Here is a 115,343-nt window from a genome sequence, read left to right as displayed (position 1 = left end):
TAGTTGCCATACCCACTAATGCAGTGCACCACATCCAAAATAATGCCCCGGGTCCACCAATCATAATAGCGGTTGCCACACCGGCAATATTACCGGTACCAATAGTAGCTGAAAGCGATGTCATTAAAGCATTAAACGGGCTGACATCACCTTTGTCAGCATCGTCTGTTGAACGTCCAGACCAAAGCAACTTAAAGCCGGTGCCTAGCTTTAGGATTGGCATTAATTTCAAACCAATTGAAAGAAATAATCCTACACCTAAGATCATCAGCAGCATGGGGATACCCCATACAACACCGTTAATCCAATTTACAATACTTGTGACCGCTTCCATTAAAAACCTCTAAAGAGTTAAATTATTATGTTTATTGTTTTTTATATTTGTTGATTGCTATTTTTTGATTGCTAAAAATAATATTACAGGTCAATTTTCAGCAATTTTTTAGATTACCCCGATTAGACTAATTTTAGCAACAATCATAGAGGTAAAATCCATGTTACAAGCCCAGTTAGAGTGCTAATGCTCAACAATAGCAGGCCTAAAGGGTGGTATTAATGAATAAGTGGCGGAGTTAAAAAATGTAATAGCTAAGGCTTATAGATTTCGACGTCTTGTTATTCAGGCGGTAAAGTATGTTGAATATGGCTTAAACAACTTGCACAAATGCACTGTTGTTGGGCTGCAAGTGAAGCTGTTAGCTCAGGATTTACCGATAAATACTGACGAATGATAGTCGTTATAGAGACTTCTGATTGCATACACCAACAAGATGAAGGCGCTGCCCCCGCAGAAATTGCACACTGATTAGTTTTTTGGCAAATGGGACAGATATCTGCTGACAATTGACACCTTCTTTACTGAAGTAATAATACCAATTGTAATACACAACTGAAAACTTACTTATGATGATTGGTATAAAGCCCTTATAAACGTTGATAAGGGCTAATATCTGGGCAGTTATTTAGGTCGCACCCCTAGGGTATGACAAATTGCATAGGTCAATTCGGCGCGGTTTAGGGTATAGAAATGGAAGTCTTTCACGCCTTCTCTGGCTAATACTTTCACCATATCAATGGCCACGTTTGCCCCCACTAACTGGCGCGTACCTGGATCATCATCTAACCCTTCAAACTGACGGCTTAACCAATGTGGAATGGCAACATTAGTCATATCGGCAAAACGTTTAGTTTGTTTAAAATTGGTCACAGGTAAAATGCCGGGGACAATTTCAACATCAATACCTGCGGCAACACAGCGGTCTCTGAAACGTAAATATGACTCAACATCAAAGAAGAATTGAGTAATTGCCCGATTAGCACCGGCATCTATTTTCTTCTTCAAATTAATTAAATCTGCTTGAGCATTACGAGCATCAGGGTGGACTTCTGGATAAGCCGCGACTGAAATATCAAAATCAGCTACTGAGCGCAGTAAACGCACTAAGTCATTGGCAAAGCGAGTAGGTTTTGGGCTGCCGTCAGGTAAATCACCGCGCAGTGCCACAATGTCTTTAATACCTGAGTTCCAATAATGCTTTGCCAATTCAACTAACTCTTCATCGCTGGCATCAACGAGGGTTAAGTGAGGCGCAGCAACTAAGTCGGTTTCTTGTTGAATACGCTCAATAACACTGTGAGTACGGTCACGCACACCACTATTAGCACCATACGTTACCGAAACAAATTTAGGATTTAACGGCTCTAGTCGACGAATTGAGTTCCATAGAATCTTTTCCATCTCTGGAGTTGAAGGCGGGAAAAATTCAAATGACACATTAATATCGTTTAGCTCAGATAAACTCTGATTTAACGACTGCGAGTGCTGTGCGTGGTGAAAAGCCATTATGTAATTCCTTCAACTGCATCGATAAATTATCGATAGACTAAAAACTTGGTATTCTTTTAAATTGGACGTTTAGACGTCTATATGTCTACATAGTAATTTAACTGGGGATGATGTCAAGGGTAAATGTACACTGTATTTGCGGTTCGATGATGCAGATTGATCAATCTTACGATGAAAAAAAAGCAAGACAGTCATGTCTTGCTTTACTTACCATTAAAACACACTGTAAATTCTGTTGTTATTCTTGCAAAAGATCGCGGCAAATATGCACTAAATCTGATTGTACCGCTGCTGCAGTAACCTCCCGCCCAGCACCGGGGCCGCGAATGATCAATGGATTGCCTTGATAAAATGCACTACGGATAACAAACACATTATCACCTGGGGTTAAGTTAGCGTAAGGGTGTTGACGGTCAACCCACTGAATACCCACTTCAGCCGTCAGCTTACCGTTCACTTTATCTAACGAGGCCACGTAACGTAATACTTTATCTTGCTCCGCTGCGGCAATAAATTGTTGCTGCATAACGTCGTCAAGCTCATGTATACGGGCAAGAAAGTCATTCAACGAAACATCGGCCAACTCAGCTGGTACTAATGATTTTAATTGAATATCTTCAAGCTCAATGGCTAAGCCAATTTCACGTGCCAAAATCAGTAGCTTACGCTGCATATCTCGGCCCGATAAATCATCACGCGGGTCGGGCTCGGTAATCCCTAAGCCTTTCGCTTCTAACACTAATTCAGAAAATGGCTTTTTAGCGTCATAATTTTCAAACAACCAACATAATGTGCCAGAAAAAATCCCGCCAACTGCTTCAATAGTATCGCCGCTATTATGTAAATCATTGAGAGCGTGTTGAATGGGTAAACCTGCACCACAACTGGCATTGTAGCGCCAAAACAACCGGCGATTACTTAGCTGTTGCTTAAGCTCTTTATAAAACGGCAACGGCCCTGAACCAGCAAGTTTATTCGCACTAACAACATGAATACCACGAGCAAATAACTCTGGGTATTGCAGGGTTAATGAAGCACTGGCACTGATATCTAACGCAACAACTTCATCGCAAGACAAGCTTTCAATTTGAGAAAAAAGCTCATCATATGTCCATGATGTAGCGTATTGCTGATATTGTTGCTGCCAATTATTTAAGTCTATACCGCTATTGCTCACCAATGCCGTTTTTGAACTGACTAACCCCACCAGTTCCACTTTGGCTTCTAACTCTTTATTCAAGCTAGCCTGAGCACGATTAAATAAATCAATCCACGCTTCACCAATATTGCCTACACCTAATAACAACACCCCGATACGCATTCTTGGACCAGCGCAACGGCGATGCACTTTTTGGGTTAACAAGCCAACTTGGCTTTGAGGCACTAAGGTTACTAAGCTTAAATTATCTTGATAAACCGGTTTGGCATCTCGGCTTAATAAGCGGGCAAAACTGCGACGATATAGTTCAGCATCAGCACTAACCAATGCTACTAAACCATAATCATCTTGTATATTAAGCTCATCAATTTGGTAGTTACTGCTAATACGATTTAGCAAAGATTGCACTTGCTTTTGGTTTTCTAAAGTCACTGCTAATTCAAATTTATGCTGCGCTAATGACCAATAAGCTAATGGGGTTAAACCCGCTTGAGTAAACTCCTCAATAAGCGCATCTAGCTCAACTTGGGCTTTAAAACTGAATAACACAACTTGATTTAAACTGGTAACAACTGGCGCGCTTGCTGAAGAGCTTTGCGGTGCAATTAAGGTAAAGTCAGTATGTGAGGCATAACTAGAACGAACCGCTAAGCTCACTTCAGTATTAAATAATGGCTGCAAAGTACGAGAATGTAATACCGGAGAACCCAGCCTTGCTAATCTGTCGGCCTCAATTAACGACATACTTTTTAATAATTTAGCATCATTAATTTTATTGGGGTCAGCGTTAAATACTCCTTCTACATCGGTCCAAATTGTCACTCGGCCAATGTCGGCTAAACTGGCAATCAAGGTGGCACTATAATCAGAGCCATTACGCCCTAATAATAACGTGTCACCTTTATCGTTAGCGCAAATAAATCCGGTGATCACTAAACGTTCATTTGGGTGAGCATTTAACAAGGCTTGTACTTTCTCGCGAGACTCTGCCATACGAATATTCGGCACAGCGCCTTCGTCAGCGACTAAAATAGAGCAAGCATCAACATGAGATGAAGCCACGCCAGACTCTCGCAACAAAGCAGCCATCAGCCTTGAAGACCAACGCTCACCAAAGCTAACCACTTGGCTAACTTGGTAGTCTGAGCGGGTTTCTAGCGACAGTAGACTAATTAATTGTGACTTGTCGGTTGATAAGCGTTCACGCAGATCACGAGCTTGTTCGTTTGATAACAGCTGCTCAATTAACGTTTGTTGATAGCTAATTAATGTTTGCAGCTCTTCTTGCCATAACTGACCCGACTCACGTAAATTCAGCAGCTTATATAAAAAATTAGTACTTTTACCTGCCGCTGAAACTACAATTAAGTCGTCACTATGACCGTGGGTCAATAGAATGTGCGCCACACGGCGGTAGCAGTCAGCATCAGCTAAACTGGAACCACCAAATTTATGTAAATGACCACGCGCCATCAATAACTCCTTAAACTTGATTAAACGGCTGCAACTGCACCAAGTGCATTTTGAATATCAGCCACTAAATCTTCACCTGCTTCAATACCCACAGATAGTCTCAATAAAGTGTCTTTAACACCAGCTTCAAGACGCGCTTCAGGCTCCATTGCTCTGTGGGTCATTGTTGCTGGAACGGCCACTAAGCTTTCCACTCCGCCTAAACTTTCAGCAACACTGAATAATGATAAAGCATCTAAAAATGCCACTACTGCAGCCTCGCCACCTTTTAGCTCAAAACTTAACATGGCGCCAAAGCCTTTTTGTTGTTTTGCCGCAATATCATGTCCAGGATGTGAACTCAGTCCTGGATAGTAGACTTTTTCAACAACATCACTTTGACTGAGCACTTCCACGATACGTTGTGCATTGGCTTGATGTTCGCGAATTCTAACCGCTAAAGTACGAATACCTCTCAAAGTGAGATAACTATCAAAAGCAGACCCTGTTAACCCTAAGGTGTTCGACCACCAATGTAATAATTCACCTATTTCAGGGTCTTTTGCCACAACCGCACCGCCAACAACATCACTATGTCCATTAATATATTTAGTGGTTGAATGCACCACAATGTCAGCACCTAGCGTTAATGGCTGCTGCAAAATAGGTGATAAAAAGGTGTTGTCGACTGCCAATAATGCCCCTACTTGTTTAGCGGCTTTGGCTATGGCTTCTATATCCACCACACGTAATAACGGGTTTGAAGGGGTTTCTAACCAAATCATTTTAGGGTTTTGGCTTATTGCTTCTGCAAGGGCTTGTGGATCGGTTTGATCGATCACCGCTAATTTAAACTGCCCTTTTTTAGCCAAATTGGTAAACAATCGATAACTACCACCATAACAGTCGTGCGGCACCACTAATAAGTCATCTGGCGAAAGTAAATTGGTCACTAAAGTGATGGCGGCCATGCCAGTACATGTCACTACGCCGGTATCACCTTGCTCTAATTTGGCAATGGCATCCCCTAAAATACAACGCGTCGGATTACCTGAACGACTATAATCAAATTCACGTGGGTTTTTATGCCCATCAAATGAGTAATTGGTTGATAAATAAATAGGCGGCACAACTGCACCATATTGTGTGTCACTTTCAATACCCTGGCGCACGGCGATGGTGGCACTATTTTGTTCAGGGGAAGGCTTGGTCATGGTGGGCTCCTAAAGATTACTAACACACAAAGAGATGTCTAGATGGCTAAATTTACCTAAGTGAAATGCTCAGGTCAACAAAAATAGACGTTTAGACGTCTAAACATCAAGAAATCTATTTGCAATGTGCACTAAAACACGGCAATAATTTGACTAGAGATTCTAAGGGTTTAAAATCTGCACCGTATTTTAAGTTAAGGGTGAATTAATGACTGAGTGGAATGGCGACTATATTAGCCCATATGCCGAGCACGGCAAGAAAAATGAACAAGTAAAAAAAATCACAGTATCAATCCCTTTAAAAGTATTGAAAGTACTGACTGACGAGCGTACTCGTCGTCAAGTGAATAATTTACGCCACGCAACCAACAGTGAATTGTTATGTGAAGCATTTTTGCATGCCTACACAGGGCAACCGTTACCCGATGACAACGACCTGTCTAAAGACCTTCCTGACAGTATTCCACGGGAAGCAAAAGCTTTGATGGATCAAATGGGCATTGAATGGGAAGACCTAGAGTAAGTTAACTTTATACAAAGTTATTCAACTCCCGTTTATCATTAAGCAACCATATCGGTTGCGACCAAAGCAGCACATTACAATCCACTGGATTTAGTTTGATATTGTCAAACTAAATCCAGTGGATTGTAATTTTTATTGGCTCAAATTTTACCCGACAAGTCACTTATGTTGATAGACCCGCACACCTTACTTTTGGCATCACTAATCATCTTTTTAGGCGCAATAACCCAAAGCTTAATCGGTTTTGGTTTAGCCGTTGTGGCCAGCCCTTTGCTTTACATCGTTGACCCGCAATTGGTTCCTGCTCCGGTAATATTAATGGGCTTTGCCATTTCATTACTGACCCTAATGCGTGAACGCGGCCATTTAGAGTTTAACGGCTTGCAATACGCGCTATTAGGGCGAATTCCCGGAGGCTTTTTAGGCGCGGCATTATTGCTATTTGCGCCACAACCCATACTGGGACTAGCCATTGCCGCTATTGTGCTAATTGCAGTGTTGTTAAGTGTGTTAAAGCTTTCGGCACCAGTGAATCGGTTAACCTTGTTTATTGCCGGAATTGTCTCGGGCATTTTTGGTAACATTGCCGCCATTGGTGGGCCGCCAATGGCGATATTATTATCTGGTAAAGATGCAGGGCAGTTTCGTGCGGCGTTATCGGCTTTTTTCATTTTTAGCTCATTAATTGCTTTTGCTATTTTAACCATGGTGGGCTTAGTTGAAATGAAGCACATTTGGCTTTCTTTCATGTTACTCCCCTCGGTATGCGCTGGCTTTTTAGTTGCAGGAAGATTGGTTGGTCGAGTGGATAAACAAAAAACGCGCAATGCCACCTTATTATTATGTACCGTCAGTGCGCTGGTATTAATAGGCAAGTCTGTGATGAATCTATAACATGAAAAACATTAAGCCACCTAACAAGGTGGCTTAATAAGTGATGATATATACAACATCTCAAGTTAAATTTTATACTTAAAAAATGCCCTACTGTCTAATGGCTTAGAGTAAAAGTAACCTTGAATTAAATACACTTTATGCTGAGCAAGGTAGTCAACTTGCTCTTGGGTCTCGACCCCCTCGGCAATAATATCTAACTCAGATTTTTTAGAGAATGAAATAATAGCCTCAATGGTTTTGGCATTAAAGTTATCATCATGACCAATGGTATCGACAAACATTTTGTCAATTTTTAAGGTGCTAATACCCAGTTGCTGCACATAACTAAAGCCGCCATAACCTGTCCCAGCATCATCCAGTTTCAACTCAATACCCAACGCATAAAATTTATCTAAAAAGCTACGTGCTTGAGTTAAATCATCTATTGGCATGCGTTCAGTAATTTCAATCCCTAAACGATGTTTCCCAAATGCTTGGTTATCAATATAGCCTTTAATAAGTTGAAAAAAATCATCATTTTTAAGGTGGTCAGGAACAATATTGACACTGAAAAACAACGCAGGCATTGCATCGCCATAGGTTTGAATATCTTTCACCATATGCTCAACCATGCATTCGGTCATGGCTACAATTAACCCGTTATCTTCAGCGTAAGGAATGAATTGATTCGGTGGCATTAAACTGCCATCAGGCCGACTCCAACGCATAAGTACTTCACAGCCCACCAGCGTTTGATTTCGTGAGTCAATAATGGGTTGATAAAATGGAATAAACTCATTACGTGTCACACCTTGTAAGATTTGTTTATGTAGTGAAACGCTGCTTAATGACCAGCGCCAATACACATACGTTATCCAACTTGCCAAAATGATAGACAGCAACAAAATAAGCACCCACGAAATAGTGTTATATTGCTGATAAAAATCAAGATTACCTGATAATTCAAAGGTCGCTTCAAAATATGGTGACCTTAAAACGGTCTTTTCAGAGACAAAGTTAATGCCATCATAATTATCAAAACCGAAAACTAAAAAAGGCTCTGCACTAAATGACAGTTTATATTCTAGGCATTTATCACATTCAACGGGAATAAAGTAGCGCGGTTCAAGGGGGATAATACTGGCGGTATAAAATAAATCATTAACGTGTCGAACCAACACCAGTTCATGGGATTGGGTGTTTTCCAGTTGTACTACGCCTAAGCTGTAATCTTCACTTATTCGGTGTGTTTGAACATCTTTAATATTGCGCAAAATGGCATTCGATTCACAATAAATGGTTTGTTGCTTGGTGATCCCCATCCAACGAATAAAATTAGCATCAAAAACCGACACCTTTAAAATGTCAATTAGCTCATCATCACAGACAAAATTTTCCGAAGAAATATCCGGTAGTTTCTCCATTTGTTCAATACTGTCTTGAATCACTTTTTGAAACTTTTCAGTCAAAATTTCAGCATCACGAGCAATGATTTGCCTAGCTAAAAAGTGATCAAACGCTTTAAAACCCATTATAGAAATTACAAGCACTGACAAAAAGAGAACGTGAAACTTAATGTTTTTCATGAGCGATGCCTAACATCCTTATTTAATAACAATATACCGACTTCCAAATTGTTAAGGTAGCGTTAAATTGAGCTGATTGCATAAATTTACAGTTTAAACTCATCACATTGCCAATCATTAACTTGTTGTGTTATTGGGTCAACAAACTGTAATCGTTGCGCTAGTAATTTAAGTGGCTTGGCAAAGTTTTCTTCTGTACGGGCAAGTAACTTGGGGTAAAACCTGTCATTTAATAACGGGAACCCAAGGCTGTGCATATGCACTCTCAGTTGATGGGTCTTGCCGGTGACCGGCTCTAGTTCAAACAAGGCAACCTCATTTTTCACATCCAAGAGCCGAATTTCAGAGTGACTATTCGCTTGTCCTTCAACAATTTGCATCAAAAAGCTGGGAGTGCCGCGTACAAGCCGATTCTTAACAGTCCAATGTGAGTCAGGGTTAAGATTTATATTTGGCGGGACGTTAGCGATAGCTTGGTAAGTTTTTTTAATTTTACCGTCTAAAAATAACTGATGATAAGCATGGCGAGTCTCAGGATTAACGGTCATTAACATGATGCCCGCAGTGTCTTTGTCTAAACGGTGAGCTGGGGCAATAGTATCGATACCTGTGCGGATTCGTAATCGGTGCACTAAGCATTCATTGACATAATTCCCACCTGGCGTCACCGGTAAAAAATGCGGTTTGTAGACAATTATTTTATCCGGGTCTTGATGCAAGATTTGCTCAGTAAATGGCACCTTGGTTTCTTGCTCAACTTCGCGGTAGTAACATACTTTTTGGGTTTGCCTGTAAGCTGTGGTTGCAGTAATTAATTCCCCATTAAGCCAATGAACCTTGCCTTGCGCCATTCTTTGCAGCCAGACCGTTTGTGGAATTTGCGAAAAACGCGCCACCAGAAAATCTAACACCGTAGTATAAGGGCGACTATTTTGACTTTGTTGCGGTAAAACCACATAGGAAGGTTGTGCGGCAATGGCTGCGGTTGAGTGTGATGGTTTTTGAGTGATGGTGGTGTCAGGCATATGAGCAGGCAACATTTTCAAATAAAGGTTTAAAGCCAACTATCTTAGCAGGTTATAACCCAACATGGGACTTAAGTAGTTGTAATACAAAGTCCATGGTTTTATGACAATTGGGCTGCTCAACTAGGCGCAATTTATCACAATTATACATTGGCAACACTTCTAACCAGCGTTGGCTAACCCAAGATGCATCTTGCAAATACACCTGTGAATATAACTCGTATAAATCAGGGTTCACTTCATAAAACTGCTCTAATGCTGCACTGATAATTTCAAATTCTCCAGCAATGGGTTCATGGCGCCAATTAGGACAAACTAGCGTTCTAGCGATCCACATTTGATTACGCAATTTAGCGGCAGACAACACTTTTAAGCGCTGAACCCCTTCAAGCACAATACTTAAAGAATCATCTTCAAGTTGATTAAAATCAATAATTCTACATTCGGTGATAGTCCGGTAGCAGGGTAAATTACCTGAATTTTTTTGTGCCGCAAAGGCAATACCATACTCACCCTTGAATACCGATGCGACCAACGCTAACTGGTCAGGTAATACCACTTTGAATTCAAGCCGTCCGTTGGGCAATAACACTCCATCTTGAATAAATAAGGCCATCTCACGTGACTGCATAACTACCTCCCTCACCCTAAGGTGATTTTAATCAGCAATACGTTTATTACGCTAAGACTGATTAAACAAGTGTAGCCTCTGCTCAAAAAAGCACCAATAAGTCGCAGGTTAATTAATGCTAATGAACGATACGGTTAGGTGAAGTAGCCCATGCTTTTACCAACGCACCATGTGTTCCATAATGGTGCCTTTATCAATAATGGTCGCCAATTCGTCTGCAAGTTGCTGGCTTTGCTTCACTGATTTTTGCCAATATTGAATTCGAGAATCTGAATCTAGCTGCTTAAAATCAGTTCTGTCAGGTAATTTTGAGTAGGGAAGTTTAGCGATATAGCCATTAGAGGGCGCAAGGATCAGCGCATTATGATAATTCTGTTTTGCTTTACGCCAAACTAGCGACTTATCAAACCACCCTGGGCTCATATGCTCATAAAAATGCGGGTACATGGTTAAGCCGCTTTCAATAGGAAGCGGTAAATCAAAATGGTAATCGGTAATGCCACCGTCGTAATATTTTCCTTCAGGCAAGCCATGAATTTGTTGAACCGGTGCTAACACAAACGGAATGGAACCTGTGGCGAGCATAGCTTGCTGGATATTATTTTCGGTCAATTGTTTATGCTTGGTGGGTAAGTCTTTTAATCTTCCAAAAGGTGAAGCTGCATCTTGGTGGCTTAACATCACTCGTTCGAAATGCCAGTGAAGGCTTTTACGGCTCATACTATTACAGGCAGCGGTCAGCGCTAAACCAATGGCTAAGCCTAATTTTGACTGGCTTGCATTCACATGTTTTGCTCTACACGCAACAATATGGTTGCGAAAAATCGGGTTAGCAATAATATCCTTACCGGCTTGCTCACCCAAAATACCATTGACTATATAGGACACCTTTTCAGATACTTGCTCCCGAGTAGGAACAGTGTCATAGCGTTGATTAATATAATAATGTTCTAAACGGTCATAAGCCTCAAGTGGATTTTGTTGCCCTAAACAGGCTAATCGCCATGCACCTGATGAAGCCCCTAACATATAAAGAGGGTCTTCTCTGTGTTTAAAAAATTCACCAAATAAATACTTATCTAATCCTGCTATGCCTATCCATTTCGGGCCACCTGATGCCGCTAAAATTTGGGTAAATAGCTGTTGTCTAAATCCTTCACTTTCAATTTGTTTATACGCAGTTTCACCAGCAATAATTCGCAAAGCAGACAAATGGGCTTCCTCAATCGACATTAGTATTTCTTAGCAATTGATTATCATTGAGTCGCTAACAGAAGTCACCTTTATCTTCACTACCCATTAATTGCAAACCAATCTATTACAAAGTCGATTATTCCAAAGCTGTTCGTGACAAACATTATTAATGCCTAATTAACGCAATATGCTTGAAAGATGATAATAAGTTGTTAATATACCGCAAAGTAATTACATATAACTAAAAGAAATATATGTTTTCATTTAACAACAAGATGAATAAATAAATGAATATACAAAACAACTTTAATAACAATGAATTAAGCCAAATTTATCTAGACTCTAACGCCACAACGCCAGTGCTACCTGAGGCTGCAACCGCTGCAATGTCAGCCATGGAGCATGTTTTTGGTAATCCAAGCTCCAGCCATATCACTGGTTTACAAGCCAAAGATTTAATGGAACAAACTCGCGACAAAGCCAAACAAGTGCTTGGGGCAACTCACGGTAATGTTATTTTTACCAGTGGGGCTACAGAAGGCATTCAAACCGCTATTTTGTCCGCTTTAGTGAGTGCTAGAACCCGCTTGAAAAATCATCAAGAAAATGGACAAGATTACCACCTACTGTATGGTGCGACCGAACATAAAGCCGTACCTGAGTCGCTAAAACACTGGAATAATTTATTAGGTATTAATGCCAAAGTCACCGCAATTCCTGTGGATCATAAAGGCGAATTAGATCATGATTTTATTGCTAGCCACGCCAATAAAGCACTGATGATTTGCACAATGGCAGTAAATAATGAAACTGGGGTGTTTCAAGATTTATCCGCCTTAGAAAAAACCATACGCCAAGCTAACCCTGATGTTTATTGGATGGTGGATTGTGTGCAAGCGCTAGGGAAAATGGCATTAAACTTAGCTAAAACCACCATTGATTACGCGCCATTTAGTGGCCATAAACTGTATGCACCTAAAGGCATTGGCTTTATTTATATTCGCCAAAATGCGCCATTTACGCCATTTATTGCTGGCGGGGGCCAAGAAAGTGGCTTACGTTCTGGAACAGAAAACTTACCGGGCATGGCGGCCATTAATGTTATTTTTGATCAATTACTTAAAACAGACTCTTGTTTTGCCAGTCAAGCCAAATTACTGCAATATCGTCAACAACTTGCAGAGACATTAACCCAAGCTTTTCCGCAAATTGTGTTTAACCATCATTTCGACAATAGCGTACCCACCACGCTCAACTTCGCGATTAAAGGTTTCAGTAGCAAAGAAATGATGGACTTATTTGATGCTGCAAATATACGAGTAAGTTCAGGCTCAGCTTGCTCTTCAAAAGTGACCCGCAGCTTTGTTCTTGATGCGATGGGTCTACCAGCATGGCAAAGTGAATCAGCCATTCGATTATCATTTGGCCCCGCTATCACACAAGCTGAAATCGAACAGGCCTGTGAACGCATTATGTTCGCCTCTCAAGCGCTCACCCATAGTTGCATGGTTTTAGACAATGACGCCCTAAATGCTAAAACCCCTTTAAATGGTTTAGTGCAATTACGAGTTGGTGGAAGTTGTACTTGGATATATGCCAACGCTGCAACCAAACAAGTGATTATTATCGACCCTTTGCCACAACTCGCTGAACGCATTAATACCCTAGTGCAATGTCAGCAATTAACCGTTGTAGCCATTATTGATACTCATGGGCATGCAGATCATGTTTCTGCCAGAAGCTTATTAACCGAGGTAATCAATCTGACCTCGGCTGAAGATCACTTGGGTTGGCCAGCAACCACAAAATCTTGCATCATCAACCAAAAAAGCTATCAATATATTGAAATTGCAGATAAATGGCTGATTAAGGTGCCTACCCCTGGCCACACTCAAGACAGCATTAGTTTGTTGTTATGCCACCCTTTAAAGGAAAATGACACCTTGGCAAACAACACTTTATTTGCTTTTTGTGGTGACACCATTTTAATGGGCACGTTAGGTCGCACTAACTTTGACTCCAGCAGCGCGGTAGATATGTACTCTAGCCTGCAATTACTCAGTAGCTTACTCGCACCGCAAACATTAATTTGTCCAAGCCATGACTATCAAAATGAATTTGCCACCCATCTTGAGGCTGAATGTCAGCGCAATAAGCTGCTCAGTAATGTCATTACAGGGGCGCTGAGTGTAAGTGAGTTTGAAGTCGCCAAAACTAAATTAGACAGCCATTTAAACGACCAACAGGGTCAAGAAATTCTATGTGGTGCAACCCCAAGCTGCAGCACAGGCTTAGCGGTGAGAGAGCTTAACTCTTCTATGTTAACCGCAAGCCTAAATGATATTAAGTTAATTGATATCCGCGAACCACACGAATACGCCCTCCAACACTCTACCAAAGCCAGTGAGAATGTGCCATTGACTCGCTTGGTTGATTTTATGCAACAGCACCTACAAGACAAAACGACTCAATGGGTACTGGTATGTCGAAGTGGCAGCCGATCACTGGTTGCCGCACAAGCAATGCAGCGACTCGGGTTTAACAATATCTCACACCTTAAGGGCGGTTATGCGCTGATTTAAACATCAAAAAAGCCCAATCGATTATTGATTGGGCTTTTTGATGTGCGGCTAATGAGTTTAGCTGATGGGTTTACATGAGTTATTACTCGTTTATCGCCGTTTTGATTGTGCTAACGCCTTTTGCCTTGCCTGTTGTTTTAGCGAACCTTTTTTAGTTTTACGGGTAACAGGAGCCACTTGGGTTAAATCAGGTTCAAAACCGGGATACCATTGTTGCCCGAGCCGTTTATCTAAATAGGTTTCTAATTTAATCAATAATGGCTCATCATCAACACTTAATAAGGTGATAGCTTGACCTTGCTGCCCTGCGCGGCCGGTGCGACCAATTCGATGCACATAGTCTTCTTGCTTAAATGGCAGCTCCATATTGACCACGTAATCTAGCTGAGCAATATCAATGCCTCGTGCAGCCACGTCGGTTGCCACAATTGCAGTTAATTTACCGGACTTAAAGTCCGCTAGCACTTGCTCTCTAACTGATTGCGATAAATCAGCATGAAACGCGGCAAGATTAATCTGCTGCTGTTTCATTTGCTTCACCAACGCATCAGCATCTTGTTTGGTTCGGCTAAAAATAAGCACTTGCTGCCATTTTTCAACCTGCATTAAATGACACAGCAAAGCACATTTTTTAGGTTTATCGACGTTATAAATACGTTCAACAACAGAGCTTGCGGTTTGGTTACGATTATGGGCTTCAATCACTTGAGGTTGGGTTAAAAAACGTTGGCTAAAGCCAAATACTCTGTCATCTAAAGTCGCTGAAAATAATAACGTTTGTCGCTGTTTAGGCAAACGCTTTAATAGTGCGAGCAATTCGTCTCTAAAGCCCATATCTAACATGCGATCTGCTTCATCAATAACAAAATACTCAATCTGATTAAGCTGAGTCGCCCGTTGACGTAGTAAATCTAGCAAGCGCCCTGGGGTTGCCACAATAATATCAACACCAGCCTGTAGCTGCGCTTTTTGCTGCTCAACACTGACACCGCCATAAATTAACCCACATCGAATACCTGCCGAGCCTTGAAGTTGCAGCAGGTTTTGATACACCTGCTGAGCGAGCTCTCTTGTTGGAGCAAGAATAAGCCCTTTAGGCATGGCTTGGTGGTTAGGCTGTTGTGAATCAATAACGGATGTAGGTTCAGTGAGTAGCTTATGCAATAAAGGCAAACTAAACGCCGCTGTTTTACCTGTGCCAGTTTGTGCGCTGGCGAGTACATCTTTACCCGCTAAAATGCTCGGAATCGCCTGAGTTTGAATCTCAGTAGGCTTAGTAAATTTAAGTTCAGCCAGTTGCGCCAACAAGCTGTTATGTAAAGGGAAATCAGCAAAAGACATATCATTTCCTAGGGCATAAGCCTTGGACTAAGTTCATCATTAAAAAGTGGTTCATTACTGTCAGCTTTTGAACCACGGGACAAAAATTTATACCGCTTTACAATATAAGCCAAGATTTTCAGGTAAAGCCTGTTTTTGAGCTTTTGTTAAGTTTGCGGAGGCAAAGCCATAACGTTTAACAATATTTTGTGATCGCGTATTGTGATCAGCAATATAGGCAAACAAAGGCTCTTTAGGTAATTGTGGCAACAACATCCCTAAAGCTTTTGAAGCAATACCTTGCCCCCAGTATGCTCTGTCAATCCAGTAACCAATTAGCCTGCCGTTAGACGTTAGAGCATCTGATGGATTACGCCAACTCAAAACACTGCCTACCAGCTGGCTTTCTAACTTAACACCAAGGGCAATAGTATCTGGTTTATGGAAAATATTATGTTGCCAATGCTCAACAAAATCTGGCCACTCTCTAGGGGTAAACTCCGCCATTTTTGAGGCAATTAAGTCAGACTCAAACTGATGTAAAATCACTAAATCTGATTGGGTAATAGCTTGTAAGCGTATTTGCGCCGTCACAGGTTAATCCCTTGAAAAAGCATCAAAATATAAACTAACCCTTGTTTGGGCTTAAAAGCTCAACCCACTTTTTAGGGTTAGCCAGAATAAACCGATATTGGTCGTTATCGTAGGTAATCACTTTAATGGCATCTGGGGTAACAGGAATAATGCCAGCCCCTTTTCCCCACCCTGTGGTAACTAACTTAATATTACCCAACTCGATGGCATAAGGGCCGTAGCCTAGATCTTCATTGAAAGGTGAAAAGTGCAGCACGTCATCTTCTATCCAAAGCTTACCATCAGCTCTGAATGCTCCTTTTTGTACGGTCGCCATCGTTGAATGGGATATACCGCCCGACAAACCTAGCTCAAACATTATTTACTCCTGTATTGTTGATATCCATAGTTGTTGATATCCATAATTGTTGATATCCAAAAAACTAATCGGGTTTAAACACGCCTATCATGTCACCAGACGCTTTTTGGGTCACCGCCTGCTCATTTTGTTGCTCAGTGTAATCACAGTCAGTGCATTCAACCGTTTCAATATTATGTTGTTTGAATAATAAAATACTATCTACTGCACCACATTTAGGGCACTTAGCGCCAGCAACAAATCGTTTTTTCACTTTGGTCATAGCACTCTCAGTTATCATTATTTGCAATTGTGGCTATTTTGCCATGTAACATGGGTATCCGTCCTGCAGATGTGGGAAAAAAATCACGAATACGGTATTATCCCCCCACTTAATTTTATCGCTCAAGTTGTATTCATGATCACTATCAGTCAAGCCCAGTTAATTCGCGGCAGTAAAACTCTACTTGATGAAGCCTCAGTTACCATTTACCCCGGTCACAAAGTCGGTTTAGTGGGCGCGAACGGTACTGGAAAGTCGTCTCTGTTAGCGCTCATTCTGGGTAAATTACATCTAGACAAAGGTGAATTTTCATTACCGGCAAACTGGCAAATATCGTCAGTGGCTCAAGAAACCCCAGCGCTGGAAGTTTCAGCGTTAGAATACGTGCTCGATGGTGATGAAGAATTTAGGCAACTTGAAGCGCAGCTAGCTAAAGCACAACAAGATAACGACGGTAACGCCATTGCCCTAATTCACGGCAAAATAGATGCCATTGGCGGCTATGCTATTCGCGCAAGAGCTGGTGCCTTACTGGCTGGTTTAGGCTTTAGTGAAGTAGAACAAAACAACCCGGTTAAAAGTTTCTCCGGTGGTTGGCGCATGCGCTTAAACTTGGCTCAAGCGTTATTATGTCGCTCAGATTTATTACTGTTAGACGAACCTACCAACCACTTAGACTTAGACACCATGTATTGGTTAGAAGGTTGGATTAAATCTTACCAAGGGACGCTAATTTTAATTTCCCATGACCGTGATTTTATTGATGCCATTGTTGATGAAATTGTACATGTTGAAAACCACCAGCTGAACTTTTATAAAGGCGGTTATACCGCATTTGAACGTGTTCGTGCTGAGCGTTTAGCTCAACAGCAAGTGGCTTTTGAGCGGCAACAAAAAGAGCGTGCACACATGCAATCTTTTGTTGACCGATTCCGCTATAAAGCCAGTAAAGCTAAACAAGCACAAAGCCGTTTAAAAGCATTAGAGCGGATGACGGAATTACTGCCATCTCACGCAGATAGCCCTTTCCAAATGGCCTTTAAAGAGCCTGAAGCCTTACCTAATCCATTGGTGACAATGGAGCAAGTGTCTGTAGGCTACGGCGATAAAACCATTTTAAGTAAAGTGCAATTAAACTTGGTTCCTGGTGCCCGCATTGGGTTACTAGGGAGAAATGGCGCAGGTAAGTCGACATTAATTAAATTGTTATCGGCACAGCTAAAACCGTTATCAGGCAAGTTTGAACCGAATCCGGGGCTAAATATTGGCTACTTTGCCCAGCATCAAATTGAATTCTTACAGCTTGATGATACCCCGTTACAGCATCTTGTTCGCCTTGCACCCAATGCCCGCGAGCAAGAGTTACGTAACTTTTTAGGCGGATTTGGTTTTAATGGTGATATGGCGCTGTCACCTGTTAGGCCCTTTTCAGGTGGTGAAAAAGCCCGTCTAGTCCTTGCACTGTTAGTATGGCAACGTCCAAACGTATTGCTACTAGACGAACCCACCAACCATTTAGATTTAGAAATGCGCCATGCGCTAACAATGGCATTGCAAACCTTTGAAGGTGCTATGGTTATTGTATCGCATGACCGTCATTTATTACGGTTAAGCTGTAGCGACTACTACCTTGTTGACCAAGGCACTGTGAGCCCATTTAACGGTGACTTAGACGACTATCATCAGTGGTTACTTGATGCGGCAAAAGCGGCTACTGCGAGCCAAAAACTAGAAACCGCTAAAACCAGCAATACCGTTCAAGTAGATAAAAAACAGCAAAAACGTATTGAAGCCGAACTGCGTCAAAAAACCTCGCCGTTACGTAAGCAACAAGCAAAATTAGAAGCTGAGCAAACCAAGTTCACCGCAAGACTTGCAGAACTTGAAGAGTTACTTGCTGATGGCAGTTTATATGAAGCTGAAAACAAAGCTAAAATGACTCAAGTATTGAATGAACGTACCCAGTTAACTCAAGCGATGGATGAAAGCGAAATGAACTGGTTAGACATTCAAGAGCAAATTGAGGCCATCGAGCAGTCGGTTCAGTAGGTGAATAGGTAAATAGTTAAAACGCCTACAAATACCAAACGATGATCAAGCTGAACGAGGTGTTGATAGTGTTTTCAATGTCGTCAGCTTTTTCATGTTATTTATTCATCGGAGAAATACATGGAAGATTCTCAGCTATTTAGCCAGCAAATTTGGCAAGCCTGTGAGCAACAATACGCCAGCAACCCAACGGCATATATTGAGCTTCAAGATCACTATCAGGTAAATGTTAACCTGTTTTTATTGGCCCAAGAATTAGATAAAAGCCCCCAGCGATTAACGGTTGAACAATGGCAGTTGTTACAGGAATCAATTATCCATTGGGAACAAACCGTGTTGGTGCCTTATCGCCAGTTACGTCGTTTAGCTAAAGCACATCTTGATACTGATGAGTACCAAAAAATGCTCGATGTTGAGTTAATGATGGAAAGAAAATCTCAGCGAATAATACTGCAACAATTGAACAGCATGAAAGTTAACTGCTTTTCTGATACTGACAGTGACTCAAACAACTCAAATAACTCAAATAACTCAAATAACTCAAATAACTACCTGAGCCTATATGGCATAGATAGCAGCTATTTTAAGCCATAATTTAAACCGTAAACTAATGGCTTAATTGGCTTAACTTGATGCGGACGTTTTTGGCGCAAGTTCCTCGGCAAGTAAAGTAGCGTTACGTGCCACAATGCCATAAATAGATAATTGCGGGTTGGCACCTAAACTGGTTTGGAACATCGAACCGTCAAATACTGATAAGTTTTCGAAGTAGTGCGAGCGACCTACACTGTTAATCATCGAGGTAGATAAATCTTCCCCCATTGGACACCCGCCCATCACATGCGCAGAGGCCACAATCGTTTTAAGTACCTTTAAATCCATTTCATTAATCTGCTGCTTAGCCTGCTTCCATGAGTTCATAAAATCTAAGCCGTCATTCATCGGTAAGACTTTTTTAGCTCCTGCAGCAAATTGCAGTTCAGCCATCGACAAGAAGGCGTTTCGGGCAGCCCGCCAAAATGCTTTTGTTAATGGATAATCTAACGTAAAGCCATGATCAGTTAACCTCACTTGTCCGCCAGTTTGATCGTTAAATCCGTCACGGATCAACGCAATCACCACCTGCAGTTTATTAAAATCAGCCATAATTTGTGCATGGCTTTTACCATAACCAATGGTTTTAGAGGCAATTAACACGGGATGAATAGGCGCTACTTCTAATTTATAGCCTAACTCACCAGCCGCACCATCGCGCCAGACAAATTGATCAGAATATATCGCTTGCGGAGCGCCGCTATGACCATTAATTTGTTCATCAAATATTGCACCAGACAACACCGAAGGATGCAAAAAGGTTTTACCTAGCAATTGATGAGGGTCAGGCATATTCGAGCGCATTAATATTGTTGGTGTGTGAATAGCCCCTGCACTTAAAATATAATGCTTGGCACTGAAAGTCAGTTCAACTCCATTCGGTTGACGTGTTTCAGTCATACACTGCGCACTAATACCAACAACACGCTGCTCTTCATGCTTAACATGAGTAACTTTGGCGCGGGATATCAAGGTGGCTCCCTTATCAAGTGCAGCAGGAATCGTAGTGACTAACATAGATTGCTTGGCGTTAACCGGACAGCCCATGCCGCAGTAGCCGGTATTCCAGCAACCTGACACATTGCGCTTAATGACGGTATGTTCCCAGCCTAGCTTGCTACAGCCTTCTAGTAATACTCCATTATTGCGATTGGGTTGATATTGCCATTCAGCAATATTTAACCTGTGCTCCATCTTTTCAAACCAAGGCTGCATCTCTTGTACGGAGGTGTTAATCACGCTGCGTTCTTGTGCCCAAAAGTCTAAGGTGGGGTCAGGAGTTCTTATTGAGGTAGTCCAGTTAATGGTGGTTGAGCCACCAACGGTTCGCCCCTGAAAAATACCAATGCCTTTATCAGTGGTTTTCATGGCGGCGGCTTGTTGATACAAGTTAGGGTAAGCGTGGCGCTCTTCCATATCAAAGTCTTTGGAAGATTTAAGCGATCCCGCCTCGATCATAATCACGGTCAAGCCAGCGTTGGTCAGTATTTCTGCCGCAGTACCACCACCCGCGCCGGTGCCCACTATCACTACATCGGCTTCAAAGTGCTGGTTTTCATTCAATAAACTGGCATCAACGTGGTGCCAGCCTGATGTTAATCCCGTGGTAATCGGATCGATAATAGCCAATTAAAAACTCCTTGTACGCTTAAGCTTCATTCAATAAAAACGTGGGTTTGGCATAACCTAATCGTCCCCAATGTTCTGGGTTTGAATAATAGCTCGTCAGTACCAACTCACGTAAGCCGGTATAAGCAGTTTGCACCATCTCTAAAAAGTGAAATCGCCAATGTTCTAATATTCGAGTCAGTTCGGCTGAATCTCTAAGCATCAAAGATGTAACACTGCCAGTTAAGATGAGTAAGCCTAAACGACTTTCCAACAGCTCAAACAACTCTGCAAGTTCAATTTGTTGCTGCTCAGGTAGCACTGCAATAGCCTGTTCAATGGCATCAACGGTTGAGTTAATGGCGAGTTCTTTTTGACTTGCCACAGCAGGCAAAGCGCCATCTAAAAATACGGGAATCAAAATGCTAAATAACACGCGTTGGCCATCTTTTGCTTGAGACGACAAGGTACTTTCTGAGTATAAATTAACCCCTAGCGCTAGAGCTGCAGTGCCAATAAATGCACCAGTGATAAAAGTACGTCGCTTCATATCCAGGCCTCAATATTTTTGTGGTGAAGATTTTAACTGTGATACAGTGACATGAAGATCATTTAAACATACGTTTAAACATTCACAAACATTCGTAGAAGCATTCATGTCGAAAAAAGCGTTATTTAACCCACCGTGGTGGGCTGTAAATCCTCATATTCAAACCATATTACCGTTTATTTTTAAAGTCACCAAACCTAAGGTTTTTCGTCAAAGACAAGAATTACCCGATGGCGACTTTATTGACTTAGACTGGTTGGGGAATCCTCAAAATGGCGAACCTATTTTAGTGATTGCCCATGGTTTGGAAGGCAGTTCTGAGTCTCACTATGTCAGGCGCATGTTGCTAGCAGCAAAAAAAGCTAATTTGTGTGCCGTTGTACACCATCATAGAGGTTGCTCTGGTGAGCCAAACCGCTTAGCGAGAAGCTATCATAGTGGCGACACGGAAGACTTTGCTTTTACCTTGAGCCAACTTAAACAATATTACCCTGACTCAACGCTGTATGCTGTGGGCTATAGTTTAGGAGGGAATGTGCTGGCAAAGTATCAAGGTACAGCACAAGCAAGCAGCTTATTGGAACGCGCCGTGGTGGTATCAGCACCGCTCACCCTCAGTGCTTGTGCTAAAAAGTTAGAAAATGGCTTTTCTAAAGTATATCAATCACATTTGATTAAACAATTACAGCACAAAATGGTTAATAAAATTGAGCAACAAGATTTAACTTCACAAATGCCGGTTACTAAAGCCGAGATAAAACAGTTAAACACCTTTTACTTGTTTGATGACAAAGTCACCGCTCCATTACACGGGTTTGCAGGTGTGGAAGACTATTACACGCGCTCCAGTGCATTAAGCGTGTTAAAACACATTGTAAAACCGACGTTAATCATTCATGCAAAAGACGACCCTTTTATGACTGATGCTGTTATTCCAACGCCTGCAGAACTATCAAATCAAGTGGAATATGAACTGCATAATTTTGGTGGCCATGTGGGCTTTATTGAAGGCGGCAGGCCATGGAAACCCAAGTTTTATATTGAAAATAGAGTCATAGATTACGTATTAAAAAATGATAAAGCACAACAAGGTCAATCATGATTATTCCTTACGACGCATTGGGCAATCTACAAGTTGAGACACTTAATAATTTAATTAAAGAATATTTGTTTACTCAGGTTGAAGACGGCAGTTTTTCTGAAATGAATGATCAACAAATTGCCGCCATGATTGCGCAATGTAAACACGCATTAAAAGTCGGCGAATTATTGGTTGAGTATAGTGAAGAAGATGAATCAATTTCGATTAGACACAAACACAATATTATCAATTCACAATAATTAACAGGCCATAGCATTGACCCAAAGGTAATATCTACCGTATAAATGTTAGGCTCTGCGAATTACATAAAAACAGAATTGTTTTTCAGTCCAACGCTTATTTATTGTTTCTTAGGAAAAAAATGTCAGCTAAACACCCTATTATTGCTGTAACTGGTTCTTCAGGTGCCGGTACCACAACAACCACAATGGCTTTTACTCATATTTTTCGTCAATTGGGTATCAATGCTGCATTTGTTGAAGGGGATAGCTTTCACAATTTTACTCGCGCAGAAATGGAAGTGTTGATCAGAAAGTCTCAAGTAGAGAAAAAGAATATCAGCTACTTTGGCCCAGAAGCCAATAACTTCATAAAATTAGAAGAGTGCTTTGCCAGTTATGCAGAAACAGGGACAGGGCAAACTCGTAGCTATCTGCACACCTTTGATGAAGCCGTGCCGTTTAACCAAATGCCCGGCACATTTACGCAATGGCGTGACCTGCCCCCAAACACCGATATGCTTTATTACGAAGGCCTTCATGGTGGTGTAGTAACAGAGGATGCAGACGTAGCAAAACATGTTGATTTACTGATTGGCATGGTACCGATTGTCAATTTAGAGTGGATTCAAAAAATTATTCGAGACACCAATGACCGAGGGCATAGTCGTGAAAAGGTCATGGGGTCAATTGTACGCAGCATGGACGATTACATTAATCATATGACGCCACAATTTTCTCGAACTCATATAAACTTTCAACGTGTTCCTACCGTTGATACTTCAAACCCATTTAGCGCTAAAGATATTCCAAGCTTAGATGAAAGCTTTGTGGTTATTCGTTTCAGAGGCATGAATAATGTCGACTTCCCCTATTTCCTAAACATGATTGATGGGTCATTCATGTCGCGGGTAAATACGTTAGTGGTACCGGGTGGCAAAATGTCTTTGGCAATGGAACTGATTCTCACGCCACTGATTAAAGATTTAATGGAAAAGCGCTTCAAGCAACATCAAAATGAATAATAAAACCTTCAGCTTTAAGTTTACATTAATCTAAAATTTGTATGCTAAAGCCATTGTTATTTTAGGCGAAATAACGATAGTTGATATGCTCAAGTGTTAATTCCCCCTTTTTCTGTTGGCACATTGAGCATATCAGCGTCCTATCCTAAATGATTACTCACTGATCAATACGCTAAACTCAACACTTTACAACACGCTAAGTGCTACTCCATTAAAGGCACAACCTCTTGATATGCTTGGTTATTCTTATAACGTTCAAGACGCATAATAAACTCGTCACCTTTAGCGATTTCAGGGGAAAGTTTCAGCGCATCAATGGCTTTTTTCTGCACATTCACCGCCTGATTAAAATCACCTAATTCAGCGTACCCCGCCGCCAGATTATCTAAAATAGTTGGGTCGTTTTCATTCGATTCTAATAACTTAAGCGACAAACTCACTGCTTTAGAACCATCACGATATTCAGCTTCAGGGCAAGTGGCTAGTATCCAAGCAACATTACCTAACGAAACATCATCACCGGCGGCACTAAAACGTTGCAGTGCTTTACCACAGTTACGCTCAACGCCATCGCCACCCGCGGCATAAATAAACCCTAAACGAAAATCAGCCCAATTATCGCCTTGTTCGCTCATGGCTAAATACCATTTTTCCGCTTTTAACAAGTTACGGGGAACAAGCTTTCCTTCAAATGCTAAATCAGCAATAGTTTGTTGGGCTTTGATATTATTTTGATTAGCAGCTTGCTCGACCCACATAAAACCTTCGGTAATACTTGTGGGAACAAAACGTCCTGATAAATACATTAACCCTAAAAGATATTGTGCATCTGCATCGCCTTGATTGGCTTTCAGTTGAATATGCACAACCCGAGAGCGTACTTCTGACTCGGCTGTTTGCGGTAACGAAAATGCGTGTGCAATAGGGGTCAAAAAAGCACTCAACAACAAACAACCACACCCTATTTTGAATAACTTCTTCACATAAACCTCAATATTTTGAGCTAACTCACCTAAACATAAACCAACTGCTAACCTGAATACAATCTTTGTAGGCTGTTTTACATTAGAACTTATTGATAATAATTATCATTATAAAGTCTGACTTGGTTTTTAGCAGGGTTAATTCTGACTCTTGTGATTTACCCTAGACTATGAGAGTTTAATTGACCTAACTCTCAAAACTGTTTAAATAAACCTACATTTGAAGCAGTTAAAATAATTTTCTCGTTGTTTAAATACGATCTCCATCATGGATTTAACAACATAAACAGCGTAGAATGCTTTATTAGAGATTTCTTACTTACTTTTTTAATCAATCGAGGAACATCAATATGGCTCTGATTGGTAAGCCAAAACCTGATCCAACTTTGGAGTGGTTTCTTTCACATTGTCACATTCATAAATATCCAGCAAAAAGCACGTTAATTCATGCTGGCGAAGATTCAGACACCTTATACTATATTGTTAAAGGTTCCGTTGCGGTATTGATTAAAGATGAAGAAGGTAAAGAAATGATCCTTTCTTATCTGAATCAGGGTGACTTTATCGGTGAACTAGGCCTGTTTGAAGAACAAGCTGAACGTACCGCTTGGGTACGCGCTAAACAAGCCTGCGAAATTGCTGAAATTTCATACAAGAAATTCAAACAGCTTATCCAAGTAAACCCAGAAATCTTAATGAAGCTTTCTGCTCAAATGGCTTATCGCTTACAAAGCACTAGCCAAAAAGTGGGTGATTTAGCTTTCTTAGATGTTGCAGGTCGCATTGCACAAACATTATTACATTTGGCAAAACAGCCAGATGCAATGACTCATCCAGACGGTATGCAAATCAAAATTACTCGTCAAGAGATTGGTCAAATTGTGGGTTGTTCGCGTGAAACTGTTGGTCGCATTCTAAAAATGCTTGAAGAACAAAGTCTTATCCAAGCTCACGGCAAGACAATTGTGGTATACGGAACACGTTAAGTTAAGCTTCAGCTTGATTTAAGCCAAGATTATTAAAGTGGTGTCAGTTTTACTGAACACCACTTTTTTATACCTTGGAGCAAGTATGTCGCTGTTTATTACTATTGGCTTATTTAGCCTTAGCACATTAAACACTCACCTAGTAGAGCCCCAAGATATTTTTGAAGTGGATCATAATCATGTTCAACAATTGGTCAGCTCTGGCCACATCCGCTCTTTAGATGAATGTTTAAATTGGTTAGCACGATATTGCGATGCGCAACTAGTTGATGCACAATTATTCAAAGATAATGATCACTGGCGTTATGATTTACAGTTAAAACTCAAGCAGGGTCACACAGTTAACCTGCAATTTAACGCACAAAGTGGTACTCTCAGTTCGTTAACTCAATTACCAAGCGAATGTACTACACATGAAACTGCTACTCGTTGAAGATAATCCACTCTTAGTGGCTGAATTAGAAAAACAACTCAAACAAGCTGGTTATGTCACAGATGTTACCGACAAGGCTGTTGAAGCAGATTATCTTATCAAAGAAACTCAATATGACTGCGTTATTCTTGATATAGGCCTACCTGACGGTAATGGCTTGAATCTTGTGTCTAATTGGCGAGAAAAAGGCATCGAAACCCCAGTAATTATGCTAACAGCACGCTCTCAATGGCATGAAAAAGTTGAAGGGTTTAATGCCGGTGCCGACGACTATTTAGGCAAACCATTTCATGCTCAAGAATTACTGGCTCGCATCCAAGCGCTTATTAACCGAGCACATGGGCGGGCTAATAATGCCTCTAAACAACTTAGCTTTGCCGGTATTGTATTAGATGAAGCCGAGCAAAAAGTCATTGTTGATAAAACTGAATTTGAGTTAACCGCAATGGAGTTTCGCTTACTCAAAATCTTCTTGATGTCTCCTAAAAAGCTGCTGTCTAAAGCGCAATTAACAGATAAACTTTATCAATTTGATGATGAAAAAGAGAGTAATGTGGTAGAAGTTTACGTCACCCATTTACGTAAAAAATTAGGTAAAACAGCTATCGAAACTAGACGAGGACAAGGATATATCTTTCACGGTCTAGAGCAATGATATCCATCCGCACTAAGCTCAGCCTATGGCTGAGCGGTCTTATTATCCTCAGTACCATTATCGGGCTAATATTATTCGAGTCGATGCTTAGAGAAGCTTTCCACGACTCGATTATTAATCGGCTTGAAGAAGATTTAGAACACGTGATTTTGGCCACCAGTTTGCAAAATGGTCAAATCGAAATTGACAGCAAACAACTTTCTAGTTTTTACCGCCCAGCTTACTCCGGCCGATATTACCAGCTGAATTTACCTAATAATGTTATTCGTTCACGTTCTTTATGGGATGTTGAATTAGACATTGAGCCTTTAGCTGATAAACAGAAACGGGTATGGCAAGCAAAGGGGCCTAAAAATAATGACATGCAACTACTGTCTATTGGCATTGGCTCTGACACCACCCCAAATACGGCAACACTAACCGTTGCTCAAGACCTGAGTATCGGCAGGCGAGTCTTTAGCGAAGTTTATGGCACTAAACTAGCGATCAATATCGGGGTGTTACTAGCGATGATTACTGGGATTTTTTTAATTCTCAGACAGTCTTTTAAACCCGTTAAAAAAGTACAACGATCGCTTGCCAAACTCAGACAAGGTGAAATTAGTGCACTGGACACCGATTCTATTCCTCCTGAAATCAAACCCTTAGCTGCCACCTATAATGAATTATTAGATTACACCGCAAAGCAAATAGAACGTAGCCGAAATAATTTAGGTAACTTAAGCCATGGCTTAAAAACACCTTTAGCGATTATGCAGCAACAAGTTGAGGCGCTTGGACTAACCGATCCAGAGGCTGCTATTGCCATGCAGCAGCAACTCGATCAAATTCGTAAAATGATTGAACGCAAACTTGCCGCGGCTCGAATCACCGGAGATATGCTACCTGCTGCACAAATGAACGTTGACAAAGACTTTACGAGTTTGCTCAACACATTGGCAAAAGTGTATCGCCATAAAAGCTTGTCATATGACATCGTCAACGTTAATCACCTCAGTAGAATCCCTATTCATCGTGAAGATGGCATGGAACTGTTTGGCAACTTGCTAGATAACGCCTTTAAGTGGGCGCAGTCAAACATTGTTGTTACTGTGACTAAAAACGCCCAACATATGCTAATTACCATTGAAGATGACGGCCCAGGAGTTGAGCAGGCTCAACTGGCGCAATTAACCGCTAGGGGCACTCGACTTGATGAAGATGTCATGGGGCATGGATTAGGGTTGTCGATTGTAAAAGAGATTTGCGAACAATATGGCTTCGAACTAGCGTTTACTGCCAGTCAGCATTTATCAGGTTTAGCGGTCTCAATTACCATTGAGGCTAAATCACCGATAATTTAGCCGCTGTAGCTGATTCACCCTCTCACGACTTCAACAGATAATAAAGAATTGGCCATATAATCACATGATTACATGGCCAGTTTTTCGCTTCAATATTTACAACAACGATGGTTAACTTGCTAAGGCAAGATTACATCGCATTAGTGCTTTCGAAAATTTTATCTGCTGACGCTGCCACAAAACCGGTATAAATTTGACCATTGTCCATAGGATAACGGCGGGCGAACTCATAAAAACAGCTTGGGATTTCAGCATCACCATCTGTGAAATTTACCACAACTTTATCAGCCATTGTCGACGATTGCTCTAATAGCACTTCTGGTGAACCTTTAATTTCACCACCGGAACTATTTAACACAAACCCAGCATCTTTAAGGGTTTGGTTCACATCTTCAATACGTTCAAATTCAGGTAAATGATTAATAGATACCGTAAAGTGATTTGCACGATATCCAATCGCCGCGACCCAAGCTGCATACTCACTTTCAGCCAGTAAAGCTTGATAAGTGGCTTTGTCTACTTGCCAGTGACGGCCTGAATAAATAAAGTTATCGGCGACTAAGGCAGACTCTTCAACTTGGTCAATGAAGCCTTTAACAGTTTGTTGTAACTGTGGACTAAATTCTTCAACTAAAAGCTCAGAAATAAACACTTTGGGTTGAGTTGGATCTGGATGCTCAAAATGTTTCGCAACCAGCTTTTTCTGCTCAAACTGATAGTCACCACAAGCAACATACCCTAATGAAGTAAAGTGCTTGGCTAATACCTCAAGGTTTACTTTAGCAATATTAAAAGTACGTAAGGCAATGTGATCATTAATGATCGGTGCACCTTTACCAAGCAGCTGATGAATTTTGGCCGCCGATGGGGTCATTTTTATATAGTCTTGCCACATTTCGCTAAATAAGACATTAACGTCAGTATGCATTGTTAAATCCTTCTAAAATTAGCGCTGGCTGCTTTAAACAGCCAGTACAAAATAATCACCCTGTTTGACATAGTTTGCACTGTGCCAAGTTATTATCCTGAATTCAGGTTAAATAGATAAACCTGGGCTTAAGCTTGCAGGTAAATTGACTGAATCAGCTTCCATTGATGCCACTGGGTAAGCACAATAATCAGCAGCGTAGAATGCGCTAGCTCGATGGTTGCCTGATGCTCCTACACCACCAAAAGGCGCCGCACCTGACGCGCCAGTAATTTGCTTATTCCAATTGACAATACCGGCTCTAATGCGGGCTAAGAAGTAGTCGTAATCATCACGGCTGTCGGCTAGTAATCCTGCCGATAAACCATATCGAGTATCATTGGCTAAACGAATAGCTTCATCAAACTCGCTATAACGTACTAATTGCAGCAGTGGGCCGAAATATTCATCGTCAGGTAATGACTCAATCTTAGTGACATCAATTAGACCTGGAGTCACTAAACCTGTGCCTGAAGCTAGCTGAGTTAACTCAATAATAGATTCGCCGCCTAAAGACTGAAGTGTTGCTTGAGCAGCAACCATGCCTAACGCTGCCGACTCAGAAATCATAGATCCCATGAACGGTTGTGGCTGGCTATTCCAAGGGCCGACTTTAATTTGCTTAATTGCGTTAACTAACTCAGCAATTAACGCATCGCCCTGCTCGCCTTTTTCAACATATAAACGGCGAGCACAAGTACAACGTTGACCTGAAGAAATATAAGCTGACTGAATAATTTCATGCACAGCCGCTTTAATATCACTAATGCCTTTAACAATAAGCGGATTATTGCCGCCCATTTCTAACGCTAATATCTTTCCAGGATGACCCGCATATTGTTGATGTAATAAATGCCCAGTACGTGAACTTCCTGTAAAGAAAAGCCCATCAATTTGAGGATGAGATGCTAAAGCCTTGCCGGTTTCCACTTCACCTTGCACTAAGTTAATGACGCCTTGTGGCAGACCCGCTTTTTGCCAACATTGCAGCATTAACTCAGCCACTTTAGGCGTTAATTCTGAGGGCTTAAATACCACGGTATTACCAGCCAATAAAGCAGGTACGATATGGCCATTGGGTAAATGACCTGGAAAATTATATGGGCCAAATACCGCAACAACACCATGAGGCTTATGACGCAGTACTGCTCGACCAGCTGGTAAATCATTGGTTTCAGTGCCAGTGCGCTTGTCATGAGCTTTAGCTGATAGCGCAATTTTACCTATCATCGCACCGGCTTCAGTGGCGGTTTCCCATTGAGGTTTACCGGTTTCTTGTGCAATGGTTTCGGCAATTAAGTCTTTATGAGCCTCTAACTGTGCTCGGTATGCTTCTACAATGGCTAAACGAGCATCATAGCCCAACATAAACCAATCAAACTGAGCAGCTCTGGCCGCATTAACCGCATCGTTCACTTGAGTGGCGGTGGCAGTATTACCTTGCCAAATCACTTCACCATTGGCTGGGTTTTTTGATTGAATAGAATGGCCGTTACCTTCAAGCCATTGTCCTTTAATAAATTGAGTCATTTAATGCTCCTAAAGTGCTAACACGCGGCACTTATCACCTGAATTAATTTTTAGATTTTTTGCGAGTTCAGGGGATAATATGACCGAGTCTAGATCGTCTGAAACAGACAAGTGTGCCGCGGTTGCGCGGTAGTCTGCTAACAGAGTATTTGAAATAATATATTGGCTGTCACAATCTGGCATGGTGCCAACTTCAACAGTCAACAAGCGGCTACGTTTAACTGACTTAATTTCATTTAAGCCACACTCAACCGTTGGACCACCATCAAAAATATCGACGTAGTTTCTAAACTTAAAGCCTTCAGCCTGTAGTAATCTTAATGCGGGCTTGGTGTTTTGATGCACCTCACCAATAACATCTTGTGCCTTTTGCGGTAACATGCACACATACACAGGACTTCTTGGCATCATTTCTGCCATAAAGGCTTTTTTACCTAAACCAGATAAATAATCTGCTTCAACAAAGTCGATACCTAGAAAATATTTTTGTAGCCATTCATAAAATGGTGAATCACCTTTTGCATCGCTAACACCACGCATTTCAGCGATAACGGTTTTGCCAAAACGATGCTCATGTTGAGCTAAAAATAAAAATCTTGAGCGAGATAACATGCGGCCATTATTGCCTTGGCGATAAGCATCTTTTAAAAACAAAGTACACAATTCAGCCGCACCCGTGTAATCATGGCAAAGCGTTAATGTTTCAACCTCATTGCGTACAGCAATTTGCTTTGAATGATAAACCTCTGTGCCGAGTCGGTAGTGATAAAAGGCATCTTCCATTCCGACAGCCGCTTCAATACCACAAGTCCCCACCACTTCGTTTGTTGTGGTGTCTTCAAGTACCATTAAATAGCCTTCGTCAAAAGGGGTATCAACGTTTTTAGTAAAGGATGCTTCAGCCCTAGCAATCTTTGAACGCAGTAACTCTTCATTTACTGGTAAAGAAGTGAATCCGTGACCTGACTCAACAGCAATACTGTAAAGTGCTTCATAATCGCTTGCACGGATTGGACGTATGATTAACATCTAATTCTCCTTGATGTGCTTGGGCCTAAAACGAAAATAAAATTAACGTTTCACCAAGCACTTACCCAAACAAAAAAAGCACAGCTTAGCTGTGCTTTTAATGTATTAACCTGCTACTACTTTTGCTACTGCACGCTCAAAACGCGCTAAGCCTTCGGTAATATCAGCTTCTGGGATCACAAGAGAAGGCGCAAAACGCACCACATTAGCGCCAGCAACTAAGCTCATTAAGCCCTCAGCAACTGAAGCCACTAAGAAATCGCGGCTACGGCCTTCATATTGGTCATTCAATACTGCACCTAATAACAAGCCTTTGCCACGTACTTCGCTAAAGACATTATACTTTGCATTAATGGCTGCTAAACCATCACGGAATAGTTGCTCACGGTGTTTAACACCATCAAGCACTTCTGGGGTATTAACCACATCCATAACGGCATTACCAATAGCGCAAGCTAATGGGTTACCACCATAAGTAGAACCATGGGTTCCCACTTTTAAATGCGCCGCAATTCTAGCGGTAGTTAACATTGCCGCAATAGGGAAACCGCCGCCTAACGCTTTAGCGCTGGTTAAAATATCAGGCACGATGTCTGTACCCATATAAGCAAATAGCTCACCAGTACGACCTACACCAGTTTGTACCTCGTCAAAAATAACCAAGGCATCATGTTTATCAGCTAGTGCTCTGACCGCTTTTAAGAACTCTGGCTCACCATCAATGATTCCGCCTTCACCTTGTAATGGTTCTAGCATAATGGCACAGGTGTTGTCTGAAATAACCGCTTCTAGAGCAGCGATATCATTGTATGGCACGTGAGTAACACTTTGTGGCTTTGGTCCAAAACCATCGGAATAAGCCGCTTGACCGCCTACTGTTACGGTGAAGAAAGTACGGCCATGGAAAGCTTTATCAAAGGCAATAATTTGATCTTTTTGTGGGCCATGGTTATCTAATGCATAACGACGAGCTAACTTAAGTGCCGCTTCATTGGCTTCAGCACCTGAATTGGCAAAATATACACGCTCTGCAAAAGTCGAGTTCACTAATTTAGTGGCCAATGCCAGTGCAGGCTCATTGGTCATGACATTTGACAGATGCCATAGTTTTTCACCTTGCTCCTTTAATGCAGAAACAAGTGCTGGATGACAATGGCCTAAACAGTTAACGGCAATACCACCGGCAAAATCAATAAATTCATTACCGTCTTGATCCCAAACTCGGCTCCCTTCACCCTTCACAGGGATAACTGCCGCAGGCGCATAATTAGGCACCATGACTTCATCAAACTGGGCACGGTTAAGATTCATTTCAATTGTCATTCCAATTCATCCTTTATTTCAGTTAACGGCCGCAAAGCCGCTAGATATCGTCGTTTTCTTTATTATCTAATCATGAACCGACGATGGCTTGTGTTGATTATTAGTCATTATTAGCGAAAATGTGATCAAAATACCAGTTATCAACAATTATCTTCAGGTTAATTATCTTTAAAGTGCATAAAGATTGAGATTATTGGCCAAAAAAAGCGTATTAAGGCGGGCGATACAGCATAAATAGTCATAAAAAAAGTTATTAACATGCTTTTTGTGTAGCTATTCAATGAAAATGCATAAGTAGTTAATATTTACAGATCACCACTTATGACGATAAAACACGGTTATTATATCAATGAAGATGAATTGTAGCGTTAAAATTGAATCGATTTAGATAAGCTTGAAGCGAAGTAAACGGGTGATATCGCTCTCAGTTTTCACTAAGAGCGAACAGATCAGGTTAAATCAAGTTTGCGATAGTTTTGTGCTTTTAGGCGAATAACTTCTTGTTGAGTAAATTCATAATAATCGAGCATCAGTTTACGCTCTTGAGGGTCAATCAATTGATACTCTTCCAATAAAATAATTTTAGCAAAGCAGCTGGCTTTTGCGACAATGGCCGCATCTGTAGAAAGTTGGCTAAAATGTGAAGCCGTATCTAACTCCTTTAACACTTTGGTAATGTCACTGTCTTTAAAATCGAGTTGCTCAAGTAACTGCCAATTTAAACGATGACCTTTATTCATCACATGGTTAAATACCTGCTCAGCGGGGTATTCAGTTGCCATAACAGCATCATAAACTTCTTTTTCGCGGCTATGGCTTGCTTCTCTAAGCCATGTTCCCCAATGAGTTTCAAATATGATGGCACTATTATTTAAAATAATTGACGTCCCCATCTGATTTAGTAAAGCACAGGTATAACTTAAAGATATAGGCCTGTTGTGTAATCCAGCCAAAGTTTTAGCAGCTATCGCAGTGATCATGCTATAGCGCCATAGCTTTCGACCAGTCCATAGTAAATTAGCGTGACCCGTAGGTAACCAGTTACGCAAACAAAAATAAGGTAATAATAAACGTAAGTTTTCTATACCAATGTAGTTTAAAATTAACTTGATATCAGTGACCTGAACATCACCACTTTTAGGCCTTCTGTGCTTTGATGCAGGGCTATTTATTAACGTTGTTAAATCACGGCTTAACCAAGAAATACTTGCGATTAAAGGCCGAATTCGATTTAAATTCGGGTCTGCTGCCAACATTAAGTTCAGCAATAAAATTTGGTTTTCAGTAATGCCGCAATTACTTAACAAGCTATTAGGCGCGGCTAATTGATGCTCTAAGGTGTTATTGACGGTACTGGTCAGTTGATTTGATATCGCCTTAAAAGTGGCTTGAGCTTGCGCCTGCTTTTCTAATCGAAGTTTTATCGCTTGGCGCTCAATATCCAGTTTATTAACATCTTGCTCAAGTTTTTCATTAGCGTCATCTTCCATTGCTGCAACTTTATGTTTACCCACAATAAGATGTTTATATAACCGACGCTCAACTTCAATTAACTTTCCCGGGCGAACGCCGCCTGCTATTGATACTGCCACGCATTTAATCCTTGTATTATTGAAGTTGAGATGTTCTTGAGGTTAAATATTATTAAAGTGATACCCATAACTATCATAAAAATTATGGCTTCCCAAAGGAAGCCATACTGACAGCTATTGAATTACTTTTTTAACTCTTGTTCAAATAACTTATAAATTCGACGATATTCATCTAACCAACTAGAGGGCTGCTTGAAACCATGAGGTTCTACCGGATATATGGCAGTTTCAAACATCGGTTTTTCCAGTTCGATTAAACGTTGTACCAAGCGAACACTGTCTTGAAAAAAGACATTATCATCTAATACACCACTCATAATTAATAACGGCTTTTCAAGACCTTGAGCAAACTCTATTGGCGAACTTCTTTCATAAGCGATAGGGTCAACATCTGGAGTATTTAATATGTTAGATGTGTAAGGCGCATTATAATGAGCCCAGTCTGTAACAGGCCTTAATGCTGCACCAGCTTGGAATAACTCAGGTTCGTTAAACAATGCCATAAAGGTTAAGAAACCACCGTATGAACCACCATAAGTGCCCACTTTACCAGCATCAACATTGACATTTTTCGCCATCCAAGCAACGCCATCTTTTAAATCTTCTACTTCTGGTGTGCCCATATTGCGATAAATCGCTGTTCTCCAATCACGTCCGTAACCACTTGACCCACGGTAATCCATGTCCATTACGACATAACCACGTTGTGTCAGCATGTTATGAAACATAAACTCTCTGAAATAAACAGAGAAACCATAATGAGCATTTTGTAGATAACCAGCGCCATGGTTGAAAATAACTGCGGGGTATTTATCAGCTGCTTCGGCATCAAAACCTTCTGGTAAATAAACTCTGGCGTACACTTCGCCCGCGCCGTGATTTGACGGTACCGCAACTACCTTTGGTGCTTGCCATGCATATTCTTTAAACGCATTACTGGTGTAATCTGTCAGCTGCTTAATTTCACCGCCAATAGGTTGAACATAAAGCTCGTTAGGCTGGATAGAAGAAGAAGCATTTAATAAAAGTGACTTGCCATCAGGACTCAACTCATAAGATAACATGCCAAACCAGTTAGTCAGCTGCTCAGTTTTACCCGTAGCGATTTCTGTACGATAAATATTAAAACTACCTGGATGATCAGGGTTAGCGCGATACACAAAATGCGTACCTTCTGGGGATAATGTCACTTCATCAACGACAAACTCGCCCTCGGTCAGTGCACGAGTCTCTCCGCCAAGCTGTTTTAGGTATAAATGCGAATAGCCTGATTGCTCAGATAAGAAGTAAAAACTATCACTATTAGGTAACCAACCGTATTGGTTATAGGAGTAGTTAACCCAAGCATCGTCATGCAGTCTATGCTCTGTAACCAATGTGCCTTTATCTAAGTCAACAGAGGCAATCCAGCGGTCTTTATTATCCACCGCTTCAATCATCACCAATAATTTGTTCTCAGTTGGATGCCATTGGATAGCACTTTGGCTCCATCCCCAATCTTGCATTAATTGAATCAATCTAGGCGACTTTTCACTTTGATAGGTTTCACCTTTTGCAGCAGCATTCTCTTGCTTTACACTGGCAAGGACATCTTCATCAAAACCCGTTAAGCCTTCGATGGTGATGTCTTTTTTAACATGATTTGTTAAATCTAATAAAACCAGTCTCTGTCCTGGAAATTTATCTTCAGCCACTCTTGCTCTAGCTGGAACTGCATCTACATAGCCGTCTTTACCAAGATAGTTTGGCATAATGTCGTGCTCTGAACGCCACGAATAATTTTTGTCAGTCAACGCTAATAAAGCATATTGGCCATCAGAAGATAGGCTGAGTTCAGAAACGACTTCACTGTCACCCAAATACCATGTTTTAGCAGCAAAACTTGGATCCACTGCAGCAAGTTGCTTAGTATACTCTTGTTTGGCTTTAGCATTATCATGCTGCATAGCAACATAGTTAATGAGTCGATGCTGCTGCTTGGCAAGATAAGTGTTTGGCTCTTGAATTTGCTCAGGCTTATTAGCCATTTGAATGCTAGCTAATTGCTCGATAAGACCACTAGATTGATGTAAACGGAAAATATTATTACCTTGCCAATAAGCAATATCACCGTTACTTAAAAAACGTACTCCATCTATAGCTTGGTTTTGTTTGGTGATCTGCTTAATGGTGGCCGTAGTTAAATCTTTTACAAATAGGTTACCCTGATAAATATAGGCTTTCTTGCTTTTATCCAAATTCAACACCGCGTTTTTTTGATCGGCTAAATGCAACTGATCAAGTGAAAGTTTTTCGGCAGTATTTTGTTGAATACCCTGCTTGTAATAATCACGGGTGGGTGCTTGGTGCGCTTGTCGACTAAAATAAATAGCTTGGCTATCATCACTCCAATAAGCACCTTGAGCAAAGATCCCCATCCAATCTGGATTAGCCATAATTTGATTAAGTGTTAAAGGCTGCTCAGCTTTAGGGGGTTGAGCAAGAGTCACTTGAACACTAGATTCGTTGGTCACTGTTTCAGTTGGTTGCACAGCATGATCTGTCGAACTACAGCCACTCAGTAATGCTAATGTGATAGCACTAAAAGCAAAACGACGAATAATGGCAGGAGAAGTGATCGCAAAACCAGTCATAAAAATCCCTATTTCAATGTTATTATTTTAGGGGTACTTTATAGCATAAATGTGGTAAATATTTCGCGAAGAAATATCAAGAAAGTTGTAACAGTTAATGGAAACTTTTAAAAATGTTTATTTATGTGCCAAAAAATTAGCTAATAACTCGTGACCTTGCTCAGTTAATATTGCTTCTGGATGAAATTGCACACTAAAAATAGGCAAGTATTTATGACTCATCGCCATAATCTCTAGCCCATGAACAGGATCATCATACCAAGCATCTAATACAAAGTTATTAGGAACATCATCAATTAATAGTGAATGGTATCTAGTGACCGTTAAAGGTTGATTTAATCCATCAAATAAACGTTCTGCCGTATGCTTAATAACACTGGTTTTTCCATGCATCACTCTTTTAGCACGAATCACATTTGCCCCATAAACCTGAGCTATTGCTTGATGACCTAAGCAAACACCTAAAATTGGCAGTTTACCTGCAAAATATTGAATAGCCTCAAGCGATATACCCGCCTCATTTGGAGAGCATGGACCAGGAGAGATAATCAAGTGTGAGGGAGAGAGTTGCTCTATTTGTTCAAGGGTTATTTCATCATTGCGTTTTACGACAACCTCTTCACCTAGCGCTTGAAAGTACTGCACCAAATTAAACGTAAATGAGTCGTAATTATCAATCATTAACAACATAGTGATTCCACATTGTGCCCATTAAAAAACCAGCCTTTAGGCTGGTTTCTGATAGACCTTATATTGCCTATTTTACAACGGTAAGATGACTTTTACGTTTTGGCTTATCATCAACTGGTTTCGTTGTAGTCGCCTTTTCAGAAGCTTCTACTGGTGATAATCCTGACGCTGGAGTTGAAGCCTCTTCAACAGAGTAAGCATCTTCCATGTCAAAAACAGTACCAGCACCGTTTTCACGAGCATAAATTGCAATAATTGACGCCATTGGTAAATAGACTTGTTGTGGCACACCGCCAAAACGAGCGCTAAATTCAACAGCATCATTATTCATTTGCAGATTAACTACCGCACCAGTGCTAATGTTTAAAACAATTTGTCCATCTTTAACAAACTGTTGTGGAACTTGAGTCCCCTCAACAAAAGCATCAACAACTACATGCGGTGTTAAGTGGTTATCCATCAACCACTCAAAATAAGCTCGCAATAAATAAGGACGATTCGGAGTAATGGTTTTCATTACATACCCATGCGCATTTCGCGCTCAGCCTCTGTTAATGATGCTTTAAATGACTCACGCTCAAATATACGAGTCATGTAAGCGCTGATCTCTTTTGAAGTACGCGGGTCTAGGTTAATGCCCAGTACTGGAAGACGCCATAATAATGGGCCTAAGTAGCAATCAGCTAAGCCAAATTCTTCACTCATGAAGAAAGGCATTTCAGCAAATACAGGTGCTAAAGCCACTAAACTGTCGGTTAACTCTTTACGAGCAGCATCAGCACGATCACCTTTACGGATTCGATCAACTAGTACATACCAGTCAGTATCGATACGGTGCATCATCAAACGGCTTTGGCCACGAGATACAGGGTAAACAGGCATAAGTGGTGGGTGCGGGAAGCGCTCGTCCAAGTATTCCATAATGATACGAGACTCATATAACACTAATTCACGATCAACTAGCGTTGGTACAGAGTTATATGGATTTACTTCAAGTAAATCTTCTGGCATTTCACTTGGGTCAACCTGTAAAACATCAACGGTAACCCCTTTCTCAGCCAATACGATACGCACTTGATGGCTATATAAATCATCGGCACCAGAAAACAGTGTCATGATAGAGCGTTTGTTGGCAGCAACAGCCATTTATACCCTCCAGAAATCAAAAAAAACAAAACAAACGAGGGGCAAAGCCCCTCGTTTACATTACGCGGATAATCTATTTTACCCGTTATTTGATATTAGTGCACATCTTTCCAGTATTCTTTCTTCAACAAATAAGCAATGATGAAGAAAATAAACAAGAATCCGAGTACCCAACCACCTAATGCTTCACGCTCTAATTTAACTGGATCACCAGAATAAACTAAGAAAGCAGTGATATCACGCACAGCTTGGTCGTATTCTTCAGCGCTCATAGAGCCACCTGAAGCCACTAAAGTACCATCAGCTTGTTTTACTGCAAGACCTTGAAGATCTTGTAAAACATGCGGCATACCCACTAATGGGAATACAGAGTTATTTACACCAAATGGACGCGTTTCATCTGCGTAGAAACCTTTTAGATATGAATAAACCCAGTCTTCACCACGAACACGTGCAACTAAGGTTAAATCCGGAGGCGCAGCACCAAACCATTTAGCCGCATCGGCCTCAGGAATGGAGTTTTCCATTAAGTCACCCACTTTAGCGTCGGTGTACATATATTTGCTACGCATATCATCTACAGAAATATTCAAATCTTCCGCAACACGACCATAACGTTGATATTGTGTACTGTGACAACCAGAGCAATACTGTTGGAATAAATCCAAACCACGCTCAAGTGAAGCTGTATCTTTTAAATCAACATTGGCATCTTCTAAATGAACATTGCTTCCACCCGCTGCCATAGCAAGAGCAGGCACTAATGTTACTAATGCAATCAATAACTTTTTCATTAGTGTGTCACCCTCGTTGGAACTGGCTTCGTTTTCTCATTTTTACTGTATACCCATAGGGCTACGAAGAAACCAAAGTAAGTCAGTGTGAAAATTCTCGCCGCAATAGTTAATGTTGGTGTTGCTGGTACAGCACCTAAGTAACCTAATACGATGAACGACACAGTAAACTGAGTGATGTTGATTTTATGGATTAAACCACGGTAGCGAATTGACTTCACTTTACAACGGTCTAACCAAGGTAAAATAAACAATACTGCAATTGATAGTCCCATACCGACAACCCCTAATAACTTATCAGGAATCGCACGTAAAATGGCGTAGAATGGCGTGAAGTACCACACAGGTGCAATATGCTCCGGAGTCTTCATTGGGTTCGCCGCTTCAAAGTTAGGCTTCTCTAAGAAGTATCCACCACCTTCAGGCATAAAGAATAATACATAACAGAATACGATTAAGAATCCAGCCACACCCATAATATCTTTAACAGTGTAATAAGGGTGGAATGGAATACCGTCTACCGGCCAACCGTTTTCATCTTTGTTCTTCTTAATTTCTACACCATCTGGGTTATTTGAACCCACTTCGTGTAATGCAATTAAGTGAAGGAATACAAGTACTACAAGCACTAATGGAAGTGCAATTACGTGTAATGCAAAGAAACGGTTTAGTGTTGCGCCAGAAACGACATAGTCACCACGGATCCATAATGTTAAGTCATCTCCAATAAATGGAATTGCACCAAACAATGAAATAATTACCTGAGCACCCCAGTAAGACATTTGTCCCCAAGGTAATAGGTAACCCATGAATGCTTCAGCCATCAGCACAAGGAAAATCAACATACCAAATAACCACAGTAGTTCTCTTGGTTTTTGGTAAGAACCGTAAATCAATCCACGGAACATATGCAGATATATCACCACAAAGAAAGCAGAAGCCCCCGTGGAGTGCATGTAACGTAGTAACCAACCGTACTCTACATCACGCATGATGTACTCAATAGAGGCAAATGCCCCTTCAGCGGTAGGTACATAGTTCATCGTTAACCAAATACCAGTAAGTAACTGGTTAACTAAAACAAGTAAGGCTAATGAACCAAAGAAGTACCAAAAGTTGAAGTTCTTTGGTGTCGCATATTGGCCAACATGACGGTTATAGGTCGCCGTCATTGGAATACGCGCATCAATCCAATCAATAATATTCTTAACCATTACGCAGCTCCCGAATCTACACCGATGAGCACGGTATTGTCGTCAACATATTGATGTGGTGGAATAACTAGGTTCAATGGTGCAGGAACACCCTGGAACACACGACCAGCCATATCAAACTTAGAGCCATGACAAGGACAGAAGAAACCTGCTGTAACACCTTCTACTTGCTCACCAAAAGAGTCTGGTAAGTAAGTTGGTGAACAACCTAAGTGTGTACAAATACCCACAGCAATGAAGAATTCAGGTTTAATTGAACGCGCTGGATTTTGAGCGTATTCAGGTTGCTGCATTTCTTCTGAAGCAGGATCACGTAACTGACCATCTAATGATGCTAGCTCGCTTAACACTGTTTCTGTACGACGAACGACCCAAACTGGTTTTCCGCGCCATTCGACACGAATTAACTGGCCTGGTTCTACTTTACTAATATTTACTTCGACCGGCGCACCTGCAGCTTTCGCCTTGGCGCTCGGATTCCATGACTTGATGAAAGGAACCGCTACAGCGACGGCACCAGCACCACCTACTACGGCGGTTGCGGCTGTCAGGAATCTGCGACGTCCGGTATCGACTGGCGCATTGCTCATCCACTTATCTCCCAAAGGGTGTTGGAATTTTTATATTTCAATAATTTACCTGCAAAAATGCATCGATAAAATTATCATAGTTTGAGGCGGGGCTCATTATAGCGAAAAATTAGAAGCAGATCATAGTCAAAAGACACAACTAAATTGCGGATTTTGTGGCTTTGATTAAAAAATGTTTATTTTTTAGCATCAAAGTGAATGTTTTTTCGAAAAAACACATCATACACAACTCATCAAGATACTGATTTTTAATGATTTTAACTAAATACAAAATATCTAAATTAGTCAATTTAGTATTAATACAAAAAAATTATTTTTTATTTGGAACGATTAACAGCTTGCACAAAAAACAACCACAAAAAAGGCCCGATAGTTATCGGGCCTTTTATCAAACTGCATTTATGCGGTTATTTACCGTCAATAGACTTCATATATTTGAAGAAGTCGCTATCAGGCTCTAACACCATAATATCTGAGTTGCCTGCAAAACTTTCTTTGTAAGCTTCTAGACTACGGATAAAACCGTAAAACTCAGGATCTTGGCTAAAGGCGTCCGCATAAATTTTAGCGGCTAACGCATCACCTTCACCTCGAATTGTCAGCGCGTTTCTTTCAGCACCTGCAACTTTTACGGTAACATTAGCATCTGTTGTAGCGCGAATAATTTCAGCCTGTTCTTTACCTTGAGCACGATGCTCTTTGGCAACAGCTTGACGTTCTGCACGCATACGCTGATAAATACTGTTACTGACGTTTGCGGGTAAGTTAATTTGCTTAACACGAACATCGACAACTTCAATACCTAGGTTTTCAGCACTTTCAGACGCATTCGTTAGCGCATCAATTTGCAACTCATCACGTTTGCCAGAAACAATTTCTTTAATTGTACGGCGACCAAACTCAGTACGTAAATCATTACTAATTTTAGCTTGTAGTAATCGTTCAGCATTTGCCTTAATACCAGCATTGGTAGAAAGGTAGTACTTTTCAAAATCACTAATACGCCATTTAACGTATGAATCAACCATTAAGTCTTTCTTTTCAGAAGTCACAAAACGGTCAGCTGCACCATCTAATGTTTGAATACGTGCGTCCATGTAACGAGGTTTATCAACCACAGGCCATTTAAAATGTAAACCTGGAGCAAATACGCGTGTCACTTCTTCGCCGTCGATATTGTCTTTAACCACTTTACCGAAACGAGAAACAATCGCACGCTCACCTTCATTAACCACCATCACTGACGAGAAGCCAATGCCGAGGATAACAACAAGAATAATTAAACCAATTCTACCCATGGCTTAGCCCCTCCCTTGTCGACTACGCTCTTCACGAGTGAGTCGACCATCTGACGGAATACTGGTCATTGGTGTAGAAGAACTTCCTGACACAGAATTAATGTGACGCTCAACTTCAGGCTCAACCGCTTTACGGTTAGCTTTGTCGTTGTTCATTAATTTATCTAACGGAAGATACATTAAATTACCGTTATTTTTTGCATCAATAAGCACTTTATTGGTATCAGACATCACTTCTTGCATAGCATCTAAATATAAACGTTTGCGTGTGACTTCTGGAGCCGCTTTATATTCAGGAAGTAGCTGTTTGAATCGCGCCACTTTACCTTCAGCTTCTAGAACAACACGTTGCTTATACGCATTAGCTTGTTGCGCCATACGTTCAACTTGTCCACGAGCTTTAGGTTCAATTTCACGAGAATAAGCTTCTGCTTCACGAATAAAACGCTGTTCATCCTCTTGCGCTGAAATCGCATCATCAAAAGCATCTTTCACTTCTTCAGGTGGACGCGCAGGCAAAAAGTTCACATCTTCAATTTTAAGCCCTAATTTATACGGCTCAATAATACGCTCAAGTTCACGCCATGTATCGCGACGAATAGCATCACGTCCAGTCGTTAAGATATCGTCCATTTCATTATGGCCAATAACATAACGTAAAGCACTGTCGGTCGCTTCGCGTAAACTTTCGTTAGCATCTACCGCGCTGAAAACGTAAGAGTAAGCATCTTGAATGCTGTACTGCACAACAAGCTCAACTTTCACGACGTTTTCATCAGAGGTCAGCATGCTACCTGATGCCGGTATTGTGCGGTAGGTTTTAACATCCACAGGAAAAACTTCATCAATAAAAGTCGCTTTCCAATGTAAGCCTGGTCCTACTTCACCAACATATTCACCAAAACGAAGCTTTACGCCACGCTCGGCTTCTTTAACCGTGTAGAGCCCTGATAAGCCCCATATGATTAACGCTATTACTAAAATAGTAACTAAAACGGTTGTGTTAAAGGGTTGCCCTGAAGCACTCCCACCGCCTTTGCCACCAAAGCGTTTTGAAAGATTACGAAAAACTTCGTCGAGATCCGGTGGTCCTTTATCGTTACCACCTTTATTTCCCCAAGGGTCTTTATTACCCTTGTTACCGGGCTCATTCCAAGCCATTTAGCACTCCATAATTGGATGAAATAAATGAGATTAACAAGTTACTTCTGCTTCTGATGGTTCAAAAACATAAGTTTCTAATGCCCCCTGACTCTGTTTCACTAATCGGCGCCAATCGGCTTCCGATAAACGAACAGATAAAATACAGTTCCCCAGATCGTCATAGTCTTTCTGCTGTATTGCATCCAGTCGATAAAACTGGCCAAGATAATGTCCAGCAGACGCTGGTATTTTCAAAGTCCGTTGATATATGACGGTACCAATTAGCTCAGTAACTGCCTGTAACAACAGATCAAATCCAATGCGTTTTTGTGCAGATACCCAAACTCTTTCAGGTTTGCCTTCGTCGTTATAATCAATACGAGGGGCAAAATCTTCAAGCAAATCAATCTTATTGCACACAACCAACTGGCTGATTTCATCGGCTTCAATCTCTTCAAGCACGTCTTGTACTTGGTCAAAATTTTCAGTCATGTTTTCATCAGCACAATCAACAACGTGTAAAAGTAAATCTGCTTCACGAGTTTCTTGTAAAGTTGCTTTAAAAGCCGCAACTAAATCATGGGGTAAATGACGAATAAACCCAACGGTGTCGGCTAAAAACACGGCTCCATCGGGTAAATCTAATTTACGTAGTGTGGGATCAAGTGTGGCGAACAATTGATCCGCAGCGTATACATCCGCTAACGTTAATGCATTAAATAAGGTTGATTTACCCGCATTGGTATAACCCACTAACGATACAGTAGACATATCACTACGCTGTCGAGCTCTGCGGCTTTGCCCACGTTGTTTATCTACTTTTTCAAGGCGTCGATTAATGTTTTTAATTCGGCCTCTAAGTAAACGTCTATCGGTTTCGAGCTGAGTTTCCCCAGGCCCTCGCATCCCGATACCACCTTTTTGACGCTCAAGGTGAGTCCAACCTCTAATTAGGCGTGTTGACATGTGGCGCAATTGCGCTAGCTCCACTTGTAACTTACCTTCATGAGTTCGGGCTCGTTGAGCAAAAATATCTAAAATTAATGTTGTTCTATCTAATACTCTACATTGGCACACAGCTTCAAGATTACGCTCTTGTGCTGGGCTAAGTGCATGATTAAATATCACCACATTGGCTTCTGTAGCAGCAACCATAGCTGCTAGCTCTTCTGCTTTACCTGTACCCACAAAAAATTTACGGTCAGGTGAGCGACGACTTCCTGTTATTACCCCAACAGAGCGAGCACCTGCTGACTCTACTAATAGTTGTAATTCCAATAAATCTTCACGACGCTCTTCATCAGAGAACTCGATATGAACAAGTACTGCTGTTTCGCCCGCTTCATAACGATCAAACAAGAAGCTTTATCCTTTTAAGTTATTATTCAGCACTGTCTTCATCAGATGCATTAGGACCTTGATGGCCTGTTACATTAAATGGACGAGCTGGAACAACGGTTGAAATGGCATGTTTATACACCATTTGGCTTACGGTGTTTTTAAGCAAAATAACGAATTGGTCAAAAGACTCAACTTGTCCCTGTAGCTTAATTCCGTTTACTAAATAAATTGAAACGGGTACACGCTCACGACGTAACGCGTTTAAAAATGGATCTTGTAAAGATTGCCCCTTAGCCATTTTTTATTTCCTTTTTCTTTTAAAATACAAAATTAAAATTTTATTGTTTAGTTTTTAGTATTATACAGTAACAGCTAATTAGCTAGCGGCTTTCTCGCATAAGTGTAACTAAATTCCTTTCATCGCCACTTTCAAGCCATTGTATATCAGGCCAGCTTCTTAACCATGTTAATTGACGTTTGGCTAATTGCCTAGTAGCAGCAGTCGCTTTTTCGACCATAGTCTCATGGTCAAATTCATTATCAAGATATTGCCAACACTGTCGGTAACCGACACAACGCATTGAAGGTAAGTCTAAATGTAAATCACCTCGCGCCTTGAGTTGGGCAACTTCTTGTTCAAAACCTTGTTCTATCATAAGTAAAAAGCGTTTGGCAATTAACTCATGTAATACTTTTCTGTCAGTAGGCGCAATGGCAAATTGCACTACATCGTAAGGTAATTTTTCTGACTTAGTCTGAGTTAGCTCAGTCATTGTTTTACCTGTGATGTGAAAAACTTCTAGCGCTCTAGATAATCTTTGCGGATCATTTGGGTGAATCCGCTCACCAGCAACAGGGTCTATTTCACAAAGTTGCTTATGTAATGCATCCCAACCTTGGGCGTCCGCTTGCTGTTGAATTTGCTGACGAATAGCTTCATCCGCTGCAGGTAAAGGTGATAATCCTTCTAAAAGCGCCTTAAAATACATCATGGTTCCGCCAACTAATAGCGGGGTTTTACCTTTAGCAATAATTCTTTCAATTTCAATTAAGGCATCTTTTCGAAAGTCTGCAGCAGAATAACTCTCACTTGGGTCAATAATATCGATTAATTTATGAGGCGCCTGAGCTTGTTCTTCAGCCGTTGGTTTGGCAGTGCCAATATTCATATCACGGTATATTAATGCCGAATCTACTGAAATTAGCTCGCAATTATGTTGCTGAGCCATTTGAATCGCCAGTGATGTTTTACCTGAAGCTGTCGGTCCCATTAAAAAAACGATCTTGGGACGCTCAAAATTATTCACTTATATCTTCAACCCATTGTTGCCAAGGCAAGGTTTTGGCCTCGGCTAAAATTGTTTCTTTTATCGTATCTTCTAACAGACAAAACTTTTGCCAAATAGTTTGCGCTGACGCAACTTGATCGTTCGAATGTTGAGCAACCCATAATGCAAGCGCTTCATTATTGGGTGGTGTTGCTTCCATCCACTGCAATAATTCGGGAATAATGCTAGCAAGCTGGCTGTCTCTTAAGTATGGGGGCACTTTTTTAATTATCAACTGCCCATATCGAATTGTTAGTTCAATACCGAGTTGGCGTAAAAGTTGTTCATTAGTTGCAATCGTTTCTTGCCAATGAGCATCAACTTTGACTGAAACGGGCATTAACAAGGGTTGGCTAACCAGTCCCGTAGCTAATTTAGCCAACACTTCCTGCTGGATAACCGTTAACAACACCCGCTTGATAGACATTAATCTTAGTTCATTTTCTGTCACTATGACCCAATACTGTTGATTCAATACTTGAGGCATATCTGCAGTATAAACATCATTAAGCGACTTATCCGCCATGGCACCGTTATGACTAACTAATGGCACATCAACCTGTAATAACTGCCCATAAGAGTCGATTGCCGATTTAGAAATAGACTGACCTGTGGACGGGACATATTGTGTTCGGCTAGAGCTTGAATCTTTAATTGAGCTATCATAACGCGTGGGTGAACTTGAAGAGTACCCACCAAACGAATGGTTTGACTGGCCAGGCACCTGCATACGGCCAAACTCACTAATACTGTTATGTCTTACTTGATGGCTAGATGACCCAGTGCCACTATTGGAGGATGTCTCTAGTTCAAAATGGCGTTCACCGTATTGTATGTTAGATGATTGTACGGTAGATGCGGGGTCATGTTGACCACTGCCAATTTGTTCAGCAGCAATACTGTTATCCCGCTCATTTGCTGAATTATCAACAGTGGGCAATACTTGATGAATTTGTATTAGTGCTGACTGCAAAGCTTGTAAAATAAAATCATGAACATAGCGTGACTGATGAAAACGCACTTCATGTTTAGCAGGATGAACATTCACGTCTACTTGATGTGGGTCTAACGACAGCATCAACACATAGCCAGGTAGGTGCTCAATTCCTTGCTCAGCAAAAGCTTGTTTTACCGCATGATTGACCAGCTTGTCTCTCACTAACCGGCCATTGACATAGAAATAATTACTGTCGCTGACCACCGTATCAAATGGGGATTGAAGATACCCTTTCAGCGACAGTCCATCGTGCTCACAAGCAACGTTTAGGGCATTTTCAGCAAACTGACGACCACAAATTTGGCCCATACGTTGCTGATGTTGAATGTCAGTATTTGCGGGTCGATATTGCCTTACCTGTTTGCCATTATGCGTTAGGGTAAAGTGAATATCTGACCGTGCAATGGCAATACGTTTCAACCATTCATCAATATGACTAAATTCTGTTTTATCGCTTTTCAAAAAGCGTCTTCTGGCAGGCGTATTAAAAAACAAATCAACCACTTCAATGGTTGAACCTTGCGGATGGGCTGCGGGGGTCACTTTAACATCCATTTGCGAGCCTTCTGCGAAAGCTTGCCACGCCTCTGTTTGTTCGGCCGTTTTAGAGGTTAACGACAGTCGCGCGACAGAGCTAATACTTGCTAATGCCTCACCCCGAAAACCAAAGCTTAAAATGGCCTCTAAGTCATCTAAACTATGGACTTTAGAAGTTGCATGTCGAGATAACGCTAAGGCCAACTCTTCTTTAGGAATACCTGCGCCGTTGTCTCTAATTCTGATTAACTTACTGCCACCACGTTCGATATCGATATTAACTCGTGTTGCACCTGCATCTAGGCTATTTTCAACTAATTCCTTTACCACAGATGCGGGGCGCTCTACCACTTCGCCAGCAGCGATTTGGTTTGCAAGTTGAGGTGGAAGTAGTTGAATAGCCATGTTTATACTCTCGGGATCACCAAGTTTTGCCCAATACGCACGACATCAGACTTTAAGTTATTAGCTTTTTTTATTCCTGCGACAGAAACACCATATCGTCTAGCGATAACCGATAACGACTCTCCAGACTTCACTTTATGTTTTATATTTGATCGCTGAGCAAAAAGAGTACCTGATGGCGGGCTGGCTTCAAAATAACGCACCACACCTCGATGAATCGCATCGGCTAATTTCTGTTGATGATTACGATTTAACAGCAACTTTTCTTCCGAAGGATTAGAAATAAAGCCTGTTTCAATCAAAATCGAAGGAATATCCGCCGCTTTCAGCACCGCCAGACTCGCAGCTGCAGGGGAGCGCTTATGCAAGTGAGTGACACTGCCTAAATCAGTTAAAATATCTTTTGCGATATCGTTACTCATTACCATCGAATTGTTTTTTTGCATATCGATAAGCGTTTGTACTAAATACTTTTCCACGTCAGAATTTTGAATAATATCGCCGACTCCACCTAATAACTCAGAGTGTTTTTCGGTGTGTTCTAATAAACGACCTAATTCACTATCTGCGCGACTCATCGATAATACCCATGCAGAGGCTCCCCTAGGTTGAGGAGAAGTAAATGCATCAGCATGAATAGACAACAATAAGTCTGCCTTATTTCTTCTGGCTAGTTCTGAACGGCGGTTTAAATCAACAAAGTAATCTCCAGTGCGCGTCATCACCGCTTGCATACCCGGAGTCGAATTAATCTTGTCTGCCAAGCGCTTTGCGATAGCTAAAACAACCCTTTTTTCATAAGTCCCCGATGGTCCGATAGACCCTGGGTCTTCTCCACCATGACCTGCGTCAATAGCAACAATAATGTCTCGGTTAGTGTCCGTTGATTGGGTTACTGTTTTTGATCTTGCTTCTGCACTAAAAGAATCATCCAAATCAACCACCAAACGATTGCCATAAGGGGCGGTGGGAGGAAGCGTGAATAAGTTAGATTTAGTCGCTTTGGTTAAATCTATAACGATTCTTAATGTGCCTTTAGCCGGCGGTTTGCTGGTTCTGATACGTTTAATGAGTTTACTATTATTATTAACGTTATCTAACTTCACCTTATTCTTGGTGTTTTTAATATCCACCACCAAACGGTCAGGCTCAGTTAAGGTAAAAGAATCATATTGAGGCGAGTCAGACAGATCAAATACAACCCGAGTAGACTCAGGCGCAGCCCAAACTCGAACGCTATCGAGATCATTGGCACTATTCGCATTAAACGATGCACACAGTAGTACCCAAAAGGTCAGTGAAAATATGGCTTTATGTAGAGTCATTATTATTTTAGTTTAGTTAATATTGTTTGTCCGAGAGTAGACTCGGCACTAATGGTCATTTCTCGCTGATTATCTTGATAACTTAAATGGATATGGAGGTCAGCTGAAGGCAAACAATCTTGTCCATGTTCAGGCCATTCAACAATACAAATACTGTTTTGATTAAAGTAATCACGAATTCCCATAAACTCAAGCTCTTCTGGGTCTGCAACACGATATAAGTCAAAATGAAAAACATCAACATTCGCTAATTCGTAAGGTTCAACCAGTGTATATGTAGGGCTTTTTACCGCGCCTTCATGCCCAAGAGATTGAATAATACCACGACTTAACGTGGTTTTTCCGGCACCTAAATCTCCTGTTAAAAAAATGGTTAATGGTGGCGTGAGCCCTTGCGCAATAAGCTGCCCCATAGCTACTGTAGCGTGTTCATTTTCAAGATTTTTAACGATAGAAGTCATATTACGTAGCCAAATACTTCATAAAAGAAATTCAAACCGACAATATACCAGAGTTGTTACGTTAACTCCTACAGCTTGATGAGGCTTTTACAAATAAAAATGCCAACAAACTTTCGATTGTTGGCATCAATGAGACCGGGATAAAGCTAAAGTGTCAAAACCACGATAAGTTAAATATCATCCATCCGCAGTACACTATGCACTAAACGCTTTTGTTGAGTTTGTGCCACACGGATAACATCCTGCAATGCACTTTTTGCATCATTTGATGAAGTCAACTCTTCAGCTTTCTCAAGCAAACCAATTAAACGGTTTTCAAGATCTAGATGTAACTCTAAAACTTGCTCTTCATCCATGCTTGCAGGTAATACGGTATCATTACAACGCTTCAAAAAATCTTCAAATACAATATCTTGATACCATGTATCTAATATTTTTGCAGGGGCATCTTCAATATAACTTTCAAGCGTGTCATGGATATGTTTTTCATGCTGTTGAAAATACTCCAGCATCAATTTAACTCTTGAAGAGTCAGCATTAGCATGTAAACGCTTATATAACTTTCCCATATCTAAACGACATTTAGCTATGTAATCAAGTAATTCACTTAGTTGCTGAATACGCATATATCACTTCCTCGAATGTTGAGCTGACACTGTTAGATTTGTTGTTAACTTCATTATTATTAATTTTTATTAACAATTATTTGAACAAGCTCATACTTTTGAACTGTATTTACTATTTATATTAGAAAATGTTAAAGAATTGAGTTGTGGATCACCTTATTGATTTTGATTAAGTTTTAGGCAGTTAAGTAAGAATTAAGCATACTATTAAACGTTTTAAAACCAATGATAGGAACTTAGTTGCGATAAGGTGACTAAAACCACCGTACCACAACAAACCGATGACGACTTTAAGTAAGCTAAACTGGCTTGGAAAAAGAAAGGTATCGCGATCGGTAAGAAACACAAATGAGTTAATGTCGCAACTGAGGTATTGGAGATATTGGAGATATTTGAATTTTGGAGCGACATATCGGGTTCGAACCGATGACCTATACCTTGGCAAGGTATCGCTCTACCAACTGAGCTAATGTCGCTTCTTTGTGCTTCATTTTCACATTCAGCAAGGTATCGTCTATCAACCTGTGCCAACTGAGCTAATGTCGCATCTGAAATATTTAAAAATTGGAGCGACATATCGGGTTCGAACCGATGACCTATACCTTGGCAAGGTATCGCTCTACCAACTGAGCTAATGTCGCTTTTTTGTGCTTCATTTTCACATTCAGCAAGGTATCGTCTATCAACCTATGCCAACTGAGCTAATGTCGCTTCTTTGTGCTTCATTTTCATATTCAGCAAGGTATCGTCTATCAACCTGTGCCAACTGAGCTAATGTCGCTTCTTTGTGCTTCATGTTCATATTCAGCAAGGTATCGTCTATCAACCTGTGCCAACTGAGCTAATGTCGCATCTGAAATATTAAATTTTGGAGCGACATATCGGGTTCGAACCGATGACCTATACCTTGGCAAGGTATCGCTCTACCAACTGAGCTAATGTCGCTTCTTTGTGCTTCATTTTCACATCCAGCAAGGTATCGTCTTTCAACCTGTGCCAACTGAGCTAATGTCGCTTCTAAAAATAAAAATATTCCACTTTCTAGAACTCAGAGTTTGGTGCTCTGTAGAAAGTTGAGGCCGCATTATAGGTAATATTTATTCCTCTGCAACCTCTTTTTTCAAAAAATGAATCGTTTGCTTAAATTTTAAATACCTCTGCGCGATAAAACTGCAATTCTGCAATTGATTCTTTAATATCTTCTAAGGCTTGATGGGTATTTTTCTTAGAAAAACCATTCATCGTTTCTGGCTGCCAACGACGCACTAATTCTTTAATCGTGCTGACATCAATATTGCGATAATGGAAATAATCTTCTAATTCCAACATATATTTGTTTAAGAAGCGTCTATCTTGGCCAATGCTATTACCACACATTGGTGAAGCCCCTTTAGGCACATATTGAGACAGAAAATCAATAGTTAATTGAATGGCATCTTGCTCAGAGTACTGGCTTGCCTTAACACGCTCGATTAACCCCGACTCACCATGATGTTTTTGATTCCAATCATCCATTCCAGCTAAAACCTCATCAGATTGATGAATCGCTAAAACAGGTCCTTGGGCAATAATGTTTAGATCTTGATCTGTTACCAAGGTGGCAATTTCAATGATTCTATCAACCGCAGGCTCTAAGCCCGTCATTTCCAGATCAACCCAGATTAAATTATTAGCATCTATAGACATTTATTCGCCTTATTCTATCTATCGGCCTAAATTCAGGCTTTTTTGTTCCATTGGGTGTATCATAATCTTTTTAAGACACAAAAAAACACTTTTATTAATGAAGAACCGCCCGTGAGTAAAAAGAAACCCCTAAGCCAAGGCCAATTAAGGCGCATGCGTGCCAATCAATCAAAACGACTAAAGCGCAATGAATCCGCCCAGGAAAGTATTGATATTCAAGATCATTTACTCACACCTGAACAATCAGGCGTGGTCATTTCTCGCTTTGGCCAGCATGCCGATATTGAAACCCAAGACGGTACGGTTACTCGTTGCAACATTCGCCGAGCCGTAACAAGTTTAGTCACTGGTGACAAAGTTGTCGTTAGATTAGCCACAGAAGTTCAATCTGGTTCGAATATTGGCGGTATTGTTGAAGCGGTTCACCCTCGAACCTCGTCCCTAACAAGGCCTGATCTTTATGACGGCGTTAAAATTATTGCCGCCAACATTGATCAAATTCTCATTGTATCTTCAGTACTCCCAAGCTTTACCACCCAAATTATTGACCGATATTTAGTCGCTTGTGAAGATACCGGCATTGATCCGGTTATTGTATTGAATAAAATTGATCTTTTGGATGACCAAAACCGTCCTGAAATTGAACAAGCTTTGCAACGATATCGCGATATTGGCTACCCTGTTTATCAGCTTAGCAGCCATACAGGCGAAGGGACTGATGAGATAAAAAGCTTATTGAAAGATAAAGTCAGCGTTTTTGCTGGGCAGTCCGGTGTGGGTAAGTCTTCGTTAATTAACGCACTAATGCCAGAGGCTGACTTACTCATTGGCGACGTATCAGATAACTCGGGTTTAGGACAACACACCACCACAACCGCTAAACTATTACACTTTGCTAGCGGTGGTGACTTAATCGACTCTCCAGGCGTACGTGAGTTTGCCTTATGGCACTTAGATGCTCAACGAGTTGGCTGGTGTTTTATCGAATTTAGAGACTTTTTAGGTACTTGTAAGTTTAGAGACTGCAAACACGGTGATGACCCAGGTTGTGCACTGCAAGATGCCTTAAAGCAAGGTAAAATAGCGCAAGATCGCTTTAGTAATTACCAAAGAATTATTGCTAGCCTTGATGAACAACGTCACGCAAGACATTTCAGAGCCATTGACGATATATAAAACTACCTTGATAACTCGCTCAAGGTACAGTTACATCCAGATTAAATAAAGTAAGGGAACAAAATTGGATTCATTAAAAATTGCATTGCAATACATCATGCCAAAACACTTTTTATCTCGTTTAGTCGGTAAGTTTGCCGCGGCTGAAGCTGGCGCATTAACCACTGCTTTTATTAAGTGGTTCATTAAACAATACAAAATTGATATGTCTGAAGCGGCTAAAAGCGAGCCTGAAGCATATAAGACATTTAATGCATTTTTTACCCGTGAATTAAAAGATGGTTTACGCCCAATTAACGACCAACACGATATTATGGCTCACCCTGTTGATGGTGCGGTAAGCCAATGCGGCCCTATTGAAGCTGGCAACATATTCCAAGCAAAAGGTCATAGTTATACTTCTCAAGCTTTATTGGGTGGTGACAAAGCCGATGCTGACCGTTTTGATAAAGGGGATTTTGCAACCATTTATTTAGCACCAAAAGATTACCATCGTATTCATATGCCTATTAAAGGTACCTTGTCGAAAATGACGTACGTTCCTGGTGATTTATTTTCAGTTAACCCATTAACCGCACAAAATGTTCCTGGGTTATTTGCCCGAAATGAACGTGTTGTGGCGATATTCGAAACCGAAGTTGGCCCTTTGGCTATGGTTTTAGTGGGGGCAACTATTGTGGCTAGTATTGAAACCGTTTGGGCTGGAACGGTTACCCCACCTGGCGGTAAGCAAGTATTTAGCTGGGATTACCCAACAACAGGCCCTGATGCCCTCACCCTTGAAAAAGGCGCTGAAATGGGTCGATTCAAGTTAGGTAGCACTGTCGTTATGCTATTTGCTGAAGATGCCCTTAGTGATTTTGCCCAAGGCGTTGAGCCAGGCGAAACAACTCGTATGGGTCAAGCATTTGCACATTTAAACATTAAGTAGCCTTCATTGAGTAACGCAACTAACCGCACTGGGTTAATAGAAGTCCATCTTGCCGTACTGCTATTTGGTGGTACGGCATTATTTTCTAAATTAATTCCTTTAAGTGCCCTTAACATTACCTTTTTACGTTGTATTGTGGCGGCTGTGGTACTAGCTATATTAGTTAAAGCCAGTAAACAGGTGTTATCACTAAAGCATAAGAAAGATTATTTCATCGCCATCATTTTAGGCGTTATTGTCTGTAGTCACTGGGTCACCTATTTTGCTTCCATGCAATTATCTTCCGTTGCCATTGGAATGATTGCTTTTTTCACCTACCCCGTGATGACGGTGTTAATTGAGCCATTGATTAATAAAACTCAATTAAAATGGGTCGATATTTTTTCCGGTTTAGCCGTACTTTTTGGGGTGATTCTATTAATCCCAGAGCCTAACCTTGATAACGACATTACCCTTGGGATTATTGTTGGCGTTTTTTCAGCCATGTTGTTTACCGCACGAAATATACTGCATAAAAAATACTTCACCGACTACAGCGGCCCCCATGCCATGTTTTATCAAACATTAGTGGCGGTGATTTTCTTACTGCCATGGCAGGATGTCTCAACAGACGATTTAACACTTCACACTAGCGGTTTAATTATTTTACTGGGTATTGTGTTTACCGCTGCGCCCCATGCTTTGTTTACCTCAGCATTGCGCTATTTAAGTGCTAAGACTGTCGGTTTAGTGTCGTGTTTACAGCCTTTCTATGGGGCGGTGTTAGCGCTAATTATTCTTGGAGAACAGTTATCAATGCAAACTTTAATCGGTGGAAGCATTATTGTTGCCACGGCTATTTTTGAAACCCAACAGAACCATAAAAGAAACAAGCCATAGCCATACCATTGAAATAAAACCAAATTAGCACTGTAATGATGTTGTTTATTGACTTAGGAATACGCCATGCTCATTTTTGCCCATCGCGGTGCAAGTGGTTATCAACCTGAAAATACCTTAATTGCTATGCAGGCTGCACTGGATATGAATGTGCAAGCCATTGAGCTAGATGTTCATAATGTGGAAGGCCAATTAGTGGTATTTCATGATAGACGCTTAGAAGGTAAATCAAACGGTAAAGGGCTTATTCGACAATTGTCCTTCAGCGACTTACCTAAATTATCAGTAAAGCAGCAACCCATTCCTACTCTTTGGCAGGTGCTTGAACTGATTAACGGCCGTTGCATGGTTAATATTGAATTAAAAGGTGACGACACCGCATCTGCACTCATCAATCTTTATCCTAAAATTTTCACTCAGCTAAAATTTACTCATCAACAAATACTCATCAGTTCTTTCAACCACCCCTATTTAGCACAAATTAAACAGACTTGTGCTGATGCGTATGTAGCACCACTGCTAGGGGGAATTCCGCTAGACTTAGCTAAATGTGTCACAGACTTAAATGCCTACTCTGTACATTTAGATTTAAGCTTTGTTAGTAAAGCACTCATTGATGACGCTCACCAACGAGGCGCTAAAGTGTATGTTTATACTGTTGATAACGCAGACGATATTCGTGCTCTACAATCCATAGGGGTCGACGGTGTTTTCAGTAACTATCCAGACAAGGCCTTACAAGCGCTCAAGGGAAACCATAAGGACTATAGTGACTGGTTCGAATAATGATCATCTGTTAGCGTATTAGCGTATTGGCCACTGCTTATGTCAATTTATGACCTTAAAGGATTAACAATGCAGACCGTGGTAACACTGGAGAATATTCACAAAGGCTTCAAGGATGGCGAGGCTTTTCATCAAGTATTAAATGATGTCAACTTGCAGCTTCACCAAGGCCAGACAGTCGCCTTAACTGGACCTAGTGGCAGTGGAAAAAGCACCTTGTTGAACATCATAGCAGGCTTTGAAATACCTGACTCTGGCAAACTGCAGTTAGTCAATAGCCGTGCAGATCTCACTGACACTCAGCAATGGCAAGATAAACAATGGAGTGTGTTTCGAAGACGTGCTTTGGGAGTCGTTTTTCAGCAGTTTAATTTACTTACCCCACTCAATGTAAAAGACAATATTGCTTTTTCACTGTCTTTAGATAACCATAAATGGTCAAGTTGGTGCGATGAATTATGCCAACAACTAGGCTTAACTGCGCTATTAAATCGTCATGTTGAATCATTATCTGGCGGGCAACAGCAACGGGTTGCGATAGCGAGAGCATTAGCCCATAAACCCGCATTATTACTTGCCGATGAACCCACAGGGAATTTAGATGAGCAAGCTGGCATGCAGGTCATGAGTTTATTAACCCGTTTAGCCAAACAATCTAATACCTGCATTTTAATGGTGACCCACAGTGAGCAATGTGCTGAATTTATGCAAACTCGGTGGCACTTGCAGCAAGGCCAAATAGTTGAAACCCATAGTACGGCAAAGCACCAATGAAGCAATCACTGTTACTTAGCTATCGTTGCTTAACGGTTTTTGCCGCTCATTATCGCCAAGCGCCTATTCAAGCCAGCGCTATTTTAGTTGGAATAATACTAGCTGTAACACTATTAATTGGTATTAAAGCGACCAATGAAAATGCCATCAATAGCTATAGCCAGGCCACCGAACTGCTCAGCCATCGTGCTAGTGTTTATATTAACCCTGCCATAGATGCTGATATTGACGAGCAAGTTTACTTTGCATTATCGCAAGCGGGGATCAACAGTTTGCCCGTGCTAGAAGGGGTGGCGACAGGGCCAAATGGTCAAGGTTGGCAAGTTACCGGCAATGATATTGTTGCAGCGTTATCTGTCGAAACGGCACCTAAACAAACCATTCAAACCTCGCAACACAATACTGTTTTGTTTCAACACGATATTCCGTTATCTCAATTATTAGCCGGTTATCCTGCCATTATAATGAGTCAGTCATTAGCCGATCGCGTTTCTCCTAGTAGAATAGCAAGCCTAAATCAGACTGACTTAAACGTTATTGCTATTAGTGATGATGCTGGGCTAGGTAATGCTATTTTGGGCGATTTGTCACTAGTGCAAACACTACTAAATAAGCCTAGCCGATTAAGTTACATTGCGGTTTACCCCACCTTTGATACGCAATCTAAAACTAGCCTTATAAAACAGGTAAACCAAGCGCTGGTAAATGCCAATATTGATATCAGTCAGTTATCGATTCAGGCTGATGATGACGGAGCCTCTTTAAGTGCCCTGACAGATAGCTTTCATTTGAACCTTAAAGCAATGGGCATGCTGTCGTTCTTAGTGGGACTCTTCATCGCCTACAATGGCGTAAGATACAGCTTAATGAAAAGACAAAGCCTATGTGTTCAGCTTATGCAGCAAGGAGTTACTCGTAATAGCTTAATTATCTCGCTCGCGGTCGAATTAGTGGTATTGGTTATGATTGGCACGGCCTTAGGCTTTATTGTGGGCTTACAATTGTCGCAATGGTTACAGCCTATGGTTGCATTAACATTAGAGCAGTTATACGGGGCTAGATTAGCCCCTGGAATATGGCACTGGCAGTGGCTTTTTGAAGCGTTAAGCCTAACCTTATCTGCGGCATTTTTTGCCTGTATTCCTATGATTCATAGCCTTACTCGCACCCCGCTGGCGCAAGCCAGCTATAAACAACCTCAAGGCCAACGTTATCGTGCTTTGCACAAAAAACAATTCAATATTGGTTTAATACTGCTAATCACTAGCTGCACGTTATTTGCGTTTACCACACAATACCAATACAGCTTAATGCTATTAGGAGGGGTAACCGTCGCTATTCCGCTTATGTTGCCTCGATTATTATCGTTTTTGATGACGGCTATTGAACAAATTAATCTAACAGGCTTAGCGCAATACGCGATAGCTGAAGCCCGCCAAATTATTGCCCCATTGTCACTTGCTATGATGGCCATGTTACTGGCTATTTGTGCCAATATATCAATGAACACATTAGTAGGCAGTTTTGAAGTGACCCTAAAAAACTGGTTAGAGTCTCGATTACATGCTGATTTATATATACGACCCGGCTCGGAAAAAATGACCGATTTATCCGTGTTTCTAAAACAACACGACAATATTTCTGGCGTCTACAGCCAATGGACCGCCGACGCCCATATTCGCCAAGCTGACCAAACTCAACCCATTGCCATATCATTAGTCAGTCGCGACCTAGAATCACTTAAAACCACCACCGCATTGAAAGACAAAACAGCAAATTTTTGGCCTGAATTTACTCGCGGCAAACAAGTAATGATAAGTGAGCCGTTAGCAATCAAAAACGGCTTTAAATTAGGTGACAACATTAATATAGATAAAATCGCTTCCACACTGACCGTTGGTGCTATTTATTTTGATTACGGAAATCCAATGGGAGAGGCCATTATTAGCGATACATTATGGTTGCAGTCATCTCTGCCACCTACCCCCATTAGCTTAGCAGTTGATTATAACGGTGAGCTTACTGATTTAGAAAACCAGCTATCGCAATCTTTTGGCTTATCAAGCTCAGCGATGTATAGCCAACAAAAAATAAAAGCTGAAGCTATCACCATTTTCAAAAGAACATTCTCAATTACCTTGGTACTAAATAGCCTAACGTTAATTGTTGCTGCCATTGGATTGTTTAGCGCCGCAACCATGTTAACGCAATCTCGTTTAGCCCCATTAGCACGCTTATATTCTTTGGGCGTGTCGCGTAAACAGTTACAGCTTATGGCACTGGCTCAAATGCTAATCATGGTGTTATTAACGTGTGTCATAGCCATGCCGATGGGAGCCTTGCTGGGGTATTTAGTGATTAATAAAGTTACTTTGCAAGCCTTTGGGTGGAGTATTGCTATGGTCTGGGATTGGGCTAGCTATCTTCAAGTGGTATTTATATCAGTGATCAGTTGCATGCTTGCTGTTGCCCTTCCTCTATACTGGCAAACACGCAAACCGTTAATATCAAGCCTGCAGCAGGAGGCATTATAATGAGCCCACTCAATAGACTCTCAATGATACTTGTATTGACGACTCTATTGCTCGTTAGCGGGTGTAATCAAGCCCCCGAAGCTCCCCAAAGTATGGGGAAAATCATGGGCTCAAGTGCTGAGGGCTATACTGAAGTGGTTCAAGGTAAAAAGCTAACTTTTCCACTTGATCATCAAGCACATAATGATTTCAAACAAGAGTGGTGGTATTTAACCGCCAACTTGACGACTGAATCAGGTGAGCCGTTAGGTATTCAGTGGACTCAATTTAGAATAGCCTTATCAGCACCCAAGAACACTCAAGAGCAGACTTTACTATCACCTAATCAGTGGCAGACCAATCAGCTTTATACCGCTCATGCTGCATTAACCTCTACCCATAGTCACCAAATAGCTCAAAACTGGTCAAGAGGTCATCCACAACTAGCCTATACTCACACAGAGCCATTTACTGTCGCACTGAAAAATTGGCAGTGGCGCAGCAAATCTAACCAGATGTTTCCAGCAACGCTATCTGTTGATACCAAAGATTTTGCATACCAATTAACCCTCATCAGCGATACAGAGTTTCAGCTTCAAGGCGACCAAGGTTACAGTATTAAAAGCGCCGATAACTCGGTAGCTTCATATTATTACAGCCAACCTTTCATCAAAGTCACCGGCAGTATTACCCGCAATGGTAAACAGCAAAATGTACAAGGCGATGCATGGCTAGACAGAGAGTGGAGCTCTCAATTTCTGACAAAGTCACAGCAAGGCTGGGACTGGTTTTCATTGCGCTTAAATGAACAACAAACCTTAATGATATTTCAATTAAGGGGAACCGCAGAAAATCCAGCATTTTACAGTGCAAGGCTAATGAATAAGGACGGCACCGGCAGAAATATCAACAGCCGAGATAACCCAAATGATATTTCAATGACTCCAATAACCTGGACACAAACCGCATTAGGTAAGCACCCCACTGAATGGCAAATTAATATTGAAAGTGAACAGATTTCGCTTCATACCAAAGCGTTAAATCCTCAAAGTGATATGGCGCTGTCAATTGCTTATTGGGAGGGACCAATTTATTTCACAGGCACTCACCAAGGTAATGGCTATATGGAGCTCACAGGCTATCACTAACACGCTATTGCTACCGATTGATTGACTAAATTATCAACAAAAATGCAACAGAACTACCTCTAAGGTAATAATTACATTCAGAGTCAAAAGACGCTAACTCAAACAATAAGGGACTATTTTAACGAACCCAGTTTTATATGTAATCAACCTGTTATGCTTAAGTAAAACCTTACTAAACAAGCGTACTCTAAATCAGTTTCATCCTATCTAAAAAAATGGGATTTATATCACACCCAAAAATGTGATCTTGAACAACAATCAACCACTATACCTATTCAGGGGTATACCCTTACTTTCTATCCGGTTTACACTCAAAGATATTAAAAAAACCATCAGACACACCTGATTGTCAGATAACATCAAAACAGAGTGAGGAACACCATGAGCATTAGCCGTCGCGAGTTTCTAAAAGCCAATGCCGCTGCCGCAGCCGCGGGGGCTGTAGGCATGGCAATTCCGGTCAGCGTGGTAAACGCTGCGGAAGGTAAAAGTGATATAAAATGGGATAAAGCACCTTGCCGTTTTTGTGGCGTAGGCTGTAGTGTTTTAGTCGGCACCAAAGAAGGCAAAGTCGTTGCCACTCAAGGCGACCCAGAAAGTCCAGTCAACAAAGGCCTAAACTGTGTTAAAGGCTATTTCCTTTCTAAAATCATGTACGGTAAAGACCGTCTATCTTCGCCATTATTAAGAATGAAAGATGGTAAGTATGATAAAGAAGGTGAATTTACTCCTGTCAGTTGGGACGTCGCACTAGACACTATGGCGCAAAAGTGGAAAGAGAGTATCGCCAAAAAAGGTCCAACTTCTGTAGGTATGTTTGGCTCAGGTCAGTGGACGGTTTGGGAAGGTTACGCCGCAGCTAAATTACACAAAGCCGGTTTCCGTACCAATAATATTGACCCTAATGCTAGACATTGTATGGCATCAGCAGTAGCTGGCTTTATGCGTACCTTTGGTATTGACGAACCAATGGGTTGCTATGACGATATTGAAGCCGCTGATAACTTTGTCCTTTGGGGCGCTAACATGGCTGAAATGCACCCAATTTTATGGGCGCGTTTAACGGATCGTCGTTTAAGTCACAGTGGCTCAAGAGTTCATGTTTTATCGACCTTTGAAAACCGCAGTTTTGACTTAGCTGACAACCCAATGGTGTTTAAACCGCAAACTGACTTAGTTATTTTAAACTTCATTGCCAACTACATCATTCAAAATAATGGCGTTAACAAAGACTTCGTCACCAAACATACTAAGTTTGTGTTAGGTGTTGATGATATTGGTTATGGTTTACGTCCAGAACACCCATTAGAGCAAAAAGCTAAAAACCCCGGCAACGGCGGTTCAACCCCAATTAGCTTTGACGACTATGCTAAGTTTGTTAGCACTTATACTGCTGAATATGCATCTGAAATGAGTGGTGTACCAGTTGAAAACCTTATTGAGTTAGCTAAGGTGTATGCTGACCCAAATCAGAAAGTCATGAGCCTTTGGACAATGGGTATCAACCAGCATACCCGTGGTGTTTGGGCGAACAACATGTTGTACAACATCCACTTATTAACCGGTAAAATTGCCACACCAGGCAACAGCCCATTCTCATTAACCGGTCAGCCATCAGCATGTGGTACCGCGCGTGAAGTTGGTACATTTGCTCACAGGTTACCTGCCGACATGGTGGTTAATAACGATAAACACCGTCAAATGACCGAAAAGCTTTGGAACATTCCTGAAGGAACAATTCCTCCTAAGCCTGGTTACCATGCTGTTTTACAAAGCCGTATGCTCAAAGATGGTAAGCTAAATTGTTACTGGACCATGTGTACCAACAACATGCAAGCTGGCCCAAATATTAATGATGAAATTTACCCAGGCTTTAGAAACCCAGAAAACTTTATTGTGGTTTCAGATCCGTACCCAACGGTAACCGCTACGGCAGCTGACTTGATTCTACCCACCGCTATGTGGGTAGAAAAAGAAGGTGCTTACGGTAATGCTGAACGTCGTACTCATATGTGGCATCAGCAAGTTCCTGCGCCAGAAGGTTCTAAATCTGACTTATGGCAGTTAGTTGAGTTTTCTAAGCGTTTTAAAGTCGCTGAAGTATGGCCTGCTGAATTGATTGCCAAACAACCTGAAGTGGCTGATAAAACCTTGTATGACGTACTGTTTGCCAACGGTGAAATCAACAAGTTCCCGGTATCTGATTGTAAAGGCGACATGAACGATGAAAGCGAACACTTTGGCTACTACATTCAAAAAGGTATTTTTGAAGAGTATGCTCAATTTGGTCGTGGCAAAGCCCATGATTTAGATGCATTTGACAACTATCATGAAAACCGTGGTAAACGTTGGCCTGTAGTAAACGGCAAAGAAACTCTGCGCCGCTTCGTTGAAGGCAGTGACCCATATGTTAAAGCCGGTGAAGGGTTTAACTTCTACGGTAAGCCAGACGGAAAAGCGGTGATTTTTGCACTACCATTTGAACCTGCCGCAGAAGAGCCAAATGCAGAGTTCGATTTATGGATGTCTACCGGTCGTGTACTTGAGCATTGGCATACCGCGTCAATGACAGCACGTGTCCCTGAGCTACATAAATCTTACCCTGATGCACAAATATTTATGCACCCAGAAGATGCGAAGTCTCGTGGTCTAGCGCGTGGTGACGAAGTGATTGTGGCTTCTCCTCGTGGTGAAGTAAAAACCCGTGTTGAAACCAAAGGCCGTAACAAGCCACCTAAAGGTGTGGTGTTTATGCCATTCTTTGATGCAAGACAGTTAGTCAACAAATTATTGCTTGATGCAACTGATCCACTATCAAAAGAAACAGACTTTAAAAAGTGTCCAGTTAAAGTCATGAAAGCTTAATTAAACAACACATCACCATTACTGAGGCAAAACTTGTTTTGCCTCAAAATAGAATTTAAACATTCTATTAGGATGTTACGGAGTGAAAAATGAAAAAATTACTAAGTGTTGCTGCTATCACGCTACTTTTGAGCGCTTGTAGTGGCCAGCAAGCTTCAACAGATATGGCCTCTGTGAATGTTGAGTCTTTACGCCAAGGTGAGACCAGCGCCACATTACCCGCTCAAGCAATGCCTAACTACCCAAGTAAAGGCGCTGCAATCGAGCGTACTTTTGTACACCAGCCGCCATTGGTTCCTCATAAGGACTCTTATAAAATTTCAGCTAAAAAGAACGGTTGCTTAACTTGTCACAGCACTGAAAAAGCGGCTCGTATGAAGGCTACACCTGTCGATAAATCTCATTTAGATGCATCTGGTGAGTTCAATAATGAATATTACTTCTGCGTACAATGCCATGTAGCACAAGCAGACAACAAAGATGCGATCGTTGACAATACTCATACTAAGTAACCCTCATTTAAGGTGTTGAAATGAGCCAATAAGCCAGCATAAATTTGCTGGCTTATTTTTATCCTCACTTTACAGCAACAAAAATAACCACACTTAAATATCCGGCAAAATTTCCATCTAAAAGTCAGTAGCAAACAGCATTCAAAAAATAACTTCTTGCACAACTCTCCCCCCTTATTATTTCTGATAGTAAACCAGCAACGTTAACAAAGGCCATGACTATTAAAGGTGATTAAACACGCTATTTAGATAAACAGACATAATAGTAAATCAACATATTTAATTACTGGGGTAAGAGTAAGAACTGCACTAAGTTATAAAGCGGTTTATCAAGTCTGTGGTTATAGAGCCATTGTTATAAACCAACAGCGAATTTAACCATACGCCTGAATAGGCGTTGTTAGCATTATGAGTCATCAACACTGTTATGACCTTTCGCCAATATCTTTCTGTTCTACCGCTTTAATTAAATAGTTTAAGGCTGCCAGTTGCACCATATAACAGCTAGTACAGACTAGCAGCACAACTTACATCAGTAACAACTAACTTACACTTTAAGTATCAGTGAAGTAGTTACTGAAAAAATAACTCAATAAACACCGGAGGGAAGACTAAACATATCGCTGACTTAATTGATATGAAGACATACAGGTAAGACTTTTACCCATAATAAAAACTTAATTTACTGGAGAGAAAACTTGGATATTAATGCATTAGTCATCATCATCGTTATAGGCGCAATTGCTGGCTGGTTAGCCGGAATGTTAATGAAGGGGGGCTATAGCCTAATAGGCAATATTGTCATTGGCATCATTGGGGCGTTCATTGGCGGCTTTGTATTCAGCTTTTTCAATATCACCACAAGTGGCATTATCGGCTCTATTGTTACGGCTACTGTAGGCGCAATTTTATTGATCTTACTGCTGAGGGTAATAAAAAAGTAGCCACTGCTAATAGCGTTAAGTAAGCCCTACTCCAATCAGGGTTTACTGCCTTCTTTCTTAATCTACTTAACGCCCCCCACAACAGCAGTCTGAGCAACTTCAATACGGTTATGCACCCTAAACCTTCTGCTTGTGACTTTAGCACCCTTGAAAACGCATACCCACTCAATGATAAATCATCATGGCAACTCACTTATATTGTCATTAAGTGGTTTAAATCATCGTAAAAGTGGCATAAAAAAACCGCTGCTAAGGCAGCGGTTTTTAATTAAAAAGCGGAGTTACTGTTTAAAGTAAGAATTACTTCTTAGCTTCAGCAGCTTTACGCTCTTTAACTTCAGCAATTACTTTTTCAGCAACGCTGTTAGGACATGGTGAGTAGTGAGAGAACTCCATAGAGAACTGACCACGACCAGATGTCATTGTACGTAGTGAACCGATGTAACCGAACATTTCAGATAACGGTACGTCACCTTTAATGCGAACACCAGTAACGCCAGCTTGTTGATCTTTGATCATACCGCGACGACGGTTTAAGTCACCAATTACGTCACCAACGTTATCTTCAGGGCTGAATACGTCAACTTTCATCACAGGCTCAAGAAGCTGTGCGCCTGCTTTAGGCATAGATTGACGGAAAGCACCTTTAGCAGCGATTTCGAACGCGATAGCTGACGAGTCAACTGCGTGGAAAGCACCATCTACAAGTTCTAGTTCAACGTCTAATACTGGGAAACCAGCAACAGTACCAGTTTGCATCATAGATGCGAAACCTTTCTCAACTGCAGGCCAGAATTCTTTAGGTACGTTACCACCAACAACTGAAGACTTGAAGGTAAAGCCAGAGTTTTGCTCGCCAGGACGGATAACATAGTCAATTTTACCAAACTGACCAGAACCACCAGACTGTTTCTTATGCGTGTAGCTATCTTCAGTAACTTGCGTGATAGTTTCACGGTAAGCAACTTGAGGCTCACCAACAATTAGGTCAACACCGTAAGTACGCTTAAGGATGTCAACTTTAATGTCTAAGTGAAGCTCACCCATACCTTTAAGAATGGTTTCGCCTGAATCTTCGTCAGTTTCTACGCGGAAAGATGGATCTTCTGCAATCATTTTACCGATAGCGATACCCATTTTCTCAGAACCACCTTTATCTTTAGGTGCTACTGCGATAGAGATAACTGGCTCTGGGAATACCATTGCTTCAAGAGTACAAGGATGTTTAACATCACATAAAGTGTGACCAGTTTGAACATTCTTCATACCAACGATAGCGATGATGTCACCCGCTTGAGCTGAATCTAATTCGTTACGCTCATCTGCTTGCATCTCAACCATACGGCCAACACGCTCAGTTTTACCTGTAGCAGAGTTAAGGATGGTGTCACCTTTCTTAATACGACCTGAGTAGATACGTACGAAAGTTAATGCACCAAAACGGTCATCCATAATCTTGAATGCTAATGCTTTTAATGGCGCATCTGCATCAACGATTGCGTATTCACCTGTTTCGTTACCTTCTTCGTCAGTTAATGGTTGTGGATCAACTTCAACTGGGTCAGGTAGGTAATCAACAACTGCGTCTAATAATAACTGCATACCTTTGTTTTTGAATGCAGAACCACAGTATGTTGGGAAGAATGCCATTGTACGAGTACCCGCACGGATACAACGCTTGATGTCTTCCATTGAAGGCTCTTCACCTTCCATGTAAGCTTCCATTAGGTCATCGTCTTGCTCAACAGCAGTTTCGATTAATTGCTCACGGTATTCTTCTACCATGTCAACCATATCAGCTGGAACATCTTCGATTTTGTAGTTTTCAGCTTGTCCAGTTTCATCCCAAACCCATGCTTTACGGGTTAATAGATCAACTACACCAGTGAACTGGTCTTCGATACCGATTGGTAAAACCATTACTAATGGGTTAGCAGCTAAAACGTCTTTAGTTTGCTTAACAACACGTAAGAAGTCAGCACCCATACGGTCTAACTTGTTTACGAAGATGATACGCGAAACTTCAGATTCGTTAGCATAACGCCAGTTAGTTTCTGACTGAGGCTCTACACCACCGCTGCCACAGAAAACACCGATACCGCCATCAAGAACTTTAAGCGAACGATATACTTCAACGGTGAAGTCAACGTGGCCTGGAGTGTCGATAACGTTGAAACGGTGGTCATTCCAGAAACAGCTTACTGCTGCTGATTGAATGGTAATACCGCGCTCAGCTTCCTGTTCCATGAAGTCAGTAGTAGATTCACCATCATGAACTTCACCGATCTTATGGATCTTACCGGTTAGCTTAAGAATACGCTCGGTGGTCGTGGTTTTACCCGCGTCAACGTGAGCGAAGATACCAATGTTTCTGTATTTGGATAATTCGGTCATGATTCAACTTTAATGATTAGTTTAAGAAGTAGACGGAGTATGCGAAAAAAGTACCGACACACCGCACATCAGGTTATTTAAGGCGCATATTGTAAATTGGAACTATGCTGGGCGCAAATAGGAGTTGCAATATTTATCAATTTAAATTGCTAAATATTGCAAAAATTAGACATTACCCCATTAAAAACAATGAATTAAAAATAATCGATTATTTTTTAAACACGATTAAATTTTTATGAAATTGCTCCACTTTAGACGTTATTGACCCACATTATGAAAAATTAGTCTGTCAACCGCTTACTTAAGCCCATTTTTGGACAAAAAAATGCCCGTGATTAAACGGGCATTTTTATACTTGTTACCAATAACCGAGTATCAGTATTAGCTGATTATGCTTCCACAGGAGAAATAACAAACAACAAATCACCTTGTGAAACTTGTTGGCCATTACTGTTCAGAATACGCTCGATGCGGTATTGCTGATCTTCAGGATAAAGCACTGCACTTTGACGATTAAATCCAGCCAGCGTTACCTGCGAGAACATCTTCATCGCTTCTGTAAGCGCAAGCGTTTGTTCAACAGTAACAATGTCACCTTCTTTAACAAAGTCAGCTTCACCTGGCGCTGGTGAGGTATAGAAAATACCAGCACCTTGAGCCAATACTTTCAACTCATTACTTTCACCAACACGTAATGATTCAGTATCGACTTTAGCTGTTTCAGCAGCAGCTTCCATTTCAGCAATGAGCTCAGGAATATCTAATTCAGCCATTAAGCGTGGTAAGTAGTTAGTATCGTAAACCCCTTCATTAAAGGTCGCATCTTTCAAGATACGTTTTAATAACGGAATGTTAGTGGCAATACCTTTGATCACTACGCTATCTAGATAGTCATACATTTTTTGCACAACATCTTCACGGCTTTCACCACGAATAATAATTTGCGCAATTAAGCTGTCGTAATACGGAGAAACTTCTTTGCCTTTTTCAGCAATTGAAATTAACTCTACGTTGTCAGCTTCTGGCATGATGCACTCAGTAATTAACCCTGGGTTTGGCAATAACTGTAATACGCCGTGGCTATCTAATGCGGCTTTCTCTGCAGTTACACGCACTTCCATGGCATAACCTTGCTCTACAGGCTCTAGCTTCTCAATTGAACGACCTGCGGCAATATCAAACTGGGCACTCACAATATCAATACCAGAAGTGGCTTCCGTTACCGGATGCTCAACCTGTAAGCGTGTATTCATTTCCATGAAGTACACTTCGTTGGCATCTAAGTTGTAAATAAACTCAACAGTACCTGCACCCATGTAGTCAGTAGCGTCACCTAAAGCACGGGTATATTCCATTACCTTCTGCTTCAGTTCTTCAGGCAACATCGTTGAACCAGACTCTTCGATGACTTTCTGGTTATTACGCTGTACAGAACAGTCACGAATACCCAATACTTTGGTGTTGCCAAACTTATCACGCAATAATTGGACTTCAATGTGACGTAGTGAGGTAACATATTTTTCTAGATACAAGTCACCGTTACCAAAGGCTGCTGCTGCTTCAGTAGAGGTTTTTTGGAATAATCCAATCATATCTTCAGGACGTTTTACCACCTGAATACCTTTACCGCCACCACCTTGCACCGCTTTAAGCAGTACTGGGTAACCAATTTCAAGCGCCACATTCACCGCTTGTTCAGCGTTGGTCAAAATACCATGTGAGCCAGGAACCACAGGCACATTCTGGCCTTGTGAGGTCTTAATCGCGTTCGATTTATTACCCATTGTCGTCATCGAGTTTACGCTCGGGCCAACAAAGTTCACGCCATTGTTAACACATAATGCCGCAAACTGAGGGCTTTCTGACAAGAAGCCAATGCCAGGATGCAGTGCATCAACATTTTCGTAATCGGCGACTCGTAATACTGAGTAAGCATTTAGATAACTTTCGTCAGACGTATTACCACCAATACACACAAGCTTGTCGTTCTCTTTAAGCATATCTGCAGGTACAGAGGTCATATCTGGGTCAGATGCCACTAAAACGACATTGATATTATTATCGTGAGCTTTGCGAATTAACTTAACCGCTGTACAACCACGAGCATGAACAAGTACTTTGTCGATTGGCTTCATCAACGCGCGAGGGTCGTCTTGAACAATAACGTCTTCAACTTCTTCCACTTCCGGAGCAAGTGAAGATAACGCCTTATTTATCACCCCTTCAATGCTTACCGTAGGCAATGGCATTAATGGGTCAATACCTGACAATTGACCATCTAAAGAGTCGCTGAACGGGTTATACACCAACCCGGTCATTGCACCAGGCACTTTTGACAAGTAATTCGATAGCGTGGCGGTTGAAGGTAAATAAGCAGGCACAACCATTTGGCCAGCAAATGGCATGTTAGTACCAGACAGGTAGTAAGTTTGCACTAATGGGTGAGTAACAAAACTCGCCTGTGCACCACCGGTACAATCACCAAAACCGAACATCAATACAGGTAATTCATTATCACGAATAAAACGAGTAATACGGTCATTCACTACTGCCATCGAGAATAACGCCGCTGCACCTTCTTTGGTTTGCATACCGCCTGAGCTGATAAAACAAATCACCGGTAACTTACGTTTCGCACATTCGATTAATAGCGCGCTGAATTTCTCAGCACTGGCCATATCAAAAGCACCGGCTTGGAAAGCCGTATTCGATACCGCTACACCCACACGCAGTTTTTTACCGTCTTGTTCAAAATCAGCTAAACCAGTGATTAAACCACAAGGGCGAATTTTCTTATCAATAGCATCTTCAATTGATAAACGGAAACCTGGGAAGTTAAGTAAGTTTGCAGACATTTTATCTGCATCAATTTCGTCAAAATGAGTGAAGAATTTAGCAATAATATTCTCCCAGCTCATTGAGCCTTTTTGCTTCTCTTCACGTAACACTTTCTGGATTAATAAATCTTGATAACCCATGGTTAAGCGGTTCCAGAAATCTTTACGACGACCAATACGAACTGGGTTAATTGCCCCTTTGTATTTATCGTGCTCGTCTTCACTATCGAAGTATTCTGGTAATAGACGCTCAAAGAAGTAAGTTAAAATAACGAATAACGAATCGTTAAGTTGTGGGAATCCCACACTCTTCCATTGCTCGACTCGGGTTAACAATTCAGCGCGATTAGATTGCGCCATGAAGTATTTTAACCACTTGTAGAATTTCGCTTTGTCGTTAGCTTCATCATTAGTCGATAACGCCACGTCAATAGATTTATGTAATAGACCATCAACAGATGAACGCGCCAAGCTTTTAGAGGTCATCGCTTCTTTAGAGATAGACGCTAAGCTACCCACCACATTGTCATATAGCGCGTTAAAGATCAGAATATTGTGACATTGCCAAATGAAGTCTTCACGTAATTCGTCATTAACAACAACATCAAGAACCGTTAACTGATTTAGCTCAGGCCAAGGCGCTTGGGTAGTTTCTTTTGGTAAAGACTCTAAATGCTTAATTAAACCTTTAAAGTTATTAGCAGCGTTACTTTTCCAGCGGTGATATAAAGACCAGCCAATATTGAAAAGTAGAGCTTTACGGGCTTTTTTATAGTTCTCTTTTGGTTCACCTAAAATAAAACGGGTAATCACGTTACGCTCGGTAGAAACTTCACTGCGCTTGGCGGTAAAGTTGCCCCATAGTTTATTAAGCTCTTCGTCATAAACCAATTTATCAGGGTTCGTTAACCATGCTTGGAATACGCGTTCTTGCTCTTGCTTAATACGCTCAAGCAAATCACCTTTTGGCACGCTAACTTTAGATAGACGGCCATATTGGTCTTGAGAAATAGAGTGAATACGGCTACGAAGCGTGAGGTAACGTAAATAACGATATGCACTACCAAAAATGTTGTGGTGCATTGTTGGATTGCTTGCAATGGCTAATCCAGTGTTATTTTCTAGGGTTACTAAATTTTCAGACGGCGCTAAGAAACGCTCTAAACTGCGGTCATAATGCTCTTTTAAGTCTGTTGACTCACGCACAAAATTAACCGCGGCTCTTTCAACTGCTTCAATTGAGCTAATAATCGCACGACGTAAATTATGCTGACGCTCGTCTTTATCGCTAGGAGTAAAGTCAACAATACCGTCAATACACCCTGCGCTATATAACTCTTCTGGCGAAACGCCCACTGACTTAGCACACTCTTGCCATGACAAGTTGTATTTGCGCGCAATACTTTGTAAACCCTGCGGCTGAATGGTATTGAAAATACCATCACGTAAAGATAATAAAATATTAGCAGCGGCTAAAGGAATTGCGCCACCAGAGTAGCCAGCACCGACAACAATACCCACGGTAGGCACGTCAACGTTGGCACTTTCAGCAATCGCCTTAGAAATAGAATGTGCTTGGTTGTTGCTGTTAGCAATTTCACCCGCATCGGCACCTGGTGTATCAATAAGATACACAATAGGCATAGATAGTTCGGCGAAATGACGAATCGCATTACACGCAGCGATATGATGCTCAGGCATCCACGCACCATTGGCGGTACTGCGCTCTTGAGCAATAAAACCAATACGACGAGATCGAGTACCGAAGTTAAGTTCGACTTCAGCACGATAAAAAGGGCCTTGATGGCTTTCTGCAATGATTCTACCTTTAAGGTCAGCAATCATACGTTTCGCACCTGGGCGATTTTTGTCTTGAGAAGGCAAAATGACTTTATTGACATAGCCATCTACATCTAAAGATGCCAACCCTTTTAGGTTTGCTTGAATCGCATCTTCAGTTAATAAGCCTTTAATTTCTTCAGACAAACTCTGCTTACTATGAGCAGGAAATAATGAGAAATCTTTTGCCAAGTGTTCAGCTTGTAAAAATAATGGATCAGCTGATTGTACTTGAGTCGTTTTAGCGGGCTGCTTTTTGCTGGTCATCCTTAGATCCTCTGCCTAATTTAGCCTCTGGAATTTTTAGCCCGTAAATATAACTTTGTTAATAGTCTAATTACCATATAAACTACCTTGGACGCTTTGTTCCAAAAATGAGACAGTGGGGTGTAAATGCCAGATTTGAACGGTATGATGCTGTTTGCAGCGGTAGTAAGGGCTAACGGTTTCTCTCAAGCAGCACGAGACATCGGACAAGCTAAATCGACAATAAGCCGAAAAGTTGCTCAATTAGAAGAGGAATTAGGCGTCCGATTATTACAACGAGACACCCGAAATATCAGTCTAACTCAAGTTGGAGCCCTGTTTTTTCAGCACTGTGAATCCATCAGCCAAGAGATTGAAGCCGCCAAAGCAATCATCGAAAACACCCATAATGATATTTCAGGCTCATTACGCATAGCCATTCCAGTCTCTTTTTCACAAGAGGTTATTGGTCATTTGTGCTCAAGTTTTATGCGTTTATATCCCAATATTGAACTCGATATCCAGTTCACCGACAGTGATGTTAGCTTGGTGGGAGAAGGTTACGATATTGCGCTGAAATATGGCCCATTACAATCTTCAGATCTTGTTGCCAGATTACTATTTGAACGCCAACCCATCTTAGTAGCGAGTCCAAATTACATCAAAAAATTCGGCGCTCCGGCAACCCCACAAGAATTATCTCAACATCAAGGTATTTTATTGGGTACAACCTTATCTGCGCCCATTTGGTCTGTAGGTAAAGGTAATCGAAAAATAATGGCCACTTTTCAACGTAAAGTGCGAGTTAATAGCGCCAATATGGTAAAACGATTTGCATTGGACGATTTTGGTATTGCGTTACTATCCAATACCAGCTGCAAACAAGAAATCGCCTCTGGTAGCCTCGTCCCCATTTTGCAAGAATGGCCAATGGATTCGATTAAAGTTTACGGAGTGTACTCAAGTCGACGTCAACTGGCCGCCAATATTAGTGCATTTTTAGACTTTATCTCTAAACGCTATAGTAACCAAGAGTCGTTAAACTCTATTATGAATTAGTTTATGCTGTGCTATGTAGCTTGACTGCAAATGTATTTTTTATGGTATAACCAACACATACATCGTTAGTCGCGGTGAACTATCGGCCATTAACCACTATTATTATAATTACTCAGCGTTTCTGCTATCAGCTTATCAAGGACTGCCAAGATGATAATTAAACCTCTTATTACATTATCTAGCCTATGTTTCATGCTCGTGCCTAGTTTTTTACAGGCCAACACCTTATCTAAAGACGTAGAAGAACGCCGTATCGCCTTGGCAAGCGACACAATTCCACAAGTCGTCGATAGATATAGCAAAGCCACTAAAGCATTAAATACTAAATTATTAGCAGAGAATAACGAGTTAACAATCACCCAAATGGTGGCAAACGAAGGCCATGTTTTATGGCAACGTGCAGTAAAGGATGTTCAGTCCGGTCATATTGACGATCGTTCATTATACTGGAGCCGTTTGAAAATGCGTGAAAGCCTAAAAACTCAACAAGTGGGCTTTAACATTGCACCTTGGCAGCGACAAATATTAGTCAGCGCTGTTGAAAAGTCTTCTCGTGGGTTTAGCGACATCCATTTTGCAGAAGATGTTCAAATAAAAATTCTGCTCACGGGGTTTGACCCATTTTTCTTAGATAGGGACATCAGCCAAAGTAATCCGTCTGGAGTAACAGCGTTAGCTTTAGACGGTTACCGCTTTAACATCAATGGCAAAAAAGCCCAAATTGAAACCGTGATGATTCCTGTGCGCTTTGCCGATTTTGACAATGGTATAATTGAATCATTATTGACCCCAATTTACCGTGAAAATAGCGTGGATATGATTTTCACGGTCAGCATGGGCCGAGACAATTTCGACTTAGAACGGTTTCCAGGCCGCAACCGTAGTGCCGAGGCGCCAGATAATCTAAATGTACTTACTGGTGCAACAAAAGCTTCGCCTATAGCCCCTATGCTAAATGGTAAAAATTTAAATGGTCCAGAATTTGTCGAGTTTACTCTACCCGCAGCGGTTATGACCAAAGTCGCCGGTCATTGGCAAGTCAACGACAATCATCAAGTTACCACCTTAGAGAAAGGTCAATTTGATGCAACGTCCATTAACCAGTTACAACAATCAACCTCTGTTGAAGGTGCAGGTGGCGGGTATTTATCTAATGAAATTTCTTACCGCAGCATCTTATTAATGCAGCAATTTAATCGAAATATACCTGTGGGTCACATCCACACCCCTAAAGTGAAAGGTTATGACTCTCAAGCTGAAGGTGACATTGTTGAACAAATAAAAGCGATGATCGCTGCTGCGGCCTCTACGCTATAATTCACAAGGGATAAGTTTGACTCAAGCCTTATTACAAAAAATACAAAACATGGCCCAGAAACTGGGCCTTGATAATAATATCAGTTGTTCAATGGATGCACAGATTTCACCTGCCCGACCTCAGGTTGAGCCACAACTCAACCTGAGTGAAGAGCAACAGCAAGTATTAGATAAAGTTGAAGCCGATTACCAAGCCGCAGAGCGGTACTTTAATCGCTCATTTCCCCGTCCTCAGGTGCAATTTACCCTAAGAGGCAAAAGTGCTGGTACTGCTCACTTACAATTAAATAAATTGCGCTTTAATCCGGTATTACTCCGCGAAAATGTCACCGATTTTGTGAGTGACGTAGTACCGCACGAAATAAGCCACTTATTAGCATACCAATTATATGGACGAGTAAAGCCCCACGGTAAAGAGTGGCAATCATTGATGATAAAAGTCTTTGCTAGAGCCGCTAAAACAACCCATCAATTAAATACCACCTCTGTACAAGGCAAGCAATTCGACTATTTTTGTGATTGTGGAACAGTGCAACTCACTATTCGCCGCCATAATAATATTCAACGAGGTAAAACACAGTACCGCTGTAGAATCTGTTTACAGTCATTAAAACCCTGTAAGACTTAGCTCAACGGGTATCTGCAACTTAGATTAAATAATCGAGCCTCAACAGCAAAAAAAATCACATCACCATCGTATTCATATGCAACCCGACACTCAAAAGCCGCTAATAAATGTCTTTAGCACATTTTGGCCAGATTAATTCACTTTTGTTAAATATTTGACTGACGGGTTGTAAAAATCATGAAATACAACATTAAGCATAAAAATCATCATGTTGAAACCAATGCATTGCATCTGTTATCGCTTTCCCTTACCATTTTGGCCAAATTGATAAGACAAAAAGTGACTTAACTTAAGTTATAGGACAACTGCGTTTTATCTGAAGTTATCACTTACATAAAGGCTAGCGTAATCATGTTGTTAGGTTTATTCAAAATACGTTTATTAGTATTTTGCAGTTTATTGTGCGTCACTTTATACCCCAATATTGTTAATGCTGCTCAGCACCCCAGTAGTTTTAACCAAGCTAAAAAGATTATTCGAACCATTTACCAAGACCACTTACCCCTAAAAAGTTTTTACTGTGGTTGTGATATCACAATTTCAGGTAAACTCTGGCAACCCGACCACCAAAGCTGTGGTTATCAAATTCGTAAGCAAAAAGTTAGGTCTAACCGTATTGAGTGGGAACATGTTGTCCCTGCTTGGGAATTTGGTCATCAACTTCAGTGCTGGCAAAATGGCGGTCGCAAAAATTGTGGTAGAACCAACCCACAATTTAAGCAAATGGAATCTGATCTTCATAACCTCACTCCCACAGTTGGAGAGGTCAACGGTGATCGAAGCAATTATAGATTTAGTCAGTGGAATGGTCAGGCGACTCAATACGGACAATGCGAAATGATTGTCGATTTTAAAGGCCGAAAAGTTCAGCCACCCGCAAACAGCAGAGGTGCCATCGCTAGAACCTACTTTTATATGCAGCAAACCTATGGGCTACAAATCTCTTCTACTCAACAAAGATTATTTCAAGCATGGGATAAAATTTACCCTGTTAATGCTACAGAATGTAAACGTGATCAGTTAATTGCAGCCGCACAAGGGAATCATAATGATTTTGTGCACAAACAATGTCAAAATCAGCCCTAATTCCACCACTTATTTGTTCAATTAAGGTTAACGATGAGAGTCCCAAGAATTTACCAAGACATGGGTGCCCTTGAACAAGGGCAAACATTCGCCCTTGATGAAGATGGAGCCGCACATATTGGCAGAGTATTACGCATGGCAGAAGGAGAGCATGTACGAGTATTTTGTGGTGACAATTACGATTACTTGACCGAAATAACTCAAGCTAGCAAGAAAAACGTCAGCGTAAAGGTGTTGTCTGCCAGTATAAATGAGTCAGAATCACCATTAGACCTTCACCTAGGCCAAGTAATTTCTCGCGGTGACAGAATGGACTTTACCATTCAAAAATCTGTTGAATTAGGTGTAACAACAATCACCCCGCTGTTTTCAGAGCGCTGCGGTGTTAAACTCACTGGCGAACGCTTACAGAAAAAAATCCACCAATGGCAAAAAATTGTCATCAGTGCTTGTGAACAATCAGGCAGAAGTAAAGTCCCTATTGTTCGCCCTGCGATGGAACTGGCTCAATGGTGTGCTGAGCCCACCAAAGCTTTAAAACTGAATTTACATCCTAGAGCGCAGCACGGTATTAATGGCTTAAGTGCATTAGGTGAAGAGCAAAAAGTTAGGCTTTTAATCGGCCCAGAGGGTGGACTGTCGGATCAAGAAATTGACATGACTGAACAATTTGCCTTTACAGACGTATTGCTAGGCCCCAGAGTGTTACGAACAGAAACGGCAGCGCTTACCGCAATTACCGCATTACAGCTTAAATTTGGTGATATTGGCTAAGGCTAATAGGCACCAAACATTATCAAAATTTAAGGATATCAACATGATTAAACTCGGCATTGTGATGGATCCCATCAGTGATATTAATATAAAAAAAGACTCCAGTTTTGCCATGCTGCTGGCGGCACAATCTCGTGGTTATCAGTTGTTTTATATGGAAATGCAAGACCTTGCTATGGTCAATGGTACTGCCATGGGTAACATGCGCCCGTTAACCGTCATCAATGATGCTAATAAATGGTATGAACTAGGCGATGCGGTAGATACACCACTGGCGGATTTAGATGTCATTTTAATGCGTAAAGACCCGCCATTTGACACTGAGTTTATTTACGCAACTTATATGCTTGAGCGTGCAGAAGAACAAGGCACCCTTATTGTTAATAAGCCTCAAAGCCTGCGTGATGCAAACGAAAAACTATTTACGGCTTGGTTTTCAGAGTTTACTCCTGACACCATAGTCACCCGCGACACCAAAAGAATTAGAGCCTTCCACCAGCAAAAAGGCGATATTATTTTAAAACCACTTGATGGTATGGGCGGCGCGTCCATTTTCCGTGTAAAAGCACAAGATCCGAATCTAGGGGTCATTATTGAAACCTTAACAAACCACGGCCAACAATATGCCATGGCACAAGGGTTTATTACTGAAATTGCCGCAGGTGACAAACGTATCTTAGTGGTAGACGGTGAACCCGTTCCATATTCACTTGCCCGTATTCCAATGAAAGGTGAAACCCGCGGAAACTTAGCCGCAGGTGGAAGCGGTGTCGCTCAACCTTTGTCAGAAACTGATTGGAAAATTGCCAAAACCATTGGCCCTGAATTGAAAAAACGTGGACTTATTTTTGTCGGTTTAGATGTCATTGGTGACAAACTAACAGAAATTAATGTCACAAGCCCAACTTGCATACGTGAAATTGAAGCGGCATTTGATGTCGATATCACCGGTATGCTAATGGACTCTATAGAAAACCGCATTAACAAAAAACAATAACAGCAGGATATTTCATGTATTTTCACAAGCGTTTCAAACGCACTGTCACCACAAGCTTACTTATTTTTGCGGCAGCCTTAACAGGCTTAGCACAGGCCGATGACAATCAGCCAGTTTCTAAGCAACAAGCACAAAATAGCACACCCGCCGCTATTGCTATGGCGCAAAAATCGGCCAATATTTCACAGTCTCAACCAAGAAATATTATCATCATGGTCGGGGATGGTATGGGGCCAGCCTATACCTCAGCTTATCGATATTATAAAAACAATCCGGAAACGGAAGAAGTTGAGCAAACCGTTTTTGACCGCCTATTAGTGGGCATGGCCAGTACCTATCCAGCGAAAGAAAGCGGCTATGTCACAGACTCAGCCGCCTCAGCTACGGCTCTTTCTACTGGGGTAAAAAGTTATAATGGTGCAATCAGTGTTGACGTCAATAAGCGCAAATTAACCACCTTACTAGAAAAAGCTAAATCTGCAGGTTTAGCAACTGGTGTTGCGGTATCGTCACAGGTTAACCACGCCACTCCTGCAGCCTTTTTAAGCCATAATGAAAGCCGCAAAAATTATGTCGAAATAGCACAAAGCTATCTGAATACTGACGCGGACGTCATTTTGGGCGGTGGACAACGCTATTTTTCACCGGAATTAATCAGCCAATTCACCGCTAAAGGCTATCAACATATTACCGAGTTTGAACAACTTGATAGTGTCACCACACCCAAAGTATTAGGTTTGTTTGCCGATGTACAATTACCTTGGGTGATAGACAATCCTGACGCCAAGCATTTAAGTACCTTAACTAAAAAAGCATTGAGCTTATTAAATCAAAACCCCAATGGCTTTGTGTTGTTGGTTGAAGGGAGCCTGATTGATTGGGCTGGGCACAGTAATGATATTGCCACGGCTATGGCTGAGTTAGATGAATTTGCCCATACTATTGAAGTGGTTGAACAATTTGTTCGTCAGCATAAAGATACCTTAATGGTGGTCACAGCCGATCATAATACTGGTGGCTTGTCAGTGGGGGCTAATGACGAATACGCTTGGAACCCTGAAGTATTACACCGTGTAAAAGCCAGCCCTGAAGCCATTGCAGCTCAAGCCATCGCCTCAGAAGAATGGCAAAAAATTGTAACTGATTTATTAGGCTTTGAACCCAATATTCAACAGTTTTCGCAATTAACCAATGCCCGAATGCAAGGTAATAAAACACTGGCTATCGCTTTAAGAAAAATCATTGATACATACTCAAATACTGGCTGGACAACACTAGGGCATACTGGCGAGGATGTTCAAGTATTTGCCACAGGGCCAGGGGCTAAATTATTTTCGGGGCATCAAGACAATACTGATATTGCCAACAAAATTTTTAGCTTATTACCAAAAAACCAATAATAAACGCACTAATCAGCCTAAAATAATAAGTTATAATATGAAGCGACAATTTAGTCGCTTCTATTATTCAATTTCAGCTCAAAGGTTTTTCCTCTTGGGTATCAATCGACAATACGGTATTTAGCGTGCTAACAAATCCTTCTCAAATCATTATTAGAAACAGCGATGAATTTGCTGGTAAAAATGTACTTATCATTAACTATGAGTCTGATGATTTAGCAAATCAATGCCTTGAAGTTGCCAAGCAAGTCACCGCGCTGGCGCTTGATTTCAACCACCACTTAACATTATCACCACACCAAAAAAGTCATCTACGTTGTTATTTTGGCCATCAATTACCCGACGAAGCCGCCAATGACAAATTTGATTGTGTCATCGTCTATTTCCCTAAAGCTAAACCCCTAGCAGAGTATCTATTTACCCTAGCCGCGAATCATTTAGTTGATGAAGGAGAGATACTCATTGTAGGTGAAAACAAAGGTGGTATTAAATCAGTGGCCAAACTTTTGCCGCAATTTTTTACCCCTGCAATAAAAATAGATAATGCAAGACATTGCCTACTTTACCGAGCATTTTTAACTCAAACACCACCCATACTCGATATAAATAACTGGGTAAGCCAGTATCCGTTATCGACGCCTCAAGGGGACATTGTCATTTGCAATTTAGTGGGCGTTTTCAGTGAGAAAAAACTTGATCAAGGCACAGAATTATTGCTGTCTAACTTAGCGGGCTTATCAGGCCGCACCTTAGATTTTGGCTGTGGGGCAGGAGTAATAACCGTTGCCTTATTGAAGCAATATCCACAGCTCGATATTGAGTGCGTCGATATTAATGCCATGGCACTCGCCTCATGTCAGCTCACACTTGCGGCTAACAACATGCAAGCCAAGGTGTATCCTTCTGATGGTTTTAACCAAGTAGAAGGAGCTTTCGACAGTATAATCTCTAACCCTCCATTCCACGACGGCCTAGATAGCACCTTTGCCATTGCCAATGACTTTGTTAAACAAAGTGCACAACGATTGCACAAAAATGGCGTCTGGCAAATTGTCGCTAATAGACACCTACCCTATGCCGATAATATTGCTAATACTTTTGGCAATGTGAATATATCTGCCGAAAACAACAAATACAAAGTCTACTTACAAACAAACTGATCATGACATCAAGGCTCATTAATATATAAAAATGAGCCTGTTCTCAATTACCTATTTACTTATCACGCTGGCAAAACGTGCAATATTCCGCTAGATTAATCTTACTTCTTGAGTCTTAATTAGACTTAGTATCAAGTAATGCTAAATTACTTAATATTTACTCCGATAAAAACAAATACAATGGATAGTTATGTTAGAGGCAAATGTAGCAGTATTTAATGCTGACCAGTCAAAAGTGGAGCTCAGGCTCACACCCAACACTCATGGACCGGTTTCAATAGAGTCAATTGAAGAACTGCTCAAGCAGCCAGACTTTGCGATGTTATTTCCAATCACTCCTGCTATTGATAAAGCCGTAAAAGAAGTCAATGCCCTATGTGGCCAAGCCCCCGGTGATCATGAACTATTCTTTACCATTGCTGAGCGTAAAGATGGTGATATTAGTATCAGTATTAGTGAAGACAAAATGCACGCATCAATGAAAATCACCTCAGCATGGGGCGGTAAAGATATTGTATTAGCGGATGTATTAAATAACCTCAAGAGTCACAAAATTAAATTAGGGCTCAGTAAGCCAAAAATCATGGCGCTTATGCAACGTTTGGATATTCTTCCTCCGGGGGAAAGTTGTGAAGATGAAATTGCAACAGGCAAGGCTCCTGTCAACGGTAGCGACGCCATTTTAACGCGTAAAGTGCCACTCGCCCGTGAACGCCTTTTACAACCCCAAGAGCGAGAAGACGGTACTGTTGATATGCGCAACTTAGGCGCACAAGTGACCGTAAAACCCAATGATGTACTGATGGTAAAAACACCAGCGACTTTAGGGACTCCTGGGTACAATGTTCAAGGTGATATATTGCATCAGGTTCCCGGAAAAGATAAACCTATGCAGCCAGGTAATGGCGCAACAATCTGTCCAAAAGATCCTAATAAACTCATTGCGACAGTCTCTGGTCAGCCGGTAGAAAACCGTAAAGGAATGCAGGTTGATGACGTGCTACAAATCAAAGAGGTTAATGTAAAGTTTGGCCATGTTGATTTTAAAGGCAGTATCTTAATTACCGGAGATGTCCATGAAGGGATGAATGTCAAAGCCAGCGGTGATATTACCGTTATGGGGTTTGTCGATTCAGCCAGTTTACAAGCAGAGGGCGACGTTATTGTTAGTAAAGGAATTATTGGCCGATTAATTAAAGATCACGAACTGAGCACTCATATTAAAGCCAAGGGGCAAATTTGTGCCCAATTTGTCCAATACTCTGATTTACAAGCCGAAGGCGCAATTCTGGTCACTAAACAATTACTGCACAGCTATAGCCAGTCTGGAGAGACCATCACCGTGAGTGATGAGCACAACCGTCGAGGTGATTTAGTGGGCGGCAAGGCCACTGCTGCTCAAGGTATTCGAGCCGTTGCCTTTGGTGCAACCGCTGGCACTAAAACCGAATTATTTTGTGCCATGGAGCAGCAATCATTAAAGCAATCTTATAAAGAACTCAATGATAGCGCTAAACAGTTAATGGTTGCCGGTCTAGATTTAGAATCTAGGTTAAGAAAACTGCCGCCTAAATCAGAATGGCAAACTGATGCAGGAATGATCGAGCAAGTTAAAATGATGCTTGATCAAAAGAAACAGATTGAAGATGAACGCATTAAAGAAGAAATACAACTGACCGAAATAGAAGCCGAGATTGAAGGCTATTACCAACGTTACTTTATCCGCGCCGAAAAACATGTCTTTGCCAATGTTGAAATTCATATTGGACCGGCCCAAAATAAAACTCAGCGCGAACATGGTACTTGCACGATTAACAATGTGAGCGGTGAAATAATATATGATTACAGTAAGTAAACTTACTGCTTTTTAGCGATGACACTCAAATTATATTGGCCGGCCATTATTCAACAAAATGACGGCCATTTATTATTTATTGCCGATAACGACCACTTACAAGACTACCTTACACTGGATGCACACTTTGCCCTGCCCGAGGACAAGTTAATCGATAGTCAAGGTCAAACAATTCTAGTGTCGCAATTACATCGCCCACCACTGACCTCTATATCCGCGAGCATAGCCCCACCAAAGATCAACAAAACCTCCCTCAATGAGTTCATTGCCATAATTCGTTTATATGCTCAACAACAAAATCAGTGTTGTACCAGCAAAATAACCTTCACCAACTTTTCGCAAGGAATGCAAATTATTCAACAGCTTGATTGAGGAATCAGAGTCGCTCTGGCAAAATAGCCGCAATTTTTAACATGATTGAGAACAGGTATGGAATTATTAAATATTGAGTGTCTGGGCAAACGATTACGCTTAGAAGGCTCAATGGCAGGTTGGCAGCAACTTTTTTGGGATAATCAATTAGTGTCTCAAAAGTCGGCCAGCCCTGAAAACCAAGCTTTCCATATTCACCAATTTGATCTCACCTTGCATCAGCCCCTGATACAGACTGTACCAACATCAACCGAGGCGGGTTTATCAGAGCCGGCTAGCGCGACCACTGACAACACTAAAACCATTTCTGTTAGGCTTGAAGTGGATGTGAGTTGGCAGCCATTCACATTAGATTACAGTTTACTGATTGATGAAGAACAAATTACTCAAGGGCAGCGAAACACCAAAGATATCGAACAGCAAACGCCTGAAATTCCAATCCCCAAAGCAAATAAAATTAGCTTGGTGGGGTTAGCATCCTTAGGTTTTAAATTATTAAAAAGCGCTAAAGTGGTTAAAGCGTTACTTGCGGGTGCCAGTGTTGCCGCATACTCATGGTTATTTTCAATTGAATTTGCCTTAGCCTTAATTGCCTGTTTAATGTTTCATGAGTATGGCCATATTAAAGCAATGAAATACTTTGGCATGAAAACCAAAGGGATTTACCTCATTCCATTTATGGGCGGTCTCGCATTAAGTGATGAAAAAATTAACACTCGCTGGCAAGACGTGGTTATCTCAATTATGGGGCCAACATTCGGACTGTTATTATCGATTGCCTGTGTTATCGCTTATTGGCTTACGGGTAATATATTCTTTGCTGGACTCGCCGCATTTAATGCCCTACTCAACCTATTTAATTTACTGCCTATTCTGCCCTTAGATGGTGGCCATATTCTTAAAAGTATCAGCTTCTCCATGAATAGCGTAGTTGGTTTAATTGCCTGTGTTGCCGGCGCCGCTATTGGGGTATTTGTCAGCTATAGCCTAGGGCTAGCCTTATTAGGATTTTTATTACTTATCGGCAGTATTGAGATTGTTTTTGAATGGCGTACGCGACACCATAGCCATTTATTACCCTTAGATCGATACGGGCAAATATTCTCAGCCATTTGGTATTTACTGACGGTTGGCGGGCTAATTGGGATTATCTGGATGTTAGCGGGAACCGGTGACGATATGCTACGTATGCCGTTAGAGATTCTGAAAAGTTAGCCGTTTTCAGCGCGAGTAATTTGATCATAAAAATAACCCCGACAACATTGTCGGGGTTATTGTAAGTGCTGGACTATTTAACTGTTTCAGCATTTATAACAGGTTCCAAATCAGCTTGTTGATTATCAACATCTTGTTCATCGTACTCTTGCTCATAAAGTTCTTCTTCATATAGATCGACATCATCTAATACAACAGTATCCTCATCAGGATTAACCATTTGGTCTTGCACCGACTCCACATCAATACGAGGGTCAAATGAGGCCGCCAAAGGTGAAGATGCTAAGTCACCGCTAGACATTACATAGTCTTGGCTGGTACCTTGCTCCGCTTTTTGACGTTTATTGATAAACAGTAACCGAATGACCAAAGTAAATGCGCAAATGCTCATAAACCCGTAAAGCATATCGTTACCTATTTTTTGCATTAAAAATGAGGCGATAAGCGGACCAATACTGGCACCTACACCAAATGTCACTAAAATAGTCGCAGACAAGCCCACTCGTTCATGTTGTTCAACTCTAGAGTTTGCCAATGCGGTCGCTAATGGATACAGGGTAAATGCTAAAATACCAAACAGCCCAGTTAATATTAATGACAACTGCGCATCAAAAGGCACCAAGGCAATCACTAAGACTAAGACTCCCAATAAAGCACAATTAATGCGGATCAGCCGACTTCTTGGAATTTTGTCAGAAATTTTACCCATTGGCCATTGAGCCATTAACCCCGCAAAAATGGTACAAGACATATATAACGCTACCGCTTGGGGCTCTATCCCCTGAGCCGTCGCATACGCAGGCGCAAGACCATAAAAACACCCTACAATCATGCCTCCCAACCCTAAGGTCGTTAATGCTTGTGGGGCTAATGACCAATAATATTTCATATTAAGCGGTGCAGGAGTAAGAGGGTCTGGATGAATTCGGCGAGTAATAGCGATGGGCACAATACACAGGGCAAAACAGATGGCAATTAATAACAGTGGTTCTAAACCTAATTCAGGGAATAAGCTAATTGCACCCTGCCCGGCCATCAAGCCAAGATAAGAGACAATCATATAACTAGCGAAGACGGTTCCCCGCTGACTAGGCTCAGATTGCTCGTTTAACCAGCTTTCTAACACCATGTATTGGCACATCATTCCCATACCAACAATGATCCGCAAAAATAACCAAACCGGTAAACTGTCTATTAATGCATGACCTAAAGCAGACGCAGTGACAACCCCTGCACAAGCGACAAAAGCTCGAATATGCCCCACATTTGCAATGAGTTTATGGCCCACTTTAGAACCAAACACTAATCCCACATAATAGGCTGACATCATGCCGCCCACCCAAACTTGTGGCGCGTCCAAATGAGTCAGCTTTAAACCAAGGTAAGTCGTTAATAAACCTGACCCTAAAACCATCATTAATGTGGTGCTATATAAAGAAGCAAAACTACGCAGAGGATTTTTCATCACTTAACCCTATGTTTAATAGCACCACAGCCGGATACTGCTGCAATGATAATTTATTGAAAAGTATACAATAGATTAAATGTGGTAATCGTATCGGTATTTTGGCTGTCTTCAGGCACTTCAGAGGTGTACTTCACGTTAACCCCAATTTTAAATGCCCAATCCTGAATAAAGGTGTTTTTATAACTCATATCTAACGTCAGAGTATTGTTATCTGCACCAGACTCAGCCGTTAAGTCAGCATTGAAACTGGTATATTCCTGTAACTTCACCGAATACTTAGCCGCGGTACGTAAGATGAAGTCTTGGTTAGCCTCAGGATCCATATCTGTGGAGGAAGAAGATGGCAAATCGTAACGATAACCGGGGCCAACCTCTAAACTTAACTTAGACGCTGAATTGCTAATAAGGTCAAAACCATAACCTGATGAAATAGTATAAATTTTTGTAAACGAGCCGTATTCATCCCAGGTAAATTCACCCCGTCCAAACACATACCCTCGACTCAACTTATAGTTAGACTGTAAATAAAGGTCGTATTTTTCAGCGGTAGACTCACTGCCATCGGCGGCGTAATAGGCTTTTACGGTTGCTTCTTGTTTGGTTTGCGAGGTTTCATACGTTAAATAGGTTCGACCATTGAAGTTTTTTGTTTCATTGTTACCACTATTTAACTGTAAACCTGCTTCAACTTCAGCATTAAAGTCACTTTCAGGTTCTTGATAATCAGGAGGCACCAGCGCCCAAGCCGCTGGAGAAATAGTTAATAGGCAGATTAATAAGGCTTTTTTCATGGGGCTCACTATGACTTTTAAATAATAACGACCTAGTTCAACAGCGAGACATGATACCTGCATTCAATTACGCATGAAAGAATACTTTATTACTTGAGTTTATTGTTCACTTTCTGTAATATCGCGCGCTCAAATCAGTCACTTTAATTCGTTCCTTGCCTCAAACTTGGTCTGACTGAGCCAAAACGAGGCTACATAACCGTAAGGAGCAATAAATGCGTCATTACGAAATCGTATTTATGGTTCACCCAGATCAAAGTGAACAAGTCCCTGGTATGATTGAGCGTTACACCGGTGTTATCACCGCTGCTAACGGTACAATCCACCGTTTAGAAGATTGGGGCCGTCGTCAATTGGCTTACCCAATTCAAGACCTACATAAAGCTCACTATGTTCTTTTGAACGTAGAAGCAACTGCAGAGTCTATTGAAGAGTTAGAAACAGCTTTCCGTTTCAACGACGCTGTTCTGCGTAACATGGTAATGCGCACTAAAGCTGCAGTTACTGAAGCTTCTCCAATGGCTAAAGCTAAAGACGAACGTGAAACACGTCGTGCTCCAGCTGAAGGTCAAAACACTGAAGAAGCTAGCGCTGAAGAAAACGCTGAATAATTTATTCTGTGAATAACCACTTAACCTTGTTTGGCACGATAACTCGCTCTAAACAATTGAATAGCCCAAGCGGAATTAACCACACGGTTATTACGTTAGAGCATAAATCACAACGATATGAAGCAGACTTATTACGAAACGTATACTGCCTAATACAAGTGATATTAAGTGGCCCACGCTTTAACAGCGTGACAGATAAATTAAAAGCAGGTGTGCAAGTTGAAGTAGAAGGATTTCTTTCACTACAACAAGGTCGAAATGGACAAAACCGTTTAGTCCTGCATGCTGAAAATGTCGAATTGAAAACTTAGGAGACTGTCAAAATGGCACGTTATTTCCGTCGTCGCAAGTTCTGTCGCTTTACATCTGAAGGCGTTACAGAAATTGATTATAAAGATATCGTAACTTTAAAGAACTACATCACTGAAAGCGGCAAGATTGTTCCTAGCCGTATCACTGGTACTAGTGCTAAATACCAACGCCAACTAGCTCGCGCTATTAAGCGTGCTCGTTATCTTTCTCTACTGCCTTACACTGATTTACATCAGTAATTGCAGTATTAATTCCTAATCGAATATAGAGGATTTGATAATGAACGTAATTCTACTAGACAAAATTGCAAACTTAGGCAGCTTAGGCGACCAAGTTTCTGTTAAAGCTGGTTATGCACGTAACTTCCTTTTACCTTTTGGTAAAGCCGTTATTGCAAACGCTGCAAACGTTGAAGTATTTGAAGCTCGTCGCGCTGAATTAGAAGCTAAATTAGCTGAAGAATTAGCTGCTGCACAAGCTCGTGCTGAAAAATTAACTGCATTAGAAGCTGTTGTTATCGCTTCTAAAGCAGGTGATGAAGGTAAATTATTCGGTTCAGTTGGCAACCGTGACATCGCTGATGCAGTAACTGCAGCTGGCGTTGAACTTGCTAAATCTGAAGTTCGTTTACCTTTAGGTGCTTTACGCACTACTGGTGACTTCGAAGTTGAAGTACAAGTACACACTGAAGTTAAAGCTGTAGTTAAAGTTTCTATCGTTGAAGAAGCTTAATTATTGCTAACGCTTAAAGAAAACACCGCCAATTGGCGGTGTTTTTTTATGCCGAATCGGCTCAATTACTCTACAAGACATATTCTAGCAAATCACCTCCGCCCCACTAAAAGATAGTAAAACCTTTGACTTGCTCTCTTACCAGACCTTTCTCAGATTTAATGGTAATTTTTACTCATTTATTTTAGTACATTAGCAAAAATGTACTATGCTTTATTCATTAGATTATCGATGCATTTATGATATTGACTTGAAATCATTAACTAGCCCTTTTGAGTCTGCATTATTTTTGCGTTAATGCCACTTTGATACTGACTTAAAGGAACTATATGTCACATCAAAACTTCACTCTCGCCTGTAAACTTTTGCCTTTAACTGCCGCTATTTTGGCAGGCTCCGTTTTTGCCAATGATGAGCCAATTTCAAATGATGAGCCGATAGCCAATGAAAATATCATGGAACGGATAAAAGTTACTGGATCAAAAATCAAACGTTTAAACGATTTATCAGTCAGTCCGATGACCGTCATTTCAGGAGAAGAAATAGCTGATTTAGGCCTCAACAACGTTTCTGACATACTGAGACTAATTCCGGCTACGGCGGCAGGATTTACCCCTGACAATGCTAACTTTTATCCCTTTGCCAGCGGTGTTAACTTTACCGATTTACGTAATTTAGACACGGCCAGAACCTTAGTATTAGTTAATGGGCGGCGCTTTGTTTCAGGTTACAGTGGCCAATCGGAAGTGGATTTAAATACCATTCCCACAGCAATGGTAGAACGCATAGACGTTATTACCGGTGGAGCATCCGCAGTGTATGGTTCTGATGCCATTGCGGGAGTGGTTAATATTATTACCCGCACGGATGTTGATCTGTTAGAGCTTGATGTAAGTTACACTCAACCAGAACAAAGTGGTGGCGAGCAAGGGCAAGTATCGCTTACTTCAGGGGGGCGTTTTATAGATAACACTTTGTCGTTCGCATTCAACGCCACTTATGCACAGCAAAAAGAAATCAGAGAAGACCAGCGCGATTTTTTAGACAATCCTGTAACGGGGATTAACAACCCTGATCCCAATGGCCCAGCTAGAATTGCCTATGAAGGCCGTAAACCCTATGCTTGGCGCAATGAAGCAGGCACATTTTTAGCCGATGACGGTAACCGATATACCTTTGATCAAAATGGCAATATGAAATTGTTTGATTTTGGTGAAGGGATTCTTGAAGGCCCAGGGAGTAATTCAAGCTTTTGTGGGCCAAGCTGTGAAGGTTATGACCCCGTTAATTATGGTTTAGCGCGAGCACCGTTAGACCGGTTAGTGTTAATGTTAAATACTGATTACCATTTAAATGATAATCATCGTTTATTTAGCGAAATCACCTTTGTAAATTATCAATCAGAAGGGGAAACCTCACCACCATTTCATAACCAGAATACGATTCAAGCAGACAATGCATTCTTACCAGATGAAACCCGTCAGTTAATGACAGATTTAAACATGAGCACCATTAACCTAGCGCGTTCAGACAGTGAATTTGGCAGCCGTACTTATCATCAAGACCGTCAAACATTCCGTTTCTTGCTTGGTATTGATGGATATATTAACGAAAATTGGGACTACATGGTGCATGTTCAGCGAGGTGAACTGCTTGAAGATACGGTTTGGAAAGGGCAAATATGGACCGACAGATACGAACAGGCTAAAGATGCCATTTATGAAAACGGCAACATAGTATGTCGTGACGCTGATGCCAGAGCGAATGGTTGTGTTCCAATGAATTTATTTGGTGTAGGCCAAGCCAGCCAAGAATCTATTGATTGGGTTGGAACCGAAGTAGGTCGAACAGCTAAAACTATTCAAACGAGTGCCGAAGCAACAGTAAGTGGCAGTTTATTGGAATTACCCGCGGGTTACCTATATGCGGCATTTTCAGCAGAATACCGCAAAGAATCATCATCCACAAACCCTGACCAAGCCATGATAGATAATACTATTTTTGGCTTACAGATTCTGCCTTTAAACGGTGAGTTTGATGTGACGGAGTTTGCCGCTGAATTGAATATTCCTATTTTAGACGATATGCCTTTGGTACATGAACTCAATGCAGATTTAGCTTATCGCTGGATGGACTATAGTTCAGCAGGGCAAGACGATGCGTGGAAAATTGGTTTAACTTGGATGCCAATAGAAAGCTTACGTATTCGTGCCACCAACTCTAAATCAGTTAGAGCACCAAATATTAGCGAACTTTATGGTGCAAGTTCACAAACCTTCGCCAATATTACCGATGTATGTGATGCCATTAATATTGAATTAGGTCCAAACGATAACCGTAAAAAGAACTGTCAGTCTATAGGGTTAGGTAATGGTTGGAACCCTTCACAAAATTGGTATCAACAAATGACAGCAGGTGAACTTACTGGCAATAGCGAGCTAAAAGCCGAGGTATCACATGACTACACCTTAGGGTTTGTTTATCAGCCAGAATTTATTGATGATTTTTTAATATCACTTGACTACTGGGCGTTTGACATCACCGATGCAATCGCATTTGCTTATGTGAACACTGCCGTTGAATATTGTTACGACTCTGACTCACTCAGTAATGATTATTGTAACTTGTTTGTTCGTGACAGTGTCAGCGGAGAAATTACCGACTTCTCTCAAACACCGGTTAATACTGCCTCGTTTAATGTTAAAGGCTTGGATATTGAACTTGCTTACGGGCTGGATTTACGTGAAGCGGGTGTATTGAACTTCCAAATTGTGAGTAGTTATCTAGAGAAATGGGAATATAACCCAACAGGCTTTGATGCTGATTTACGTTCTGATGTAGGTCGATACGACAAGCCACGCTGGACGGGAATGTTTATTGCTGATTGGCAGTATAACTCCCTAAAATTAGAGGCCCGTTCTAATTATCGTCACTCGATAGTTGGCAGTACAACCTTGCCTGAAGGTGCTAATAATTATAATGAAGTACCTTCGCATACCACTTGGGACTTCACCGGAACATACGACTTCGATGATCATTTAACCGTAAGGTTTGGAGTCAGAAATGCCTTTGATTTACCACCACCAAGAAACCCTAACTCATACTATGGGTGGGGTTACTATGACACTATAGGACGCGCGTTCTTTTTAGGTGCTAATTATAGGCTGTAGTTAATAGCTAATAATCATCAATAATAAAGCCAGTTAAGTACTTAACTGGCTTTATTTATAGTTCAATCGCTGCTTTGTTAAGCGCTAGTTTAACTTAATATGCAGTATCATAACCCTGTTTATCATTGCCATAATGTACACTTTAATTTAACGTAAATACCCTATGCCTATAGCTGGTTATGGCAACACCCATTGGATCGCGTGAATTTATTGAAGGACACCCATGCCTAGTTTGCAACGTATTGTGCTAATCAACACCCACCTCCCTGGCGTAGTAGAATTAGCGTTAACTGGCCACACTAATATTTGTGGAACGAATGCCTCAGGTAAAACAACCTTACAACGTTTAGTACCTGTTTTTTATGGTGAATATCCAAGTCGGGTTGTACCTTCCACACGTGACAGTTTTGAGCGTTGGTATCTGCCCCATGACTCTAGCTATATTATTTACGAATATCAAAAAGACGACGGTTTGCTCTATCAAGCAGTGTTGGCTTCTGCCGGTGATGGCAAAGGCGTTAACTATCGCTTTATTGCCCGTGGCTTTGAGCTAGAAGACTATGTAAAAAGTCGCAATGGCGACACCATTATTTGCCACTCAATGGCAGAACTCGGCCGAGATGTTAAACGTCAAGGTGTTGCCCATACCAATTTATTAAATACCCGTGAATTTAGGGCGATAATCCAAAATGATCGCAGCTTACTCAATACTGGCAGTAACCGAAATGAGTTGCGCACCTATGCACGCCAATTCTCGTTATGCGATGGTGAGCATAGCTTGAGACATATCGAAAAATTAGCCAAAGCGGTGCACTCAAAAGAAGGCAAAATGGAAACGGTTAAATCAATGATTGCCGCCATTTTAGAGGAAGACGGTGTTACCCCACCCACCTCACGCCTAAACCCTCAACGAGTTGAATCTTGGATCCGTGAAAGCCAATTAGTACAAGGCTTTGAACAAATTCGTCCCGAATTTGAAAAACTCGAACAAGAATTCAATCAATTACTTAGCGCAGAAATGCGTCTTGCCAGTTTATCTCGCGGGTATCGTAACGACGAAACATTAGAAGTCGAACGCCAAGATGCAAACCAAACATTGGCCAAAGAGCTCAATTTAAAGCTCAAAATGCTTGATGAAGAGTGGAAAGATATTCGTGATGAACTCCATGACGAAATCTCTGCTGCTAAAGGTGACACTAATAAATATGAGCAAGAACTTGATATTATTGAAGAACAACATGGGGCATTTTTAGATGCTGATATCGACCAAGCTAAAGCGGATCTCGACAGCTTACCAGCATGGCGACAAGATGTTGAAAACCTCAATGAACGTCATAAATTACAAACTGAAAAACATCAAGATATTGAAGCAGCATTTAACGCTAGACGCTCAAAAATTGCCGAGCAATTACATCGTGAATTAGAAAAACTTCACCAAGAGCAAGATACCCTGCGCGAAGACCGCGACAGCCAACGCGAACGCGCCAATGACGACTTAAACCAGCTCGAGCAATTTTGGCGCGATCAAACTGACGCAGGTAAAGCCAAATACAGCGAGCAAGAATATGAGCTCAAACTCAGTGCTGCCCAGTTAAAGCATCAAGTAGACAGCGTATCGTACACCGAAGAAGAAAAAATGCGTTTAGCCATTTTTGACGAGCGTATTAGTCTGGCCGATGAAGAACAAGAAAGCTGTAATCAAAAATTAGAGCGCCTCACCATTGAAGAGCGTAAGTTACGCGCCAAGCGTGATCAAGCCAATGAGTCATTACGCATAGCTACTGTGCGTGTGAATGAACGTGAACAAGCAAAAGATGAAATTCATCATATGCTGTTCCCACAATCACATACCTTACTGGAATTTTTGCGCAAAGAAGCTCAAGGCTGGGAGCAATCATTTGGAAAAGTTATTGCGCCAGAATTACTGCATCGCTCAGACCTACACCCAACCCTTTCTAACCAAGACAGCGATGCCTTGTTTGGGGTTCACATTGACTTAAAAGCCATTGATGTCCCTGAATATGCAGAGTCTGAACAAGCACTGCGTATCAAACTAGCCAAAGCTGAAGAGGCCTTAAAAAGCGCGCAAGAAGTGCAAGCTGAACATGAAGCTCAACTCGTTCAAATTAACGACTCATTAGATAAGCTCAATCGCGAGCTCACCTTTGCCCGCACCGCCTATAAAAATAGCCGTGAAGACTTACGACGTTTATTTGATGAAAAACGCACCGAGCAACAACACATTGATCACGCGTTAAATCAACGTAAAGCGGAATCAGGCAAGCGACTCATTCAGCTAGACAATGAACTTAAGCAACTTAAAAATCAACATGTTGAATGGCTAGCTGAGCAAAAAGAGCAAACGCTTGATGCCCGCATGGAAAAGCAAGCTTATTGGCAAGAAGTCGTTGGTGCTATTGATAATCAATTAGGGCAAATTAAAGCCAATATTGAACAGCGCCGCCAAAATGCTAAAACTGAACAAAAAGCCTGCGAATCATGGTACAAAAACGAGCTTAAATCTCGTGGTATAGATGAAACAGCCATTGTGGCATTAAAGCATCAAATCCGCGATTTAGAAGCCCAAATTAGCCATGCAGAACAACGCAGAAGTGAAGTATTACGATACGAAGATTGGTATCAACATACTTGGCTGGTAAGAAAACCACAGTTACAAACTCAATTAGCTGACGTCAAACGAGCAGCATTAGCCCTAGAGCAACAACTACAAAGTAAAACTGCTGAAATAAAAGCTCGCAGACAAGCATTAGAAATTCAACGTAAAACCTCTGATGCGGCTCAAGTTGAAGCCTCTGAAAACCTCACAAAATTACGCGCAGTAATGCGCAAATTGGCTGAGTTAAAACTGCCGGCCAATAATGAAGAGGCCAGCGGCAGCATTGGTGAAAGGCTGCGCCAAGGTGAAGACTTATTACTCAAACGCGACTTTTTACAAGGCTCGGTCAAGCAATACATTGAACACTTCGACAGCGTTATCGCCAGTAAATCAGGCTCCAGTTTAGCTGAGTTTTGGGAGCGCGCGCGTGAAGAGTCCAGCTTTACTAACGACAAAGGTATTCGCCTTCTAGATTACCGCAAGCTAGTGCCACAACTAGAGCAACTATTAAATGTTATGGTACCGCAGTCGTTAATGGCCATTCGCGAACAAGGGCGTATTTTTGGTGTCGACCTTACAGCTTTCTACGATGTACTGGCGGATATTGACCGCAGAATTGCCACCCAAAGCGCCCGTATCACCCGTGAAGTTGGTGAAGAACTATTTTTAGACGGCGTATCTGAATCAGCCGTGCGTATTCGTTCACGTATTAGTGAGCTAGAGTTTTGGCCAGAGTTAGAGGTCTTTGTAAAAGCCTTTAAGTCATGGAAAGCAGATAACTTTAGCACCTTACCAGACGAGCATTACACCAACAGTATGCGCCGCGCCTTAGACATTATTGGCCGCGCTGCCTTAACAGGGGGAATCGCCAAGTTATTAGAAATTGAGCTTCGCCTGAAAGAAGGTAATAGCGATTTAATCATTCGTACCGATCGCCAGTTAAATGAATCATCTAGCCATGGTATGGCTTACCTGATTTTATGTAAATTCTTGCTCGCCTTTACGCGTCTTTTACGCGGCAAAGCAGACGTAACCATTCATTGGCCTATTGATGAATTAGGCACCTTACACCACGGTAACGTGAAAAAGATTTTTGATGCCTGTGAAAACAATAACATCAGCGTATTAGGCGCATTCCCTAATCCAGAATCTGAAGTGCTTAACTTATTTATAAACCGCTACATCATTAATAAACAAACCAAAAAACTGCAGGTTGTTAAACCTAAAGCCAACCCATTGGCAGACCGATTAAAGCAACGCCACACGGCTAACTCAGAGGAAATTGCATAATGTCTAACGAAATCAATGACAGCCTTGAGACAGTTTTAGTCGGAACAGGTGCATTAATCGAACAGTTATTACGTGGGGAGTTTATTTGCCGAGTCACTAATGAAGATGGCTGGCGCGCACTGAAAAATAGCAGCACTCGTGAAAGAGTCGAGCAATATCTGAATCAAATTAACCGTACCATTACCAGTGCAGGTGAAGGTGAAGTGTTCTTTTGTGGATATTTACAACTGGGTGAAAACGAACGAAAAGTCATTTCTAGTCAATTCAAAGATATATGTGGCGCGTTAATTCCCCTAGTAGAATGGCTAGTGTTAGTACAAGAGGCCAGTGGTCAAGATGCACCATTAAGCGAAGGTGCGCCCATTCGTTTAACCGAACTACAAACCCGCATTGAAGACACCCCAGCCTTTAGTGAGCAATTAACTAAATTAAGCCATTACCGATTATTTGGCTCAACCAGCAACAATGTTGACGGCCAAATCAAGCTGGTGTTTAAGCGTTTAGTTGAGTTGGGATATTTAACAAAACCCAATGCTGAAAAGCAGATTTATATCGCCACTGGCAAGCTAGATTACTTATATGAAGTTATTCGTTTTATTGATGAAACCGAAGGCCTCAGTTTAGAGGCCCAAGCGGAAACTGCCACCCAGCGGGAGTTAATATGAACAGCAATTTGCACCAAGCCGGTGTTAAGCTGCTCAAACAACTTGGGCGGCATGCCGATGTAATTATGGATGCGTATTTATCTGGGTCGGTGAACGAATCAACCCATGATAGCGGCGTAATTGAAAAGCTTAAAAAAAGTGGCATTTTGTGGCGGCCTGAACCAGATCAAGAACTACGCTTAAAGCGTTCGGTACGCGCCTTATTAGAAGAAGGCTTAAGTGACGAACGTAACCGTCAAATTGATTCAAATGTTGGCTCTGCCTTAGCGACCATTAAAACCTTAGCTGACCACTACAAAGAAGCGCGTCATAATGTGGACTATGGCGCAGCTGAGGCATATTTATCTGACTTAAGTGAGCATGTTTACAGCTTCACCGATAGCCTACGCTACTCTATTCGAGTGCTGTGGGGCCGCATTAATAATGAATTTGGCTATGTGGGCACCATTAATGCCAAAATTCGTGAAAACGAGCTGGCACAAAGCCAAGTCACTGAGCTATTAAACGGCTTAGAAATGTTCCAATTTAGCGAGCTGGGTGAAATTGCGGGTGACATAAGAGAGCTTCGCCGCTTGTTGATCACCAGTTTGCAAGAAACCCTTAGCCAATGCACCCAAGAACTGAGCGTGGTGCAAGGACGTTTATTTGAATTATTAGGGCGTTTCAGACAAATTCAGGGACGAACTCGCCTGCTAAAAGGCTGGTTATTACATACTGATCTTCACCCTGATTATCAGCCCGATAACCATGTTGCCCATAACAACATCCCCAATTTATTTAATTGCGCCGACGCCATGTTAGCCCCCGCGCATGTCGATGTGACCAATTCACAACACGAGTTGGAATTAATGCAAATGGTGGCGCAAATTAAAGCCATTAGCCGTGACGACAAGCCCACCACAATACGTGAAACCGATGTCACTTTTGAAATGTCAGCGGTTGAAGACTTTGATGTCCCCGACAACCCATTAAAGCTAGCTGTTGATGAATATTTTTGTGCCGTTATCGATTCAGGCCTACGCCAGTCTGCATTAGAATACTTACAAAATAATCAGTTAGAGTGGGATAGCGAAAGTTGGCTATATCAAGTCATTGGTGGCTACGAGGCATTACCAATAGAGCATAAGCAGTACTTTGAACTAGAGCCCATTGGTAAGCCCCACCCGGTTTACAGCGGTAACTTTATTGTCACCGATGTCGAATTATGGCTAGCTTAACCAAAGCCCAAATCAAACTGATTCAACCCGTGGTAAAAGACAAAATATCACGGGTTAAATTTTCTGCTAATTGGCAGAAAATTTATCACACTTTTGAAATTGGCGAGCCCGATGGCGCTGAAAAATACTTGTTTTTTAATGGCCAAGATTGGCAATTATTGCGCGAAATGGTTCAGGTGAATGAAGGCATTGATCTGCTGAATGTAAACTTTAACCAAACTCGTGCAGAATTCGCCCTAGCCAATAAAAAAGAAAAGTACGCTAATATTCGCCCTGACGCTAATTACGTACTGGTAAAGTTACCTCGGCCGGTGCTACCCCAAGAAGATATACCTTACGGCCTTCGCATGACAGTTGAACAATGTCTGCAGCTTTGTCAGCAACACATACCTCACAATATAGTGGTAGTTGAAAACCTAGACGCCTTTGATGAAATTCATCAATTCAATTACGCCAATTTTCCCAGTGAGTTTACTGCGCATACGTTATTTGTCTACCGCGGTGGAGGTGGACACTCACCGGCAGGTTGTAAACGGTTATTACTGGAAATTTCAACAAATGCCCAGCTTAGCAAAACGGTACAAGTAGGTGCCTTTGCTGACTTAGATCCTGCAGGGTTACAAATAGCCCATTTATTACAGGGGTGTCAGTTTGTCATTTTGCCAAAGTTTATACATGATAAAGACGGCGAACAGATGTCACACGACCCGCTTTCGCTTATTAATGATCATCACGATTATGACAAACAGTGGCGTCAGCAAAAGTACCTCAACAAAGCCAAGTTACAAAACTGGCAACTTGTCGCAAACTTTATGCAACAACACCGCATCAGCATTAAACAGCAGCATATGTTGGCGCACCAATTACCGCTGATATATCTCCCCATCGACTAGACAATTACCCTAAATCCCGCCTTACTGACCACCAGCAAGCAATATAATATGCTGTTTCATTTGCGTTAATTCGACAATTATGCTCAATCAAGACTTTTTATTGTTTAAATACAACAAATTACACTAAGTGTATTGATTTGTTACCTAAATATTATCAATTAAATTCATTAACTGATTGAAATCTTATTTTTGATGGCTCAGTATCTCTGGCTTCAAAAAACAATAAGTCTGCAAATTAAAGACAACAAAGGACAGCAAGCATATGATGAAGTCGCTTTCAGCCCGCATTTTCGTGGGGCTATTTTTAGGGGTTATTTTAGGCAGCATAGTGCAATTCGCACTGGCTGATGTGGCATTCTTTTCTGGCACACTAGTCGATATCGCCTCTGGCGTTGGCACGATGTTCGTCAACATGATCATGATGCTCGTTGTCCCATTAGTGTTTGTCAGCATTGTTTGTGGCGTATGTGAACTACAAGATTTAAAAAGTTTTGGCCGCTTAGGCGGTAAAACCTTTGGTTTTTATATTATCAATACCGTGGTTGCGATTTTAGCGGCCTTCACCGTTGCAATGCTAATAGAGCCAGGTAAAGGTGTTGATATGAGCAGCTCTGGCCATGCTGACATCACCGCAACCGAACTGCCTAACTTAGTCAGTTTGATTGTGAGTATTGTACCTAATAACCCGTTCAGCGCCTTTACTTCAGGCAACATGCTACAAGTGATTTTTATGGCGTTATTACTTGGCGGTGTCATCAAATCTATGGGTAGCGCAGTTGAAGGAGCCGTTAAAGGTTTCCAAACGGCTAACAAAATCATGATGCGTTTAATTTCAGTGGTCATGAGCATCGCACCTATTGGTGTGTTTGCATTGATGTTTAAGCTAGGTGCAACCTTAGAGCCTGAAATTTTTGTCAGCGTGGTTGAATACCTTGTGCTTATTTTAGCGCTGTTATTACTGTGGATTTTTGTGGTTTACCCATTTGCGGTTAGCCTGTTTACTCAAGTGTCTGCAAAAACATTCCGTGAAAAAACCCAAGAGCAAATTTTGTTCTCACTGTCTACCGCGTCATCTAACGCCACCATTCCTGTCACCATGCGTACGCTAACCGATAAGCTGGGCGTAAGCAAAGCTGTTGCCGGCTTTGGTGTGCCGTTAGGGGCAACCATGAACATGGGCGGTGTGTCTATTTACATTACTATCGCCATTTTCTTTGTGGCTAATGCTTTTGGTATGCCAATTACAGGCGAGCAAATACCGGCATTACTATTTAGTGTGTTCTTATTATCTGTTGGTGCAGGTGGCGTACCTGGCGGCGGCATGGTGATGATTGGTGTGCTTATTCATCAAATGGGCTTACCCGTTGAAGCATTTGTGATTGTTGCGGCATTAGACCGTATTATTGATATGGTACTCACTTCTTGTAACGTAGTCGGTGACACAGCGGTACTTACCATTGTTGACCAAACTGAAACGCCACACCAAATAGCAGAAGAAAAAGCATAATATTACCGCCCACTAATTTGCAGTAATAAGATTAAAAATGCCCAGTAATTACTGGGCATTTTGTTTTCTAAATAATCACCTAATGATTAATCAATATTGGGCTCTTGGCTGTAATCTTCGCCGTGATAGCTCAAACACATATCCACTTCATTACGGCTACCTAAAATCACCGCCACACGCTGATGAATTTCAGAGGGTTGAATATCCATAATAGTTTCATAACCGGTAGACGCTTTACCGCCAGCTTGCTCAACCAAAAATGCCATTGGGTTGGCTTCATACATTAAACGTAATTTGAATGGTTTAGCCGGATTTTTGTTGTCAGTTGGGTACGTGAAAATACCGCCACGACATAATACGCGGTGAACATCGCCAACCATTGCGGCAATCCAGCGCATGTTGAATGATTGCTCGCGAGGGCCAATTTTACCCAGTAGTAAATCTGCAATATAAGTTTGCATTGGCGCTTCCCAAAAACGCTGGTTTGACATATTAATAGCAAACTCAGCGGTATCTGGGGTAATTTGTACATTGTCGTTGGTCAGTAAAAACTCTCCAGACTCAGGGTCTAAAGTGTAAAACTGGGTGCCTTGTCCCGTGGTTAACGCCATCATGGTTGAAGGACCATACAGCACATAACCTGCCGCCACTTGTTGGCGACCCGCTTGTAAAAAGCTTTGTTCGTTTAGCTCACCCTCTGGTGCAGGTAGCACAGAAAAAATGGTACCCACCAGCGAGTTAATATCAATATTTGAAGAGCCATCTAGTGGATCAAAACACACTAAATATTCACCTTGTGGGCTAACTTCAACCACATAATCTTCTTCTTCAGATGCTAAACCACGCACATTGCCTTCAGCCTTTAGGGCATCTTTAAGCATATCGTTAGTAATTACATCTAATTTCTTTTGTGTTTCACCTTGTACGTTTTCCTGCTCTGTTGCGCCTAATACGCCTGCTAACGCGCCATGACGAACTGCGCTGCTGATGGCTTTTGACGTATCAGCAAGAGAAAGAAGTAATTGCGCTAAAGAGTCTTTTACCGCTTGTGAGGTAAGGGTTTGTGCCAAAGTTTGCATGGTAATTCCTATGACAAATTTTAAGTTAAGGTCGTTGATTTTTTGAAGATTATAATTAGGGCAGATCATACCCTAGAACGGAGGAAATTTCAGCGCTAGTTGAGTCATTTTTGTTTTAAAGCAATTTCAGGCAAAATGAAGCGGAAAAGTCTCATTCAGGAAATAATAATGATAACGACATGGAAGCTAAAAGCAGGTGCAGTGGTTACTGCACTGCCACTTATGCTCGTAAGTTTTGCAACAACGGCAGCCGCTATGACAACACAAACAACAGCTCACAACAGCTCAAACCCAACGGTTTTTGATACCACTGGGCCATTAACAGGTTTATCAGGTGGCAACTTGCCATTGACCATTGAGCGTATTCACGCATCTCCGGCATTAGCAGGCTCAAGCCCTAGAGGGCTGAGTTTGTCACCAGATGGTAGTCGAGTCACTTATTTAGCAGGTCGAGATGATAACCAAAGCTTTTATGATTTATGGCAAATGGATATCGCTACAGGTCAGCGCAGCCGTTTAATTGATGCCGACCAACTTGCCAGCGCAGAACTGTCCGATGAAGAAAAAGCCCGTCGTGAGCGTCAACGTATTTACGGCCAAGGCATTATGGAATATTTTTGGGCTGAAGATAGTCAGTCGATTCTTATTCCCGCATCTGGGCAATTATATATTTATCAAGTTAGCAATAATAAAGTCATTCCATTAGACACTGGATCAGGTTTTGTTACCGACGCCCGCCTATCGCCGAAGGCTAATTTTGTATCGTTTGTTCGTGAGCAGAATTTATATGTGTTGTCGCTAGCCAATCAAAAAGTGACTCAGTTAACTCACGATGGTAAAGGCCCGATTAAAAATGCCATGGCCGAATTTGTCGCCCAAGAAGAAATGGATCGTATGACGGGTTATTGGTGGTCTCCAGATGAGTCACATATTGCTTTCACGCGTATCGATGAGTCCGGTGTTGAACTCGTAACCCGTAATGAAATTTATGCCGACGGCATTAAATTAACTGAGCAGCGTTATCCTTATGCTGGCAAGCCTAATGTAGAAATTGAACTTGGGGTCATTTCCTTAGCGGGTAATAAAACTCAATGGATTGATTTAGGGGCAGAAAAAGATATTTATTTGCCGCGAGTAAAATGGTTGCCAGACAGTAAACATTTATCATATCAATGGCAAAGCCGCGATCAACAAGCCCTTGATTTACGCATAGTCAATATTGAGCAGCCTAGCAAATCAACCACAGTGATTACCGAACGCAGCAAAGCTTGGGTAAATTTACATGATGATTTACAGTTTTTAAAACAACAATCATTTATTTGGGCATCTGAACGTGATGGGTTTAACCACCTCTATTTATTCGATTTACAAGGCAAACTACTGCGCCAATTAACTCAAGGTGACTGGGTTGTTGATCACTTAGAGTATATTGATGAAGCTAACGGCTATGTGTATTTCACTGGCCGTAAAGACAGCGTGGTTGAACGTCATTTGTATCGCGTAAGCTTGAATGAAGGTGCTAGCAGCATACAACTTATTAGTCAGCGCTCAGGAATGCACAAGAGTGTTTTTGCCGACAATAAGCCAGTGTATTTAGATTATTTCAGCAGCTTACAACAGCCACCTCAAATCAGTTTGCACGATGCATCTGGCAAGCACCTTGCTTGGGTTGAGCAAAATGAAGTTAATTCAGACCATCCGTTATTTGCTTACGCTAAACAATGGCAAATGCCACAATTTGGCCACTTAAAAGCTGACGATGGGCAAACATTACAGTATCGATTATTTAAACCAACCACTTTTGATAGCAAGCAAAAATATCCTGTAGTTGTTCGGGTTTATGGCGGCCCACATGCGCAAACTGTAGTGAATGCCTGGAGCGAAGCTGACTATTTTACTCAGTATCTTTTGCAACAAGACTATGTGGTATTTCAGTTAGATAACCGTGGCTCAGCTTACCGAGGCACTCAGTTTGAACATGTGATTTATCAAAATATGGGCGATGCTGAAGTACGTGACCAAAAAGCAGGGGTAGATTACTTGCGCACCCTGCCTTTTGTTGATGGAGATAATATTGCCATTTATGGCCATAGTTATGGTGGGTATATGGCTTTGATGAGCCAATTCAAAGCGCCTGACTATTTTAAAGCTGCCATTTCTGGCGCACCTGTCACTGATTGGCGCTTGTATGATACTCACTACACAGAGCGCTACATGGGTAACCCTGAAACAAATAAACAAGGTTACGATAAAGCCAGTATTATGCCTTACGTAAAAAACTATCAGTCGGGCTTATTGATGTACCACGGTATGGCTGACGACAATGTGTTATTTGAAAATAGCACCCGCATCTATAAGGCGTTACAAGATGAAGGTAAGCTATTTCAGATGATGGACTATCCTGGGTCGAAACACTCGATGCGCGGTGAGAAAGTTCGCAATCATTTATATAAATCATTAGCGGCTTTTTTAGATAGTCAATTGAAGTAGTGATTGGCAAGCAACTACCAACAACCCCTTGGTTAAATTCAGGGGGTTATTGGTAAGCATCGGTTAAATATTGCTGCTCAATTTGTTGATAAATGCCATTGGCACGAATATTTTTAAGACCTGCATTAAAGGCATTTTTTAATGCTAAATCATGAAAGCTTAGGTAGTAATCAGGGCCATTGAATAATTTATGAAAGTGTAATCGCTCAGTCACATCTACATCTCGTGTAATTAATTTATTCAAATCTTGAAAAATGTATCGGTCCGCAATCACCACCTGAACTCGATTCATATAAAGCATCTTATTTTGTTTTTCTTGTGGTGAAACTTCAAGGTAAGCATCATTGCTGGCAGCCATCTTTTTAAAATCTTCGCCCAATACTTTCACAGCATTTAAAAAAGCCACCACGCTATAATGTTGTAGATCGGAAATATTGCTAAATTGAATGTCATTTTTAGCCAAAGTAATCGCCATATTATGATAGCTAATATAAGAATCAGACAGGTATCCTGACACCCCACTGTATTCATTGATGGTCATAATGGCGTCAGCTTTATTTCGTTCGAAATGAAGCACCTGACGGTTACGGGATGAGAATTGAAACTCAACCTCAATTCCCTGATCGGCCAATGCGGCACGAATGATATCTAATTCTAAACCTGATTGATCATGTTGATAAATATAAGGGGAACGTTCTGTTGCTGATGCAATACGAAGAACTTGTTTGCTCTCCACTGACTGAGCAAACGCTTTATTTTCAGTGGTTATAGTGAATACCAATAAACACGTTATTACGATGATAAGAAGTGGATAACTGAACCATTGAGCCCGCATTGAATTAACCTAGCCTATTGTTATTTTTTTGTTACTAAACAAGCATAGCGTTAAAACTCTATTCTAATCAAGTGACATTACAAATACAGGTGCTTGAAGCACCTGTATTTGTATACTATTGAACATTGAGTGAATATTTAGCTTAATACATCCTCTAATGCTTTTAAGCAAAGGGCGACATTTTCACGTCGAGCGCCAAAGCCCATTAAACCAATACGCCATGCTTTACCCGCCAATGCACCTAAACCTGCACCAATTTCTAAATTATATTGCTGTAATAGTTGACTGCGTATAGCAGCATCATCTGCCCCTTGTGGAATGTAAACAGCATTTAACTGCGGTAAGCGTGACGCTTCATCTACTACAAAAGTTAGCCCTAACTTAGTCAAACCTTCACGCAGTAATAAATGCATGTTTTTATGACGAGCCCACGCATTTTCTAGGCCTTCATTGGCTAATAAACGTAATGATTCATGCAAGGCATATAAGGCATTAACAGGTGCAGTGTGATGATAACTGCGCTTGCCACCGTTAGCATTACCCCAATATCCCATGACTAAAGTTTGATCTAAGAACCAACTTTGCACCGGCGTTTGACGGTTTTTAAGTTTCTCTACCGCTTTATCTGAAAACGAAACCGGCGATAAACCAGGCACACAAGACAAACACTTTTGACTACCTGAATAAATGGCATCAATTCCCCAGTCATCAACACGAAGCTCAACACCACCCAACGAGGTAACAGCATCCACAATGGTTAAACAATCATGTGACTGCGCTAAAGCACATAACGCTTTAGCGTCTGATAACGCCCCTGTTGAGGTTTCGGCATGAACAAAAGCTAAAAACTTGGCATCAGGATTGTCAGTTAATGCTTGAGCCACCTTTTGTGGACAGACTGGTTCGCCCCATTCGTTGTCTACCACAACGGCAACGCCACCAACACGTTCTACGTTCTGGCGCATACGCTCACCAAATACACCATTGCGACACACAATCACCTTTTCACCAGGCTCAACAAGGTTCACAAAACACGTTTCCATCCCAGCACTGCCTGGGGCAGAAACCGCTAAGGTCATTTCATTTTTAGTTTGAAACGCATATTGAATCAGTTGCTTTAACTCATCCATCATGTTGACAAAAAGCGGGTCTAAGTGACCGATGGTCGGTCTAGCTTGTGCGGCTAATACATCAGGATAAACATCAGATGGACCTGGGCCCATTAAAATTCGACGTGGAGGGTTAAAAGCGGAAATTTGCGGTACGGGCAACATCAATGTCTCCTTAATTTCTATCGTCTAGATAGTGATATTCGAAAAATTTACCCTACATAAAAAATACAACCTATACCAACGAGTATACTCTCGTTTTTGGCATCACAGTACGTTATCACATTGGCCACAAAAGGCACCAATGCAATACTGATTATTTGTTGGAATTCAAAAATAATTGATAAGCTGGACTTTGCGTTTCTTCTTGGTACACAAACCCTAGCTCAGTTAAGAATGCTCCAAACGCTTCTTTATCACTTGCGGGAACTTCAAACCCCGCTAATACTCGGCCAAAAGCTGCACCATGATTGCGATAATGGAACAAGCTGATATTCCACTGGCTTTGCAAGGTCGTTAAAAACTTCAATAACGCTCCTGGGTGCTCTGGAAATTCAAAACTAAATAACCGCTCTTCTAATGGCTCAAGCGGATGCCCACCTACCATATATCGAACATGTAATTTTGCCGTTTCGTCATTAGATAAGTCTTGTACTTCAAACCCTTCTGATTCTAATGTGGCAATAATACTGAGTAACTCTGTTTGGCCGCCGGTTAACCGAATACCCGCAAACACCACCGCAATATCACGGCTGCTAAAACGGTAATTAAATTCGGTCATGGCGCGCTTTTCAAGCAGCTCACAAAAACGTAAAAAGCTACCCGGTTTTTCAGGCACTTTTACCGCTAACACCGCTTCTTTTTGTTCACCTAACTCACAACGTTCAGACACATAACGCAAACTATGAAAATTCACGTTAGCACCACTTAAAATAGCCGCCACTTTCACTGGCTTATTAGCGTCATCTTGATGGCTGAGCATATACTTTTTCAATCCTGCAGCTGATAATGCCCCAGCAGGCTCGGCAATAGCGCGGGTATCTTCAAAAATATCTTTTACTGCAGCGCAAATTTCATCTGAGGTGACCGTAACAACTTCATCGACATATTCTCTAGCCAAACGAAATGGCTCTTCTCCAATGCGTTTTACCGCCACACCGTCGGCAAATAGCCCCACTTGAGCTAATGTCACTGGCTCGTCAGCCTCTAATGCTGCTTTTAAACATGCGGCGTCTTCAGGTTCAACACCAATAATTTTAACCTGTGGCATTACCGCTTTATAGTAAGCTGCAATACCGGCAATTAACCCGCCACCGCCAACAGGAACAAAGACCACGTCTAAATCGCGTTGTTGTTGCAGCATTTCTTGAGCGATGGTGCCTTGTCCGGCAATCACCGCTTCATCATCAAACGGCGCGATATAAACCCGCCCCTCAGTTTCAGACAATGACTTTGCATAATCGTTTGCTTGGTCAAAGGCCTGGCCATGTAAGACTACCGTGCCACCTAAACGCTTAACGGCATCGACTTTAATATCTGGTGTGGTACTTGGCATCACGATAACGGCATTAATGCCTCGGCTAGCAGCAGACATCGCCACACCTTGAGCATGGTTACCTGCTGATGCACAGACGACACCACACTGGCATTGTTCGGGAGTTAACTCGGCAATACGGTTATAGGCACCACGCAACTTGAATGAGTGCACCGGCTGCATATCTTCACGTTTTAAAAACACATCTGCACCTAGGCGAGCAGACAATTTTTTCATTGAAGATAACGGCGTCACTTTGGCAACGTCATACACTGACGATAATAAGATTTTTTGCAAATAGTAATGCGCTAAATCTAACTGAGTTTGTGATGCTAACGCTAACATACTACCCCTCCAATTTACTGCGATCGCGTACAGCACCTTTGTCGGCACTGGTCGCAAGCATGGCGTAGGCTTTCAGAGCCAATGACACATAACGTTCACGGGCAACCGGTTTCCAACCTAAAACCCCTTTAGCATTCATTGCATCTCGGCGCGTTGCCAATACTTCATCACTCACATTCAGCTGAATACTGCGATTTGGAATATCAATGGCAATTTGATCGCCATTTTCAATGAGTGCAATCGTGCCGCCTGAAGCCGCTTCTGGAGAAATATGTCCAATTGATAAACCTGAAGTACCACCAGAAAAACGGCCATCGGTGATCAACGCACACTTAGTCCCTAGCCCACGAGATTTTAAATAAGTGGTTGGGTAAAGCATTTCTTGCATACCTGGGCCACCTTTAGGGCCTTCATAACGAATCACCACCACATCGCCGGCAACCACTTCACCACCGAGAATACCTGCAACCGCATCATCTTGGCTTTCATAAATTCTGGCAGAGCCTACAAAGGTTAAGTTAGATTCATCAACCCCAGCGGTTTTAACAATACAGCCATTTTCAGCTACATTACCTGCTAGTACCGCTAGGCCACCTTCTTGGCTAAAGGCAAATTCACGGGTACGGATGCAGCCATTTTCACGGTCATCATCTACACTGTCCCAACGACAGTCTTGGCTGAAGGCTTTTTGAGTTGGAATACCCGCTGGGCCAGCACTAAAGAATTTTTTAACCTGTGGATCAGCGGTTTGTTTAATATCATATTGAGCTAATACAGATTTCAAATCACCGCCGTCATCTGCCGCGACATGGGGGACGTCATTGTGTAATAGTCCGGCGCGGTCAAGCTCACCTAAAATGCCCATTACACCACCGGCACGGTGAACGTCTTCCATATGATATTTAGGCGTTGAAGGGGCCACTTTACATAAATGCGGAACTTGGCGAGACATACGGTCAATATCGGCCATGGTGAAGTCAACTTCGGCTTCTTGAGCTGCTGCCAATAAATGCAATACTGTGTTAGACGAACCACCCATGGCAATATCTAACGCCATCGCATTTTCAAACGCTTTAAAAGAGGCAATATTGCGTGGTAAAGCCGTTTCATCGTCATGCTTATAGTAACGTTCAGCTAGCTTCATTACCCGTCGACCGGCTTCTAAAAACAGTTCACGACGATCAGCATGAGTGGCTAACATTGAACCATTACCCGGTAGTGATAAGCCTAATGCTTCGGTTAAACAGTTCATTGAGTTAGCGGTAAACATTCCTGAACAAGAACCACACGTAGGACAAGCACTACGCTCAATTTGTTTACTGTCTTCATCACTCACATTGGTGTCTGCACCGGCTACCATTGCATCCACCAGATCAAGTTTGATCAATTGATCTGACAGCTTCGTTTTACCCGCTTCCATTGGGCCACCAGACACAAATACCACTGGAATATTCAGTCTTAACGCCGCCATTAACATACCAGGAGTAATTTTGTCGCAATTAGAAATACACACTAATGCATCGGCGCAATGGGCATTAACCATGTACTCAACGCTATCTGCAATCAGCTCGCGTGAAGGGAGGCTATACAGCATTCCACCGTGTCCCATCGCAATGCCGTCATCTACCGCAATGGTATTAAATTCTTTTGCAATGCCACCCGCTTCTTCAATGGCACTGGCCACTAAAGACCCCATGTCTTTTAAATGAACATGACCGGGAACAAACTGCGTAAATGAGTTAGCAATGGCGATGATTGGTTTACCAAAATCATTTTCTTTTACCCCTGTAGCACGCCAAAGCGCACGTGCGCCTGCCATGTTGCGGCCTTCGGTACTGGTTGCTGAACGTAATTTTGGCATGGATTGATTCCTTGTTTAATTCTGTATTCTTACGGCAATATTTTTACAGCATAACGGCAAATTCATCTGCCATTATGCATTAACGGTTTTATCTAATTGATTGTTAGGTAACACTTTACACTGTGTCACATCAATAAGCTTAACTAATTGGTTAGTTAATAGCTCAATAGCTCTTTCTGCTTCTACCATTAAGCTAATGGCAATACTGGCATCATTGTTGGTCAGCATTTGCATTTGAGTGACTTTAAAGCCTCGGTGACGCGTCACCCGTAAAACACGCTCTAATACTTCTGGACATGGTTTTACGATTATTTCTAAATTATGCATCATGTTTGCTTCTCCATTTGATCCATCATATCGCTGTTACTTGCCCCTGGCGGGACTAATGGCCATACGTTAAAGGCATCATCTATGGCTACGTGCAACATATAAGGGCCTGGCGCATTTAACATTTCATCTAAAGCTTGTTCAACTTCATCTGCTTGAGTAATGGTTTTACCGGGAATATCAAAGGCGGATGCCATTAATATAAAGTTTGGATTATCTGACAAATCAGTTTCGCTATAGCGTTCTTCAAAAAACAATTGTTGCCACTGCTTAACCATGCCTAGCTTTTGGTTATCTACTAACAGAATTTTTACGGGTAACTTTTTACGTTTGATAGTGGTTAGCTCTTGAACATTCATCATAAAAGAACCATCACCTGACACCGCAACCACAGTTGCGTTAGGTCTGGCTATTTGCGCGCCTATAGCGGCGGGCAAACCAAAACCCATAGTGCCTAAGCCCGCACTGGATAAGTGATCTTCTGGGCGTCTAAACCACATATGTTGCGCTACCCACATTTGGTGCTGACCAACATCACAACTCACAACGCTATCTTCTGGTAACTTGTTTGCTAAACGACGTAGCATGGCTGGGGCAAAAATCAACTTACCGGGGTGGTTATAATCCCAACGGTGCTCTACTTCCATTGCGCTTACTTTGTTTACCCATGAATCGATATTCAGTTGCCCGGCAACCGCTTCAGTTAAATGAGGTAATACACATTGCAATTCAGCAGCAATAGCAACATCCGGTTGTCGAAGTTTACCCAGTTCTGCAGCATCAATATCTAAATGCAATACTTTGGCATTGCTGGCAAAACTGGCTAAGCGGCCAGTGACTCGGTCGTCAAACCTTGCGCCAACCACAATTAATAAATCACATTCTTGTACTGCCAAATTAGCGGCTTTACCGCCGTGCATACCCAGCATGCCTAAATAACCTGGGGTATCATGAGCAATTGAACCAAGGCCTTTTAGGGTTGCTACGGAAGGAACTTGAGTTTGGCGGATAAACTCACGTAAATGCGCAACCGCCCCACCCATGCCTACGCCACCACCAACATACAGCATGGGTTTCTTTGAAGCTTTAAGCAATTCAACGGCTGCAACAAGATCGGCTGAGTCAGCTTGTAACTCTTCAGTCACCGATTGCAGCGGGGTTTTATATTCAAGCTCACTGATTTGAATGTCTTTAGGGATATCAACTAATACCGGCCCAGGACGACCTGAAGCGGCAATTTCAAACGCACGATATAAGGTCGGGATCAGCTCATTGATGTCTGTCACCATAAAGCTGTGCTTAGTGCAGGATAATGACATGCCTAATACATCGATTTCTTGAAAGGCATCCGTTCCAATAACACTGGTAGACACTTGACCTGTAATGGCAACTAACGGGACTGAATCTAATAACGCATCCGCTAACGAGGTGATTAAGTTAGTCGCTCCTGGGCCTGAAGTCGCAAAACACACTCCGGTTTTACCACTTGCCCTTGCATAACCCACCGCAGCAAAAGCGGCACCTTGTTCATGGCGGCTTAATAGATGCTCTACTGGACTTCCATATAAGGCATCATAAATTGGCATAATTGCACCACCTGGGTATCCAAATACCGTGGTCACGCCATGTGCTGCTAGCACTTTTATGACGGCGTCTGCGCCTCTTATTTTTTGCCCTACTTCCATAGTGTGTTCTCTATTTTGTTAATAACTTAAGACGATGTATCGGTGAATATATAACCCTAAAACAAAAAACCCCCGGTCCTTTCGGAGCGGGGGTTTTGATAATATTTGACACTTAGGTCAGACGTTTTACCAAATTCAGCCCCCGCTGTGACTTAATAATCACTACGGTAATAATTTCAATAATGAGTAAGGCGACTTGGTTAAACATATAAAGTATCTGAAATCCTAAAAGTATTAATTCTTAAATGTGTTCGGTGCTTGTTGTATCGCGTTTCAATGACTATAACGCTTCAAGACAACCCATTGATATCATACAAACCAAAACCAACACAAGTAAAAAACCGTTCTGTAAAAAAAATTCAGCTTCCCTGCCGAGACAATGCAAACAACAAACTAAAACTTTGAGCTGATAATCGCATCAGCTTATTTAAATTTGCTAGCCAACAATTGTATTATTGTTGGCTGGTAGATGCCTGTCCGACAACGTGTGGGTTAATACTTAACCCTAACTGAACAGGTACTTCATCAGTACATTTTTACAAAACAATATCGAACCAATCAATTATTGACCCGCTTCAACAATACTTTTCATGTCGGTCATATAACCACGAAGCTCTGCACCAACAAACTCAACATCGGTATTGCGAATCGCTTCATTAACTTCAATTAAACGTAGGTTATCAACACCGTTAGAACCTGACGCTAGGCCTTTACCTAAAAACTCAGGTGACATGTTTTTAACGTAATCACGTAATAGAGGCACTGCAGCGTGGTTAAATAAGTAACAACCATATTCAGCGGTATCTGAAATAACCACGTTCATTTCATATAAACGCTTACGTGCAATGGTATTAGCAATTAATGGCGTTTCATGAAGTGACTCATAATAAGCTGACTCTTCAACAATACCCGCAGCAACCATAGTGTCGAAGGCAAGTTCTACACCTGCTTTGATCATGGCAACTAAGAAAATACCTTTATCAAAGTAGGTTTGCTCATCAATGTGCTCATCTGAAACAGGCGCATTTTCAAATGCGGTTTCGTTAGTTTCTGCACGCCAGCGTAGTAAGTTCGCGTCATCGTTAGCCCAGTCTGCCATCATGGTGCTCGAAAACTCACCGCTGATGATGTCATCCATGTGTTTTTCAAATAGTGGTGCAAGAATCTCTTTTAACTCTTCAGCCATATCAAAGGCTTTAATTTTGGCAGGGTTTGATAAGCGATCCATCATGTTGGTAATACCACCATGCTTCAATGCTTCAGTCACGGTTTCCCAACCTTGCTGAATAAGCTTAGCGGCATAACCAGGCTCTACACCGTCAGCCACCATTTTTTCATAACCTAAGATGGCGCCAGTTTGTAACATACCGCACAAAATGGTTTGCTCACCCATTAAGTCAGACTTAACTTCAGCAATGAATGAAGAAAGTAAAACACCTGCACGGTCGCCACCAGTAGCACTGGCATAGGCTTTAGCAATATCAAGGCCATCACCGTTTGGATCATTTTCAGGGTGAACCGCAATCAATGTTGGTACACCAAAGCCACGTTTATACTCTTCACGTACTTCAGTACCAGGACATTTAGGGGCAACCATAACAACCGTAATATCAGGGCGAACTTGCATACCTTCTTCAACGATATTAAAACCATGAGAGTAAGATAATGTTGCGCCTTGCTTCATTAGCGGCATAACCGTGTTAACAACATTAGTATGCTGTTTATCAGGCGTAAGGTTTAATACTAAGTCAGCATTAGGAATTAATTCTTCGAAAGTACCAACAGCAAAACCGTTGTCAGTCGCTTTTTTCCATGAGGCACGTTTTTCTGCAATCGCTGCTGGACGTAAAGCAAAAGAAATATTTAATCCAGAATCGCGCATGTTAAGGCCTTGGTTTAACCCTTGGGCACCACAACCTAAAATAACAATGTTCCAGTCTTTAATGTAGCTACAACCGTCGGTAAATTCACTACGGTCCATAAAGCGGCATTGAGCTAATTGAGATAATTGTTGACGTAAATTCAGAGAGTTAAAATAGTTAGCCATCTGATACCACCTATAAAATTCAAGATATTTGGGACGCAACATTCTGATTCATAAAACCCTCAGAAGTTGTGATTAAGTTCACTATAACTGAAGCATTTGATTGCTTAAAATGATATATTTGGCATTTGTTGTTGCGTATTATGAAATGATATAATTTGCTACACAGAACTATTACAAAAACCCAATATAGCTGAGACGTTATGGACATTAGGTCGTTAAAACTTTACCTGCATTTATGCGATAGTTTACATTTTGCAAAAACCGCAGAACAAACTTATGTCAGCCCTTCGACACTGAGCCGAGCAATGCAAAGGCTTGAAGAAGAAGTGGGCTGTAAATTACTTGAGCGAGACAATAGAAGTGTCAGCCTAACCCATGCCGGCAATGAATTTAAACGCTTTGCAGAGCAAACCTTGTCAGAGTGGACCCAACTAAAACATCGTATTGACCCACATCAAAACGTGTTACGTGGCTGCTTAAATATCTATTGTTCAGTCACTGCGGCCTATAGTCACTTACCTGCTTTATTAGATAGGTTCAGACGAGAACACCCCCATGTAGAAATTAACTTAACTACTGGTGACCCAGCCAATGCAATGAACGAAGTTCAGCAAAATAAAGCTGACATTGCCATTATGGCGTTACCTGATTCATTATCTTCCAGCCTGCACTTTCGTAAAATTGACCATGTACCATTATCAATTATTGCGCCGACGATGCCTTGTCAGGTTCAGCAAATGGTTACCGACACGCCTATTGCTTGGGAAACTCTACCCTTTATTGTGCCAGACCACGGCCCAGGCAGACGAAGAGTAGATGACTGGTTCAAAAAAATGGGCTTTAAACCTAATATTTACGCACAGGTTTCAGGTCAAGAAGCGATTGCTTCAATGGTGGCGTTGGGCTGTGGAGTAGGTATAAGTCCTGAAGTAGTCATTCAAAACAGTCCTGTTAGAGGCCGTATTCAAATGATTGCCTCTCCCATTGAAATCCCTGGGTTTGAACTCGGTTGTTGTTGTAAGGAAAAACGCAGTACCGACCCATTAATTAGCGCCTTTTTAGAAGTGTTATAGCGATATAACTGCCATTCAACCTAAATTTTGCTTAATTATTGCACTAGGCATTCATGCTATTAAACATGATACTGCTTAGTGCAGCTTCGTTACGTTTGGGTAGACATGAGCCATTCATGGATATCAGGATGAGTACATTAAGCAACATCAAAAGGACTTGTTATGGCTATCGCCTGTATAAATACCCGTGCCAGCTGTGGTGTCGAAGCCCCTATTGTGACGGTAGAAGTTCACTTAAGTAATGGCTTACCGGCATTTAATTTAGTGGGATTACCCGAAACCTCGGTAAAAGAAGCTAAAGAACGTGTTCGCAGTGCATTAATTAATGCCGGCTTTGAAGTACCTCAACGCAGAATCACCATTAATCTGGCGCCGGCAGATCTCCCTAAGCAAGGAGGCCGTTATGATTTACCGATCGCCATCGGTATTCTTGCGGCGTCAGAACAAATTCCCACCCAACATTTACATCAATTTGAATTTATTGGTGAATTAGCATTATCAGGGCAAGTTAGAGCTTGCAGTGGCATTTTACCGGCGATTATTGCCGCAAAAAATCAGCATCATCATGTGTTTATGCCTATAGAAAACCGCTACGAGGCGGAGTTAGTCGATTACCAACAATGCTATTTTGTCGCCCATTTACAACATTTAGTCGCGTTTTTACATGGCCAATCACAATTACCCCAGCTTGATAATCTGCCCGAATGGATTGATGACTCTCCACCCATAGATGAAAATGCTTTATGCATGAGTGAGGTTATCGGCCAACATCAAGCCAAACAAGCATTAGAAATTGCTGCAGCTGGAGGCCACAATTTACTCATGCTTGGCCCCCCAGGAACAGGTAAGTCAATGTTGGCTAATCGCATTATTCCATTGATGCCTCAATTAACTTATGAAGAAGCCATTGAAGTCGCCGCCATTCATTCTGTTGCAGGGTTAACCATTAAACCCAATGCTTTTTTAAAGCGGCCTTTTCGCTCTCCCCATCACACTTGTTCATCTATTTCACTTGTTGGCGGAGGAAGCCAGCCTAAACCTGGGGAAATTTCATTAGCCCATAGAGGCATTTTATTTTTAGATGAAATAGCCGAGTTTCCTCGCAAAGTATTAGATTGTTTACGTGAGCCGATGGAAACAGGCGAAGTCATTATC

At 41.5% G+C, this 115,343-nt stretch carries 96 protein-coding genes and 3 tRNA genes (2 of these 99 running past the window's edge); 46 read left to right on the top strand and 53 right to left on the bottom strand.

The window, feature by feature from the left end; genetic code table 11:
- The 5 genes from L2672_RS06220 to metB form a co-directional block, all read right to left on the bottom strand.
- Positions 1-334: the 5' end (the start) of an alanine/glycine:cation symporter family protein gene (locus L2672_RS06220; RefSeq protein WP_248994964.1), read on the bottom strand. Its footprint begins 1,031 nt before the window's first position; the window shows 334 of its 1,365 coding nt (coding positions 1-334); it begins with the start codon at positions 332-334; its stop codon lies off the left edge, out of view.
- 281 nt (positions 335-615) lie between these two features.
- Positions 616-843 carry a cysteine-rich CWC family protein gene (locus tag L2672_RS06215; RefSeq protein WP_248994963.1) on the bottom strand — a complete coding sequence of 76 codons (228 nt, stop codon included), beginning with the start codon at positions 841-843 and terminating at the stop codon, positions 616-618.
- 115 nt (positions 844-958) lie between these two features.
- Entirely contained in the window at positions 959-1,843 is an 885-nt protein-coding gene (gene metF, locus L2672_RS06210) for a methylenetetrahydrofolate reductase (RefSeq protein ID WP_248994962.1), read from the bottom strand.
- A 241-nt stretch (positions 1,844-2,084) separates the two neighbouring features.
- Positions 2,085-4,478, bottom strand: a complete 2,394-nt coding sequence (locus tag L2672_RS06205; RefSeq protein WP_248994961.1) for a bifunctional aspartate kinase/homoserine dehydrogenase II — start codon at positions 4,476-4,478, stop codon at positions 2,085-2,087.
- Positions 4,479-4,498: 20 nt separating this feature from the next.
- Positions 4,499-5,671 carry a cystathionine gamma-synthase gene (gene metB / locus L2672_RS06200; RefSeq protein ID WP_248994960.1) on the bottom strand — a complete coding sequence of 391 codons (1,173 nt, stop codon included), beginning with the start codon at positions 5,669-5,671 and terminating at the stop codon, positions 4,499-4,501.
- A gap of 208 nt (positions 5,672-5,879) precedes the next feature.
- On the opposite strand from metB, the gene metJ reads away from it, so the two are divergent.
- Together metJ and L2672_RS06190 are read left to right on the top strand one after the other, a co-directional pair.
- Positions 5,880-6,194 carry a met regulon transcriptional regulator MetJ gene (gene metJ / locus L2672_RS06195; RefSeq protein WP_248994959.1) on the top strand — a complete coding sequence of 105 codons (315 nt, stop codon included), beginning with the start codon at positions 5,880-5,882 and terminating at the stop codon, positions 6,192-6,194.
- 165 nt (positions 6,195-6,359) lie between these two features.
- Entirely contained in the window at positions 6,360-7,088 is a 729-nt protein-coding gene (locus L2672_RS06190; protein WP_248995108.1) for a sulfite exporter TauE/SafE family protein, read from the top strand.
- Positions 7,089-7,153: 65 nt separating this feature from the next.
- On the opposite strand, the gene L2672_RS06185 is transcribed toward L2672_RS06190, so the two are convergent.
- The 4 genes from L2672_RS06185 to L2672_RS06170 form a co-directional block, all read right to left on the bottom strand.
- Positions 7,154-8,656 carry an EAL domain-containing protein gene (locus L2672_RS06185; RefSeq protein WP_248994958.1) on the bottom strand — a complete coding sequence of 501 codons (1,503 nt, stop codon included), beginning with the start codon at positions 8,654-8,656 and terminating at the stop codon, positions 7,154-7,156.
- An 86-nt stretch (positions 8,657-8,742) separates the two neighbouring features.
- On the bottom strand, positions 8,743-9,681 hold the full coding sequence (locus L2672_RS06180; RefSeq protein WP_248994957.1) for a pseudouridine synthase: 939 nt from the start codon (positions 9,679-9,681) through the stop codon (positions 8,743-8,745).
- A gap of 52 nt (positions 9,682-9,733) precedes the next feature.
- Positions 9,734-10,312 (bottom strand): LON peptidase substrate-binding domain-containing protein, encoded by a 579-nt coding sequence (locus tag L2672_RS06175; protein WP_248994956.1) that lies wholly within the window; start codon positions 10,310-10,312, stop codon positions 9,734-9,736.
- A 156-nt stretch (positions 10,313-10,468) separates the two neighbouring features.
- Positions 10,469-11,524: an alpha/beta hydrolase gene (locus L2672_RS06170; RefSeq protein WP_248995107.1), complete on the bottom strand. Its 1,056-nt coding sequence runs from the start codon at positions 11,522-11,524 to the stop codon at positions 10,469-10,471.
- A gap of 269 nt (positions 11,525-11,793) precedes the next feature.
- On the opposite strand from L2672_RS06170, the gene L2672_RS06165 reads away from it, so the two are divergent.
- Positions 11,794-14,088, top strand: a complete 2,295-nt coding sequence (locus L2672_RS06165; protein WP_248994955.1) for an aminotransferase class V-fold PLP-dependent enzyme — start codon at positions 11,794-11,796, stop codon at positions 14,086-14,088.
- A gap of 90 nt (positions 14,089-14,178) precedes the next feature.
- Here L2672_RS06165 and L2672_RS06160 read toward each other — a convergent pair whose 3' ends face one another.
- The 4 genes from L2672_RS06160 to L2672_RS06145 all read right to left on the bottom strand — a co-directional run bounded on the left by L2672_RS06160 (position 14,179) and on the right by L2672_RS06145 (position 16,622).
- Positions 14,179-15,429, bottom strand: coding sequence for a DEAD/DEAH box helicase (locus L2672_RS06160; RefSeq protein ID WP_248994954.1), 1,251 nt, complete (start codon positions 15,427-15,429; stop codon positions 14,179-14,181).
- An 87-nt stretch (positions 15,430-15,516) separates the two neighbouring features.
- Complete coding sequence (locus L2672_RS06155; RefSeq protein ID WP_248994953.1) at positions 15,517-16,002, bottom strand: GNAT family N-acetyltransferase; 486 nt, start codon at positions 16,000-16,002, stop codon at positions 15,517-15,519.
- 34 nt (positions 16,003-16,036) lie between these two features.
- A complete protein-coding gene (locus L2672_RS06150) occupies positions 16,037-16,360 on the bottom strand; it encodes a hypothetical protein (protein WP_248994952.1) in 324 nt (107 codons plus the stop codon).
- Between the two features lie 64 nt (positions 16,361-16,424).
- Complete coding sequence (locus tag L2672_RS06145; protein WP_248994951.1) at positions 16,425-16,622, bottom strand: YheV family putative zinc ribbon protein; 198 nt, start codon at positions 16,620-16,622, stop codon at positions 16,425-16,427.
- A 135-nt stretch (positions 16,623-16,757) separates the two neighbouring features.
- On the opposite strand from L2672_RS06145, the gene L2672_RS06140 reads away from it, so the two are divergent.
- Positions 16,758-18,671, top strand: coding sequence for an ABC transporter ATP-binding protein (locus L2672_RS06140; protein WP_248995106.1), 1,914 nt, complete (start codon positions 16,758-16,760; stop codon positions 18,669-18,671).
- Between the two features lie 120 nt (positions 18,672-18,791).
- Positions 18,792-19,265 carry a DUF2390 domain-containing protein gene (locus tag L2672_RS06135; RefSeq protein ID WP_248994950.1) on the top strand — a complete coding sequence of 158 codons (474 nt, stop codon included), beginning with the start codon at positions 18,792-18,794 and terminating at the stop codon, positions 19,263-19,265.
- A 30-nt stretch (positions 19,266-19,295) separates the two neighbouring features.
- Here the strand turns inward: L2672_RS06135 and L2672_RS06130 are convergent, their stop codons facing one another.
- Positions 19,296-20,894: a GMC family oxidoreductase gene (locus L2672_RS06130; RefSeq protein WP_248994949.1), complete on the bottom strand. Its 1,599-nt coding sequence runs from the start codon at positions 20,892-20,894 to the stop codon at positions 19,296-19,298.
- A gap of 19 nt (positions 20,895-20,913) precedes the next feature.
- Positions 20,914-21,423, bottom strand: coding sequence for a TAT leader-containing periplasmic protein (locus L2672_RS06125; protein ID WP_248994948.1), 510 nt, complete (start codon positions 21,421-21,423; stop codon positions 20,914-20,916).
- A 106-nt stretch (positions 21,424-21,529) separates the two neighbouring features.
- On the opposite strand from L2672_RS06125, the gene L2672_RS06120 reads away from it, so the two are divergent.
- The 3 genes from L2672_RS06120 (at position 21,530) to L2672_RS06110 (ending at position 23,768) form a co-directional block, all read left to right on the top strand.
- Positions 21,530-22,525, top strand: coding sequence for a hydrolase (locus L2672_RS06120; RefSeq protein ID WP_248994947.1), 996 nt, complete (start codon positions 21,530-21,532; stop codon positions 22,523-22,525).
- Positions 22,522-22,764 carry a YheU family protein gene (locus L2672_RS06115; protein WP_248994946.1) on the top strand — a complete coding sequence of 81 codons (243 nt, stop codon included), beginning with the start codon at positions 22,522-22,524 and terminating at the stop codon, positions 22,762-22,764. Before L2672_RS06120 ends, L2672_RS06115 begins: the two co-directional genes overlap by 4 nt.
- A gap of 122 nt (positions 22,765-22,886) precedes the next feature.
- Positions 22,887-23,768, top strand: coding sequence for a phosphoribulokinase (locus L2672_RS06110; RefSeq protein ID WP_248994945.1), 882 nt, complete (start codon positions 22,887-22,889; stop codon positions 23,766-23,768).
- Between the two features lie 203 nt (positions 23,769-23,971).
- Here L2672_RS06110 and L2672_RS06105 read toward each other — a convergent pair whose 3' ends face one another.
- Positions 23,972-24,751, bottom strand: coding sequence for a tetratricopeptide repeat protein (locus tag L2672_RS06105; protein WP_248994944.1), 780 nt, complete (start codon positions 24,749-24,751; stop codon positions 23,972-23,974).
- A gap of 350 nt (positions 24,752-25,101) precedes the next feature.
- Here L2672_RS06105 and crp point away from each other — a divergent pair, with 350 nt between their 5' ends.
- From crp to L2672_RS06085, 4 genes are all read left to right on the top strand, one after another.
- Entirely contained in the window at positions 25,102-25,737 is a 636-nt protein-coding gene (crp, locus tag L2672_RS06100; protein WP_153661621.1) for a cAMP-activated global transcriptional regulator CRP, read from the top strand.
- An 85-nt stretch (positions 25,738-25,822) separates the two neighbouring features.
- Positions 25,823-26,170: a hypothetical protein gene (locus tag L2672_RS06095; RefSeq protein ID WP_248994943.1), complete on the top strand. Its 348-nt coding sequence runs from the start codon at positions 25,823-25,825 to the stop codon at positions 26,168-26,170.
- Complete coding sequence (locus tag L2672_RS06090) at positions 26,151-26,825, top strand: response regulator transcription factor (protein ID WP_248994942.1); 675 nt, start codon at positions 26,151-26,153, stop codon at positions 26,823-26,825. Before L2672_RS06095 ends, L2672_RS06090 begins: the two co-directional genes overlap by 20 nt.
- Positions 26,822-28,168, top strand: a complete 1,347-nt coding sequence (locus L2672_RS06085) for an ATP-binding protein (RefSeq protein WP_248994941.1) — start codon at positions 26,822-26,824, stop codon at positions 28,166-28,168. The genes L2672_RS06090 and L2672_RS06085 overlap by 4 nt, the downstream gene beginning before the upstream one ends.
- 130 nt (positions 28,169-28,298) lie before the next feature.
- On the opposite strand, the gene L2672_RS06080 is transcribed toward L2672_RS06085, so the two are convergent.
- From L2672_RS06080 to orn, 25 genes are all read right to left on the bottom strand, one after another.
- Positions 28,299-29,096 (bottom strand): DUF1338 domain-containing protein, encoded by a 798-nt coding sequence (locus L2672_RS06080; RefSeq protein ID WP_248994940.1) that lies wholly within the window; start codon positions 29,094-29,096, stop codon positions 28,299-28,301.
- A 108-nt stretch (positions 29,097-29,204) separates the two neighbouring features.
- Positions 29,205-30,665 (bottom strand): succinylglutamate-semialdehyde dehydrogenase, encoded by a 1,461-nt coding sequence (gene astD, locus L2672_RS06075; RefSeq protein WP_248994939.1) that lies wholly within the window; start codon positions 30,663-30,665, stop codon positions 29,205-29,207.
- A 9-nt stretch (positions 30,666-30,674) separates the two neighbouring features.
- Entirely contained in the window at positions 30,675-31,694 is a 1,020-nt protein-coding gene (gene astA / locus L2672_RS06070) for an arginine N-succinyltransferase (RefSeq protein WP_248994938.1), read from the bottom strand.
- 105 nt (positions 31,695-31,799) lie between these two features.
- Positions 31,800-33,017: an aspartate aminotransferase family protein gene (locus L2672_RS06065; RefSeq protein WP_248994937.1), complete on the bottom strand. Its 1,218-nt coding sequence runs from the start codon at positions 33,015-33,017 to the stop codon at positions 31,800-31,802.
- Positions 33,018-33,466: 449 nt separating this feature from the next.
- Positions 33,467-34,609, bottom strand: coding sequence for an HDOD domain-containing protein (locus L2672_RS06060; RefSeq protein WP_248994936.1), 1,143 nt, complete (start codon positions 34,607-34,609; stop codon positions 33,467-33,469).
- Positions 34,610-34,731: 122 nt separating this feature from the next.
- Positions 34,732-37,242 (bottom strand): S9 family peptidase, encoded by a 2,511-nt coding sequence (locus tag L2672_RS06055; protein WP_248994935.1) that lies wholly within the window; start codon positions 37,240-37,242, stop codon positions 34,732-34,734.
- Between the two features lie 117 nt (positions 37,243-37,359).
- On the bottom strand, positions 37,360-37,932 hold the full coding sequence (locus L2672_RS06050) for an anthranilate synthase component II (RefSeq protein WP_248994934.1): 573 nt from the start codon (positions 37,930-37,932) through the stop codon (positions 37,360-37,362).
- Positions 37,933-37,999: 67 nt separating this feature from the next.
- Positions 38,000-38,449 (bottom strand): ClpXP protease specificity-enhancing factor, encoded by a 450-nt coding sequence (locus L2672_RS06045; protein ID WP_248994933.1) that lies wholly within the window; start codon positions 38,447-38,449, stop codon positions 38,000-38,002.
- Positions 38,449-39,078, bottom strand: a complete 630-nt coding sequence (gene sspA / locus L2672_RS06040) for a stringent starvation protein SspA (protein WP_248994932.1) — start codon at positions 39,076-39,078, stop codon at positions 38,449-38,451. Before sspA ends, L2672_RS06045 begins: the two co-directional genes overlap by 1 nt.
- Before the next feature lie 95 nt (positions 39,079-39,173).
- Positions 39,174-39,872 carry a cytochrome c1 gene (locus L2672_RS06035; RefSeq protein WP_248994931.1) on the bottom strand — a complete coding sequence of 233 codons (699 nt, stop codon included), beginning with the start codon at positions 39,870-39,872 and terminating at the stop codon, positions 39,174-39,176.
- Positions 39,872-41,086 carry a cytochrome b gene (locus L2672_RS06030; RefSeq protein WP_248994930.1) on the bottom strand — a complete coding sequence of 405 codons (1,215 nt, stop codon included), beginning with the start codon at positions 41,084-41,086 and terminating at the stop codon, positions 39,872-39,874. Before L2672_RS06030 ends, L2672_RS06035 begins: the two co-directional genes overlap by 1 nt.
- On the bottom strand, positions 41,086-41,676 hold the full coding sequence (gene petA, locus L2672_RS06025; protein ID WP_248994929.1) for a ubiquinol-cytochrome c reductase iron-sulfur subunit: 591 nt from the start codon (positions 41,674-41,676) through the stop codon (positions 41,086-41,088). The genes L2672_RS06030 and petA overlap by 1 nt, the downstream gene beginning before the upstream one ends.
- A gap of 407 nt (positions 41,677-42,083) precedes the next feature.
- Positions 42,084-42,974: a protease modulator HflC gene (hflC, locus tag L2672_RS06020; RefSeq protein WP_248994928.1), complete on the bottom strand. Its 891-nt coding sequence runs from the start codon at positions 42,972-42,974 to the stop codon at positions 42,084-42,086.
- Between the two features lie 3 nt (positions 42,975-42,977).
- Complete coding sequence (gene hflK / locus L2672_RS06015; RefSeq protein WP_248994927.1) at positions 42,978-44,135, bottom strand: FtsH protease activity modulator HflK; 1,158 nt, start codon at positions 44,133-44,135, stop codon at positions 42,978-42,980.
- A gap of 33 nt (positions 44,136-44,168) precedes the next feature.
- Positions 44,169-45,476 (bottom strand): ribosome rescue GTPase HflX, encoded by a 1,308-nt coding sequence (gene hflX / locus L2672_RS06010; RefSeq protein ID WP_248994926.1) that lies wholly within the window; start codon positions 45,474-45,476, stop codon positions 44,169-44,171.
- Between the two features lie 22 nt (positions 45,477-45,498).
- On the bottom strand, positions 45,499-45,756 hold the full coding sequence (gene hfq / locus L2672_RS06005) for an RNA chaperone Hfq (RefSeq protein ID WP_248994925.1): 258 nt from the start codon (positions 45,754-45,756) through the stop codon (positions 45,499-45,501).
- Positions 45,757-45,838: 82 nt separating this feature from the next.
- Entirely contained in the window at positions 45,839-46,765 is a 927-nt protein-coding gene (gene miaA, locus L2672_RS06000; protein ID WP_248994924.1) for a tRNA (adenosine(37)-N6)-dimethylallyltransferase MiaA, read from the bottom strand.
- Complete coding sequence (gene mutL, locus L2672_RS05995) at positions 46,758-48,725, bottom strand: DNA mismatch repair endonuclease MutL (RefSeq protein WP_248994923.1); 1,968 nt, start codon at positions 48,723-48,725, stop codon at positions 46,758-46,760. Before mutL ends, miaA begins: the two co-directional genes overlap by 8 nt.
- A gap of 2 nt (positions 48,726-48,727) precedes the next feature.
- The gene (locus L2672_RS05990; RefSeq protein ID WP_248994922.1) at positions 48,728-50,050 is read right to left on the bottom strand and encodes an N-acetylmuramoyl-L-alanine amidase; all 1,323 of its coding nucleotides are present in this window, start codon (positions 50,048-50,050) and stop codon (positions 48,728-48,730) included.
- A gap of 2 nt (positions 50,051-50,052) precedes the next feature.
- Positions 50,053-50,511 carry a tRNA (adenosine(37)-N6)-threonylcarbamoyltransferase complex ATPase subunit type 1 TsaE gene (tsaE, locus tag L2672_RS05985; protein WP_248994921.1) on the bottom strand — a complete coding sequence of 153 codons (459 nt, stop codon included), beginning with the start codon at positions 50,509-50,511 and terminating at the stop codon, positions 50,053-50,055.
- 170 nt (positions 50,512-50,681) lie between these two features.
- Positions 50,682-51,137: a hypothetical protein gene (locus L2672_RS05980; RefSeq protein ID WP_248994920.1), complete on the bottom strand. Its 456-nt coding sequence runs from the start codon at positions 51,135-51,137 to the stop codon at positions 50,682-50,684.
- 400 nt (positions 51,138-51,537) lie between these two features.
- Positions 51,538-51,613: transfer RNA gene (locus tag L2672_RS05975), tRNA-Gly, on the bottom strand.
- 89 nt (positions 51,614-51,702) lie between these two features.
- Positions 51,703-51,778, bottom strand: a tRNA-Gly gene (locus tag L2672_RS05970).
- Between the two features lie 228 nt (positions 51,779-52,006).
- Positions 52,007-52,082, bottom strand: a tRNA-Gly gene (locus tag L2672_RS05965).
- Positions 52,083-52,277: 195 nt separating this feature from the next.
- A complete protein-coding gene (gene orn / locus L2672_RS05960) occupies positions 52,278-52,823 on the bottom strand; it encodes an oligoribonuclease (protein ID WP_248994919.1) in 546 nt (181 codons plus the stop codon).
- Positions 52,824-52,934: 111 nt separating this feature from the next.
- Here orn and rsgA point away from each other — a divergent pair, with 111 nt between their 5' ends.
- The 10 genes from rsgA to L2672_RS05910 all read left to right on the top strand — a co-directional run bounded on the left by rsgA (position 52,935) and on the right by L2672_RS05910 (position 65,351).
- Positions 52,935-53,999, top strand: a complete 1,065-nt coding sequence (rsgA, locus tag L2672_RS05955; RefSeq protein ID WP_248994918.1) for a small ribosomal subunit biogenesis GTPase RsgA — start codon at positions 52,935-52,937, stop codon at positions 53,997-53,999.
- Positions 54,000-54,063: 64 nt separating this feature from the next.
- The gene (gene asd / locus L2672_RS05950; protein WP_248994917.1) at positions 54,064-54,930 is read left to right on the top strand and encodes an archaetidylserine decarboxylase; all 867 of its coding nucleotides are present in this window, start codon (positions 54,064-54,066) and stop codon (positions 54,928-54,930) included.
- A gap of 6 nt (positions 54,931-54,936) precedes the next feature.
- Positions 54,937-55,809: a DMT family transporter gene (locus L2672_RS05945; protein WP_248994916.1), complete on the top strand. Its 873-nt coding sequence runs from the start codon at positions 54,937-54,939 to the stop codon at positions 55,807-55,809.
- 66 nt (positions 55,810-55,875) lie between these two features.
- Positions 55,876-56,595 (top strand): glycerophosphodiester phosphodiesterase, encoded by a 720-nt coding sequence (locus tag L2672_RS05940; RefSeq protein ID WP_248994915.1) that lies wholly within the window; start codon positions 55,876-55,878, stop codon positions 56,593-56,595.
- A 69-nt stretch (positions 56,596-56,664) separates the two neighbouring features.
- The gene (locus L2672_RS05935) at positions 56,665-57,369 is read left to right on the top strand and encodes an ABC transporter ATP-binding protein (RefSeq protein WP_248994914.1); all 705 of its coding nucleotides are present in this window, start codon (positions 56,665-56,667) and stop codon (positions 57,367-57,369) included.
- A complete protein-coding gene (locus L2672_RS05930; protein ID WP_248994913.1) occupies positions 57,366-59,903 on the top strand; it encodes an ABC transporter permease in 2,538 nt (845 codons plus the stop codon). Before L2672_RS05935 ends, L2672_RS05930 begins: the two co-directional genes overlap by 4 nt.
- Positions 59,903-61,030, top strand: coding sequence for a lipocalin-like domain-containing protein (locus L2672_RS05925; RefSeq protein ID WP_248994912.1), 1,128 nt, complete (start codon positions 59,903-59,905; stop codon positions 61,028-61,030). Before L2672_RS05930 ends, L2672_RS05925 begins: the two co-directional genes overlap by 1 nt.
- Before the next feature lie 381 nt (positions 61,031-61,411).
- Positions 61,412-63,895, top strand: a complete 2,484-nt coding sequence (napA, locus tag L2672_RS05920) for a nitrate reductase catalytic subunit NapA (RefSeq protein ID WP_248994911.1) — start codon at positions 61,412-61,414, stop codon at positions 63,893-63,895.
- Positions 63,896-63,984: 89 nt separating this feature from the next.
- Positions 63,985-64,407: a nitrate reductase cytochrome c-type subunit gene (locus L2672_RS05915; RefSeq protein ID WP_248994910.1), complete on the top strand. Its 423-nt coding sequence runs from the start codon at positions 63,985-63,987 to the stop codon at positions 64,405-64,407.
- Positions 64,408-65,105: 698 nt separating this feature from the next.
- Positions 65,106-65,351 (top strand): GlsB/YeaQ/YmgE family stress response membrane protein, encoded by a 246-nt coding sequence (locus tag L2672_RS05910; RefSeq protein ID WP_248994909.1) that lies wholly within the window; start codon positions 65,106-65,108, stop codon positions 65,349-65,351.
- Positions 65,352-65,651: 300 nt separating this feature from the next.
- On the opposite strand, the gene fusA is transcribed toward L2672_RS05910, so the two are convergent.
- Positions 65,652-67,745 (bottom strand): elongation factor G, encoded by a 2,094-nt coding sequence (gene fusA / locus L2672_RS05905; protein ID WP_248994908.1) that lies wholly within the window; start codon positions 67,743-67,745, stop codon positions 65,652-65,654.
- Between the two features lie 389 nt (positions 67,746-68,134).
- Positions 68,135-72,688 (bottom strand): ATP-binding protein, encoded by a 4,554-nt coding sequence (locus L2672_RS05900; RefSeq protein WP_248994907.1) that lies wholly within the window; start codon positions 72,686-72,688, stop codon positions 68,135-68,137.
- A 126-nt stretch (positions 72,689-72,814) separates the two neighbouring features.
- Between L2672_RS05900 and L2672_RS05895 the strand changes: the two genes are divergently transcribed.
- The 11 genes from L2672_RS05895 (at position 72,815) to L2672_RS05845 (ending at position 84,530) form a co-directional block, all read left to right on the top strand.
- On the top strand, positions 72,815-73,726 hold the full coding sequence (locus L2672_RS05895; protein ID WP_248994906.1) for a LysR family transcriptional regulator: 912 nt from the start codon (positions 72,815-72,817) through the stop codon (positions 73,724-73,726).
- Positions 73,727-73,876: 150 nt separating this feature from the next.
- A complete protein-coding gene (locus tag L2672_RS05890) occupies positions 73,877-75,043 on the top strand; it encodes a hypothetical protein (protein ID WP_420833131.1) in 1,167 nt (388 codons plus the stop codon).
- Between the two features lie 49 nt (positions 75,044-75,092).
- On the top strand, positions 75,093-75,671 hold the full coding sequence (locus tag L2672_RS05885; protein ID WP_248994905.1) for a SprT family zinc-dependent metalloprotease: 579 nt from the start codon (positions 75,093-75,095) through the stop codon (positions 75,669-75,671).
- Positions 75,672-76,022: 351 nt separating this feature from the next.
- A complete protein-coding gene (locus tag L2672_RS05880; RefSeq protein WP_248994904.1) occupies positions 76,023-76,757 on the top strand; it encodes an endonuclease in 735 nt (244 codons plus the stop codon).
- Positions 76,758-76,790: 33 nt separating this feature from the next.
- On the top strand, positions 76,791-77,531 hold the full coding sequence (rsmE, locus tag L2672_RS05875; RefSeq protein ID WP_248994903.1) for a 16S rRNA (uracil(1498)-N(3))-methyltransferase: 741 nt from the start codon (positions 76,791-76,793) through the stop codon (positions 77,529-77,531).
- 43 nt (positions 77,532-77,574) lie between these two features.
- A complete protein-coding gene (gene gshB, locus L2672_RS05870) occupies positions 77,575-78,528 on the top strand; it encodes a glutathione synthase (protein WP_248994902.1) in 954 nt (317 codons plus the stop codon).
- 158 nt (positions 78,529-78,686) lie between these two features.
- Entirely contained in the window at positions 78,687-79,928 is a 1,242-nt protein-coding gene (locus L2672_RS05865; protein WP_248995104.1) for an alkaline phosphatase, read from the top strand.
- 125 nt (positions 79,929-80,053) lie between these two features.
- Positions 80,054-81,088 (top strand): methyltransferase, encoded by a 1,035-nt coding sequence (locus L2672_RS05860; RefSeq protein ID WP_248994901.1) that lies wholly within the window; start codon positions 80,054-80,056, stop codon positions 81,086-81,088.
- Positions 81,089-81,278: 190 nt separating this feature from the next.
- Positions 81,279-82,943, top strand: coding sequence for a DUF342 domain-containing protein (locus L2672_RS05855; protein WP_248994900.1), 1,665 nt, complete (start codon positions 81,279-81,281; stop codon positions 82,941-82,943).
- Between the two features lie 18 nt (positions 82,944-82,961).
- The gene (locus L2672_RS05850) at positions 82,962-83,315 is read left to right on the top strand and encodes a DUF4144 family protein (protein WP_248994899.1); all 354 of its coding nucleotides are present in this window, start codon (positions 82,962-82,964) and stop codon (positions 83,313-83,315) included.
- 57 nt (positions 83,316-83,372) lie between these two features.
- Positions 83,373-84,530: a site-2 protease family protein gene (locus tag L2672_RS05845; RefSeq protein ID WP_248994898.1), complete on the top strand. Its 1,158-nt coding sequence runs from the start codon at positions 83,373-83,375 to the stop codon at positions 84,528-84,530.
- 73 nt (positions 84,531-84,603) lie between these two features.
- On the opposite strand, the gene L2672_RS05840 is transcribed toward L2672_RS05845, so the two are convergent.
- Entirely contained in the window at positions 84,604-85,995 is a 1,392-nt protein-coding gene (locus L2672_RS05840; protein WP_248994897.1) for an MFS transporter, read from the bottom strand.
- Between the two features lie 53 nt (positions 85,996-86,048).
- Complete coding sequence (locus L2672_RS05835) at positions 86,049-86,789, bottom strand: DUF481 domain-containing protein (protein ID WP_248994896.1); 741 nt, start codon at positions 86,787-86,789, stop codon at positions 86,049-86,051.
- 215 nt (positions 86,790-87,004) lie between these two features.
- Here L2672_RS05835 and rpsF point away from each other — a divergent pair, with 215 nt between their 5' ends.
- From rpsF to L2672_RS05785, 10 genes are all read left to right on the top strand, one after another.
- Positions 87,005-87,400, top strand: a complete 396-nt coding sequence (rpsF, locus tag L2672_RS05830) for a 30S ribosomal protein S6 (RefSeq protein WP_248994895.1) — start codon at positions 87,005-87,007, stop codon at positions 87,398-87,400.
- A gap of 8 nt (positions 87,401-87,408) precedes the next feature.
- A complete protein-coding gene (priB, locus tag L2672_RS05825; RefSeq protein ID WP_248994894.1) occupies positions 87,409-87,711 on the top strand; it encodes a primosomal replication protein N in 303 nt (100 codons plus the stop codon).
- 12 nt (positions 87,712-87,723) lie between these two features.
- Positions 87,724-87,951, top strand: a complete 228-nt coding sequence (gene rpsR / locus L2672_RS05820; RefSeq protein WP_130598554.1) for a 30S ribosomal protein S18 — start codon at positions 87,724-87,726, stop codon at positions 87,949-87,951.
- Positions 87,952-87,991: 40 nt separating this feature from the next.
- Positions 87,992-88,444: a 50S ribosomal protein L9 gene (rplI, locus tag L2672_RS05815; RefSeq protein WP_248994893.1), complete on the top strand. Its 453-nt coding sequence runs from the start codon at positions 87,992-87,994 to the stop codon at positions 88,442-88,444.
- 329 nt (positions 88,445-88,773) lie between these two features.
- A complete protein-coding gene (locus L2672_RS05810; protein WP_248994892.1) occupies positions 88,774-91,614 on the top strand; it encodes a TonB-dependent receptor domain-containing protein in 2,841 nt (946 codons plus the stop codon).
- A gap of 223 nt (positions 91,615-91,837) precedes the next feature.
- A complete protein-coding gene (locus L2672_RS05805; protein ID WP_248994891.1) occupies positions 91,838-95,521 on the top strand; it encodes an ATP-binding protein in 3,684 nt (1,227 codons plus the stop codon).
- The gene (locus L2672_RS05800) at positions 95,521-96,186 is read left to right on the top strand and encodes a hypothetical protein (protein ID WP_275974966.1); all 666 of its coding nucleotides are present in this window, start codon (positions 95,521-95,523) and stop codon (positions 96,184-96,186) included. Before L2672_RS05805 ends, L2672_RS05800 begins: the two co-directional genes overlap by 1 nt.
- A complete protein-coding gene (locus L2672_RS05795) occupies positions 96,183-97,403 on the top strand; it encodes a phosphoenolpyruvate carboxylase (protein ID WP_248994890.1) in 1,221 nt (406 codons plus the stop codon). The genes L2672_RS05800 and L2672_RS05795 overlap by 4 nt, the downstream gene beginning before the upstream one ends.
- Positions 97,391-98,296 (top strand): DUF7281 domain-containing protein, encoded by a 906-nt coding sequence (locus tag L2672_RS05790; RefSeq protein ID WP_248994889.1) that lies wholly within the window; start codon positions 97,391-97,393, stop codon positions 98,294-98,296. The genes L2672_RS05795 and L2672_RS05790 overlap by 13 nt, the downstream gene beginning before the upstream one ends.
- A gap of 262 nt (positions 98,297-98,558) precedes the next feature.
- Complete coding sequence (locus L2672_RS05785) at positions 98,559-99,803, top strand: dicarboxylate/amino acid:cation symporter (RefSeq protein WP_248994888.1); 1,245 nt, start codon at positions 98,559-98,561, stop codon at positions 99,801-99,803.
- A gap of 86 nt (positions 99,804-99,889) precedes the next feature.
- On the opposite strand, the gene L2672_RS05780 is transcribed toward L2672_RS05785, so the two are convergent.
- Positions 99,890-100,882, bottom strand: a complete 993-nt coding sequence (locus L2672_RS05780) for a class 1 fructose-bisphosphatase (RefSeq protein WP_248994887.1) — start codon at positions 100,880-100,882, stop codon at positions 99,890-99,892.
- 168 nt (positions 100,883-101,050) lie between these two features.
- Between L2672_RS05780 and L2672_RS05775 the strand changes: the two genes are divergently transcribed.
- Positions 101,051-103,372 carry a S9 family peptidase gene (locus tag L2672_RS05775; RefSeq protein WP_248994886.1) on the top strand — a complete coding sequence of 774 codons (2,322 nt, stop codon included), beginning with the start codon at positions 101,051-101,053 and terminating at the stop codon, positions 103,370-103,372.
- 46 nt (positions 103,373-103,418) lie between these two features.
- Here L2672_RS05775 and L2672_RS05770 read toward each other — a convergent pair whose 3' ends face one another.
- From L2672_RS05770 to ilvC, 7 genes are all read right to left on the bottom strand, one after another.
- On the bottom strand, positions 103,419-104,207 hold the full coding sequence (locus L2672_RS05770) for a substrate-binding periplasmic protein (RefSeq protein WP_248994885.1): 789 nt from the start codon (positions 104,205-104,207) through the stop codon (positions 103,419-103,421).
- A 137-nt stretch (positions 104,208-104,344) separates the two neighbouring features.
- Positions 104,345-105,481: a pyridoxal-phosphate-dependent aminotransferase family protein gene (locus tag L2672_RS05765; protein ID WP_248994884.1), complete on the bottom strand. Its 1,137-nt coding sequence runs from the start codon at positions 105,479-105,481 to the stop codon at positions 104,345-104,347.
- Positions 105,482-105,632: 151 nt separating this feature from the next.
- Complete coding sequence (gene ilvA, locus L2672_RS05760) at positions 105,633-107,195, bottom strand: threonine ammonia-lyase, biosynthetic (RefSeq protein WP_248994883.1); 1,563 nt, start codon at positions 107,193-107,195, stop codon at positions 105,633-105,635.
- A gap of 1 nt (position 107,196) precedes the next feature.
- Positions 107,197-109,056, bottom strand: coding sequence for a dihydroxy-acid dehydratase (gene ilvD, locus L2672_RS05755; RefSeq protein WP_248994882.1), 1,860 nt, complete (start codon positions 109,054-109,056; stop codon positions 107,197-107,199).
- Between the two features lie 72 nt (positions 109,057-109,128).
- Positions 109,129-109,386: an acetolactate synthase 2 small subunit gene (ilvM, locus tag L2672_RS05750; protein ID WP_248994881.1), complete on the bottom strand. Its 258-nt coding sequence runs from the start codon at positions 109,384-109,386 to the stop codon at positions 109,129-109,131.
- Complete coding sequence (gene ilvG, locus L2672_RS05745) at positions 109,383-111,068, bottom strand: acetolactate synthase 2 catalytic subunit (protein WP_248994880.1); 1,686 nt, start codon at positions 111,066-111,068, stop codon at positions 109,383-109,385. Before ilvG ends, ilvM begins: the two co-directional genes overlap by 4 nt.
- 562 nt (positions 111,069-111,630) lie before the next feature.
- A complete protein-coding gene (ilvC, locus tag L2672_RS05740) occupies positions 111,631-113,115 on the bottom strand; it encodes a ketol-acid reductoisomerase (protein WP_248994879.1) in 1,485 nt (494 codons plus the stop codon).
- A gap of 200 nt (positions 113,116-113,315) precedes the next feature.
- Between ilvC and ilvY the strand changes: the two genes are divergently transcribed.
- Positions 113,316-114,188 carry an HTH-type transcriptional activator IlvY gene (gene ilvY, locus L2672_RS05735; RefSeq protein ID WP_248994878.1) on the top strand — a complete coding sequence of 291 codons (873 nt, stop codon included), beginning with the start codon at positions 113,316-113,318 and terminating at the stop codon, positions 114,186-114,188.
- Positions 114,189-114,350: 162 nt separating this feature from the next.
- Positions 114,351-115,343: the 5' portion of a YifB family Mg chelatase-like AAA ATPase gene (locus L2672_RS05730; RefSeq protein ID WP_248994877.1), read on the top strand. 534 nt of this gene lie beyond the right edge of the window; 993 of the gene's 1,527 nt are visible here — the first part of the coding sequence; it begins with the start codon at positions 114,351-114,353; the stop codon falls past the right edge of the window.

The organism is Shewanella gaetbuli (genome assembly GCF_023284065.1).
Taxonomy (GTDB): Bacteria; Pseudomonadota; Gammaproteobacteria; order Enterobacterales; family Shewanellaceae; genus Shewanella; species Shewanella gaetbuli.
Note: the sequence above shows the minus strand (reverse complement) of the source record. Positions and strands in the feature narration are given on the sequence as shown.

Coding starts and splice junctions, on each gene's coding strand:
- metF (WP_248994962.1), bottom strand. CDS start 1,843: ATGGCTTTTCACCACGCACAGCACTCGCAGTCGTTAAATCAGAGTTTA.
- L2672_RS06205 (WP_248994961.1), bottom strand. CDS start 4,478: ATGGCGCGTGGTCATTTACATAAATTTGGTGGTTCCAGTTTAGCTGAT.
- metB (WP_248994960.1), bottom strand. CDS start 5,671: ATGACCAAGCCTTCCCCTGAACAAAATAGTGCCACCATCGCCGTGCGC.
- metJ (WP_248994959.1), top strand. CDS start 5,880: ATGACTGAGTGGAATGGCGACTATATTAGCCCATATGCCGAGCACGGC.
- L2672_RS06190 (WP_248995108.1), top strand. CDS start 6,360: ATGTTGATAGACCCGCACACCTTACTTTTGGCATCACTAATCATCTTT.
- L2672_RS06185 (WP_248994958.1), bottom strand. CDS start 8,656: ATGAAAAACATTAAGTTTCACGTTCTCTTTTTGTCAGTGCTTGTAATT.
- L2672_RS06180 (WP_248994957.1), bottom strand. CDS start 9,681: ATGCCTGACACCACCATCACTCAAAAACCATCACACTCAACCGCAGCC.
- L2672_RS06175 (WP_248994956.1), bottom strand. CDS start 10,312: ATGCAGTCACGTGAGATGGCCTTATTTATTCAAGATGGAGTGTTATTG.
- L2672_RS06165 (WP_248994955.1), top strand. CDS start 11,794: ATGAATATACAAAACAACTTTAATAACAATGAATTAAGCCAAATTTAT.
- L2672_RS06160 (WP_248994954.1), bottom strand. CDS start 15,429: ATGTCTTTTGCTGATTTCCCTTTACATAACAGCTTGTTGGCGCAACTG.
- L2672_RS06150 (WP_248994952.1), bottom strand. CDS start 16,360: ATGTTTGAGCTAGGTTTGTCGGGCGGTATATCCCATTCAACGATGGCG.
- L2672_RS06145 (WP_248994951.1), bottom strand. CDS start 16,622: ATGACCAAAGTGAAAAAACGATTTGTTGCTGGCGCTAAGTGCCCTAAA.
- L2672_RS06140 (WP_248995106.1), top strand. CDS start 16,758: ATGATCACTATCAGTCAAGCCCAGTTAATTCGCGGCAGTAAAACTCTA.
- L2672_RS06135 (WP_248994950.1), top strand. CDS start 18,792: ATGGAAGATTCTCAGCTATTTAGCCAGCAAATTTGGCAAGCCTGTGAG.
- L2672_RS06125 (WP_248994948.1), bottom strand. CDS start 21,423: ATGAAGCGACGTACTTTTATCACTGGTGCATTTATTGGCACTGCAGCT.
- L2672_RS06120 (WP_248994947.1), top strand. CDS start 21,530: ATGTCGAAAAAAGCGTTATTTAACCCACCGTGGTGGGCTGTAAATCCT.
- L2672_RS06115 (WP_248994946.1), top strand. CDS start 22,522: ATGATTATTCCTTACGACGCATTGGGCAATCTACAAGTTGAGACACTT.
- L2672_RS06110 (WP_248994945.1), top strand. CDS start 22,887: ATGTCAGCTAAACACCCTATTATTGCTGTAACTGGTTCTTCAGGTGCC.
- crp (WP_153661621.1), top strand. CDS start 25,102: ATGGCTCTGATTGGTAAGCCAAAACCTGATCCAACTTTGGAGTGGTTT.
- L2672_RS06095 (WP_248994943.1), top strand. CDS start 25,823: ATGTCGCTGTTTATTACTATTGGCTTATTTAGCCTTAGCACATTAAAC.
- L2672_RS06090 (WP_248994942.1), top strand. CDS start 26,151: ATGAAACTGCTACTCGTTGAAGATAATCCACTCTTAGTGGCTGAATTA.
- L2672_RS06085 (WP_248994941.1), top strand. CDS start 26,822: ATGATATCCATCCGCACTAAGCTCAGCCTATGGCTGAGCGGTCTTATT.
- L2672_RS06080 (WP_248994940.1), bottom strand. CDS start 29,096: ATGCATACTGACGTTAATGTCTTATTTAGCGAAATGTGGCAAGACTAT.
- astD (WP_248994939.1), bottom strand. CDS start 30,665: ATGACTCAATTTATTAAAGGACAATGGCTTGAAGGTAACGGCCATTCT.
- astA (WP_248994938.1), bottom strand. CDS start 31,694: ATGTTAATCATACGTCCAATCCGTGCAAGCGATTATGAAGCACTTTAC.
- L2672_RS06065 (WP_248994937.1), bottom strand. CDS start 33,017: ATGACAATTGAAATGAATCTTAACCGTGCCCAGTTTGATGAAGTCATG.
- L2672_RS06055 (WP_248994935.1), bottom strand. CDS start 37,242: ATGACTGGTTTTGCGATCACTTCTCCTGCCATTATTCGTCGTTTTGCT.
- L2672_RS06050 (WP_248994934.1), bottom strand. CDS start 37,932: ATGTTGTTAATGATTGATAATTACGACTCATTTACGTTTAATTTGGTG.
- L2672_RS06045 (WP_248994933.1), bottom strand. CDS start 38,449: ATGAAAACCATTACTCCGAATCGTCCTTATTTATTGCGAGCTTATTTT.
- sspA (WP_248994932.1), bottom strand. CDS start 39,078: ATGGCTGTTGCTGCCAACAAACGCTCTATCATGACACTGTTTTCTGGT.
- L2672_RS06035 (WP_248994931.1), bottom strand. CDS start 39,872: ATGAAAAAGTTATTGATTGCATTAGTAACATTAGTGCCTGCTCTTGCT.
- L2672_RS06030 (WP_248994930.1), bottom strand. CDS start 41,086: ATGGTTAAGAATATTATTGATTGGATTGATGCGCGTATTCCAATGACG.
- petA (WP_248994929.1), bottom strand. CDS start 41,676: ATGAGCAATGCGCCAGTCGATACCGGACGTCGCAGATTCCTGACAGCC.
- hflC (WP_248994928.1), bottom strand. CDS start 42,974: ATGGGTAGAATTGGTTTAATTATTCTTGTTGTTATCCTCGGCATTGGC.
- hflK (WP_248994927.1), bottom strand. CDS start 44,135: ATGGCTTGGAATGAGCCCGGTAACAAGGGTAATAAAGACCCTTGGGGA.
- hfq (WP_248994925.1), bottom strand. CDS start 45,756: ATGGCTAAGGGGCAATCTTTACAAGATCCATTTTTAAACGCGTTACGT.
- mutL (WP_248994923.1), bottom strand. CDS start 48,725: ATGGCTATTCAACTACTTCCACCTCAACTTGCAAACCAAATCGCTGCT.
- L2672_RS05990 (WP_248994922.1), bottom strand. CDS start 50,050: ATGACTCTACATAAAGCCATATTTTCACTGACCTTTTGGGTACTACTG.
- tsaE (WP_248994921.1), bottom strand. CDS start 50,511: ATGACTTCTATCGTTAAAAATCTTGAAAATGAACACGCTACAGTAGCT.
- L2672_RS05980 (WP_248994920.1), bottom strand. CDS start 51,137: ATGCGTATTCAGCAACTAAGTGAATTACTTGATTACATAGCTAAATGT.
- orn (WP_248994919.1), bottom strand. CDS start 52,823: ATGTCTATAGATGCTAATAATTTAATCTGGGTTGATCTGGAAATGACG.
- L2672_RS05940 (WP_248994915.1), top strand. CDS start 55,876: ATGCTCATTTTTGCCCATCGCGGTGCAAGTGGTTATCAACCTGAAAAT.
- L2672_RS05935 (WP_248994914.1), top strand. CDS start 56,665: ATGCAGACCGTGGTAACACTGGAGAATATTCACAAAGGCTTCAAGGAT.
- L2672_RS05930 (WP_248994913.1), top strand. CDS start 57,366: ATGAAGCAATCACTGTTACTTAGCTATCGTTGCTTAACGGTTTTTGCC.
- L2672_RS05925 (WP_248994912.1), top strand. CDS start 59,903: ATGAGCCCACTCAATAGACTCTCAATGATACTTGTATTGACGACTCTA.
- napA (WP_248994911.1), top strand. CDS start 61,412: ATGAGCATTAGCCGTCGCGAGTTTCTAAAAGCCAATGCCGCTGCCGCA.
- L2672_RS05915 (WP_248994910.1), top strand. CDS start 63,985: ATGAAAAAATTACTAAGTGTTGCTGCTATCACGCTACTTTTGAGCGCT.
- fusA (WP_248994908.1), bottom strand. CDS start 67,745: ATGACCGAATTATCCAAATACAGAAACATTGGTATCTTCGCTCACGTT.
- L2672_RS05900 (WP_248994907.1), bottom strand. CDS start 72,688: ATGACCAGCAAAAAGCAGCCCGCTAAAACGACTCAAGTACAATCAGCT.
- L2672_RS05895 (WP_248994906.1), top strand. CDS start 72,815: ATGCCAGATTTGAACGGTATGATGCTGTTTGCAGCGGTAGTAAGGGCT.
- L2672_RS05890 (WP_420833131.1), top strand. CDS start 73,877: ATGATAATTAAACCTCTTATTACATTATCTAGCCTATGTTTCATGCTC.
- L2672_RS05885 (WP_248994905.1), top strand. CDS start 75,093: ATGGCCCAGAAACTGGGCCTTGATAATAATATCAGTTGTTCAATGGAT.
- L2672_RS05880 (WP_248994904.1), top strand. CDS start 76,023: ATGTTGTTAGGTTTATTCAAAATACGTTTATTAGTATTTTGCAGTTTA.
- rsmE (WP_248994903.1), top strand. CDS start 76,791: ATGAGAGTCCCAAGAATTTACCAAGACATGGGTGCCCTTGAACAAGGG.
- gshB (WP_248994902.1), top strand. CDS start 77,575: ATGATTAAACTCGGCATTGTGATGGATCCCATCAGTGATATTAATATA.
- L2672_RS05865 (WP_248995104.1), top strand. CDS start 78,687: ATGGCGCAAAAATCGGCCAATATTTCACAGTCTCAACCAAGAAATATT.
- L2672_RS05855 (WP_248994900.1), top strand. CDS start 81,279: ATGTTAGAGGCAAATGTAGCAGTATTTAATGCTGACCAGTCAAAAGTG.
- L2672_RS05850 (WP_248994899.1), top strand. CDS start 82,962: ATGACACTCAAATTATATTGGCCGGCCATTATTCAACAAAATGACGGC.
- L2672_RS05845 (WP_248994898.1), top strand. CDS start 83,373: ATGGAATTATTAAATATTGAGTGTCTGGGCAAACGATTACGCTTAGAA.
- L2672_RS05840 (WP_248994897.1), bottom strand. CDS start 85,995: ATGAAAAATCCTCTGCGTAGTTTTGCTTCTTTATATAGCACCACATTA.
- L2672_RS05835 (WP_248994896.1), bottom strand. CDS start 86,789: ATGAAAAAAGCCTTATTAATCTGCCTATTAACTATTTCTCCAGCGGCT.
- rpsF (WP_248994895.1), top strand. CDS start 87,005: ATGCGTCATTACGAAATCGTATTTATGGTTCACCCAGATCAAAGTGAA.
- rpsR (WP_130598554.1), top strand. CDS start 87,724: ATGGCACGTTATTTCCGTCGTCGCAAGTTCTGTCGCTTTACATCTGAA.
- rplI (WP_248994893.1), top strand. CDS start 87,992: ATGAACGTAATTCTACTAGACAAAATTGCAAACTTAGGCAGCTTAGGC.
- L2672_RS05810 (WP_248994892.1), top strand. CDS start 88,774: ATGTCACATCAAAACTTCACTCTCGCCTGTAAACTTTTGCCTTTAACT.
- L2672_RS05805 (WP_248994891.1), top strand. CDS start 91,838: ATGCCTAGTTTGCAACGTATTGTGCTAATCAACACCCACCTCCCTGGC.
- L2672_RS05800 (WP_275974966.1), top strand. CDS start 95,521: ATGTCTAACGAAATCAATGACAGCCTTGAGACAGTTTTAGTCGGAACA.
- L2672_RS05795 (WP_248994890.1), top strand. CDS start 96,183: ATGAACAGCAATTTGCACCAAGCCGGTGTTAAGCTGCTCAAACAACTT.
- L2672_RS05790 (WP_248994889.1), top strand. CDS start 97,391: ATGGCTAGCTTAACCAAAGCCCAAATCAAACTGATTCAACCCGTGGTA.
- L2672_RS05785 (WP_248994888.1), top strand. CDS start 98,559: ATGATGAAGTCGCTTTCAGCCCGCATTTTCGTGGGGCTATTTTTAGGG.
- L2672_RS05780 (WP_248994887.1), bottom strand. CDS start 100,882: ATGCAAACTTTGGCACAAACCCTTACCTCACAAGCGGTAAAAGACTCT.
- L2672_RS05775 (WP_248994886.1), top strand. CDS start 101,051: ATGATAACGACATGGAAGCTAAAAGCAGGTGCAGTGGTTACTGCACTG.
- L2672_RS05770 (WP_248994885.1), bottom strand. CDS start 104,207: ATGCGGGCTCAATGGTTCAGTTATCCACTTCTTATCATCGTAATAACG.
- L2672_RS05765 (WP_248994884.1), bottom strand. CDS start 105,481: ATGTTGCCCGTACCGCAAATTTCCGCTTTTAACCCTCCACGTCGAATT.
- ilvA (WP_248994883.1), bottom strand. CDS start 107,195: ATGTTAGCGTTAGCATCACAAACTCAGTTAGATTTAGCGCATTACTAT.
- ilvD (WP_248994882.1), bottom strand. CDS start 109,056: ATGCCAAAATTACGTTCAGCAACCAGTACCGAAGGCCGCAACATGGCA.
- ilvM (WP_248994881.1), bottom strand. CDS start 109,386: ATGATGCATAATTTAGAAATAATCGTAAAACCATGTCCAGAAGTATTA.
- ilvG (WP_248994880.1), bottom strand. CDS start 111,068: ATGGAAGTAGGGCAAAAAATAAGAGGCGCAGACGCCGTCATAAAAGTG.
- ilvC (WP_248994879.1), bottom strand. CDS start 113,115: ATGGCTAACTATTTTAACTCTCTGAATTTACGTCAACAATTATCTCAA.
- ilvY (WP_248994878.1), top strand. CDS start 113,316: ATGGACATTAGGTCGTTAAAACTTTACCTGCATTTATGCGATAGTTTA.